Genomic DNA, 115,343 nt, shown 5'->3' with positions numbered 1-115,343 from the left:
CTGGCATTGCCTACGGGGGTTCGAATCCCTCATCTGCCACGCAGTGGATCCCTGTGATCCGCCGCACGGGAACAGCCTCCCGAATTGCCTCCGGGCAGCTCGGCAAGTACTGTTCACCGGGTTGCCCTGATAGCTCAGTCGGCAGAGCATCTCCATGGTAAGGAGAAGGTCAAGGGTTCGATTCCCTTTCAGGGCTCTGATGGATGAGTGGCCCGATCTCGTTCGAGGTCGGGCCGCTTCATCGGTCAGGCCGGGGTAGCTCAGACGGTCAGAGCGCACGACTCATAATCGTGAGGTCGCGGGTTCGATCCCCGCCCTCGGTACCACGCCGGTCATCGACCGGAGTGCAGACAACCAGAACCCCCGAGCACGGGGACCCACGAGGTGCGCCGCCGGGCGTGCCACCCGGAGAAAGAGGCGAACCGTGGCGAGCAAGAGCTCTGACGTGCGTCCCAAGATCACCATGGCGTGCGTGGACTGCAAGTCCCGTAACTACATCACCAAGAAGAACCGTCGCAACACGCCGGACCGGCTGGAGCTGTCCAAGTTCTGCCCCACCTGCGGCAAGCAGACGGCGCACCGCGAGACCCGCTGACGGTCCGCACCAGCATCCCGAAGGCCATCCGGAACCGTCCGGATGGCCTTCGGCGTCTCCGCACGGCGCCGCGCTGGCCCCCTCTGCCCGCTTCGGCACAGACCCGCGCCTGCGCCGTATTCGCCGCCGGACCTGAGAAGATCGGCCGCAGCACCCCCGTCGGCCCCATACACCTGACCCGGGAGAATCCATGACCAGCACACCGGACCCCTCCTTCGCCGACCGCACATACCCGCCCGGCCCCGCGCACGACATCTCCGCCGCGAAGATCGCCGAGTTCGCCCGCGCCACCAGCGCCCCCTCGCCCCTGCACACGGACCCCGCAGCAGCCCGCGAGGCGGGCTATGCGGACGTCATCGCTCCGCCCACCTTCCTGGTCTCCCTCGCCCAGGCCACCGAGGCGCAGTACATCCAGGACCCCGCGGCCGGCATCGACTTCACCCGCGTGGTGCACGGCGAGGAGGGCTTCACGCTGCATCGGCCCGTGGTCGCGGGGGACCGGCTGATCCCCACCCTCACCGTCGAGTCCGTGCGCGCTGCCGGCGGTCACGCCATGGTCACCACCCGCGTGGATATGGCCGACGAGGACGGTGCTGCGGTGGCGAGCGTGAAGAGCATGCTCGTCATCCGCGGCGAGTGACACGCCGCCACGCGACCGCAGCACCCCCGGCCATGCCCATCCCGGACCAAGGAGCTTTCGTGACCACCACCCCCGCCTCGCACTCTGGCGCGGACCTCGCCGCCCTCACCGTGGGCCAGGAGCTCGCGCGCACGCAGCACACCATCACCCGCGACACCCTCGTGCGCTACGCCGGCGCCTCCGGAGACTTCAACCCCATCCACTACAACGACACCGCCGCCCAGGACGCAGGCCTGCCCGGAGTGATCGCCCACGGCATGCTCACCATGGGCACCGCGATCAGCGGCCTGCTCGAGGTCATCGGCGATCCCAGCCTGGTCCGGTCCTACAGCACCCGCTTCACGAGCCCCATCGAGGTGCCCGCCACCGGCGCCGTGCGGCTGGAGGTCACCGCCGTGGTCGGCGCGATCGACGAGGATGCCCGCACCGCCCGCGTGGACATCACCGCCCAGGTGGATGGCACGAAGGTCCTGGGTCGGGCCCGTGCCGAGATCGCCCTGCACACAGTGGCAAAGACGGCATGAGCGGCGTGTCCCTCGCTGACCTCACCACCCTGCGGGTGGGCGGCCCCATCCGCGACCTGGTCCGCGCCCGCACCGCGGAGGACGTCATCGAAGCGGTCTCCGCCGCCGATGCCGCCGGGACCCCGCTGCTCGTCCTCGGCGGCGGCTCGAACCTGCTGGCCGCCGATGACCCCTTCGAGGGCACCGTCGTGCTGCTCGAGGACGCCGACCAAGTCCCGCAGCTGGATGCCACCTGCGAGGTGGGCGCCAGCGGAGAGCCCGACGGCATCGACGTGGATCCTGCCGAGCTCACCCCCCTGGATCCCACCTGCGGCGGGGCGATCGTCGAGCACTTCGCAGGCGTCACCTGGGATCGGGCGGTGCAGTACGCGATCGCCCGCGAGATGGTCGGCATCGAGGCGCTCTCCGGCATCCCCGGCACCGTCGGCGCCACCCCCATCCAGAACGTCGGCGCCTACGGCCAGGAGGTCGCCAGCACCATCACGCGCGTGCGCACCTGGGACCGCCACGAGCGCGCCGTGCGCACCATCTTCGCTGCCGACTGCGACTTCGCCTACCGCGACAGCCTCTTCAAGCGCACCCGGTACACGGGCGGCGCCCCCTCACCCACCGGCCGCTACGTCGTGCTGTCGGTGACCTTCCAGCACACCATCGGCTCTCTCAGCGCCCCCATCCGCTATCAGCAGCTCGCCGACGCCCTCGGCGTCCAGGTGGGCGAGCGCGCCCCCATGGCCGCGGTGCGCGAGGCCGTGCTGCGCATCCGTGCCAGCAAGGGCATGGTCCTGGACCCTGCCGACCACGACACCTGGAGCGCCGGCTCCTTCTTCACCAACCCCATCCTGAGCGCCGAGCAGGCCGCCGCGCTGCCTCAGCAGGCGCCGCGCTACCCCGCCGGGGACGATCGGGTGAAGACGAGCGCCGCGTGGCTCATCAGCCACTCCGGTGTCGAGCTCGGGCACGCCCTGGCAGAGCGCGCGGCGGTCTCCAGCAAGCACTCCCTGGCCCTAACCAACCGTGGAGGTGCGAGCGCCGCGGACATCGTCGAGCTGGCGCGTGACGTGCAGCACCGGGTGCAGCAGAGCTACGGCATCCACCTCGAGCCCGAGCCGGTGCGCTGGGGCGTGGACCTGTGAGCGCACGGCCCCACGGCGGCGTCGCGGGGGCCGGACGCGGATCTGAGCGGTCCGGGGCGCGCTGGCCTGCCCCGGCCTAAGATGACGGGACACCGCGAAGCAGCGACCCCCACCGCAGGAGGCCCCGTGAACATCCTCGACCAGTCCCTGGAGCACCTCGATCCGGAGATCGCGCAGGTCCTTGACCGCGAGCTGGCGCGCCAGCAGCGCACCCTCGAGATGATCGCCAGCGAGAACTTCGTCCCGCGCGCCGTGCTGCAGGCCCAGGGCTCCGTGCTCACCAACAAGTACGCCGAGGGCTACCCCGGTAAGCGCTACTACGGCGGGTGTGAAGAGGTCGACGTCGCGGAGAACCTGGCGATCCAGCGCGCCAAGGACCTGTTCGGTGCGGAGCACGCGAACGTTCAGCCCCACTCTGGCGCCACCGCCAACGCCGCGGTGATGCACGCCCTGGCCCGCCCCGGGGACAAGCTCATGGGCCTCTCGCTCGCCCACGGTGGCCACCTCACCCACGGCATGAAGATCAACTTCTCCGGCCGCCTCTACGACATCGTCGCCTACGAGACCGAGCCCGGCACCGGCCTGATCGACATGGACAAGGTGCGCGACCTCGCCCTGGCGGAGAAGCCGCAGGTGATCTGCGCCGGCTGGTCCGCGTACACCCGCCAACTCGACTTCGCCGCCTTCCGCGCGATCGCCGATGAGGTGGGCGCGAAGCTCTGGGTGGACATGGCGCACTTCGCCGGTCTCGTCGCCGCAGACCTGCACCCCAGCCCCATCCCGCACGCCGACGTCGTCTCCACCACGATCCACAAGACCATCGGTGGCCCCCGCTCGGGGATGATCCTGTCCACCGCCGAGTGGGCCAAGAAGATCGACTCCGCCGTGTTCCCCGGCCAGCAGGGCGGACCCCTCATGCACGTCATCGCGGCGAAGGCCGTGGCGCTCGGCATCGCCGCGACCGACGAGTTCCGCGACCGGCAGGCCCGCACCCTGGAGGGCGCTCGCCTCCTCGCCGAGCGCCTGGGCCGCGAGGACGCCGTCGGCAGCGGCATCAAGGTCATCTCCGGCGGCACCGACGTGCACCTGGTGCTCGTGGACCTGGTGGACAGCGAACTCGATGGCCAGCAGGCAGAGGACCGCCTGCACGAGGTGGGCATCACCGTCAACCGCAACGCCGTGCCCAACGATCCGCGTCCCCCGCGGGTCACCTCGGGCCTGCGCATCGGCACCCCGGCCCTGGCCACGCGAGGCTTCGGCGCTGAGGAGTTCACCGAGGTGGCCGACATCATCGCGCTCGCGCTGACCGACGGCGCAGACCTCACTACCCTGCGCCGCCGCGCCGAGGAGCTCTCCCGCCGCGTCCCGCTGTACACGAACCTCGCCCAGTACTGAGAGGGCGGCGGCCCCGCGCCTGCACGGCGCGGGGCCGTGCCGTGCTCATCTGGCCTGCCTCGATCATCGGCGCTCTTCACCCCCTCGACGCCGAGCACCTGGGCCGGCCGCCGGACCACTGCAGTGCCCTGTCACTGACTCCACTGACCCGTCACCGACTCCATGGAGGAGACCCCATGACCGCACAGATCCTGGATGGAAAGGCCACCGCGAAGGCCATCAAGAACGAGCTCGCCGAGCGGGTCACCGCCCTGGTGGAGGCTGGGCATCGACGCCCGGGCCTGGCGACCGTGCTGGTGGGGGAGGACCCGGGATCGGCGGCGTATGTCCGCGGCAAGCATCGTGACAGCGCCCAGATCGGCCTGGAGTCCATCCAGGAGCACCTGCCGGAGGACACCACGCAGGAGCAGCTCGAGCAGGTCATCGACAAGCTCAACGCGGACCCGGCCTGCACCGGGTACATCGTCCAGCTGCCGCTGCCCAAGCACATCGACACCGACGCGATCCTCGAGCGCATCGACCCGGCCAAGGACGCCGACGGCCTGCACCCCATGAACCTCGGGCGTCTGGTCCTGAACGCGAACCGGCCCATCGAGACCCCGCTGCCGTGCACCCCGCGCGCCGTGATCGAGCTGATGAGCCGCCACGGCCTGGGCCTGAAGGGCAAGGACGTCGTGGTGGTGGGGCGCGGCGTGACCGTCGGCCGCTCCATCGGCGCGCTCATGACCCGCCGCGAGCACAACGCCACCGTGACCCTCACCCACACCGGCACCACGGACCTGCCCGTGCATCTGCGCCGCGCCGACGTCATCGTCGCCGCCGCAGGCGTGGCCCACCTGGTGCGGCCCGAGGATGTCAAGCCCGGCGCGATCGTCCTGGACGTGGGCGTCTCCCGCCAGGAGGACCCCGAGACCGGCAAGGCCAAGCTCGTGGGCGATGTGGACCCGGGCGTGGCCGAGGTGGCCTCCTGGATCTCCCCGAACCCCGGCGGTGTGGGCCCCATGACCCGCGCCCTGCTGGTGCAGAACGTCGTGGAGATGGCCGAGCACGCGGCGGGGATCCACGCCGCGGACTGACCTCGTCCGGACGCTCACGGGGCGCCATGGGGAGCTCTCCCCATGGCGCCCCGCTGTGGTGCGACCTACCGTTAGGTCGGCAGGTGTGGATTGACGGAAATGGGAAGAGAACGGGGATGGCTGGCGCATTCTGGGGGATGGTCACAAACGAGGCCGAGGCGCATGTCGCAACGATCGGGCAGCGCGCCCGAGAGCTGGAGCGGATCGCCCTGCAGCTCGCCGACGCGGTGGGCAGTGCACACTGGGAGGGTCCCGATGCGCAGGACTTTCGGGACCGTGCCCAGCAGGTGGATGCCGATCTCGCCCGGGCGGTCGAAGACCTCGACGGCCGCGGTCGGCAGCTCGAAGAACACATCGATGAGCAGGAGCAGGCGTCGGACCCGCTCGGCTACTTCGCTGAGCAGATATTCGACATGTTCGGCTTCGGCGGTCCGGACCCTCTGCAGTCCCTGAGCACCCTGGGTGCACCGGAGAGCCCGTATGACATCGATGGTGATGACATCGCTCCGATCGGCGAGGACCGCATCAGTCGGCCTGATAACGCGGTGGATCCCGAAACTCCCGCCGATCTCATGACGAATCTGCAGCAGAGTGCGAACGCGAGCACCGAGGACGCTCAGAACATCCGAATCCAGCAGGTCGTGGGGCCCGATGGGAAGAGCACCTACGTGGTCTATGTGCCGGGATCCTACGGGCCGGAGTTCTCGAGAGTGGCCCCCGGAACGCCGGACCGTGGAGCGAACCCCTTCGACTGGAATCAGAATTACGGAGCGATCAACGGCCAGTCCACGGACTCCTCGCGAGCGGTCGCCGCCGCGATGGAGGCCGCAGGTGTGCCGCACGGATCCGACGTCGTGTTCGTCGCCCATTCGCAGGGTGGCGCGGTCGCGAACAATCTCGCGGGGGACCCCTCGTTCAATGCGCCGAACCGCTACAACGTCACCGATGTGATCTCCGTGGGCGCACCGGTGGATGGCAGCGGGCCGCTGGACGGCACCACCGCGATGAACTTCAACCACCAGACCGCTATGGATGAACACGGCAACGTCTTCCTGGGCGACCCCGTGCCCGAGACGGATGGGCTGCGCGCTGTTGATCCGATCATCCCGAAGGGGTACCAGGAGTCCCAGGAGCGTTACGAGATCGGACTTGATGCCTCCAGACCAGGCGGCAATTTCGGTATGGACAACCACAATATCGATCGCTACTCCGAGTCGATCACGCGCGAGGTCGCCGAGAATCCGCACGGCAGGACTGCGGAGTACTTCCAGTCCGACCGCATGCAGGACATCCTGGGACCTGACGCGCACGTGGTCGACTCAGTGGACGTCCGCGTCAGCCGTGAGGACGGTACGTACGAGGAGTGAGCGGTCCTGCGGTGGCGAGGTCACCAGTCGTCCACGCAGCGTTCCCTGCGATAATCAAGGCCATGACCTTCACTCTCGCGACCGTCAATGTCAATGGCCTGCGGGCCGCCGCACGCAAGGGGATGGGGGAGTGGCTCGCCTCGACCGCCGCGGATGTCATCACCCTCCAGGAGGTGCGTGCCCCCGAGGAGCTGCTCGCGGACCTCATGGGCGAGGAGTGGACCATCGTCGGTGAGGCCTCGCAGCTCAAGGGGCGCGCAGGCGTGGCGATCGCGGCCCGCACCGCCCTGGAGCGGATCGACCTCGAGGGGGTGCGCCGCGGCCTCCCCGGACTCACGGCGGATTCCCACACCGGCCGCTGGCTCGAGGCCGATCTCGAGGATCCGCTGGGCGATGGCACCGACCTGACCGTCATCTCCTGCTACATGCACTCGGGCAACACCGAGAAGCCGCAGACCATGACCGACAAATACGAATTCCTCGACGTCATGCTCGAGCGCCTCGCGCAGCTGCGGGCCGATGGCCGCCACGTCGCGCTCACCGGGGACATCAACATCGCCCACACCGAATGGGACATCAAGAACTGGAAGGGCAACCTGAAGTCCGCGGGCTTCCTGCCCGAGGAGCGGGCCTACCTGGACCGCCTGACCACTGAGCTGGACTGGGTGGATGTGCACCGCACCGTGCACGGCGACGGCCCGGGCCCGTACACCTGGTGGTCGCAGCGCGGCAAGGCCTTCGACAATGACGCCGGCTGGCGCATCGACTACCAGCTGACCACCCCGCAGCTGGCCGCACGCGCCACCGCCGCGCAGGTGGACCGCGCCCCGAGCTACGACACCCGCTGGTCCGACCATGCACCGCTGGTGATCACCTACGCCTGAGAAGCAGCACATGCACGGAAGCGCCCGGCCTCCCTGCGGAGACCGGGCGCTTCGGCGTCAAGAGGACGCGGCTCAGATGCGGCCGCGGATCACCGCCTGCTTCACCTCGGCGATCGCCTTGGTCACCTCGATGCCGCGCGGGCACGCCTCGGAGCAGTTGAAGGTGGTGCGGCAGCGCCACACACCCTCCTTGGAGTTCAGGATCTCCAGACGCTGCTCACCGGCGTCGTCACGCGAGTCAAAGATGAAGCGATGGGCGTTCACGATCGCGGCGGGCCCGAAGTACTGCCCGTCGGTCCAGAACACCGGGCACGAGGAGGTGCAGGCCGCGCACAGGATGCACTTGGTGGTGTCATCGAAGCGCTCCCGCTGCTCCGCGGACTGCAGACGCTCGCGGCTGGGCTCCTGACCGCTGGCCACCAAGAACGGCATCACCTCGCGGTAGGAGTCGAAGAACGGCTCCATATCCACGATGAGGTCCTTCTCCACCGGCAGGCCCTTGATCGGCTCGATGGTGATGGGCTTCTTGAGATCCAGGTCCTTCAGCAGGGTCTTGCAGGCCAGACGGTTGCGGCCGTTGATCCGCATCGCGTCCGAACCGCAGATCCCGTGCGCGCAGGAGCGGCGGAAGCTCAGCGAGCCATCCAGATGCCACTTGACCTCGTGCAGCGCATCGAGCACCCGGTCGGTGCCGTGCATGGTGACGGTGAAGTCCTCCCAGCGCGAGCCCTGGGAGTCCTCGGGGTTGAACCGTGCGATGCGCAGGGTCACCTCGAAGGAGGGAACCTGCTCCGCAGCGGAGTCGGCCTGGGGCTTCTCGGCGACAGCAGTCATCAGAAGGTGCGCTCCTTCGGCTCGTAACGGGTGATCACCACGGGCTTGGTGCCCAGACGGATCGGGGTGCCCTCGTCACCCTCCTCATCCGGCAGGGTCTTGTACGCCATGGTGTGCGCGAGGAAGTTCACGTCATCACGCGCCGTGTAGTCCTCACGGAAGTGACCGCCGCGGGACTCGCGACGGTTCAGCGCGCCCAGCGCCACGATCTGCGCCAGATCCAGCAGGAAGCCCAGCTCCACGGCCTCCATGAGGTCCAGGTTGTAGCGCTTGCCCTTGTCCTGGATCGCGACCGAGGCGTACCGCTCCTTGAGGGTGACGATGTCCGCCAGAGCCTTGCGGCAGGTCTCATCGGTGCGGAACACCTGGACGTTCGCGTCCATGGTCTCCTGCAGGTCACGGCGGATATCGGCGATGCGGTCATCGGTCGCGGGCCGGTCGCGCAGGCGCTCCAGCAGCTCCACGGTGGGGGTCTCCACGCCCTCCGGCAGGTCCGCCAGCGAAACCTCCGCGGCGTGCGCCGCCGCGGCGATGCCCGCACGGCGACCGAACACGTTGATGTCCAGCAGCGAGTTGGTGCCCAGGCGGTTGCCGCCGTGCACCGACACGCAGGCCGTCTCCCCGGCGGCGTACAGGCCGGGGACCGAATCGGTCGCATTGCGCAGCACCTCGCCGCGCACGGTGGTGGGGATGCCACCCATCGCGTAGTGCGCGGTGGGGTAGACCGGGATCGGCTCCGTGTACGGCTCCACGCCCAGGTAGGTGCGGGCGAACTCGGTGATGTCCGGGAGCTTCGCGTCGATGTGCGCGGGCTCCAGGTGCGTCAGGTCCAGGTACACGTAGTCCTTGTTCGGGCCGGCGCCGCGGCCCTCACGCACCTCATTGGCCATCGCCCGGGCCACCACGTCGCGCGGGGCGAGGTCCTTCAGGGTGGGGGCGTAGCGCTCCATGAAGCGCTCCATATCGACGTTGCGCAGGATGCCGCCCTCGCCGCGCGCCGCCTCCGAGAGCAGGATGCCCAGGCCCGCCAGGCCCGTCGGATGGAACTGGAAGAACTCCATATCCTCCAGCGGCACGCCGCGGCGGAACACCATCGCGGGGCCGTCACCGGTGAGGGTGTGGGCGTTCGAGGTGGTCTTGAACACCTTGCCGAAACCGCCGGAGGCGAACACCACGGACTTCGCGCGGAACACGTGGATCTCACCGGTGGCCAGCTCGTAGGTGACCACGCCCGCGGCGCGCACGTCCCGGTCGGTGCGTGGATCGCCGGTCAGCAGCACGTCCAGCACGTAGAACTCGTTGAAGAACTCCACGTCCTGCTTCACGCAGTTCTGGAACAGGGTCTGCAGGATCATGTGGCCGGTACGGTCCGCGGCGTAGCAGGCGCGACGCACCGGCGCCTCACCGTGCTCACGGGTGTGCCCGCCGAAGCGCCGCTGGTCGATACGGCCTTCCGGGGTGCGGTTGAAGGGCAGGCCCATCTTCTCCAGGTCCAGGACCGCGTCGATGGCCTCCTTGGCCATGACCTCCGCGGCGTCCTGGTCCACCAGGTAGTCACCGCCCTTGACGGTGTCGTAGGTGTGCCACTCCCAGTTGTCCTCCTCGACGTTGGCGAGGGCCGCGCACATGCCGCCCTGGGCTGCGCCGGTGTGGGAGCGAGTGGGGTAGAGCTTGGTGATGACCGCGGTGCGGGCGCGCTGGGAGGATTCCAGGGCAGCGCGCATCCCGGCGCCGCCGGCGCCGACGATCACCACGTCGTAGGTATGGGTCTGCATGTCGAGTGACTGCTCCGTTTCAGGATGGACCGGGAAGAGAGGATCAGGTGCTGCCCAGAAAGCCGTGCAGAGGCGCTCAGCCTTCGCAGATGCTGGGCAGCAGGCTCGGGTCGGCGCCGACGGGGCACGGGGAGAAGGTGAAGATCACCAGGGTGCCCAGGACGATCGTGACGATCGTGGCGAAGTACAGCAGCGCCTTGAGCACCAGGCGCAGACGATCGCCGCGCGCGTAGTCGTTGATGATCGTGCGCACGCCGTTGCCGCCGTGGATCAGGCCCAGCCACAGCATCAGCAGGTCCCAGACCTGCCAGAAGGGGGAGGTCCACTTGCCGGCCACGAAGGCGAAGTCGATGCCCTTGACGCCTTCGCCCAGCCACAGGTTCACGAACAGGTGGCCGAACACGAGGATCACCAGCAGCACGCCGGAGGCGCGCATGAAGATCCACGACAGCATCTCGGTGTTGATCCCGCGCTGACCGGTGCGGCGGTAGCGCGTGGTGGGATCCGGCAGGGAGGGGGAGGCGGTCTGCGAGGTCGCGGAAGTCATCGTCACGCTCCGAACATGTGCATCAGGTGGCGGGGGACGAAGCCGAGCATCAGCACGACCCATCCGATGACCACGGCCCAGAACAGGCCGCGCTGGTGCTTGGTGCCCTGGGACCAGAAGTCCACCAGGATCACGCGCAGGCCGTTGAGGGCGTGGAAGACGACCGCGCCCACCAGGCCGATCTCGCCCAGGCCGAACACCCACAGCTTGTAGTGGCCGATGACCTCGTTGTAGGCCTCAGGGGAGACGCGCACAAGAGCGGTGTCCAGGACGTGCACAAGCAGGAACAGGAAGATGAGCATTCCCGAAATGCGGTGCGCGACCCAGGACCACATGCCCTCGCGTCCGCGATAGAGCGTTCCGGTGTGGGCTGATGCCACGGAGATCCTCCGATGATGAGTCGGGATGGGGGCGGGAGCGGCGATGGTCCGCACCTCGTGGCGGGCGGGCCCGAAGGGGGGCATCCGCTTCACGACACGGCGACATCATCATCGCCCCCGACAGGGGCCTTGCCAGCGTAGCACCAGGCAGGGGCGCACTCGGGACACGCAGCACGTGTCTTGGCCGACGGGGGCCGATGCCCCGGCACCACGGCGGGCGACGGATATGCTGGGACGATGGTCCCCGCCCCGTTCGTGCCCATCATCCCCGCCGGCGGCTCCGGCACTCGACTGTGGCCCCTCTCACGCCGTACGCATCCCAAGTTCCTGCTGGACCTGACGGGATCGGGGCGTTCTCTGCTGCAGCAGACCCTGGACCGCCTGGCGCCGCTGGCCGATGCGCCACCGCTCGTGGTCACCGGCATCGCCCACGCCGATGCGGTCCGCACCCAGCTCGCGGAGGCCAGCCACAGCAGCGCCCGCGTGGTCGCCGAGCCCTCGCCACGCAACTCCATGCCCGCGATCGCACTGGCCGCTGCGCTCGTGGAGCGAGAGTTTCCCGACGCTGTGATCGGCTCGTTCGCCGCCGACCACCTCATCGAGGACGTCGATGCCCTCGCCGCCGCCGTCACCGCCGCCCGAGCTGCCGCGGAGGAGGGCCAGTTGGTCACGCTCGGCATTCGGCCCACTGGCCCCTCCACCGCCTTCGGGTACATCGAGATGGCCGGTGACTCGGGGAACGTGCAGGGGGAGGAGATGCAGGGGGAGGAGCTAGGGGCCAGCGCGGCGCAGAGCCCAGCTGATACCCCGAATGCCACGATGCGACCGGGCGGCGGTGCGGGCCCCGCGGTGCTGCCGGTCACCCGCTTCGTCGAGAAGCCCGACCGTGCACGCGCCCAGGCCTTCCTGGACACCGGGCGCTTCCTGTGGAATGCGGGCATGTTCGTCGTGCGCGCCACCGTGCTGCTGGATGAGCTCTCCGCACAGATCCCGCCGCTCGCCCACGGGGCCCGCGAGCTCGCCGCTGCCCACGGCACCGAGGCCTGGACCGAGCGCCTCGAGCAGATCTGGCCCACCCTCACCGCGATCGCGATCGACTACGCCCTGGCCGAACCGCTCGCCGCCGCTGGCCGAGTCTCCGTGGTCCCCGCGGACCTGGGCTGGGATGACGTCGGCGACTTCGCGGCGCTCGCTCGCCAGCTGCGCGCAGGAACCGGGACGCAGGGCTCCACGCAGCGGACGGACACCGGGGTGCAGACCGGGGATGCGCACAGCGATGTCCACGTGCTGGGAAATGCCGTGGTCGATGCGGTCTCCTCACGCGCCACGGTGTACGGTTCCCCGGATCGTCCCCTGGCCCTGGTGGGCCTGGAGGGCATCAGCATCGTCGACACCGAGGACGCCCTGCTGGTGCTCGCCGACGACCGGGCCCAGGAGCTGGCTGCCCTCGTCGCGCGCCTCGAGGAGCGGGGACGTGGCCACCTGCGCTGATGACGGCGCGGCGGTCACCGCCGTGACGGTGCACGGCCAGCGGGTGCCGTCAGAGGGCCCCGATGCCGCGAGAACAGGAAGCACCGCAGTGGAGACCGTGGAACAGGTACCGAGTGTGAAGCCCGACGGAGCGCAGCAGGCCATGCTGGGCCCGGAGGGGCTGATCGCCCGCACCATCGCCGAGCAGCGCGAGCACCTCATCGACCTGCGCCGCCACCTGCACCGCCACCCCGAGCTGTCTCACCAGGAGCACGCCACCACGGACTTCATCGTCGAGCAGCTGCACCTGCTCGGCCTCACCCCGCGTCGCATGCGCTCCACCGGGCTGACGTGCGATATCGAAGGCCAAGACCCCACGCTGCCCAAGCTTGCGCTGCGCGCGGACATGGACGCGCTCGGCATCCCCGAGCTGACCACCGTGCCCTACCGCTCTGAGGTGGAGGGCGTCTCCCACTCCTGCGGGCATGACGTCCACATGAGCGCCGTGCTCGGGGCGGCCATCGCCCTGGTCCGCGCCGCAGACGCCGGGGCGCTGCGCCGCGGGGTGCGGCTGATCTTCCAGCCCGCGGAGGAGAAGCACCCCTGCGGTGCGCTGGACCTCATCGGCCAGAACGTCCTGGACGGCGTGGATTCGATTTTCGCCCTGCACTGCGACCCCGGCGTGGATGTCGGCCACATCGGCCTCAAATCCGGGCCCATCACCTCCGCCACCGACCCGGTGCGCATCCAGGTGCGCGGCGCCGGCGGCCACACCTCCCGCCCCCACCTCACGCAGGATCTCGTCTACGCGGTGGGCTCGATCGCCACCCAGCTGCCGGCCGCGCTGTCACGCCGCATGGACCCGCGCTCGGGCGTGAACCTCACCTGGGGCAGCATCCACGCCGGCAGCGCCTTCAACGCCATCCCCTCCCAGGGGGTGCTCGACGGCACGCTGCGCTGCCTGGACCACGACGCCTGGGACCAGGCTGAGGAGCTGCTCGAGAGCGTGCTGGCGGACCTCGTGCGCCCCTGGGGCGTGGAAGCCCGTGTCAGCCACGACCGCGGGGTGCCGCCGGTGTCCAACGACGCCGCCAGCGTCGAGGTGCTCTCCGAAGCGGTCCGCGACGTACTGGGACGCGGGAACCTCGACCCAGCCGCCCAGTCCCTCGGCGGCGAGGATTTCGCTTGGTACCTCGAGAAGGTGCCCGGAGCTCTTGCACGGCTGGGCACCCGCACCCCTGGGGGACGCACCTATGACCTCCATATGGGGGACCTCATGATCGACGAGCGTGCGATCGGGATCGGGGCGATGGTGCTTGCGAGCGGCTGCATTCGCCGGGACCTGCCCGCCGCCTGATCCACGAGCCATCTCGAGTCCTCAGCGGCTCAGCACCCGGCGCCGCCATGGTTCGACCGGCGTTCACGGCCACGTCACGTCCGCGTCGATTTCATAACGGTTACGGCGCCGGGGCCGAGGGTCCGAGCAGGTTCTGCTGCGCCTCGCTATGGTTCCTCACGCACAGCGACAGCGCAGTCGCTGCCGAACCCCCCGATGGCGGCGGTCCCGGCCCCGCAGACGACCAGAAGGAAACCCCATGAAGAGCATCACTCGCGGTCTCGCCCTCGTCGGCGCGGGCCTCCTCACCCTCGCCGCCTGCGGCACCCCGCCCGAGGAGGGCGGCTCGGCCGGCGGTGGCGGCGGCAGCGACGCCGGCGGCGCCGGCAGCGACTACAAGGCCTGCATGGTCTCCGATGCCGGCGGCTGGGACGACAAGTCCTTCAACGAGTCCTCCTACAACGGCCTCATGTCCGCGAAGGAGAAGCTCAAGATCGACTCCCAGACGGCGGAGTCCACCACCAACTCCGACTTCGCCCCCAACATCAACAACATGGTCAACGAAGGCTGTGACCTCGTGATCACGGTCGGTTTCCTGCTGGCCACCGACACCGGCAACGCCGCGACCGCCAACACTGACGTCGACTTCGCGATCGTGGACTCCACCGCGCAGGACGCCGATGGCAACCCCATCGAGCTCGACAACGTCAAGCCCCTCGAGTTCGACACCGCCCAGGCCGCGTTCCTGGCCGGCTACCTCGCCGCGGGCATGACCGAAACCGGCACCGTGGCCACCTACGGCGGCGTGAACATCCCGACCGTCACCATCTTCATGGACGGCTACGTCGACGGCGTCAAGCACTACAACGAGGTGCACGACGAAGACGTGAAGGTCCTGGGCTGGAACAAGGAGACCAAGGACGGCTCCTTTGCCGGCACCTTCGAGGACGTCTCCAAGGGCAAGGCGCTCTCCGACGAGTTCTACAGCCAGGGCGCGGACATCATCATGCCCGTGGCCGGTCCCGTGGGCTCCGGCACCCTCGCCTCCGCCAAGGAGGGCGATGGCCGCTACGTGATCTGGGTGGACGCCGATGGCTACGAGACCAACTCCTCCGATGAGGAGGCGCAGAAGCTCATCATCACCTCGGTGATGAAGGAGATGGCCGTGGGCGTCGAGGACGTCATCACCTCCGGCGTGGAGGGCAACTACAGTGCCGAGCCGTACGTGGGCACCCTCGAAAACGGCGGCGTGGGCCTGGCCCCGTACCACGAGTTCGAGGACGACGTCCCCGCGGAGCTCGCCCAGGAGGTCGAGGATCTCAAGCAGCAGATCATCGACGGCGAGGTCACGGTCGAGTCCGACGCCTCCCCCCAGAAGGGCTGATATCTGACGCATACGCGGTCCCCGCCCCTGAGGCGGGGGCCGCGTATCGTATCCCCGCACCGGTCGGCACTGGGCCCGGCCGCTCCCGACGGAAGCGAGTGCTGTGAAGCTCGAACTGCGCGGCATCACGAAGACCTTCGGCTCCTTCGTGGCCAACGACGCGATCGATCTCGTCATCGAACCCGGTGAGATCCACTCCCTGCTGGGCGAGAACGGCGCCGGCAAGTCCACCCTCATGAACGTGCTGTACGGGCTGTACCGCCCCGACGGCGGACAGATCGTCATCGACGGGAAGCCGGTCACCTTCTCTGATCCCGGAGAGGCGATGGCCGCGGGCATCGGCATGGTCCACCAGCACTTCATGCTCGTGCCGGTGTTCACCGTCGCCGAGAACATGATCCTCGGGCATGAGCCCACTAGCGGCGGTCTGCTGGACCTCGCCGCTGCCCGCGCCCTGGTGCGCGAGACCTCCGCCCGCTTCGGCTTCGACCTTGACCCCGATGCGCTGGTCGAGGACCTGCCGGTGGGTGCCCAGCAGCGCGTGGAGATCATCAAGGCCCTGAGCCGTCGGGCCGAAGTGCTCGTGCTCGATGAGCCCACCGCTGTGCTCACCCCGCACGAGACCGATGAGCTGATGGACATCATGCGCCAGCTGCGCGACGAGGGCACCTCGATCGTGTTCATCACCCACAAGCTGCGCGAGGTCAAAGCTGTCTCCGACCGGATCACGGTGATCCGCCGCGGCAAGGTCGTCGCCCAGGCGGACCCCAGCGCTGATCAGGCGGAGCTCGCGAGCCTCATGGTGGGCCGCCAGGTCTCCCTCTCGCAGGACAAGGCGGCGGCCGATCCGGGGGAGGTCGCCCTCGAGGTGACGGATCTGCGCGTGACCGATGCGGCTGGCAACCGCACTCTGGACGGTGTCTCCTTCGACGTGCGCCACGGTGAGGTGCTCGCCATCGCCGGGGTGCAGGGCAATGGGCAGACCGAGCTGACCGAGGCGCTGCTGGGCCTGCAGGACGACGTGCACGGCTCCGCCCGCCTGGAGGGCACCGAGCTGGTGGGCCGCAGCACCAAGCAGGTGCTGGACCTGGGGGTGGGTTTCGTCCCCGAGGACCGTACCCACGACGCTCTGATCGCCGATTTCTCCGTAGCCGAGAATCTCGTGCTGGACCAGCATGACCGACCCCCCTTCGGCAGCCGCATGGCGATGAAGCTGAAGGAGATCGCCCGCAATGCGGAGCGCCTGATCCCCGAGTTCGATATCCGCACCGGCGACTCCACCGCCGCGGTGTCCACCCTCTCCGGTGGCAACCAGCAGAAGGTCGTCATGGCCCGGGCCCTGAACCGCGACCTATCCCTGCTGCTGGCCTCCCAGCCCACCCGCGGTGTGGACGTCGGCTCCATCGAATTCCTGCACGGCCGGATCATCGCCGAACGGGACAAGGGCACCCCCGTGATCATCGTGTCCACCGAGCTGGATGAGGTGGTCCAGCTCGCCGACCGCATCGCCGTGATGTACCGCGGCAGCATCCTCGGGATCGTCCCCGGGGACGAGGACCGCGATGTGCTGGGCCTGATGATGGCCGGATACACCGCCGACGCGGCCCGCGAGGCCGTGGCCTCCGGGGTGCGCACCACCGACTCGCAGCTCGCCGACGAAGGAGACCTCGTATGAGCACCGTCGCGGACACCACCGCCGCAGGCAGCGCGCCCGGCGTCGGCTCCGGCGGCGCCGACGGCCCGCCGCCGCCCGAGCACACGGCCGAGACCTCACTGGCCCGCACCCTGCAGCGGATTGCCCGCAGCGATCTGCTGGTCGTGGTGATGAGCTTCGTGTTCGCCTTCCTCATCGGCTCGGTGCTGATCGTCATCGCCAATGAGCAGGTGCGCCAGTCCCTCACGTACTTCTTCGCCCGCCCCGGGGACACCCTGACTGCCATCTGGGAGGCGGTGACCGGCGCCTACGGTGCCCTGCTGCGCGGTGCCCTGTTCGACAACCGGGCCTTTACCCGCACCGCCGAATCCGTGCGCGAGGCCGGCGGCAGCGGTATGTATGTGCTGTTGCCGGCGCTCGGTGCGGGACTGCGTCCGCTGACCGAAACCCTGACCGTCGCCACCCCGCTGATCATCGCCGCCGCCGGTATGGCCGTGAGCTTCCGGGCGGGACTGTTCAACATCGGCGGCACAGGCCAGCTGATCGCCGGAACCATGGCCGCGGCCTTCGTGGGCTTCGCCCTGCCGCTGCCGACGGGGGTTCATCTGCTGGCCGCGCTGATCGCCGGCGTGGTGGCCGGTGGCGTGTGGGGCGGAATCGCCGGTTTCCTCAAGGCCCGCTTCGGCGCCAACGAGGTCATCAGCACCATCATGCTGAACTGGATCGCCACCTACCTGCTGTTCTTCTCGCTCAAGACCGAGCTGTTCACCGGCGCCAGCTCCGGCCAGCCCACCTCCTTCGCGGTGCGCGAGACCGCGCTGCTGCCCAAGTTGCTGGGCGACGGCTTCCGGCTCCACGCCGGCCTGCTGGTAGTCGCGATCGCCGTCGCACTGCTGTGGTGGCTCATGAGCCGCTCCACCCTGGGCTTTCACTTCCGCGCCGTCGGCTCCAACCCGCGAGCCGCGCAGGTGGCCGGCATCTCGCCCACCCGCACCGCCTTCCTCGTCCTCGCCGTCGCGGGGGCCCTCGTGGGCCTCGCCGGGGCAGTGCATGTGCTGGGCACGGAGCGACGCCTGACCGAGGGCATCGCCGGAAACATCGGCTTCGACGCCATCACCGTGGCACTGCTGGGCCGCTCCGGCCCTATCGGCATCGTGCTGGCCGGTCTGCTGTTCGCCGGGCTGTCCACGGGTGGCCGGCTGATGGAGACCAGCCAGGGCGTGCCCCTGGATCTGGTGCAGGTGATCCAGGTGCTCGTGGTGCTGTTCATCGCCGCCCCACCGCTCGTGCGCACCCTGATCGGCCTGCGCCGCGTCGACAATCCGCAGGCGGGAGGGCGCGGACGGCGTCGCCGCGGGGACGAGCCCGCGGCCGCGACGAACGCCGCGGGCGGCTCCGTCGCCATCACCTCCGACGAGACCGACGACACGACCGCGGACGATGACACCGCCCGGGAACATGGCCCGTCGCACCGAGCCGACCCACCGGGTGACCCGGACCCCGCAGACCCGTGCAGCCCGTCCGACCCCGTCGATCCGCAGCAGGAGGAGGGCCGATGAGCGCCGCACCTGTGATCGTCACCGATGACTCCACCGTCACCCGGCGCAAGGAGGACACCCGCCCCGGCAGCTGGTGGCGCATGCCGACCGTACTGACCGTCATGGCGCTGCTGGCACTCGTGTTCTTCGGCCTGCGCGGCATCCCCGGCGCGGACTCCGTGTACGTCCTGGCGCGCGAGGGTGACCTGAACCCGCTGGGCATCATCCCCGAGCGGGTGCAGCTGCCCTCGATGCCCGGCGCCACGATCCTCGCGATCATCGCCCTGCTGGCCGCGGGCGGCGTGTGGTTCCTGCACGCCACCCGGCCCCGTCCCGGCGGGAAGCTCCGTACCAGCCTCATCGCTCTGTTCGCCGTGGCCTGGGTGCTGTCCTTCATGACCTGGGTGATCTCCGAGCGGACTCTCGACGTGACCACCCTGCTGCAGGGCACCATCGTGCTGGCCGTCCCCTTGGCCTTCGGATCCCTGTCCGGGGTGCTGTCCGAGCGGGCCGGGGTCATCAACATCGCGATCGAGGGCCAGCTGCTGTTCGGGGCCTTCGGCGCGGCGCTGGTCGCCTCCCTCACCGGCAGCGTGTGGGTCGGCCTTCTCGCCGCGCCCCTGGTCGCCCTGTTCATGGGTGCGCTGCTGGCACTGTTCGCCGTCGGTTACCAGGTCCAGCAGATCATCGTCGGCGTGGTCCTGAACGTCTTCGCGATCGGCCTGACGTCGTTCTTCTTCGGCACCGTGATGACGCAGGATCCGGGCACCTACAACCGGCCGATGCGCCTGCCCACCCTGCGGATCCCCGTGCTCGCGGACATCCCCGTCATCGGCCGTGTCCTGTTCGAGCAGAACGTCCTGGTGTATCTCATGTGGATCATCGTCGCGGTGCTGACCATCGCGCTGTTCCGCACCCGCTGGGGCCTGCGCGTCCGCGCCGTCGGCGAGCATCCGCGGGCCGCGGACACCGTCGGCATCGCCGTGAACCCCACCCGCTGGAAGAACGTTCTGCTGGGCTCCGCTGTGGCCGGGCTGGGCGGGGCGACCCTGACCATCGGCACCGGCGTGGCCTTCGGTGAGGAGATGTCCGCCGGCAAGGGCTACATCGCGCTCGCCGCCATGATCCTGGGCCGCTACCACCCCATCGGGGCGCTGCTGGCCGCGCTGACCTTCGCCTTCGCCGACTCGCTGCAGCTGCGGCTGGGCACCATGGTCTCCCAGGAGGGCGGCGTGGCGATCCCCGGTGACTTCCTGCTCATGCTCCCGTACGTGGTGGCGCTGTTCGCCGTGGCGGGTGTGGTGGGCCGCGTGCGGGTCCCCGCCGCCGACGGCATCCCTTACACCAAGCAGTGACCCCCGCGGCGCGGATCGAGCCCGCGCCGCGCCCGTTCCGTGGGAGCATCTGGACATGAGCACACCCCTGCCGCCCGACCTCGGTGAGGACTACGACCCCACGGAGGAGCCTGAGTTCATGGTCCTCGTGCAGCTCGCACGGGAGATCGCGGTGATGGCGCACGCCCCCTACTCGCGCTTCCACGTGGGCGCCGCGGGACTGACCGAGAGTGGGCAGGTGGTGCGCGGCTGCAACGTGGAGAACGCCGGGTTCGGCGTCACCCTGTGCGCCGAGTGCGGGATGATCTCCGAGCTCATCGCGAGCGGCGGCGGCCGCCTGCTGCGCGCCGTGTGCGTGGGCGGCCGGGAGGACCTTGAGCCCTGGGAGCGCCCCGTGGTGATGCCCTGCGGTCGCTGCCGCCAGCTGCTGTCCGAACATGCCGCCGATGACTTCACGCTCCTCACCCCGGAAGGCCCGCAGCCGATGAGCGCTGTGCTGCCGCAGGCCTTCGGCCCTGACGACCTCGCCCGCTGACGGCGTACGCTGCGCAGACCCGCTGCGACGGCCAAGGTCGACGCCCCGTGTGCACGCCGGGCCGTCTGTCGCGTTCCAGCCCAATCCAGCCCGTTCCGGCCCAATCCGGCCCGATCTGACCTCGTCACTGGAAGGACCCCATGACTGACACCACCCCCGCCCCGGAGACCGTCGAACCGCACGATGCCGTGGACGTCATCCACGCCAAGCGCGATGGACGGGCGTTGAGCGATGAGCAGATCGACTGGGTGGTCGACGCCTACACCCGCGGCGTGGTTGCCGAGCAGCAGATGGCGGCGCTGGCCATGGCGATCTTCCTCAACGGCATGGAGCGCCGCGAGATCGCCCGCTGGACCGCGGCGATGATCGCCAGTGGCGAGCGCATGGACTTCGGCTCCCTCGCCAAGCCCACCACCGATAAGCACTCCACCGGCGGGGTGGGGGACAAGATCACCCTGCCGCTTGCGCCGCTCGTGGCGAGCTTCGGCGTGGCCGTCCCGCAGCTGTCCGGGCGGGGCCTCGGCCACACCGGCGGCACCCTCGACAAGCTCGAGGCCATCCCCGGCTGGCGCGCGGATCTCTCCAATCCTGAGCTGATGCAGCAGCTGGACGAGGTGGGAGCGGTGATCTGCGCGGCCGGCTCCGGCCTCGCCCCCGCCGACAAGAAGCTCTACGCCCTGCGGGACATCACCGGCACCGTCGAGGCGATCCCGCTGATCGCCTCCTCGATCATGTCCAAGAAGATCGCCGAGGGCACCGCCGCCCTCACCCTGGACGTCAAGACCGGGGCCGGTGCCTTCATGAAGGACGAGCAGGATGCCCGGCAGCTGGCCCGCACCATGGTGGATCTGGGCACCGACGCGGGGGTGCGCACCGTCGCGCTGCTGACGGATATGAGCGCGCCGCTGGGCCGCACCGCCGGCAACGCCCTCGAGGTCCGTGAGTCCCTCGAGGTCCTGGCCGGTGGAGGCCCGGCCGACGTGGTCGAGCTGACCTGCGCCCTGGCCCGCGAGATGCTCGAGGCCGCCGGGGTTCAGGACGCCGACGTGGAGGCCGCGCTCGCCGATGGCCGCGCGATGGACACCTGGCGCGCCATGATCACTGCGCAGGGCGGGGACGTGGATGCCCCGCTGCCGACGGCCCAGCATGTCGAGGAGCTGCGCGCGCGCGAGGACGGCGTGGTCACCGGCCTGGACGCCATGGGCGTGGGGGTCGCCGCTTGGAGGCTCGGCGCCGGGCGCTCCCGCCCCGGGGAGGCTGTGCAGGCCGCCGCCGGCGTGGAGATCGTGAAGCACCTGGGCGATGAGGTACGTGCCGGTGAGGTCCTCGCGCGCCTGCACACGGATACGCCCGGACGCATGGAACGCTCCCTCGCCGCGCTCGAGGGCTCCTGGACCCTCGCCCCGCGCGGCACCGCGATGCCCGAGCGGCGGATCGTCCTGGATCGCATCGCCTGAGCACCGACCGGCCGACGGGGCTCAGCCGCGTCGACTGTGTCCGATGCTCCCCACCTGCCCCTGGTGCGAGGCCGGGGCGGTGAGCTGGCGTGCCCGCCCGTCGGCGGCGGCGATGAGCGCGAGGCGACGCAGCTCGCGCTCCGCCCGATGCAGCCCCAGCGGCCGCAGGCCCGCGCTGACCCAGGCGCGCATATCCGCCCGCTGATCGCCCAGCAGCCCCCAGCCGCGACGCAGCAGCACCGGCACCGGTTTGCGCGACTGCCGCAGATCCCGCACCAGGCGCATCGCGAAGACGAGCGGACCGGGGCGGTCCAGCACGATCCCATCGGCCAGCAGCCCCGCGGCGGCGAGCGGCCGGATCAGCTCCGCGGCGAAGATCCCTTCGGCGATCACCAGCGGCGCATCCCCGATGTCCAGCCGGGTCTGCCCGGTGCGGGCGGAGAGGGAGATCGAATAGGTGGGGACGGTGACGCGGCCACGGCGGCACAGGGTTTCGAGGGCCGTCAGCGCCGCCTGCGCATCCCAGGAGGCCGGATCATCCCAGTCGGCGATGCCGAAGCGGCGGGGCAGCGCCGGGTCATCACCCTCGCGGTAGAAATCATCCAGCGCGAGCGCCGGCAGGCCCGAGCGGCGCGTCACTTCACCCTTCCCACTGCCCGACGGGCCGGCCAGCAGCACAACCCGGCGTGCCGGGGGATTCGGGGTGGTCATGGGCGATCAGTCTAGTGTCGCCGCGGCGGGCGATGTTCCGTGGCCCGGCCGCGGGCAGACTGCGCACCGCCCCCGACGTGACCGCTGCGATGCGGCGTGAGCGTCAAGGCTGTGTGAGCGTCAAAGTGGTGTGAGCTGGCGGAGCGCCTCCGGGGAGTGGGAAGATCAGGCCTATGACATCTCTGGATCGCGCGCAGCTTGCCGCCCTCATCGACCACACCCTGCTCAAGCCCGAATCCACCGCGGAGGACGTCACCGCTCTCCTGCGCGAGGCGGAGGAGCTGGGCACCTACTCGGTGTGCGTCTCACCCTCGATGCTGCCGGTGCAGACCACCGTGAAGGTCGCCACCGTGTGCGGCTTCCCCTCCGGGCAGCATGCCTCGCAGATCAAGGCCGCTGAGGCACAGGATTCTGTGGCCAAGGGCGCTGACGAAGTGGACATGGTCATCAACGTCGGCCTCGCCGTGGCCGGGGACTTCGACGCCGTTGAGGCGGATATCCGCGCGGTGCGCGAGGCCGCCCCGGCCCCGGTGGTGCTGAAGGTCATCATCGAATCCGCGGCGCTCACCGATGAGCAGATCGTGGGCTCGTGCCGGGCCGCGGAGGCCGCGGGTGCTGACTTCGTGAAGACCTCGACCGGTTTCCACCCGGCTGGCGGTGCCTCCGAGCACGCGGTGCGTCTGATGCGCGAGACCGTCGGCGACCGCCTGGGGGTGAAGGCCTCCGGCGGAATCCGCACCCGCGAAGCCGCGGAGGCGATGGTGGCGGCCGGTGCGAACCGGCTGGGGCTCTCCTCCTCGCGGGCGGTCCTCGAGGGGGGCACCGGCAGCGGGTACTGAGCCCCGCACCGCCTGTGCGAGACAGCCCGACGGGCCCGCCCCGGGGGATCCTGCCCCCGGTACGGGCCCGTCGTCCTTTCCTCTGGGACCGTTCGCCTCAGCCCTGCCCGAGCGCGATGCGCAGCTCGTCCTTCAGCGCCGCCAGGCGCTCATCGGCCCGCGCCCGCAGCGCCGTGAGCTCCGCCTCTGCCGCCTCCGCGGGGACGGGCGTGACCAGCTCGAGATAGCACTTGAGCTTGGGCTCTGTCCCGGAGGGCCGCACCACCACACGGGTGTCCTCGGCGCTGCGCAGCAGCATCCCCTCGGTGGGTGGCAGGCCCGTGCTCTCCACCGATCCCGCGGAGAGGTCCTGCACCTCGGTGACCTCACTGCCCAGCAGCTGCTGTGGTGGGGCGGAGCGCAGCGTCGCCATCATCTGTCCGATCAGTGACAGGTCCTCCACCCGGATCGACAGCTGCGCGGTGGAGTGCAGGCCATCGCGGCGCGCCAGCTCATCCAAGCGCCCCACCAGCGTGGTGCCCTCCGCCTTCACCGCCGCCGCCATCTCCGCGACCATCAGCCCCGCCGAGAGCCCATCCTTGTCCCGCACCACCTCAGGCAGCACGCAGTAGCCGATCGCCTCCTCATACCCGAACACGATGCCGGGGGCACGGGCGATCCACTTGAACCCGGTCAGCGTCGTGGTTGCCTCGGCTCCCGCAGCATGCGCCACCTGGTCCAGCCAGCGGCTGGAGACCACCGAGCGGGCGAGCGTGCCGGTGAGGCCCCGCGTGCGCGTGAGGTGATCGCCCAGCAGCACTCCCAGCTCATCACCGGTGAGCATGCGCCAGTCGCCCAGGTGCGGGTCCAGCACCGCAGCGGCGCAGCGGTCCGCGTCAGGATCGTTGGCGATCACCACATCGGCCTCGAGTGTGCGGGCGAGCTCAAGGGCAAGGTCGATCGCCCCGGGCTCCTCCGGGTTCGGGAACGCGACGGTGGGGAAGTCCGGGTCCGGATCGGCCTGCTTCGCCACCGGATGCACCTCGGGGAACCCCGCTCGGTGCAGGGCCGCCAGCGCCGTCTCGGTGCCCACCCCGTGCATTGCCGTATGCACGATCCGCACATCCTTCGGCGCTGCCGGGTCCACGAGCGCGCAGATCCGCTCGAGGTAGTGCTCGCGCAGCTGCTCGCCCAGCCGCTCCCAGCCGTCCTCCGCCGCGGGGATGTCCCGGGCGGGGCCCGCCGCGTCGATGCGCGCGGCGATCTGCGCATCCGCGGGCGGGACGATCTGCACGCCCTGTCCCTCGGGCGTCGCGGCCCGGCCACCGAGGTAGACCTTGTAGCCGTTGTCCGCGGGCGGGTTGTGGCTCGCGGTGACCACCACGCCCGCATCGGCCTCCAGATGCCGCACCGCGAACGCCACCAGCGGGGTGGGGCAGAACCGCTCCATGAGCAGCACCTGGCAGCCGGCCGCCGTCATGATCGCGGCTGATGCTCGGGCGAACTGCTCCGAATGATGCCGGGCATCGAAGCCGATCACCACGCGCGGCGCCTCGAGCCCCAGATCACCCGTGAGGTGGTCTGCGAGCCCCTTCGCGGCGCGAGAGGCCACGGCGAGGTTCATACGGTTCGGGCCCGGAGCCATACGACCGCGCAGCCCCGCAGTGCCGAAGGTGAGATCACCGGTGAACGCATCGGACAGCTCCGCCCGAGCTTCGGCGTGCCCAGAATCCGCGCGGGAGAGCAACTCGGTCGCAGCGGCCCGGTCAGCGGGGGAGGGGTCCGCGGCGATCCACGCCTCGACGCGCTCACGCAGCGCCGGATCGAAAGACAGCTCCGGGGTGCTCATGCCTGCTCCTCCTCGTGCTTCAGGGACGTCGGGGTCTGGTCTGCTGCGGCGCCGGTGAGGCGCTGCACCGTCTGGGCGAGCAGGCGCGAGATCCGCGGGGCCGCGGCCCGGCCTGCCTCGAGGACCTCCTGGTGGGAGAGCGCCTCCCCACTGATGCCCGCCGCATGGTTGGTGACCAGCGAGATCCCCAGCACATCCAGTCCTGCCTCGCGGGCTGCGATCGCCTCGAGCGCCGTGGACATGCCCACCAGATCCCCACCGATCACCTTCGCCATCTGCACCTCCGCAGGCGTTTCGTAGGCCGGCCCGGAGAACTGCACGTACACGCCCTCGGCAAGCTCGGGATCGACCTCCCGGGCGATCTCACGCAGTGCCGGGGTGTACACGTCGGTGAGATCCACGAAGTTCGCGCCCACCAGCGGTGTCGCCCCGGTGAGGTTGATGTGGTCGCGGATCAGCACCGGGGTGCCGGGCCCCCACGCGGGGTTCACCCCGCCGCAGCCGTTGGTGAGCACCAGTGTGCGGGCACCGGTTGCGGCCGCGGTGCGCACCCCATGGACGACGGCATCCACGCCCGCGCCCTCATAGAAATGGGTGCGGGCGCCGAGCACGAGGGCCCGTGCCCCCGAACCCTCCACGCGCACCGAGCGCAGAGTGCCCACATGCCCGGCCACCGCCGGAGGACGGAAGCCGGGAATAGTCGTCGCATCGGCCTGCCAGACGGTCTCGCCCAGCAGATCCGCCGCCCCCGCCCAGCCGGAGCCGAGCACGAGCGCGACATCATGCGCAGGGGTGCCGCTGGCCTCGGCGATCGCGGCGGCGGCATCGCGCGCGAGCTGGTACGGATCTGGTGTGGTCGCAGTCATGGACGCACGGTAGCGCACCACCAGGGGCCCTGCTCGGGCAGATCCTCCCGCCGCGCGCCCCCGGCCCGTCGGGCTTTGCCACAATGGGGGCCGTGGAAGACCCCAGCATCGCCCTGCCCTCCGATCCGCGCCGCCTCGACGACCTCGGTGACCAGCCCCGGGTGGTGATCATCGGCGGTGGCCCCGGCGGCTACGAAGCAGCCCTGACCGCCGCCCGCCACGGCGCCGACGTGCTGCTCATCGAAGAGCGCGGCCTGGGCGGCGCCGCTGTCCTCACCGACGTCGTGCCGTCCAAGACCCTCATCGCGACCGCCGAAGTGCTCGACCAGGTCTCCACCTCCGAGGACCTCGGGATCCGTGACGCCGATGACCTCTCGCACCCCACCGCCCAGTCCCTCACCGTGGACCTCGCTGCCGTGAACGCCCGGGTGCGCGAGCTCGCCGCCGCCCAGTCCGCGGACATCCACCGCTCCCTCGACGAGGCCGGGGTGCAGGTGATCGACGGGCGAGGGCGCCTGCTGGGACCCGATGAGGTCGAGGTGCTCGATGCGGCGGGTCAGCAGATCGCTCGCTGCCGCGCCGAGGTGGTGCTGCTGGCCGTCGGCGCCCGGCCCCGCGAACTGGAGACCGCCGCGTGCGACGGTGAGCGGATCCTGAACTGGACTCAGCTGTATGGCCTGCCGACTCTGCCCGAGCATCTCATCGTCGTCGGCTCCGGCGTGACCGGCGCCGAGTTCGCGAGCGCCTACCGTGCCCTCGGCAGCGAGGTCACCCTCGTCTCCTCCCGCGACCAGGTGCTGCCGGGCACCGATGCGGACGCCGCCGAGGTGCTCGAGAACGCCTTCACCCGCCGCGGCGTGACGGTGCGCTCCCGCTCCCGCGCCGCGGCGGCCCGTCGGACCGAGGACGGTGTGGTGGTCACCCTGACGGACGGCACCGAGATCGTCGGCTCCCATGCGCTGATGGCCCTTGGCGGTATCCCGCGCACCGTGGACCTGGGACTGGAGGCCGCCGGGGTCCGCGTGAAGGACTCCGGGCACATCGACACCGACCGGGTCTCGCGCACCTCCGTACGCGGGATCTACGCCGCGGGAGACTGCACCGGCGTGTACCCCCTGGCATCGGTCGCCGCGATGCAGGGGCGGATCGCGATGCACCACGCCCTGGGGGATGCGGTCTCTCCGCTGATCGCCGCGCAGGTGTCCTCCGCGATCTTCACCAGCCCCGAGATCGCCGTGGTGGGTGTTAGCGAGGAGGATGTCCGCTCCGGTGCGGCGCAGGGGGAGGTGATGGTGCTGGGCCTGGAGACGAACCCGCGCGCCAAGATGCAGGGCATGCGCGAGGGTTTCGTGAAGCTCATCGTCCGCCCTGGGTCCCACACCGTGATCGGCGCGGTGGTGGTTGCCGCGCGGGCCAGCGAGCTGATCCTGCCCTACGCCCTGGCCGTCACGCACCGGCTGACGGCCGAACAGGTCGCCGGGACCCTCACCGTCTACCCGTCTATCACCGGGTCCCTCGCGGAGGTGGCGCGCCGCCAGGCCCTCACCCTCGAGGACTGAATGCCCGCGCTGCGAGCGCTCGCTGCGCGGACTGACGGCTCAGTCTTCGATGCGGCAGAGGACAGCGCCGGCGGAGATGGTCGCGCCCACCTCGGCGTTCAGGCCCGTGACCACGCCGGAGCGATGCGCGGTGATGGGCTGCTCCATCTTCATCGCCTCGAGCACCACCAGCAGATCGCCGTCGGAGACGCTCTGCCCCTCCTGCGCCACAACCTTCACGATCGTGCCCTGCATGGGGGTGGTGACGGTGTTGCCGCCGGCCGCACCCTCCGCCGCAGCCCGATGCTGACGCTTGCGACGCTGGCGCACCGCCGCCTGCGGGGCCCGCAGGGAGGCCGGCAGCGAGATCTCCACGCGCCGACCATCCACCTCGACCACCACGGACTCGCGATCCTCCGGCTCCTCCGGCTGCGCGGGCAGCGGGGAGGCCGGTAGATCGCCGTCGAATTCGGTTTCGATCCAGCGGGTGTGCACGGTGAAGCGCTCTGCGGGATCTGCGGGTGCGAACGCCGGGTCATCCACCACCGCCTGATGGAACGGCAGCACCGTGGGCAGCCCGTCGACGCGGAACTCCGTGAGCGCCCGACGGGAGCGCTCAAGTGCCTCCTGCCGGGTGGCGCCGGTGACGATGAGCTTGGCGAGCATGGAATCGAAGGCCCCGGAGACCTCATCCCCGGCCCGCACGCCCGTCTCGATCCGCACTCCCGGACCGGAGGGGACGTCGAAGCGGGTGATCCGCCCCGGGGAGGGCATGAAGTCACGGCCCGGATCCTCGCCGTTGATGCGGAACTCGATCGAATGCCCCCGCACCGGCGGGTCCACCGCGCTGATCTCTTCGCCGGCGGCGATGCGCAGCTGCTCGCGCACCAGGTCCACGCCCGCGACCTCCTCGGTCACCGGATGCTCCACCTGCAGGCGCGTGTTCACCTCGAGGAAGGAGATGGTGCCGTCGGTGCCGATGAGGAACTCGCAGGTCCCGGCGCCGACATACCCGGCTTCGCGCAGGATCGCCTTGGAGCTCGAGACCAGCTGTGCCTCCTGCGCGGCGGTGAGGAACGGCGCCGGCGCCTCCTCCACGAGCTTCTGATGACGGCGCTGCAGGGAGCAGTCTCGGGTGGAGACCACCTGAACGTTGCCGTGCTGATCGGCCAGGCACTGGGTCTCCACATGCCGGGGCGCATCCAGGTAGCGCTCCACGAAGCACTCGCCGCGCCCGAAGGCGGCGGTGGCCTCACGCACCGCGGAGTCGAACAGCTCGCGCACCTCACCCTCATCGCGCGCGACCTTGAGCCCGCGTCCGCCGCCACCGAAGGCCGCCTTGATCGCGATCGGCAGCCCGTGCTCGCGGGCGAAGGCCACGACCTCGTCGCTGTTCTTCACCGGATCCTTGGTGCCCGCGACCAGGGGCGCCCCGGCCTTCTGCGCGATGTGCCGCGCGGAGACCTTGTCACCCAGCTTCTCGATGGCCTCCGGCGGTGGGCCGATCCATGTCAGTCCCGCATCGATCACCGCCTGCGCGAAATCTGCCCGCTCGGCGAGGAACCCGTAGCCGGGGTGGACCGCATCGGCCCCGGACCGGTGGGCGATGTCCAGGATCTTGTCCACCACGAGATAGGAGCTCGCCGCCGTGGTGCCGCCCAGGGCGTAGGCATCATCGGCGATCGTGGTGTGCAAGGCGTCGCGATCCGGATCGGCGTACACCGCCACCGAGCGCAGCCCCGCGTCCCGGCAGGCCCGGGCCACGCGCACCGCGATCTCGCCACGGTTGGCGATGAGCACCGTGCGCAGCGGGCGGGGCTTCGAGGAACGAGGGGGCATCGGGAGAGGTCCTTCCGTCGGTCAGCAGAGGCCGAGTCTAGTACCGAGCCCGGCGCAGGGCGGGCATCAGGGGGCCGTATCAGGGGGCCGATGTGTCTGCGTGTGCCCACAGCTCGTGGATTCCCACGCCGATCTGGGCCAGCAGGCCGCGCAGCAGCGGCAGGGACAGGCCCACCACGGCATGCGGGTCCCCGTCGATCCGTTCGATGAACGGCCCGGCCTGCCCGTCGATCATGAACCCGCCGGCCACGCCGAGCGGCTCACCGGTGGCGACGTAGGCGTCGATCTCCGCGTCGCTGAGGTCTGCGAAGATCACCTCGCAGCTCGCGGTCGCCCCGAGCGTCGCTCCGGTGCCGCCGAGCTCCTCATCGCGGTCATCGACGATCCAGTGCCCGGAGTGCAGCACCCCGGTGCGGCCGCGCATGGCCCGCCACCCCTCGGCGGCCCGCTCCGGCGTGTGCGGCTTGCCGAGCGCCTGCCCGTCGAGCTCGAGCATTGAGTCTCCGCCGAGGACCACGTACCCGCCCTCACTGAGTGCGGTCGCAGCGAGCGCCTTCTCCCGGGCCAGCAGCAGCACCTCGTCCGCGACGCTGAGCTGCTGCCCATCGGACGCCGCCTGCGCGCGAGCGGCCTGAAGGATCGTCTCCTCCTCGAGGTCCACCGGCAGCACCGCATGTTCGATGCGGGCCCCCGTCAGGGTGGCGCGGCGGCCGGCGCTCGCCGAGGCGAGCAGCAGCAGCGGATCCGTGCCCAGGCCGATCACCGGGACTGCGCTGGCGCCGCTCATTTCAGCGCCTCCTGCAGCACATCGAGCGGCAGGCTGCCGAGCTCCAGGGCGCGACGGTGAAAGTCCTTGGCGTCCTCGCCCCGCTCGGCGCTCGCGGCCCGCAGCTGCTCCCACATGCGCTGGCCGATCTTGTAGGACGGCGCCTGCCCAGGCCAGCCCAGGTAGCGGTGCAGCTCGAAGCGCTGCTCCGCCTCCGTCACACCCCAGTGGGCGCTCATGAACTCCCAGGCCCGCTCGTAGGTCCAGGCCTCGCCCGCCTCGGAGCCCGCCAGGTGCTCGGGCATCGGCAGCTGGCAGTGCAGGCCGATGTCCAGCACCACGCGGCCGGCCCGCAGGCGCTGCGCATCGAGCATGCCCAGGCGGTCGCCGTCGTCGGCCAGGTATCCCAGCTGGTCCATGAGGCGTTCCGCGTACAGCCCCCAGCCCTCTCCGTGGCCGGAGATCCAGCACATCAGCGCCCGCCAGCGGTTGAGGTTCGCGGCCTGCAGCGTCTGGGTGCCCACCTGCAGGTGATGGCCCGGCACGCCCTCGTGGTAGACGGTCGTGGTCTCCAACCAGGTGCGGAACTCGGTGGTGCCCTCGGGGACGTCCCACCACATGCGGCCCGGGCGGGTGAGGTCCTCGCTAGGGCCGGTGTAGTAGATGCCGCCCGAGCCGGTGCGGGCGATCATGCATTCCAGGTGCGTGAGCGGTTCGGGGACGTCGAAATGGGTGCCCGCGAGCTCGGCGATCGCCCGGTCCGAGAGGTCCTGCATCCAGGCCTGCAGTGCATCGGTGCCGTGCAGGATCCGGGCGGGATCGGCATCCAGCGCCTGCTTCGCCGCGGCGACCGAGGTGCCGCCGTCGTTCCCGGCCGCGGCGTTGATGCGGGAGGCGACCTCCTCCTGCTCGGCGACCACCCGCCGCAGCTCCTCGATGCCCCAGGCGTAGGTCTCCTCGATGTCGATCTCGGTGCCCAGGAAGGTGCGCGAGTGGAGCGGGTAGGCGTCACGGCCGATGGCATCGGGCTCGGGCGCCTTGTCGATCAGGCCCCCGAGCGCATCGGCGAGCTCGCGGTAGCCCTGCGCCGCGGTCTGCGCGGCGGTGGTCACGTGCTGCTTCTGGGCGTCGCTGCCCTTCGCCTCGGTGGCGAAGCGCTCGAAGAACCCGCCGGGCGCCGCATAGGAGCGGCACTGCTCGGCGCCGAGGCGCAGCTGACGCTGTGCGGCGATGACCCCGTGCTTGGCGGCCTCGTGCAGGGACTCGACCCAGGAGCTGAGCGAGCGCGGCAGCGCACTCATGCGCGCGGCGATCACCTCCCAGTCCTCCGTGGTGTCGGTGGGCATCTGGTCCAGCACATCGCGGGACTGGATCACACAGGCGAGGTTGTTGACCTGCGCGATGTCCAGGTGCTGCTCGGCCCGCTCGATCTCGAGCCCCAGCCGTTCGGTGAGCGCGGCGCGGGTGACCGCATCGGCCGCATCCTCATCGGGCACCTCGGCGATCGCGGTGAGCATCGCGCGGGCAGCATCGGTCTGCGTGGCGACGGCAGCAGGGGAGTAGTCGGTGACCTCATGGTCATGGCCGGGCACCCCCAGGGAGGTGGCGAGGAACGGGTCCCGGCGGACGCTGTCCTCGACGTACTGATCGGCAAGACGATCCAGGGCGGTGGCTGCCCGCGCGGCGGGTGCGGAATGAGGGGTGCTCGACATGGCCGTGAGTCTAGTGGCGGGTCATGCCGAAAGAGGCGAGGAAACCCAGCCTCCACTCTCTCCAGGGTTCACACGGTTCTCCGGGTGGCGAAGCTCTCCAGGCGGTGCAGCCGCTATTGCCGGAGCGCTTGGGCGGGGTCTATACGGCTGGCGCGTATCGCTGGGACAGTGCCTGCACAGCCGGCGATGAGCATTGCGGAGATCGGCGCGAACAGGAGGAGCTTGAGATCGATGACTGGAACCCAGTGTTGAACAGCGCAGACGATCAGGATCGTGATGATGGCGAGGATGGCGCCGATCAATCCGCCGCCGAGTCCGATATAGGCGCTTTCTGCGATGAACTGGGCGCCGATCTGGGAGCGGCGAGCGCCCAGTGAGCGGCGCAGTCCGATTTCTCCGGTGCGTGTTATGACGTTGCCGGTGGCTTGGGCGGCGACGACGATCATGCCGACGAGGGCTGCGAGAGCACTGGCGCCCCAGCCGAGGCGGACGATGAGGGAGTCGACATCTCCGCGCAGACCGGACCCCGTTCCGATGGTGGAGACCTCGAGCATGCCCGGGTGATACGGGTCCAGGGCCAGGGGCAGGGAGTCGGCGACGGCGGAGGCTGCCCCGTGATCGGCCGCGACGATGAGCGAGACCGGAGACATCGCCGCCAGTGACGTGAGTGGGGCGTTGATCGGGACGAGGATCCCTGCGGTGAGCGCTTCCATACGGGGACTGGCCTCGATGACGCCAATGATCGTCACCGCGTCGCTGCCGATGAACAGGGTGCGACTGCCGAACTCTTCGGGGCGCAGACCGATCTCATCGGCCAGCGCGCGACCGATGACAGCCACCGGAAAGGCGGGGTCTACACCGACAAGAGAACGGCCGCTGATGTCCGCGTCGACGGTGCGGAGAAGATCCGGGTCGGAGGCGAACACGGGGACCCTGTGACCGAGAGCAGATCCGGGAACGCTGGAGGTGGAGACGGGGATTCCGGCTGCGGAGGCATCGATGTACCGCGATGCGCCGCGCACGCCCTCAAGGGCCGCGGCACGGGCGGCATGCTCCTCGGTGAAGGCGCGGTCCGTGCCGCTGATGTCGGGCTGAGCTATGGCGTGCACCGTGGAGGCGGCGTAGGCGTCGAAGTTGTCGGAGACCTGGAAACGCACTGTGCTCACCAGTGAGTTGACGGTGATTACCAGCGTCACGGCCAGGGCGAGGGCGATGGCAGCCACAGCGCTTCGTGTCGGTTCTCCTCGGACGGCGGAGAACGCTTCGGCGAAAGCCGGGTGAGGCTGGCGCGGCGTCGATGCTGTTCTAGTCATGCGGCCTTCGCGGTGATGCTTCGTCCGTCGATGATCTCGATGATGCGGTCCGCTCGCTCAGCGACAGCGGGATCGTGGGTGACGATGACGTGGGAGGAGTCAGCGGTGCGCAGGGAGTCCAGGAGGTCCAGGATCTGGGTGCTGCGGGCGCTGTCGAGGTTCCCGGTAGGTTCATCGGCCAGCAACAGTCTGGGGCGATGCACGACGGCGCGAGCGATCGCCACGCGCTGGGCTTCACCTCCCGACAGGGCGCTGCAGCGCGCATCGCGTCGATCATCGAGCCCGACAGCGCTCACGGCAGCCCGGACGCGATCCGGGGTGATCTCCCGACTCGGGGTGGTGTAGCGTAGCCCGAGCGCGACGTTCTGCATGACCGTGCGGTACGGGATCAGATGGAACGACTGGAAGATGAAGCCGAGCTCTCGACCACGCAGACGGGAGAGCTCTGCTTCTCCCAGCCCGCTGATGTCACGGCCATCAAGCAGAACCCGGCCCCGCGTCGGTGTGTCAAGGAGCCCCAGCATGTTCAAGGCTGTGGACTTGCCTGCGCCACTGGGTCCGATCAGGGCCACCCTCTCCCCGGCATGTACGCACAGGTCCAGCCCACGAAGAGCCTCCACGGGAGGCGGGCCAGGGAACGAGCGGTGAACGTCCTCGAGCGCGATCACCGGTACTGCACCAGTCACGATTCGCCGTCCCCGCCGGGATCTTGCCCCTCAGGTCCGCTGCCCTCTCCCGTCTGGGAGACAATCACCTCCGTGCCCTCCGCGGGGGCCGTGCTCTCCTCGAGCACCGCAGCACCGTCGATGACCTCAACAACAGTGACCGCGTGCCGCTCGGGAGTCGTCTCGTCGCCGATGCCCTCCCTAGGAGCTAGCAGCACGTAGGCGGCATCTGTGGAATCGCTGCGGACAGCACTGATCGGCACGAAGAGCACAGGGCCATCGGAGGAGGCGGTGACAACCGCAGCTCGAGCGTCGGTCCCCACGGACTCTGCAGGCAACGGTGCGTCGGGCGTGATCGTGATCGTGGACAGGTCGGGGTTGTCGGGATCAGGCTCTACCCCGCTGACCGTGCCGGTGAGCTCTTCGTCGTGATCACCGACCGTGAACGTTACGGCTTGATGAGGGGTCACGTCTGCTGCCTGGACTGTCGCGATCGACGCACTGAGCACCAGGGTGCCATCGGCCACAGTGAACAGCGTCGAGGTCTCATCCAGGGAATCGCCGACCTTGCTGCTCACATCGACGACTGCTGCCGGCAGATCACCGAGCACCACAAACAGCCCGCGGGGGATCACCAGTCCCGACTCGCCATCGCCAGCCCCTGTCTCGTCGTAATCGCCGACCCGGGCGGTGGATTGAAGGAGGTCGGTGGAGTATCCGCGGTCTGTCAGCAGACGTTCCAGGGCCCGCTGGGTTGATGGAGTAATCTCTTCGCCCATCTGTTCCGGGGCGTAGCCCGCGGCCTTGAGTCCCTTATGCAGCTGGTCGACGTCTTCCCCCCTGTCGCCCATGGTGAGATCGCGATAGAACGGGAACGCTCCAGGCAACGCGAACACCGGCTGTCCCGAAACCTCTGCCAGGAACATGCCCGGCTGGACGCTTTGACCACGCTTGATGCCCATCTTTACGAGCACGGCCGCAGCATCGTCAGGAGGAAGTGCAGGATGGACCGCCACGGTCCCGGAGTTCTGAACGGCCCCCGCTAGGGTCACCACCTGCTGGCGCTCGTCTCGCTGCACTGGGGCTGTCATCATCGGTGGTTGCAGGGGCGACGCGGCCGCTGCACGCTGCTCAGGAGTCATCATCTGCGAGCGAAGAACCGTATACCCCAGTCCCAGTCCCAACACGATCCCGATGATGAGGACAAGTGCGAGCGCTACCACGCGGCGACGCGGCTCGAACACTCCCCGTCCAGCTTCCGCGGCGTGGTCAGTCCTCGATCGCATCGGCAATGACCGCCAGATCCTCGTGGTGCTGTTCGATGAACTCGGCACGGTCATCAGCGACCAACTCCGCTTGGGCCTTTGTCAGCGGAGCCAGGCAATTCGCAAAGATTTCCCCACCTTCGAGGTTCTTTTCATCGGGCATCACATCTTCCCCGCCATACTGATGTGGCCACCAGTCCAGGAAATCGTAAACTGACGGGGGAGTGCCCGCGTCGGCGCTCCCGCCTGGAAATCCTGTCTTATCGGATAGGCATGCCTCGAATGTCGCAAACTCGTCGGGCAGGCGGGATACGTCAGCGTTCAACTCGACCTTCATCGTCCACTCCGAGTGGAGGGACTCGGACAGAGAAACTGCCTTGTGCCTCTGCCTCTTTGTGACGCTGAAATAGCACTCTAGGGTAGCGTCATTCGCCGACAGTTCAGTATCCGGAATACCATCTATCGTCCCCACGGGCCGGACTCCGCCCCTCCGGTAGCGATCGGGATCCGGAAAGGCGAACTCATTCATCTCCTCATAATAGGCGACGTAGTCGGCTGCCTTCGGGATCGCATCTGCTCGCCCCACATCCTCCAGGCACCCCTCAATCTCAGGCATGACCGTTGCCCGCAGCTGCTCCCGCAGCCACACCGGATCCGCGTAAGCTCCCTCGCCCGGGGCTGTGACCACCGCGTTCACGACGCGGGTGTCAACTTCACCCCTCGCTGAGCTGGCGCCACTGCAGCCCGCCAGAAGGACGGCGGGAAGAGTGATCGCCATCGCGGCAACCCGAACTTGTCGCACAGCAGATCCTTCCAGCAGTAGAGACTGCGCGCGCCCGGCTCGGCGCGCTGTCACACGCGAAGATCAAATTTGGTGTTGACATCCGAGTTCATGCGAAACTTGGATCCGGGGGCCAGGTTCTTAATCGCCACCCACTGGGCCTGAGAGAATCCGAAAGTATGCTTCTTTGATCCCATGGTGGAGTTTCGCCACGTGCCTCCGGAGTGGTACTGTCCCCAGCTTGTGACATAGGGTGTGAGGGTGGGGAAGTAGACGCGATTTACGTTAACGTCGAGGCAGTCTGAACCGCTTGGCTTTGTTCGAGTTTCTCTAGTCTTCACACTGTTCATTGAAACGCAATTCGCGGCGGAGCTGGGCGGTGCGGTAGAAATGTCAGACACGCCAATTATTCCAAGCGTGACAAGACCGATGGCCAGGATTCTTGCAACCCGAGTTCTCGTTGAAGCCACGACTCCCCCTCTAATGCTTTGACTTTCGAGCAGCTTCTATGGTGCCCGTCTCAGCAGGAGAATAACGGACTTTGCGAGGTTCCGCGCCGGACCGGTGGACTGTTATGAACTCGTTACCCACCGTTGGCAGGCGCGCCGGAAGGCGGGGGTAGCGGCGGCCCGGGGCGACTCCAGGAAAGCGGTGCACGGTCCTCATCGGCGACAACGGGTCGATCCGCCGATCACCAGGTCGATCCGCGGCGAGGCGGCCGACCGCCCTCAGCGGTCCCCGAACTGCCACGCGGTGGGAGTGGCCTGGGCGCGCAGGCCGTGCGCGCGGGGGTAGCACTGCGCGGGATCGTTCCAGGTCCCGGCGCCGGCTCCGCGGCCCTCGACCAGTGCGCGCTCCTCGGCCTCCAGTCGGCTGGTGACGCTCATGGCGGAGACCACTACGGCGATCGCCGCTAGCTCGTCATCGGCCAGGTACCCCTGCACCAGGCGGACACCGGAGGGAGAGACCGGGGCTGACGGCACCCCATCGGCCGGCGACGCCCCGGCCGCGACTGCGGCCTCCTCGGCCCCGCTCGTGTCGCCCGGGGCTGCCGGGTTCCCGCCCTGCGCTGCCGGGTTCCCGCCCTGCGCTGCCGTGCTCACAGCGGGATGTTCCCGTGCTTCTTGGTGGGCTGGGAGTCGCGCTTGGTGCGCAGGGCCCGCAGCGCCTTCGCGATCTGCACCCGGGTCTCGGCCGGGCGGATCACCGCGTCGATCCAGCCGCGCTCGGCCGCCGTGTACGGGGTGGCGAACTGCTCCTCGTACTCCGCTTCGAAGCGCGCCCGCTCGGCGGCGACATCCCCGCCCTCCTCAGCGACTTTCCGCAGATCCGAGCGGTGCAGGATGTTCACCGCGCCCTGCGAGCCCATCACCGCGATCTGCGCGGTGGGCCAGGCGAGGTTCACATCCGCCCCCAGCTCCTTGGATCCCATGACGATGTACGCACCGCCGTAGGCCTTCCTCGTGATCACGGTGATCAGGGGGACGGTGGCCTCCGCGTAGGCGTACAGCAGCTTCGCGCCGCGGCGAATGATCCCGCCGTACTCCTGGCCGGTGCCGGGCAGGAACCCGGGCACGTCCACAAAGGTCAGCACCGGGATGTTGTTGGCATCGCACAGCCGCACGAAACGGGCGGCCTTCTCCGAGGCATCGATGTCCAGCGTGCCGGCCAGATGGGAGGGCTGGTTGGCGATGATGCCCACGCTGTTGCCCTCGACGCGGCCGAAGCCCACCAGGACATTGCGCGCGAACATCGGCTGGACCTCGAGGAACTCCTCCTCATCCAGCACTGTGCGCAGCACTGTGAGCATGTCGTAGGGCTGATTGGGGGAGTCCGGCACGAGCGCATCCAGTGCCAGATCCGCCGCGGTCGGATTCTCCTCCAGCCGCGTGGGAAAGCTCGGGGCGGGGCTGAGGGTATTCGAGGGCAGGTAGCTCAGCAGGTCCTTGACGTATTCGATGGCCTCAGCCTCATCGGGGGCCATGTAGTGGGCCACGCCCGAACGGGTGGAGTGGGTGCGCGCCCCGCCGAGCTCCTCGAAGCCCACATCCTCCCCGGTGACGGTGCGGATCACATCGGGCCCGGTGATGAACATATGGGAGGTCTTCTCGACCATCACGATGATGTCGGTCAGCGCCGGGGAGTACACGGCACCGCCCGCCGCTGGCCCCATGATCAGCGAGATCTGCGGGATCACACCGGAGGCGCGGGTATTGCGCCGGAAGATCCCGGCGAACATCGCCAGCGACGCCACACCCTCCTGGATGCGGGCGCCGCCGCCGTCGAGGATCCCGATGATCGGCACCCCGGTCTTCAGCGCGAGATCCTGGATCTTCTGGATCTTGCGACCGTGGGCCTCGCCGAGCGAGCCGCCGAACACCGTGAAGTCCTGGGAGTACACGCACACCTGACGGCCGTCGATGGTGCCGTAGCCGGTGACGATGCCGTCGCCATCGGGCCGCTTGCGGTCGATCCCGAAGCTGCGAGCCTGATGGCGCACGAACCGGTCGGTCTCCACGAAGGAGCCTTCATCCAGCAGATCGGTGATGCGCTCGCGGGCGGTCTTCTTGCCGCGCGCATGCTGCTTCTGAACCGCCACCGAATCCGCGGCGGACACCGCCTGCGCATCCCGCTCGCGCAGATCCTCGAGGCGCTGGGCGGTAGAGAGGGGCTGCGGGGCGTCGGTCACGGAGCCTCCTGGCGTGCGCCGAAGAGCACGCGGGTCTCGGGGGTGTGGAACATCGGGATACTACGCTACGGGCCGGTCCGGGGCCTGCCACCAGCGCCGTGACCATCAGCAAGTTGACGAGGACGCACACCGCACAGGAGGGATACGCCATGCAGCACCCGGATGGGCCAGATCGCGTGCATGGCCCACTTCGCGCGGACGGCCCGGATCGCGCGGGCGGCCCGGATCGCGCTGCCCTGCGCGCTCACGTGCCGACGATGGTGCGCAGCGATGCGGTGCCCTCCACCCAGGACATCGCGGCGGCGCTGCTCGAGCAGGGGCAGCAGCCGCCCTTCGCGGTGACCGCCGTGGAGCAGACCGCCGGGCGCGGCCGACTGCAGCGCCCCTTCCGCAGCCCGCGCGGCAGCTCGCTGGCCCTCACCCTCGCCTGCCGCACCACACTTTCTCCTGCCACCCGATCCTGGCTGCCGCTGCTGGTGGGCGTCGCCGCCCATGCGGCACTGATCGCCGAGCTGCCCGCCCTCACCGGGCGCGTAGGCCTGAAATGGCCGAACGACCTGCACACCGCCGAGGGAGGCAAGCTCGGCGGCATTCTCGTGGAGGGCCGCGGGGAGGACCTGGTGCTGATGGGCATCGGGGTGAACCTGCGCGGCCCGATCCTGGATTCCGATGGGTTCCCGCTGCCGGGAGCGGCCTGGCTGCTGGGCTCCGGCGGGATGCTGGCCGCCGACGAGGTCACTGCGGGACGGGAGCTCACTGCGGGACTGGAGCCCGCGGCCGGACAAGAGCCCGCGGCCGATGGAAAACCCGAGGTCGCCCTGGAGCTCGCGCAGCTGCGGCGGCGCCTCGAGGAGACGATCGCCGGGGCGATCGTGGAGAGTCTGTGCAGGCTCGAGGCAGCCGACGGGGATGCGGAGGCCTGTGGTCTCGCAGAGCGCTACACTATGATCTGCCTCACAGTGGGGCGGTCTGTTCGGATCGACCCGCTAGGCACCGCGACCGCTGCGGCCCACCACGGCGCCCCGAGCCCCCTGCACGGGATCGCCCGCGGAGTGGACCGCATCGGTCGTCTGCTGGTCGAGGGCGAGGACGGCGTCACCGCCGTTGCGCTGGGCGACATACAGCACCTGCGGGCGCTCCCGCCCCCAGGCACCATCAGCGACCACCCTCACCCATCGCATCATCAGGAGGACCACGGGACGTGACCGGCGGCATGCATGACCTCGAGCCTGCTCGGGCGGCGGAGACCTCGCCGCCCGAGGAGCCGCGCCCGTCCGGGGAGCCGCGCCTGTCTGAGGAGCCGCGCCTGCCTGAAGCTGTCATCCCCACCCGCACCCAGGAGCTGCCGGACCTCTCCCAGACCGATGCGTCCGATGCCGACCTGGGCGACGCGCAGATCCTCGAGATGAATCGGCGCTTCGCCGAGGTGCGTCGCAGCGTCGGCGCGCTCGAGAAAGTGCTGCTGCAGGGCCCACGCCTGTTCTCTCGCCACGACCTCGCCGAGCAGCGGGACATTCCCCCGCGCCTGACCTCTGTGTACTGGCGTTCCCTGGGCTTCACTCCGGTGGACGAGGACACCGTAGTGTTCACCGAAGAGGACTCCTACGCGATCGGGGATCTCGCCGAGATCGTCCAGGACGGTCGGCTGTCCGAGCGCGGCTTCGAATCGATCACCCGGGGACTGGGCTTCCATATGGGTCGCCTGGCCATGTGGATCACCGAGGCTCTCGTGGATGAAGCCAAGTCGCGCGGCGACATGGACGACGGTGAAGCCCGCCAGCGCATGCTCGAGGAGATCCCGGACCTGCTGGACGTCCTCGAGTCGCAGGTCATGTTCGCCTTCCGCCGTCAGTTGGCCGCCTACACCGCGCGTGCCGGCAGCGAGGCTCTGCACCGCGACACCGATGAGCTGTTCCCCCTCCAGCGTGCCGTGGGCTTCGCTGACCTCGTGCAGTTCACGCGCCTGGCCCAGGATCTGCCGGGAGCGGAGCTAGCGGACATGGTGGGCCGGTTCGAGTCGATCTGCCGCGACATCATCTCCGTGGGCGGAGGGCGCGTGGTCAAGACCGTCGGCGATGAGGTGATGTTCCTGGCCGACACCCCTGAGGACGGTGCGCAGATCGCTGTCAGCCTCTCCGAGACCATCACCGACACGCCGAATCTGCCGCCGGTGCGGGTGGGCCTGGCCTGGGGGTCGATGTTCTCGCGCTACGGCGACGTGTTCGGCCCCACCGTCAACCTCGCCGCCCGCATGGAATCGGTGGCCCGGCCCGGCACCGTGGCGGTGGACCGTGAGACCGCGCAGGCCGTGGAGAAAGCCCTGCCGGGCGGCTTCCTGGTCGACGACGGGGAAGACGTGGACCTGCACGGCATCGGCGAGGTGCATGTGGCCGCCCTGCGCCGCGGCAGTTGGGCTCCGCTGGACCTCGGTCTGTGAGGGTCCCCGTCCCGGCGGGCCCGGATGTCTAGGATGGGCCCCGTGACACGCTTACTGCTCGTCGAGGACGACTCGGCCATCGCTGAACCGCTCTCCCGTGCTCTGGACCGCGAGGGGTACACGGTCACCCGCGCGTCCCGCGGTATGGACGCCCTGGCCATCGCCGCCGGAGCCGACCCCGTGGACATGGTGATCTTGGACCTGGGGCTGCCGGACCTGGATGGCCTGGAGGTCGCGCGCCGCCTGCGCAAGGGCGGTCTGGAGGCCCCGATCCTGATCCTCACCGCCCGGGCCGACGAGGTCGATGCCGTGGTGGGCCTGGACGCGGGGGCCGATGACTACGTCACCAAGCCCTTCCGCCTGGGCGAGCTGCAGGCCCGCATCCGCGCCCTGCTGCGCCGCGCCCAGGCCGCCGAAGAATCTGCCGGTGACTCCTTCGACGTCAACGGCGTGAACCTGGACGTCGCAGCGCGCCGTGCTTACGCCGACGGCGAGGAGCTGGCGCTGTCGGCCAAGGAATATGACCTGCTCACCGTCCTGGTGCGCGAGGCCGGCAGCGTCGTGACCCGCGATGACCTCATGCGCGAGGTGTGGGGCGCCGAATGGTGGGGCTCCACCAAGACGCTGGACATGCACATCTCGTGGCTGCGCCGCAAGCTGGGCGACGATGCCACCAACCCCCGGCGCATCACCACGGTGAGGGGAGTGGGCTTCCGCTTCGAGACCGGCGCGGAGAGCTGACGCGTGCGGCAGCGCGTGCTGCAGGCCACGATCATCACGGTGCTGCTGGCCGTCCTGCTGCTGGGCATTCCCCTGGGCTACTCGTGGCTGGGTCTGACCCGGCAGAACCTCGCCTCGCAGGCCAACACCATCCTGGACGAGGTGCGTGTGGACACCGAGGTGCGGCTCAAGGACGGCGGAGAGCTGGACGACGAGCTCCTGCAGCGCCGGGTCGATGAGCAGGCGGATCTGCACATCTCCATCATCGTGGTCTATGACGGGCAGACCTACTCCGCGGGCGAGCCGCCGCGTGAGGGCGGGCTGAACCGGCGCACCAACGGCGCGATGGGTCAGGCCATCACGGTGCACGTGCCCGAATCCGATGTCCGCGCCCACACGGCCGGCGCATGGGTGCTGATCATCGTCGCCGGCCTCTCAGCCCTGTCGATCGGTGTGTCGGTCGCGCTGTGGCAGGCCCAGCGGATCTCGATGCCGCTGGCCCGCCTGTCCCGCCGCGCCGAGGCGATGGGCGCCGGGCGCTCCCGCGGCCCCTGGCAGCCCTCCGGGATTGCGGAGATCGACGAGGTCGCCGAGCAGCTGGCGAACTCCGGTGCACAGCTGAACGAGCGGTTGGAGGCCGAGAGTCGCCTGGCCTCCGATGCCTCCCACCAGCTGCGCACCCCGCTGACGGCACTGTCGATGCGTTTGGACGAGATCCTGGCCACGAGCTCTGAGGAATGGGTGCGCGATGAGGCGCGGATCTCCCTGGAGCAGATCGATCGCCTCACCGAAGTGGTCCACGACCTCATCAACGCCCCCCGCTCCTCCCAGCGCCGCACACCCGGGGTGGTGGAGCTGCGCACCATCCTCACCCAGCAGAGCGAGGAGTGGTCCCCGGCCTATCGTCGGGCCGGTCGTGAGCTGCATATCCAGGTGCCGCGCAGCGCCGCGGTCTGGGGCTCCACCGGTCCGCTCACGCAGGTGATCGCCACCCTGATCGAGAACGCCCTGGTCCACGGCGGCGGCCGCACGTCGGTGAAGGTGCGCCGCAATGAGCACTCCACCGTGGTGGAGGTCACCGATGAGGGCGGCGGCATCGACCCCGAGCTCGGGCAGCGCGTGTTCGAACGCTCCGTCTCCGGGCCGCAGTCCTCCGGCACCGGCGTGGGCCTCGCGCTCGCGCGGACCCTGGTGGAGGACGACGGCGGGCGGCTCGAGCTGCTCACCGACACCCCCGCAACCTTCGGCGTCTTCCTCATCTCCGCCCCCGGGGAGGCGGACGACGGCTCCGATGCGACCGATGGGGCGAGACGGCCTGCCCGGCCGGGCCGCCGCAGCAGGCTGCCCCGGGGCCGCCGCGCAGACCGTATCCCCAGAGGTGAGCAGCCCGGCAACGCGGATGACTTCGAATCCCTCCCGCAGGGCTCGGTGGTGCGCCGCCGCTCCCGTCTGCGCCCCTGAACCTCCCCGGCGCCGCGCAGTATCTGCTCGGACGCCGCGGCGGCCACGCGGCCCAGACCACGAGCGGCCCAGGACGCGAGCAGCTCAGGACCCGAACAGCTCAGTACACTGGCCGCCGTGCCGCACACCCCGCCCCACCCCACCAGTCCTGTCCGCACCACCAGCCCTGACAGCACGAACGTCACCGCGTCGGAGCGACCCGCTGCCCGCCGTCTGGGCGTCGTGGGAGCCGGTCAGCTCGCCCGCATGATGCTCGGCCCCGCGACCGAACTCGACCTCGAGCTCGTGGTCCTCGCCACCGCCGAAACCGAGAGCGCTGCCCGAGTGGCGGCGCAGGTGCAGATCGGACGGCATGACGATGAGCAGGCGGTCGCTGCGCTCGCCGAGCAGGTGGAGGTGCTGACCTTCGACCACGAGCACGTGCCGCCCGCGCATCTGGAGCGCATCGAGGCCTCCGGCGCAGCGGCGGTGCGGCCCGGTCCTGCCGCTCTCGTCCACGCGCAGGACAAGCTGCTGATGCGCGAGCGCCTAACGGCACTGGGCCATCCCTGCCCCCGCTGGTGGCGGATCCGCAAGGAGCAGGACCTCGAGTCTGCGCTCGCCGAGGCCGGCGGACGACTGATCGTGAAGACCCCGCGCGGCGGCTACGACGGGCACGGCGTGCGCGTGGTCACCGGAGCGCAGCAGATCGCCGACTGGAGCCAGCTGCACTCCGAGCTGCTGGCCGAAGAGCTCGTGCCCTTCACCCGGGAGCTGTCCGTCCAGGTGGCCCGTCGGCCCGGCGGCGAGATCGCCACCTACCCCGTCGTGCAATCCGTGCAGCAGGACGGGGTGTGCTACGAGGTGGTGGCACCCGCCCCTGGGCTCGATGCGGCCGCGCAGCAGCGCATCCAGCAGCTCGCCGCCGCGATCGCCGCGGACCTCGAGGTCACCGGAATGCTCGCCGTCGAACTGTTCGAGACCGCTACGGGGCAGGTGCTCGTCAACGAGCTCGCCATGCGCCCCCACAACACCGGGCACTGGTCCATGGACGGGGCGGTGACCGGGCAGTTCGAACAGCATCTGCGGGCGGTGGCGGATCTGCCGCTGGGCTCGACCGCGCCGCTCGCCACCGTGACGGTGATGGTGAATCTCCTGGGCGGCCGCGCCGAGGACCTCGCCCCCGGCGCGGCGGCGGCGCTCGCCGCGGACCCGGAGCTGAAGCTCCACCTGTACGGCAAGGGGGTGCGTCCGGGCCGGAAGCTCGGTCATGTCACCCTCACCGGCGAGGACGCCGACGAGCTGCTCGAACGCGCCCACCGCGCCGAGCGTCTGATCATCGACGGGCCGGACTCTGTCCCGCACCCGGGCGCGGTCCAGCAGCCCGATCCCGATGAGCGCCCTGCCCCCACCCAGCACCCTGACCACCCGGAAGGCGCGTGAGATGCCATGAGCACCCGAACCGACCAGCCCCTGCCCGGCACCGATGAGACGCCCCTGGTGGGCATCGTCATGGGCTCCGATTCCGACTACCCGACCATGCGCGCCGCCGAAGAGGCGCTGGCCGAGTTCGCAATCCCCTGTAGCGTGGAGGTCATTTCCGCTCACCGCATGCCCGAGGACATGGTGGCCTGGGGGCGCGGCGCCGCCGAACGCGGGCTGCGCGTGGTGATCGCCGGCGCCGGCGGCGCCGCCCACCTACCGGGCATGCTCGCCTCCCTCACCGCACTGCCCGTGATCGGGGTGCCGGTGCCGCTGAAGCACCTCGACGGGATGGACTCGCTGCTGTCGATCGTGCAGATGCCCGCGGGGGTGCCGGTCGCCACCGTCTCGATCGGCGGGGCGCGCAACGCCGGGCTGCTGGCCGCGCGGATCCTCGGCGCCGGGGACGATGAGCGCGCCGCCGCGCTGCGCACACGCATGGCGCAGTTCCAGGACGAGCTGCGCGACCTCGCGATCGCCAAGGGGGAGCGGCTGCGAGAGCAGCGGTGAACCAGCAGCAGGGTCCTGCCCGGGCAGAGGGCCGGATCGCCTGGCTGGACCTCGGCCGCGGGATCTCGATCCTGCTGGTCGTGCTCTACCACGTGGCCGTCGGCTCCGGCACGGCCCTCTGGGCACTGCCCGAGGGGCCCGTCGCGCGGATCTGGCGCGAGGCGAACCTCGCCCTCGTGCCGCTGCGGATGCCACTGTTCTTCCTCATCGCCGGGCTGCTCGCGGCCCGGGCGGTGCGCCGCCCGCTGCGGGCGGTGCTGCGCCCCCGGCTGCTCGATCTGCTGTGGCCCTACCTGCTGTGGAGCCTGCTGTTCTGGGCCACCGGATGGCTGCGCTACGCTCCGGGCGAGCCGCTGGGATTCCTGCGTCAGGAGATCCTGGGCCTGCTGCAGCTGGCCTCCCCGTACTGGTTCATCGGCGTGCTGCCGATCTTCTTCCTCTTGGGCCGCTGGGGGCAGGGACGCCCCCGACTGCTGCTGAGCGTGGCCCTGCTGTTCCATCTGCTCGCCCCCGCCGGGCAGCAGCTGCTGCGGGAGGCCGGGCACAGCGACCTCGCCTACGGCATCTTCCAGCTGACGGACAACGCCCTGTGGTACCTGCTGGGGCTCGTGCTGCACCGGCAGATCCGGGCCCTCGCGGAGGGAACACGGCGCCGAGCGGCCCTGCTCGGCGGCACGGGGCTCGTCGGGCTGTTCGTCCTGCTGGCCCTGCTGCTCGTGCTGCCTGGGAAGGTGCCCGCCTGGCCGGTGGTGCGGGGCATCGAGCTGGCCGCGTCGCTGGCGGGTCTGACCGCCGCGGTGCTGCTGCTGCCCCTGCTGGCCCGCTCCCGGGGCCTGCGTGCGTTCGGCGCGCTGCTGGGGCGGCGCACCCTGGTCATCTATCTCGTCCACCCGATCGTGCTGAACCTGGTGGTGCTGCTGTGGCGGCAGGGTGGTCTTGCCGCACAGCTGGCGCACCCGCTGGTAGATCTGCTGCTGGTGCCGACGGTGTCGGCCGTGGCGATCATCACTGCCCTGGGAGTGGAGGCGATGGTGCAGCGCACCGGCCCACGCTGGCTGCTGCAGGCGCCGGGCATCTAAGACGTCTGAGACCCAGGTGGGGAGATCCGGTGCATGCTCCGCGGCGAGGCCCGGTGTCCTCTCGTCCGTCCAGTGCTGCGCGGTAAGGTCCGGGGTATGGAATCCAGTGCAGATCGCGCCGGGGTGCGCATCGTGGAATCAGCGGATGTCGCCGATGACGCCCGGATCGGCAGCGGCAGCTCCATCTGGCACCTGGCCCAGGTCCGAGAGGGAGCCCAACTGGGCACCGACTGCGTGATCGGACGCGGCGCGTACATCGGCACCGGGGTGCAGATGGGCAACGCCTGCAAGGTCCAGAACTACGCCCTCGTCTATGAGCCCGCGCAGATGGCCGACGGGGTGTTCGTCGGCCCCGCCGCGGTGTTCACCAACGACCATTTCCCGCGCGCCGCCAACCCCGACCTCACCGCGAAGTCCGCGAGCGACTGGGAGAGCGTCGGTGTCACCTGCGAGACCGGCGCCTCGATCGGGGCGCGCGCCGTGTGCGTGGCGCCCGTGACCATCGGCGCCTGGGCGATGGTGGCCGCCGGCGCCACCGTCGTGAAGGACGTCCCGCCCCACGCCCTCGTGGCCGGGGTGCCGGCGAAGCGGATCGGCTGGGTGGGCCGCTCCGGCGAGAAACTGGTCCACGCCTCTGACGGCACCGATTCCTGGGTGTGCCCTGCCACCGGCGAGTGGTACATCCCCGATGACTCCACCGGCGGGCTCCTGCTCGCCTCCTCACCCCTGGCCGACGCGCCCCGCCCGGCCTCCCTGACCGATCCCGACGAACAGGACGGCGAGAACGCATGAGCACCGATCAGTCTTTCATCCCGCCGGCGAAGCCGATCATCGGCCAGCAGGAGCGCGACGCGGTGGACCGCGTCCTCGCCTCCGGCATGGTCGCGCAGGGCCCGGAGGTCGCGGCCTTCGAGCAGGAGTTCGCGGACGTGCTGGTGGGCGGCCGCGAGTGCGTGGCAGTGAACTCCGGCACCTCCGGGCAGCATCTGGGCATGCTCGCCCTCGGGCTGAAGCCCGGCGAGGAGGTCATCGTCCCGTCCTTCACCTTCGCCGCGACCGCGAACTCCGTCGCCGTCGTCGGTGCCACCCCGGTCTTCGTGGATGTGGACCGCGAGACGTTCTGTATGGACCCCGCCGCCGTGCGCGCCGCGATCACTGAGCGGACCGTCGGGATCCAGCCGGTGCACCTGTACGGCCACCCCGCCGCGATTGATGAGATCATGCAGATCGCCCGTGAGCACGAGCTGTGGGTGCTCGAGGACGCTGCCCAGGCGCACGGCGCCACCTGGCACGGCACCCCCGTGGGCGCCTTTGGCGACGCCGCGATGTTCTCCCTGTACCCCACCAAGAACATGACCTCCGGCGAGGGTGGAATGGTGGCCTGCGCCGATGCGGACACCGCGCGCATGGTGCGCCTACTGCGCAACCAGGGCATGGAGAAGCAGTACGCCAATGAGGTGGCCGGCTTCAACAACCGCATGACGGACATCCACGCCGCGATCGGCCGGGTGCAGCTGACCAAGGTCCTGGACTGGACCCGTACCCGCCAGGAGAACGCCGCGTTCCTCGATGAGAATCTCGAGGGCGTGGTCACTCCGGTGGTCCGCGAGGGTGCCACCCACGTCTACCACCAGTACACGATCCGTGTGAAGGGAGCCAGCGCGGCCGAGCGCGATGCCTTCGCCACCGCTCTGCGCGAGGAGCACAAGGTGGGCTGCGGCGTGTACTACCCCACGCCCGTGCACCGCCTGGACACCTTCGGGCAGGAGCTGGAGCTGCCGGTCACCGAGATGCTCGCCCGCGAGGTGCTCTCCCTCCCGGTCCACCCGAGCCTGAGCGCCGAAGACCTCGAGCGCATCGTCGCCGCCGTGAACACCGTCGCGAAGGCAGGAGCCTGATCATGAGCCAGAAGAAGACCCTGCGCGCCGGACTGATCGGCCTGGGCATGATGGGCCGCCACCACGCCCGGAACCTCCGCGCCCTGGACGGCGTGGACCTGGTGGCCGTGGCGGATGCGCACGGTGACCCGCACGGGGCCGCTGCCGGCATGGAGGTGCTGCCCGATGTCGACGCCCTGATCGCGGCGGGCATCGACTATGCGGTCGTGGCTGTGCCCACCCAGTTCCACCGCGATGTGGCGATCGCCCTGGCTGACGCCGGGATCCACACGCTGGTGGAGAAGCCGCTGGCCTTCGATATCGCCGAGGCCGAAGAGATCACCGCCGCCTTCGAGAAGGCGGGCCTGGTGGGCGCGGTGGGCTACATCGAGCGCTACAACCCTGCGCTGCAGGAGATGCGCAAGCGCATCGCCGGCGGTCAGCTGGGGGAGATCTACCAGATCGCCACCCGCCGCCAGGGCGGCTTCCCCGCCCGTATCGCCGACGTCGGCGTGGTCAAGGACCTCGCGACCCACGACCTGGACCTCACCGCCTGGGTCGCGCAGTCCTCCTTCGCCTCCGTCGCCGCGACCACCACGCGTCGCTCCGGCCGCGAGGACGAGGACATGGTCTCGATCGCCGGAGAGCTCGCCGACGGCACCATCACCGGGCACCTGGTCAACTGGCTCTCCCCGTTCAAGGAGCGCGTCACCATCGTCACCGGCGAGAAGGGCGCCCTGGTGGGCGACACCCTCAACGCGGACCTCACCTTCCACGCCAACGGCGAGAACCCCACGAACCTGTGGGAGTCCATGGCCTCCTTCCGCGGCGTGAGCGAAGGCGATTCGGTGCGCTACGCCCTGCAGCGCACGGAGCCGCTGGCCACCGAGCACCAGGCATTCCGCGATGCCGTGCTGGGCGTGGACACCACCAACATCGTCACCATGCGCGAAGGCCTGGGCACGGTGCGCGCCATCGAAGCGGTGCTCGTCTCGGCGCGCGAGGGCCGCGTGGTCGCCCCGGAGGGGATCACCGCTCGTGCGTGAGCGTCGTCGCGCTGCCCGGCGGGCGATCCCCCTGATCGCAAGGGGGCTGCGGCATCTGCCGGGCCGCGTCGGCGGCATGGGCACCTACTTCGCCGCCCAGGAGGATCTCGCCCGTCACGGCGCGCAATCCTCCTGGCGTGAGGCGGTGGAGCGCCTGCTGCGCCTGTCCGACCGCGACCATGCGCGCGGCCGGATCTCCTCAGCGCTGACCTGGTTCGACAAAGCGCTGCGCATCACCTACGACGGGGCGCTCCACCAGGCCGGGCAGTCCCCCCTGGCGGCTGATCCCGAGCCGGTTCTGCGCCCGCTGCGCAGCGCGAGCATCGGCACGCTGCTGATCGACGGGACCATCGACCCTGCTGTGCGCCCCACCGCCCCGCCGCCCCGGGACTGGGCGCCGGGAGAGCCATTGCGTCTGCTCGTCCTCGCCCAGGCGAACTGGACGTTCATCCACCCCGTGATCGAGGCGCTGCGCGCCCGCGGCGGGATCGAGATCCGCGAGATCGACGTCGACGAGCTCGCCGCCCCCGGCATGCCGGACCGCGATCGCCTGCTGCGCGCACGCTATGACGCGATCACCCGCGGGGCGCTCCTGCCCACCCCGCCCGAGCTCGCCGCGGCGTTCGACTGGGCCGATACGGTCCTCGTGGAGTGGGCGCACCATGTGCTGACCTGGGTGACCCTGCTGGATCGCGCCCCGCGCCTGCTCACCGCACGGATGCACCGCTTCGAAGTGTTCACCCCCTTCGCTCTGCTGCATGACTATCCGCGGATCGACCGGCTGCTGCACGTCTCCCCGCCCGTGCGGAGGATGCTCGACGCCATCGCGCCGCAAGCCTCCGTGGTCCCTGCCAGCCAGGTGGGGAACCTGCTGCAGCACGGCCTGGGCCCCGAACCTGCCGGTGAGCGGGACCCCGCGCTGCTGGTGCAGGTGGGGTGGCTGCGCCCGGTCAAGGACGTGATGTTCACCCTGGACGTGCTCTCGGCCCTCCGGGAGCGCGACCCCGCCTTCCAGCTGCGCCTGATCGGTCCGCAGCTGCCGGATGATCCCGCGGACGACACCCCGTACCAGCAGCAGGTCCGACGGCGCCTGGCCGACTTCCCGCCCGCGGCGATCCAGGTGCTGGGTCCGCGCCAGGACGTCCCCGCGCTGCTGGCCACCTCCGGGATCGTGCTGTCCTCATCCCGGCACGAAGGTACCCATGAAGCGGTTATGGAAGGCCTGGCTGCGGGCTGTCCGGCCGTCGTGCGCGACTGGCCTGACACTGTGCCCTATGGCGGAGCCCGCACCATCTACAGCGATGAGTGGGTGGTCCCCGATGCGGCTGCCGCCGTGCAGCGGATCCTCGCCCTGCAGGATGAGCAGACCTACGCCCGGGCCGCGCAGGCCGCACGCGCCTTCGCCCTCCAGCACCGCGATCCCGAGCAGGTGATCGACGGGTACACCCGCGCCATCTTCCCGCGGTGATATCTGTGACCGCCCATCCGGACGGACGATACCGATGACCGACCTGCTGCCGGTGCTGCTCGCCTGGGCTCTGCTCACCGGGCCCGGACTGCTGCTGCTGCTGGCCGCCGGTGCACGGGTGCCGGTGCGCTGGGGGTGGGCGCCGCCGCTGACGGTCCTGGCAGCGGTGCTGCTGGCCGCCGTGCTGCACCTGCTCGCCATCCCCTGGACTCCGCTGAGCACCGGGGTGGGGCTGGTGCTGCTCTTGGCCGCGGTGCGCGCACTGCGCGATGTGCTGCACCGCCGCACAGACCGCAGCAGCGTCGCCGCCCCGCGGGAGAGCATCGCCCAGCCGGCCCTGCGCATGCAGGCTGAGCTGCTCGTGAGCGGCACGTGCGCGCTCGCGGGGATCGCAACAGCGGCGTCGGCCATGCGGTGGATGGGCGGGATCGACACCCTCAACGGCAGCTACGACTCCTTCTTCCACCTCACCGCGATCGCGGAGATCCGGCATCGGAGGGATGCGACCCTCACCTCGGCGCTGACCGGGCTGTACGGCGAGCCCACCTTCTACCCCGTCGTCGTGGACGCCCTGTCGGCCCTGCTGCCGCTGGACACCATCCCCGCCGCCAATGCGATGGCGCTGGCGATGCTCGCCGCACAGCCCGCTGCTCTCGCCGCTCTCGTGGCGACCTGCGTGGTCTCCACCCGCCGCCGACCGTGGCTTGCGGTTCTCGCCGCGCTCACCGCCCCGATCTTCCTCAGCGTCCCGGCGATGGCGCTCGTGATGGGCCTGTGGCCCGTGGTGCTCGGAGCTCTCTGCCTGCCCCCAGCGCTCGCTGCTGTCGTGCTGCTCATGGAGGGGCGGCTCGGGGTGCACCCGGTGCCCGGAGCCCTCGGGGTGGGGGCGGTGCTGCTGGGCACGGCTCTGGCCCATCCCACGATCATGTTCTCCGTCGCGGTGTTCGCCGGGCTCATCGTGCTGGTGCATGGAGCTGCGCGCCTGCGGGCCGGGCAGCGGCGCCGGGGCGGCATCCAGGTGGGGCTCGCGCTCGCGGCGGCCCTGCTGTTCGTTATCGGCTCGCGGATCCTGCTGGAGGGGATGGACCTCACGCGGCCCAGCTCGGATCCGCTGCTGAGCGTGCTGTGGCGGGTCCTCGTGGACACCCCGCGGGTCCCCGTGCTCGAGGCACCGCTGTGGCCGGTCGCGGTGCTGTGGGTGCTCGCCGTCGTCGGGGCCGTCGCGGCCCTGCGCCGCCGCGCGACCATCGGGACCACGGCGGTGCTGGGCGTGGTCGTGACGATCGTGCTGGCGGTGGCCACGCAGATCTCCGCACCGCTCGCCGAAGCTCTCGTGAACCCCTGGTACGGGGCCCGCGAGCGGATCGCCCCGCTGATGACGGCCCTGCTCGTGGTGCTCATGGCCCGGGGACTTGCCGCGCTCGATGCCCGGACGCTGCGCTGGGCGCAGCTGCCGCTGGCCCCCGTCGCCGCCGGGGCGCTGGTCCTCACGAGCGTGTTCGCCGTCGCCGTGCCGCAACGGCTGCCGCTGACCGGGTCCCTGGCGTACACCGCCTACGGGCTGCAACTCTCCCCCTACGTCACGCCACGGGAACGGGCGTTCATTGAGCGCACCGCGGCGCAGCTGCCCGATGACGCGGTGGTGCTCGGCGACCCCCGCGACGGCACCCCCCTGTACTGGTCCGTCGGCGGAGTTGAGACGGTCTTTCCCATCATGGGCAGCCCGCAGACGCGCGATGGCGCCCTGATCGCCAAGTACTTCAGCCGCCTGGATGATCGACGCCAGGTGTGCGATGCCCTCGCACGGGTGAGCCCCACCCACCTGTACCGTGACACCTCGGAGTTCAGCGGCCGGCTGATCAGCCCCGCCTCCGCCCCCACCTGGGTGGGGCTGTACGGCATCCCGCCGAAAGATCTGCGCCTGGTGGAGCAGGATGGTCCCTACGCCCTGTACGAGGTGACGCTGCCGTGCTGACCCGATCCGTCGAAGGAGGAGCCGCGTGAAAGAGACGATCCGCATCGTGCTGCGGACCCTGTCCGTGCTGCCCGCGCGCTCGCGGCGCTTCCTGTGGAGCTTCGGGGTCGTCATGAGCCTGCTGGCCCTGCTGGACGTGGTGGCGCTCGGGGCGATCGCGATCGTGATCCCGGGGCTCATGGCCCCCTCCCAGGCGGTGACCGTGCCGCTGCTGGGATGGCAGCTGAAGACCTTCGAGGAGATGATGATCCTGGTCGGCGCGTTCGTCGCGCTGATCATGATCAAGAGCGGGCTGAACCTGTTGACCATCCGCATCGCCACCCAGCGATTCGCCCAGCACGAGGTCGCGATCGGACAGCGCCTGTTCCGCGCCTACATGTCCTCCTCCTGGGTGGACCGCACCTCCCGCTCCACGCAGGAGATCATCCGCATGGTCGACTCCGGGGTCGCCGCGGTGGTGGCCAATGTGCTCATGCCCTCGATGACGGTGCTCGCCGAATTCGCAACCATCACGGTGATCAGCATCGGACTGATCATCATGGACTGGCGGATCGCCCTGGCCACGTTCGTGTACCTGGGGTTGATCGCGCTGATCCTCTCGCGCGTGGTCACCCCGCGGGCGGTCACCAACGGCGCCGTCAACCGGGACAACTCCCTGGCGGTGGTGCGCCTGCTGGGGGAGGTGATCGCCGCGCTCAAGGAGCTGACGCTCAAGGGCAATGAGGCGCAGGTCGCGGAGATCGTCGCGGACCGCCGGGCCGCCGCCGCGACCACCCGCGCCTACGCCCAGTACTACAACCAGATGCCGCGCTTCGTGCTGGACGCCGGAATGGTCGGTGGCTTCGTCGTGGTCGGTGGCGTCGGCTACCTCACCGGGCTGCCGAACGATGGTCCGACCTCCGCGATGACGTCGGTGGCCCTGTTCGCCGTCGCCGGATTCCGCCTCGTCCCCTCGCTGACCCGCTTCCAGTCCACCCAGAACCGGATCCTCACCAACGCCGCCTTCGCCGACTCCATCATCGACGACATCGACTTCGCGCAAGAAGCCGTCGCGCGCACCGAAGAACCGGACAGCGCGACCCTCCCGCCGGGGCTGCATGACATCGAGCTGCAGAACGTCACCTTCACCTACCCGGCCCGCGAGGAGCCCGCCGTCCGCGACGTCTCCCTGCGCATCCCCGCCGGCAGCTCCGTGGCCGTCGTCGGCACCTCCGGCGCCGGCAAATCCACGCTCGTGGACCTGCTGCTGGGCCTGCTCACCCCCAGCAGCGGCTGCATCCTGCTGGGCGGCATCGACATGACCACGGTGCTGCGCCAGTGGCGCGCCTCCGTGGGCTACGTCCCGCAGGAGGTGGCGCTGTTCGACGTCAGTGTGGGGGAGAACGTGGCGCTGACCTGGGACCCTGCAGAGGTCGAGCCCGTACGGGTGCGGCGTGCCCTAAGCCGCGCACAGATGCTCGAGGTGATCGAATCCCGACCCGATGGCCTCGCCGGACGGCTGGGGGAGCGCGGCACCACCCTCTCGGGCGGGCAGCGCCAGCGCATCGGGATCGCCCGCGGCCTGTACACCGATCCGAAGGTCCTGGTGATGGACGAGGCCACGAGCGCCTTGGACACCAAGACCGAAGCCGCGGTCACCGGGTCGATCCGTGAGCTCGGCGGCGAGGTCACCACCATCACGATCGCTCACCGCCTGGCCACCATCCAGCACTGCGACATCGTGTTCTATATGGCCGACGGCCAGGTCGTCGCCGCCGGCACCTTCGACGAGGTGGTCGCCGAGGTCCCGGCCTTCGCCGAGCAGGCCGCGCTCGCCGGGCTCACCGGACGCGCCGAGCAGGAGACGCCATGACCCGCCCCACCATGTTGTTCCACGCCCCCTACCCGATCCACGGCCGAGCTACCGGCTCCGGGGTGCGCCCCGCCAAGATGCGCCAGGCCTTCACCGACGCCGGCTATGACGTCATCGAGATCGCCGGCCACGGGGCGGAGCGCGCCCGCGCCCTGCGCGAGCTGCGGTGGAAGCTGTACCGGGGCCTCCGCCTGGACTTCGCCTACGGCGAGAACTCCACGATGCCGACGCTGCTGACCGAGCCGCACCATCTGCCCACCCACCCGGCCGTGGACCTCAGCCTGCTGCGCCTGCTGCACCGCCACCGCGTGCCCACCGGCATGTTCTACCGCGATGTGTACTGGCGTTTCCCCGCCTATGTGCAGGACGTCGGCCGCCTGATCGCCACCGGCACCACCACCCTCTACCACGCGGAACTGCTGGCGATGCGCCGCTGGCTGAACCGCATCTACCTGCCCTCGCAGAAGATGGCGCCGATGGTGCCGTGGATCCGCCCTGAGCAGACCGCCCCGCTGCCACCCGGTGCCGCCGTGCACGACAGCCGACGGGAGGCCGTTGGCGAGCTGACCGCGCTGTACGTCGGCAATGTCTCCGAGTACTACCGCATGCACGAGCTGTTCCGGGCGGTGGACGCCACCGCGGGGGTGCGCCTGATCTTCTGCACCCCACCCGAATCCTGGGACGCCGTGCGCGAGCAGTACCCGCTGGGCAGCAGCGGCCGTATCGAGGTGGTCCATGCCCGTGGCGAGGAGCTGCTGCCCCTGTTCGCCCGCGCCCACCTCACCCTGCTGACCGTGGAGCCGGCCCGCTACCGCGACTTCGCCGCCCCGGTGAAGCTGTTCGAGTACATCGGCCACGGTAAACCCGTGCTCGCCACCACCGGGACGCACGCCGGAGATCTGGTATCCGAGCTCGGTGCCGGAGCGCAGGTGCCCTACAGCAGCGAGCGCATCGCCGCGGCACTGGCCGCCCTGCGCGATGACCGCACGGAGCTGACGGCTCTGACCGATCGCGTCGAAGCGGTGCGCCATGAGCACACCTGGAGCGCCCGGGCACGCACCGTCGCCGCGGATCTCGCGGCGCTCGATACGCGCGGCTGACTGAGCGCGGCTGACGACGCGCGACTGACTCCGCGCGACGGAGCACCGGGCTCGAGATTCAGGGGCGTTGCGAGGCCGCCGGCTGCTCGGACTGCTGCGCGCGGGCGACGAGGGTGGCGATCGCCCGGATCCATCCGTCGCTCTGCTGCTCGGCGGACAGCTCCCCGGCGTGCGCATCGCTCGCCGCCTTCGCTGCCCGCACCGCCTGGGTATCCAGTTCCCGCAGCGTGCGGGCCAGATCCTGGGCGGTGAAACCGTCTGTCACCGCGCCCAGCTGCCCGCCGTGCACCAGGTCCCGCATCTCCGGGGTGGGGGAGACCACGAGCGCCAGACGCGCCTGCACGAAGTCGAACACCTTGTTCGGCAGGGCGTTGGCGAGGTTGAAGGTGGTGGGCGGGCACACGAACACGCCGACGTCGTAGCTGTTCAGCACCGCGTGCAGATCCGCGTACGGCACCGCATCCAGGACCCGTACCCGCCCCTCAGGCAGTGCCTGGGCCATGTGGCGCAGCTGCTGCACATAACCGGGATCGCTCGGCACGAGATACATGTCCAGCGTCGCCTCGATCGCCGGATCCGCCATCGCCTCGATCATGAGGTCCAGACGCCGCGAGGGCATCGCCCCGCCGGAATGGACGATCCGCAGCGGCTGCTGCACCGCGGTGGGGCGCAGATCCTGGTATGGGGCGGCATTGGTGACCACCTCGGCCCGGATCCCGAACTCGCGCGCATACTCCCGCGCCAGCCCCTGCCCGACGGTTGTCACCGAATCGGCGCGGGTGACATGGGTGCGGCAGATCCAGCGCAGATACGGGGCGACGAACAGCCGCCAGCCCAGACGGTCTTCCTTCTGCCGCGGCGCGTACTCGTGCAGATCCGCATGCACTCCACCGCGCGGCCGCAGCGCGAGAGCCAGCGGCACGGTGTCGACATCATCGGCGAGCACCACATCGGTGCACGGCAGCTCCTGCGCCCGAACCCATGCCACGACCTCCTGTTCCCAGTAGGCGCGGTGATACCGGCGAGTGAGCACAAGGGACTTGTCCAGCCGCCACTGCTTGAGCTCATCCGGGATCCGCAGATGCTGCGCGGAGCCCTCGGGCGGGGGGCCATAACCGCAGGTCATCACGGTGTGCTGGGCGGCGAGCAGCCGCACCTGCTTCAGCACCCGGGCATCTCGGGAGATGTCGGAGAAGGACAGCACGAGCACCGTGCCGCGCGGATCATCCGCGCCCTGCGCGGGGCGCGGTGATGTGCGCGGCAGGGACCGATCTGCGGCGAGGGCTGCGCGATGCACCCGGGCATAGCCAGCCCCGACCACCGGTGCGGAGAACGCATCCCCTATCGTGTCCGCGATCGCCTGGGCAGACAGGTCCCGGGTGCGTTCATCCACCGCCCGGATCGCGGCGGCGTAGGCCCGAGCATCCTGCTGCGCGACGAGCTGCCCGACCTCCTCACGCGTGTACTCGCCCTGCCCACCCGTTGCACCGAGCACCGCGGGTCGGCCCGCCACGATGGCCTCCGCGGCGGAGACGAAGAAGTTGTCCGCCCGCGTCGGCCCGAAGAACAGATCCGCACGGCCCAGCGCATCCTGCACCTCGGCGGCATCCACCGCCCCGCGCAGCAGCACGCGCTCGGCGACCCCGAGCTCGCGGGCCCGCTGCGCCGTGGCCTCCTGCAGGGGGCCAGCGCCCAGCCACTCCAGATGCGCATCGATGTCCTCGTCCACCAGATGGGCCAGCGTTTCGACCGCCAGCAGCGGATCCTTGCGCGGAATCAGACCGCCGGTGGAGACCAGGCGCAGCGTCCCATCGGCCCGGTCCCGCCGCGGCATGACCGGCACCGGATCCACGATGCAGGGCACCACATCGGTGGGGCGCTGCCCGCGCACCGCGCGGATGGGGCGGGCCAGGAACTCGCACACCGCGGTCACCCGGTCCGGCAGGGCCAGCAGACGGCTCAGCACCGGCAGACCCAGTCGGGCGGCCGTCGGCAGCGTTGCCGGGGTGGTCAGCGCCGACCAGTGCTCGGTGTGCACCCACGGCACGCGGGGGCGCCGCAGCGCAAACGGCAGCAGCGCGGAGAACGCCATCGAATGCACCAGATCAGCGCCGCGCAGTGCCCGCGGCAGCGCCCTGCTCGCCCGCAGGATCTGATCTGGGCGGCGCGGATCCATCGGGATGCGCAGCACCTCCAGGCCCTCGTGGACCAGGCGCCGGGAGCCGTCATCATCCGCCGGAGGCACCAGATGCACCACCCGCACGCGCGCGGTGCGGGCGATCGCCCGGGCATCGCGCACCACGAACGAGCCGCGTGCGGGCGCGACAGCGGTGGGGAACCAGGTGGTGACGATCGTGACCTTCATCGGCCGCTCGCCGCCCGCACCTCGGCCAGCACCCGGCGGTACATCGCGCGCATACCGCGGATCTCCTGCTCCCAGGTCAGTGTCGGGGCGGCAGCCCGGGCCGCCCGCCGATACCGCTCGGGGGCCTCGAGGATCTCCCGCAGCGCATGCGCGAGGTCCTCCGTGCTCGAACCCTGGAACACCTCCCCGACCTCCAGCTGCTCGACCACCGCACGCATATCCGGCAGATCCGCCGCGGCGATCGGCAGCCCCGCCCGGATGGACTCGAACAGCTTGTTGGGCAGCGCATAGCGGTAGGACAGGCAGATCGGGCGCACATGCACCACCGCCACATCACCATCGGCCAGGGCATGGGCCACCTCATCGGGCGCCACCGCCCCCACCAGGTGCACCCGCTCCGAGACCCCGTGCTCGGCGGCCAGCTCCTCCACCTCGGCCAGGGCAGCGGCCTCCCCGTAGCCCAGCAGCACGAAATGCACATCCGCGCTCAGATGGGGCAGCGCCGCGATGGTCTCCTCGATGCCGCGAGCGGTGGTGATGCGCCCGCCATAGGCGATGACCTTGTCCGTGGCAGACAGGCCCGCCCGCTCTCGCAGCACCCCGGTGGCCCGGTCCGGCGGCCCATCGGCCAGCGGGACGTTCCGCACCAGGGTGGGCATCTGATCCAGGTTGTAGGTGGTGCGCAGCCAATGCGCGATCGACGGGGAGACGGTGATCACCCCATCGGCCTGCCGGATCCCGATCGACTCCACGATGGCCTCCACCAGCGGGGCCAGCAGACGGTCGGAGCGGACATTGCGGTGGCGCCACAGCTCATGGGAGTCGTAGATGATCCCCACCGGGCGGCGCGAGAGCGCGCGGATCGCCATGGCGGGCACCAGGGTGTTCGCGTCATTCGCGTGCACCGCATCAGGGCTGAGGCGCAGCCCGGCGCGCGTGGCGTTGACCCAATAGGTGCCCAGGGCCAGGGTGCGGAAAGCCCGCTCGCCCATGCCGCGCAGCAGCCGCAGCCCCTGCAGGCGCGCGCGATCCAGCCGGGGACGCGGGCGGGCGCGATGGTCGATGCCGCCCTTGGCGTCGGTGTCATCGCCGGCGCCCGTGCCATGGCTGATCAGCCCCCGCCACAGCGGTGCCAGCTGCGGCAGCAGACGTTCACTCGTGAACTCGGGCACCCGCTCGAGCTGCAGCCCCTCCCGCAGCGGGATGAGCTCCGCCATGCGGCCCAGCTCCCGTCGCTCGACTGCGATGATCCGCACCTCATAGCCCTCATCGCGCAGGGAACCGGACTCTTTGAGAACCCGGGAGTCGTTCGCGCAGTCGTTGTAGACGAGGACGGCGATGCGAGCGGCCGACCCGGTGGGCGAAGACGTCATGCAAGGTCCCCTCTGGGTGCGCCCGGTCCGTGAGCGGCGCAGTGCCGGACGGGACCGACCGTTGGCTATCGTGGTGCGTGATCACTGTACCTGGGGGCGGCGCCGTCCACGCGGCGCCGCCGACCTGTGAGGGAGGACCCCGCCCCATGAAGATCCTGTCCGTGGTGGGGGCTCGCCCCCAGTTCGTCAAGCTCGCGGCGATCGCCGATGCGGCCGCCCAGCGTGACGATGTCGAACACATCATCGTGCACACCGGCCAGCACTACGACGCCGCGATGAGCGACGTGTTCTTCGCGGATCTGCGGATCCCGGCCCCGGATGTCAACCTCCAGATCGGCTCCGGCACCCACGGCCGCCAGACCGGTGCGATGCTGGCCGGAATGGACGAGGTCCTCGAGGAGCATCGGCCCGACTGGACCCTCGTGTACGGCGACACCAACTCCACCCTGGCCGGCACCCTCTCCGCGGTGAAGATGCACCTGAAGGTCGCGCACCTCGAAGCGGGACTGCGCTCCTTCAACCGCCGCATGCCCGAAGAGCACAACCGCGTGCTCACCGACCATGCCGCCGATCTGCTGCTGGCCCCCACCGAGGTGGCTCGTGATCACCTCGCCGCCGAGGGCCTGGCCGAGCGCACCATCGTCACCGGCGACGTCATGACCGACGTGTGCCTGCGGGTGGCGGAATCCGTCCAGGACGCCACCCCGACCCTGCCCGAGGGCATCGACCCCACGGCCGATTACGCCGTGGCGACCATCCATCGGGCCGACAACACCGACGATCCTGAGCGTCTGCGCAGCATCGTCGAGGCGCTGCAGGCCCTGGACCTGCCGCTGGCGCTGTTCGCACACCCGCGCCTGGTGGCACGCGCCGAAGCGGCCGGCATCCCGCTGGCAGGAGGCGCGGTCCATGTGGGGAGCCCGGTGGCCTATCCGGAGCTCGTCGGCGCTGTGCAGCGGGCCCGCGCGGTGGTCACCGACTCTGGGGGCCTGCAGAAGGAGGCCTACCTGCTGGGCACCCCCTGTTCGACCGTGCGCACCGAGACCGAGTGGGTGGAGACCCTCGAGGACGGCTGGAACCGCCTGGTCCCGGACCCGGCCGAGCTGACCGACGCCGTGCAGCGTCCGCGGCCCGCCGGCAAGCGGCCCCCGTACTACGGCGACGGCACCGCCTCGCTGCGCAGCATCGACGCGCTGCGCGAGCGCGCGTGAGACGGGACCGGGCCGCGCGGCGCTCACGCCCTACGCGTCGGCGCTGCACCGGCCGGGCGCCGCACGTGGTGCTCGCCAGTCGCGTCTATGCCCCCGAACCGGTGGCGGCGGCCTTCCGCCTGGAGGCGCTCGTGGATGCCCTCGAACGGGTCGGCGCCGACGTGACCGTGCTGACCTCCATCGCCCCCGGGACCGCACGGGGGCGCTCTAGGGACCGCCGCATCTCGCGCTGGCCGGTGCGCCGTGATGCACAGGGCCAGGTGCGCGGCTACCTGTCCTACCTGAGCTTCGATGTGCCGCTCGCGCTGCGCCTGCTGCGCCAGCGCCGGATGGACGCCCTCGTGCTGGAGCCACCGCCCACCACGGGGCTGGTGGGGATGATCGCCGCTGCGCTACGACGGGTGCCCTTCACCTTCTACGCCGCCGATGTCTGGGCCGATGCCACCGAGTCCGTCGCCGGGGTGCCGCGGATCGTGCGTGCCCTGGTGCGCGGGGCGGAGACCACCGTGTGGCGTCGCGCCGCCCACGTGCTGACCATCTCCCCGGGCGTGCAGCACCGCGTGGAGCAGCTGATCGGCCCGCGCGAGAGCCTCACGATGGTGGGCAACGGCATCGACACCACGACCTTCACCCCGGACGGCCCCGACGCCGCAGAGGCGGGACCGTACTTCGTCTACGCGGGGACGGTCTCCGAATGGCAGGGGGCCGATATTTTCCTTGACGCCTTCGCCACGGTGCAGGCCCGCCACCCCGCGGCCCGGCTGCTGTTCTTCTCCGAGGGATCGGGGCGCCAGGCCCTGGCCCGACGGGTGCGCGAGCAGGGCCTGACCGGCGTGGAGCTGCGGGAGAAGATTCCGCCGCGCGAGGTCGCCGCCCAGCTGCGCGGCGCCGTCGCGGGACTGTCCTCGATCACCCCGGGCCAGGGCTATGAGTTCGCGCTGCCCACCAAAATCTACGCCGCCACCGCCACCGGCACCCCGGTGATCCACGCGGGGGACGGGGCCGCCCATGAGCGGATCCGCGATCACCAGCTGGGCTGGGCGGTGCCCCATGACGCCGAGGCCGTGGCCGCCGCGATGCTGCAGGCTCTCGCCGGAGAGGGGACACCGTCCGGCGAGCATCTGCGCGCCTGGACGGTGGAGCACGCCTCCCTGGCGGGCTGCGCGGACCTGGCCGCGCAGGCGATCCTCGCGGACCTTCCGGGCTCTCCTACAGCAGCGCCCGCACCCCCGGGATCTGCTTCCCCAGCAGCGTGAGCGCGAAGGACCCCACCGCCACCAGCACTACCAGCGCCAGCACCGCGAGCGCCGAATCCTCGGGGAAGCCGACCCCGCGCAGACCCACCAGCACCACGAAATGCAGCAGGAATACCCCGAAGGTCGCATCCCCGGCTCGCCGCAGCACCGACTCCGTGCGCTCACTGACCTCCCAGTCCCGCCCACAGGACAGCACCCCGATCACCAGCGTCAGCGACAGCGCCATCACGAAGGGGGACAGGTAGGTGGGCAGCAGCGCCACCCCGGCGCCGCCCGAGGTGACCGGGCTGAGATACGCCCAGACCGTCGCCGCCGTCAGCAGCGGCAGGCCCACGGACAGCAGCAGCCCAGCGGTCCGTCGCGGTACCGGCGCCGCCCAGGCCGCGCGGCCCAGCACGTAGTACCCGATGTACGGCAGGAAGTACGTGAAAGTGCCCAGCTGCAGCGGTGTCACAGGACGCTCCAGCAGCGCCTCGCTGAGCGGCGGCAGCGCCGCGATGAGCAACGTCCACACCGAGGCCACCGCGCCGACGGTCCAGGCCCGCCGCCCCGATGAGCTGACATAGGCCGCCAGCACCGGAGTGATCACCGTCAGCCCCAGGATCAGCGGGAGGAAGTACAGGTGGGGGTAGGAGTCGGCGAGCACCAGCTCCCGGCCCACATGGGCGGGATCGGCGCTCTGTCCAGCGATGACGATCTGCATGATGCCCGCATAGAACACAGTCCACACGATGGTGGCGGGCAGCAGGCGGCGCAGTCGCCGATCCAGGAACGGGCCCGAGCCGTGCCGCATCGCGACGGGGGAGAGGTTCACCGCTCCGGAGAGCATGACGAAGGCCGGAACCGCGGTGGCCAGCAGCGCCCGCAGCACGGTGAGGGCCACCGGCCCATCGGGGACGTGATCGGCGATCACATGGACCACCACCACGCCGATGACAGCCAGCACCCGGATCACATCCAGGATCGGCGCATACGTCCGGGCGCGGGCAGCGCCCGCGTCCTCAGCCGGCATCGCACTCCACCTCGATCATCCGGGAGTGCTCGGTCTCGAACAACACCCGGCCCAGCTCTGGACCGGCCAGATTCACAGAATCGGACGTGCGATGGTGGGCGTAGGGTAGGCGCTCCTGGTATACGTACCGGATGCCATGCTCCTGCAGCAGCTGGCAGGAGGCGGGGTTGTACGCAGCGTCCTCGGTGGCGTAGATCAGCTCTCGATCCAGATCCGAGTACGCCATCCCCGCCACCGGCAGCCGCACGTCCTGGCCGTACAGCGCGTACAGATGCGCCGCCCCGGAGAAGGGACTCGCCAGCACCGTCGCCGCAGAGTCCATCTGCGGCACATGCTCCTCGAACAGGGCCCGTTCATCGGGCTGCAGGAACCGCCCGCGTCCGGGATAGTGCGCCGCGAGGTTCTTAGCGGCGTTGTCATCCCGTGCCGGAATGGAGCCGAGCGCGAGCAGCGCCGCGGCGAGCACGAGACCGATGGTGAGCGGTCGCAGCGCCCGCGGCGGGCCCTGCGGGGTGCGCTCGGGCAGCAGGCGGGACCACACCTGGAGGCCGGGCACCACGAGCACGCAGGACAGCATCGCCAGCGGCATCGACACCCGATCCTGCCCGCGGTAGTAGATCGCCGAGAGGTTCAGCGGCGAGTCCAGGGCCGCATCGAGGTAGATCACCGCGATGACCAGCCACGCGATCCCAACCCAGCGCAGAGGGGCCGTGCGCAGGCAGCGGATCAGACCCGGCCACCACAGCGCCGCGAGGACCACCCCGAGCGCCATCGGCCACACCGTCAGCAGGCCGAGCCCCACCTCCATGAACGCCCGCCACAGGGGGATCCGCAGTCCGCCGTCGAAGCCGGTGACATGCGCTCCGAGCGGGGAGAAGACCACTGCGAGCACGGCGAGGGCGGCGAGCAGAGGAACCGCAGCCAGCAGCGGCGTGGTGCGCAGATGCGGCAGCGCGGTCACCGCGGTGAGCACCACGAGCAGGATCAGGGCGGTCACGGCCACATTGGGATGCAGCAGTCCCAGTCCCAGACCGGCGGCGCCCACCACCAGACCGGCGGCCACCGCCGAGCGCCAGCGGGGCCGGGGCAGCAGAGCCCCCCACAGGGCAGCGGCGGCCGCGAGCGAGCCGGGCAGCGCCGCGAACGCCGAGAGGTTCGGGATCGGCGAGAGATGGATCCACAGGTTCCACGGCGTGGCGGGAATCAGCAGGGCCGCGAGCGCGGCCCCGAACGGGGCCCAGCTGACCTGCGGCAGCACCGTGCGGGCCAGCAGCGCGATCCCGAGCGCCCAGGGCACGACGGCGAGCGCCAGCACGGTGCCGTTCAGCACGACGGGGGTGCTGCCCCAGGGCACGATGCCGGCCAGAGCGTGGAAGGCCGCTGGATAGAACGTGGGCTCGAGCGCTGAGTTCGAGATCGCCCCCAGGTGCAGACTCGAGGCGTCTGAGGTCTCGCGCACCCGTTGCAGGGCTGAGAGGTGGTAGAGCGTGTCCCAGCGCTCCAGCACGGCATCGGGTCGGGCCGCCTGCCGTGCGATCGGCGCCAGCGCGATGGCCGCAGCCCCCACCAGCCACAGCGGTGCCCAGTGCAGCGCGGCGCCCGACGAGGTCGGGGAGTGCGGAAGGAGCGGCCCGTCGAGCACGGTGGTCGGCAGCCGCAGCCCGAACCGGGCCAGGCCCCATCCCAGGAGGGCGAGGAGGGTCGATGCCGCGAGATACGTCGGCAGGCCCCAGCGGACGCCGAGCAGCGCGGCGAGGATCGCACCGATCCCCGCGATGGCGCCCGCGAGCGCGGGGGCGAGTGCGAGGGCGAGCAGCCTCGACCCGCCCAGCAGGCGCACCCCGACATATCCGGGGACGTACACCGCGGCGAGGACCAGCAGGATCGTCAGCAGCAGGAACAGCACGGGGTCAGGTGCCTCGCGGTCCGCCGTGCTCGCGCAGCGCCTCGGCCCGATACTCGGTCGCGGGACGCGCCTCATCCAGCGCGAGCCGCCGGGCGAGATAGGTGGTGCGCTTCTCCTCGTTCTTCGCGCGCGCCTCCTGCACGGCGATCACCCCCAGCAGCACCACGACGGTGGCGTACAGCAGCAGGTCCGCGCCACGGCCCACGCCCACGAAGTTCGCCACCTGCGTGAGGATGGTCGGGAAGATGACCGTGAACACCGCGAAGATCGCGAAGCAGATGATCAGTAGGCGCCGCACCGCCAGCTGTTTCGCCCCGCGCTTCATGAACAGCCAGGCGGTGATCACCAGGATGCCCAGGATCAGCAACATCTGGATGATGAAGGAACGGTTCGCGAAGGCGCGCTGTCCCATCCCGTCGGCCAGCAGCATGCCGCCGTCGCCCGTCCCCGCAGGGAGGTGGGCGACGGCAGTGAGCACGGAATCGAGCATGATCAGGCGTTGGAGGCGGCCTGGTGGGTGGAGGCGGAGCCGTCACCGAGCACCAGGCGGGGGGTTCCCTGCCAGTTCTTCGCCGTCGTGATGTTGCGGCCATCGATGAGCAGCTTCACGCCCGGCACATCCGCGGCGCTCAGCTCGGCGTACTCGGGGTGGTCGGTCTGGACGATCACGAGGTCCGCCGCATCACCGGTGTGCCAGGGCGTCCAGCCGAAGCCCTCGAGCTCCGCGTCGCCGTACATGGTGTCGTGCACCGCGACCGTCGCGCCCCGCGCCCGCAGCGCCTCGACCACGGGGAACACGCCGGAGAACGCGGTCTCCTTCACCCCGGTGCGGTAGGAGGCGCCGAGCACCACGGCCGTCATCCCCTCGAGGGAACCCAGCAGGGATGCCGCCCGCTCCACCAGGCGCTCCGGGACCGAGGCGTTCAGCTGCCGGGCGGTGCGCACGGTGTTCGCGTCGGGATCGGTGGACAGGTACAGCCGCGGGTACACGGGGATGCAGTGTCCGCCCACCGCGATGCCGGGACGGTGGATGTGGGAGAACGGCTGGGAGTTCGAGGCCTCGATCACCTTGTACACGTCGATGCCGTGATCCTGGGCGAACAGCGCGAACTCGTTCGCCAGGCCGATGTTCACATCCCGGTACGTGGTCTCGGCGAGCTTCGCCAGCTCGCTGGCCTCGGGAGAACCCAGATCCCACACGCCGTTGGGGCGCGGCAGATCCTCCCGCTCATCGAAGGTCAGCGCGGACTCGTAGAACTCGCGGGCGCGGCGAGCCCCCTCCTCGCTGATCGCCCCGATCAGCTTGGGGTAGCGGCGCAGGTCCTGGAACACGCGTCCGGTCAGCACCCGCTCCGGGGAGAACACGGCGAAGAAGTCCTTGGACTCGGTCAGCCCGGAGATCTTCTCGATCATCGGCACGAAACGACCGCGCAGGGTGCCCACCGGCAGGGTGGTCTCGTAGGAGATGAGGGTGCCGGGGGTGAGGTGCTCGGCCAGGGACTCGGTGGCGGAGTCCATCCACGCGAAGTCCGGCTCCCACGTCTCGTCGTTCACGAACAGCGGCACCACGATCACGATGGCGTCCGCGCCCGGGATCGCCTCGGCGTACTCGGTGGTGGCTTTCAGCTTCCCAGCCGGGACCAGTTCGGAGAGCTTCTCCTGCAGATGCGCCTCGCCCGGGAACGGCTCGGTGGCCTGGTTGATCAGCTCCACCTGGCGGGGGTTGACATCCACCCCGATGACCTCATGCCCGGCGTCGGCGAACTGCACCGCCAGGGGCAGTCCGATCTTCCCCAGCGCGACAACTGCGACCTTCACGTTCAGTCCTCCTCCGTGGGCACCCACGTGCCGATATTCGTCGATGACCACAGCTGCGGCCCACCGTGACAGGGTACCCTCAACGGCCGATGGGATCTTCTCGCCCGCCCAGCCCGGAAGGAGGGCCCGTGAGCTCATCCGACGCCGCTGCTGCGCTGCAGATCCCCGACCCCGCCCCCGGAGTCGAGAGCACGTGGTTCGTCGTCCCGCTGTTCAACGAGGGACAGGTCGTCGGCGACGTCATCCGTTCGCTGCGCGAGACCTATCCGCTGGTCGTCTGCGTGGACGACGGGAGCGTGGACGACTCCGCTCGGATCGCCGCCGACGCGGGTGCCGCAGTGGTCCGTCACCCCTACAACATGGGGCAGGGTGCGGCGCTGAAGACCGGCATCGACTACGCCCTGCGCGACCCGGCGATGCGGCAGGTGGTGACCTTCGACTCCGACGGGCAGCATCAGGTGGCCGATGCGGCCGCGATGATCGCCAAGCGCGAGGAGCTGGGCGTGGATCTCGTGCTGGGCTCGCGTTTCCTGGACTCCCGCACCAAGCCCGGGCTGCTCAAGCGCATCGTGCTGCGCGGCGCCGTGTGGTACACGAATCTGACCAGCGGGGTGAAGCTCACCGACGCCCACAACGGGCTGCGGGTGCTCGGCCGCGAGGCATGCGAGAAGATCACCATTGAGCAGAACCGCATGTCGCACGCCTCAGAGATCGTCGAGGAGATCGGGCGGCATAAGCTCAGCGTCGCCGAGCATCCGGTGCACATCCTGTACACCGACTACTCGCGTTCCAAAGGCCAGTCCGTGCTGAACGCGGTGAACATCGTCATCGACATGTTCCTCCGCTGAGCTGAGCCAGGTTTTTCCGCTGAGCCAGGTTCTTCCGCTGAGCCGTCCAGCGGTGCGCGGGCTCCGACGGGAACCCCGCCGGGCGCGCCGCGCAGCGGTGCGGGCGCCCGGTCCGACTCAGCCGTCGGTCGGCTCGGGCTCCGCCGTCCCCTCGGCCACGGCCTCGAAGAACGCTGCGGCCTCCTGCTCATCGACCTTCACCGCCACCCCAGAGTGCTTCGTCTGGTACTGGGGATCGGCGATGGGCAGCGTCACCGGTTCGGCACCCATGGCACGCCGCGCCGTGAGCGCCATGCGACCGACATCGACGATGCCGGTGCCCTCGGAGGTGGTCAGCGCCCCGGACCCGGCTCCCGCCAGACGCACCTGGGTGATCGGGTTCAGCAGCACCGACGGGGATGTCACCCGGTCCATGAATGCGCTGACGAACTGCTGCTGGCGCTGCTGGCGCCCGAGGTCCGCGGTGGGATCGAAGTAGCGCGCGCGCACGAAGGCGAGGGCCTGCTCGCCGCCGACGTCATGGCAGCCCTTCGTCATCTCGAGCCCGGACTTCTCATCGCTCACGTCCTGATCGATGCACAGGTTCACGTGCCCCACCGCATCCACCAGCTGCTGCACGCCGTCGAAGCCGATCTCCACATAGTGATCGATCGTCAGCCCCGTGAAGCCTTCGACCGTCTGCACCAGCAACGGTGCGCCACCGAACGCGTAGGCGGCGTTCAGCTTGTATCCGCCATACCCGGGGATGTCCACGAGGGTGTCCCGCGGCAGCGAGATGAGATAGCTGCGGCCGTTGCGCGCCTTATGCAGCAGCATGATCGTGTCGGTGCGGGCCCCCTCGGTCCCATCGGGACCCACCGCGGCATCCCGCTGGTCCGAACCGGCGATCAGGTACGTGGTGCCGGGGGTATTCGCCGCGCCGGAGAGGGCATCGACGTGCTCGATGCGCGAATTCGCCCACAGCGTGAGGCCGCCCGCCCATCCCACGAGGATCACCAGCACGAGCACCAGCAGCGTCGCCCCCAGACGCAGCGCGCGCGGCGGGCGGCGCCGACCCCGGGACGGCCGACGATACGGGGCAGGGGAGCGCTGCGGCGGCGGGACCGGATCGACGGGGGCGCCGTACGGCTGCTGCGTGGGCGGCGGCACCGACCCGCCCGAATGCGGGGCGGGGTCATATCCCGCCTGCTGCTGGCGCGGCAGCGGACGGGTGGGCTGCTCTCCCGGGCGGGAGAGGGGGCGGGTCGACCGCGGCGGCACCGGCCGCGCGCTGCCGCCGGCCCGGGCACGGCTGCCTGCCGGGCGGCGCGGCCCGCCGGGACGCGGGGAGCGCGGCGGCTGCTGTTCGCTCACGATCTGGCTCATCCTTCCGGGCCGGGGAAGGCCCGCAGGGAGCGGGCCCGGAGCCCAGACGAAGGGGCCGGGCGCCCGTCAGCGTAACCGTCCCCGTGGCCGACACGCCGTCCAGCACAGCCCGTGCCGCCCGGCCTCCCGGGAACCTCCGCGGGACCTTCACAGCCCGGGCGAGCCCCGGTGCGGCCTACCCGGTGGGTCTTCGTAGACTTGGAGGGCCGCAGCGGCGGCATCGACCCACCCAGGAGGCGCCGTGACCGAGCCCGCACCCGTGCCGGAGACCCCTGCATCCGCAGCCCATCCCGATCTCGCGTCCGCGCGCGTGGTCGCCGTGGTGGTCACCTACAACCGTGAGCAGCTGCTGCAGGAATGCCTGGACGGGCTGCTCGCGCAGCATCGCGCCCCCGATGCGGTGGTGATCATCGACAATGCCTCGACCGACCGCAGCGGCGAGGTCGCCGATCAGCACGAGATCGACGCCGATGTGGTGCACCTGCGCCGCAATGTGGGCGGCGCCGGTGGTTTCGCGGCGGGCATCGCCCGCGCCCTGGTGCGGCACGAGGCGGACTGGGTGTGGGTGATGGACGACGACACGGTGCCGCGGCCCGAGGCGCTCAGCGCCCTGCTCGACGCCCTCGGGGCCTCCCCGGTGCGCCTGAGCGTGCTGAGCTCCCGCGCGGTGTGGACCGACGGACGCGACCACCCCATGAACACGCAGCGCCAGCGTCTGAACGCGAGCGCGCAGGAGAAGCGCGATGCGGCCCGCGCGGGCGGCACGGCGATCCGCACCGCGAGCTACGTCTCCGCCTTGCTGAATGCGCAGGATGTGCGCCGCCTGGGGCTGCCGTACGCGGACTACTTCCTGTGGTCCGATGACTTCGAGCACACCGGGCGCCTGCTGCGCCACGGCCGCGGCCTGCGGGTGCCCGCCTCCGTCGTGGAGCATCGCACCGTCGCCTTCGCGAGCGCACAGTCGAATCCGGGCAGCCGTTTCTACTTCGATGTGCGCAATCGGATCTGGGCGCTCGCCCGTACCGATTCCTTCACCCTGCTGGAGCGGATCCTGTACGGCGGCCGCACCGCCCTGGGCTGGGTGGGCCTGCTGCTGCGGCATCGCACGGACCTGCTCGGTGTGGGCCTGCGCGGGCTGCTGGCGGCGCTGCGGCGCGGCCCGCGTCCCTCCGCCCGCGTGCTCGAGGCCGATGGGGAGGCCGCCGCGGACATCCGGGCCATCGAGCGGGCGGCCGGGCGGTGACCGCCCCCGCCCCCGCGCCGTTCGCGGTGCTGATGCCGCTGTGGGCGAAGGAGTGTCCGGACCGTCTGCGCGCGGCCCTCGCCTCGGCCACCATCGAGCAGCAGCTGACTCCGGATCTTCTGGTTTTGACCGTGGACGGTCCGCTGCCCACCGAGCTCGAGGAGATCGTGGAGCAGGTTGAGGCGGGGGATTACGGGCCGGCCCGGGTGCTGCGCCACCCCCGGCATCGCGGCGTGGCCGCCGCCCTGCAGGACGGGCTGCGCGAGTGCCCCTTCGACCTGGTGGCCCGGGCCGATGCCGATGACCTGTGCCGGCCCGAGCGCTTCGCCCTGCAGATCCCGCGCATGCACGCTGAGGGCTTGGACCTGCTCGGCGGGGCGATGCGCGAGTTCAGCGACCGCATCCCGCCGGGCCAGGGCCCGCTGCGAGAGCGTCCGCTCACGCATGAGGACATCGTCCGCTACCTGCCTCGCCACAGCCCGTTCCACCACCCCACGATGGTGCTGCGCCGCTCGACGGTGCTGGCCGTCGGCGGCTACCGCGACCTGGTGCTGCTGGAGGACTACTGGCTGTGGGAGCGGATGCTGCTGGGCGGGGCGCAGATGGCGAACCTGCCGGACGTGCTCGTGGACTACCGCGTGGATGAGGACCTCTTCGCCCGCCGCGGGGGAGCGCGCCTGCTGGGCAGTGACCTGCGCCTGCAGCTGATCATGCTGCGCGACCGGGTGGTGACGCCGCTGGGCTTCGCGCGCAATGTCGCCGAGCGGACCGTCTACCGCTGTGCCCCGGGGTGGGTGCGTCGGATCGTCTACCGCACCTTCGTCGAACGGGATTCTCGGCGCGCAGCAGAGCGGGATGCGACGATGTCGGCAGGTGATGCATGAGCACTGCCACACGCCCCGGCGCGCCGACCGCCCTGTGCCGAGGGCCCGCCCGGCTCGGTTACTGTGAACGAGTTCCCGGTGGAACCTCGCCCGTCTCGAAAGGACTCCCTCGTGTCGACTCCTGATCTCCTCATCGTCGGCTCCGGCCTGTTCGGCCTGACCATCGCCGAGCGTGCGGTCGCTGAGCACGGCGTCTCGGTGACGATCATCGACCGCCGTGACCACATCGGGGGCAATGCGTACTCCGCCGCCGACGACGTGACCGGCATCGAGGTGCATCGCTACGGCGCCCACCTGTTCCACACCTCCAATGAGCGGGTATGGGAGTACGTGAACCGCTTCACCGAGTTCACCGGCTACCGGCACCACGTGTACACCACTCACAACGGGATCGTGTACCCCATGCCGATCAACCTCGGCACCATCAACCAGTTCTTCAACGCCGCCTACACCCCCGATGAGGCCCGCGCCCTGGTGGCCGAGCAGGCCGGGGAGTTCGCCGGCAAGGACCCGGAGAACCTCAACGACAAGGGCATCTCGCTCATCGGCCGCCCGCTGTACGAGGCGTTCATCAAGAACTACACGGGCAAGCAGTGGCAGACCGATCCCAAGGATCTGCCAGCCTCGATCATCTCCCGTCTGCCGGTGCGCTACACGTACAACAACCGGTACTTCAACGACACCTATGAGGGCCTGCCGAAGGATGGCTACACCGCCTGGCTGGAGCGGATGGCGGACCACCCGAATATCGAGGTGAAGCTGTCCACCGACTACTTCGACACCTCCCAGCCGCTGCACCGCGACGCCGTGCGCGGGCAGATCCCGGTGGTGTACACCGGCCCGGTGGATCAGTACTTCGACTACTCTCAGGGCCGCCTGGGCTGGCGCACGATCGACCTGGAGACCGAGCACCTGGAGATCGGTGACTTCCAGGGCACCTCGGTCATGAACTACGCCGACGCCGAGGTGCCGTACACCCGCATCATCGAGCCGCGCCACTTCCACCCCGAGCGCGACTACACCAAGGACGCGACCGTCATCCAGCGCGAGTACTCCCGCTTTGCCGAGCCCGGTGACGAGGTGTACTACCCGATCAATACCGCCGAGGACCGCGCAGGCCTGCTGAAGTACCGCGAGCTGGCCGAGGCCGAGCCGCGCACCCTGTTCGGCGGGCGCCTGGGCACCTACCAGTACCTGGACATGCACATGGCCATCGGCTCCGCCCTGTCCATGGCCGACAACAAGCTGCCCGCCCTGCTGGGCCGCTGAGGAGCACCATGACCCACAGCACTGCCACCGAGACGACCGCCGACGACACCGCACGCCGGGTGGTCCAGCGGCTGATCCTCCCGCTCGAGGTCACGCCGGACATCATTCCGCTGTACATCGAGTCCGAGGCCGCGCGGACCGGCCGCACCGACACCGCGGCCGGCGTGGGCGCTGTCGCGGCTGTCCGTGAGAGCACCGCTGACGCCCGCGGCGCAGCGCCGGTCACCCAGGTGGATCCCGATGAGCTGAGCGAGCGGCACAGCGTGGTGGTGCCGGAGCGGTCGATGCGCAGCTTCGGCACCTACTTCAACGCCTTTCCCGCGAGCTATTGGCGGCGCTGGACCCCGGTCCGCTCCGTGCGTCTGACGGTCACCACCGCCGGGCCCGGTCAGCTGATCGTCTACCGCTCCAACGCGCGCGGCAGCATCCAGCGCCACGACGCCGTCCCGCTGGGGAACGGCAGCGCCCCGGAGACCACCGTGCTGGACCTGCCGCTGGATGCCTTCGGTGATGGCGGCTGGTACTGGTTCGACCTGTACTCCGGGCACTCCGAGGTCACCCTGATCGGTGCCGACTGGTCCCTCGAGGCTGCGGCAGCACGTACCGAGGGCACGGTGTCCCTCGCGATGACCACGATGAACAAGGTGTCCTACGCCCTGGACAACGTCGAGCAGATCTCGAAGGACGCGCGCCTGCGCGAGATCCTCGATGTGATGTACGTAGTGGACCAGGGCAGTGACCGCCTCTCGGATCACCCCGAGCGCCTCGATGAGATGCAGGCCGCCATGGGCGATCAGCTCGAGGTCATCGAGCAGGGCAACATCGGCGGCTCCGGCGGTTTCTCCCGCGGCATGTACGAGGCCTCCACGAACGGCCGCAGCACCTACGTGGTGAACCTCGATGACGACATCGTCATCGAACCCGAGTCGCTCAGCCGTCTCGTGGCCTTCGCCGACTACGCGACCGTGCCCACACTCGTGGGTGCGCATATGTTCGACCTCAACAACCGCTCAGTGCTGCACGCCTACGGCGAGATCGTCAACCCCTGGCGGTTCCTGTGGATGCTCCCCTCCGAGGAGCACGAGTACGGCCATGACCTCGCGGCGGAGCCCCTGCGATCCACCCCGTGGCTGCACCGCCGCGTGGATGTGGACTTCCACGGCTGGTGGACCTGCCTGATCCCCACCGAGGTGGTACGGGAGATCGGGCTGAGCCTTCCGGTGTTCATCAAGTGGGATGACTCCGAGTACGGTCTGCGCGCGAAGGCCGCGGGGTACCCGACAGTCTCGCTGCCCGGCGCGGGTGTGTGGCACATCAGCTGGCAGGACAAGGACGACGGCGTGGGCTGGCAGTCCTACTTCCATGAGCGCAACCGGGCGATCGCGGCGCTGCTGCACTCCCCGTACGAGCGCGGTGGACGGCTGATCAAGGAATCCCAGTTCCTGGACATCAAGCACATCATCTCCATGCAGTACTCCACGGTCGCCAACCGGGCCCTGGCCCTGCGGGACCTGCTACGCGGACCGGAGACCCTGCACGCCGAGATCGGCACCAAGCTGCCGCAGATCAAGCAGGTCCTGGCCCAACACGGAGACTCCGAGGCCAAGCCGGACGTGGACGACTACCCGGCGGTGAAGGTGACCAAGCCGCCGCGGAAGGGACGGCCCTTCACGGAGCCGCGCCGTGAGCTGCTGCCGATCTGGGCCGCGAAGACCCTGGTCAAGCAGGTCATCCTGGAGCCCAAAGAAAGCTCCCAGGAGCACCCGCAGGCTCTCGTGGCGCATCAGGACGCGAAGTGGTGGCGCCTGGCCCATCTGGACTCCGCCCTGGTCTCCAACGCCGAGGGGACGAAGGTGTCGTGGTACCGCCGCAGCCCGCGGCAGGTGCGCGGCATGATCGCCCAGGCTGTGAAGGACCACGCGGAGCTGCTGCGGCGCTGGCCCGAGCTGCGCGCACGCTACCGGGACGCCGCCGAGGAGCTCACGTCCTTCGCGGCGTGGGAGGAGACCTTCGCTGCGAATCCCGCGCCGGTGCGCGAGAGTGAGCAGAAGCGATCTGGCACGGGGAACACCACGGCGTGAACGAGGGCAGGACCCCGCGCGCGGCGCAGGTTCCCACCCGGGCCGAGCAGGCGGAGGGCTGGCGCGCCCCGGGAGAGGACGCCGGGTGGCTGAACCCGATCTACGAACGGTTCCTGCTGCGCCTGCTGGTGCGCAAGGAGCTGCGCGTGCGCTATCGCGGCAGCGCACTCGGCATGGTGTGGAGCTATGTCAAGCCCGCCGTGCAGTTCCTGGTCTTCTACATCGCGCTGGGCATCTTCCTGCAGCTGTCCAAGAACACACCCGCGTATGCGGTGTACCTGTTCAGCGGCATCGTCGTGATCAACCTCTTCGGTGAGGTGTTCGGCAACGCCACTCGCTCCATCACCGGCAACGCGCCGCTCGTGGCGAAGATCTACCTGCCCAGCCAGCTGTTCCCCTGGGCCAGCATGTTCGTGGCGCTGGTGCACTTCGTGCCGCAGCTGCTCGTGCTCGTGGTCGGCGCGCTGCTGTTCGGTTGGCTGCCGTCTCTCACCGCGGTCGTCGCCTTCGTGCTGGGAATGGTGATCCTGCTGGTGTTCACGATGGGGCTCGGCATGCTGACGGCGGCGCTGAACGCTGCTTTCCGCGATGTGGAGAACTTCGTGGACCTCATCGTCATGGTGGCCACATGGCTCTCCCCGGTGCTGTACCGGGTGTCGATGGTCGAGGAGGCCATCGGTGGAACGATCTGGTGGTGGCTGTATCAGCTGAACCCGTTGACCATTGTCGTGGAGCTGTTCCACGTCGCGTTCTGGCGCTACGGCCCCGGCGTGGTGGAGGCCGCAGCGGTGGACCCCTCGCTGACCGCGCCGGGAGAGCCCTTCGGCCTGTGGTGGGCCGGGCTGCTGATCGCGATCGGGACCTTCGTGATCGGCACCATCGTGTTCGAGCGGTCCAAGTGCCGCTTCGCCCAGGAACTGTGAGGAGACGCGATGAGCCCTGACATCGAGGCGGTTCCCGAATCCGCCGCCGTCCCCACCGAACGCGAGATGGTGCGCATCGAGAACGTCACCAAGCAGTTCTCGCTGCGCCATGACCATTCCCTCAAGGAGCTGGTCTTCTCCGCGCTGCAGCGCAAGAAGCTGGCTGACACGTTCCTCGCACTGGACGATGTGTCCCTCACCGTGCATGCGGGGGAGACGGTGGGGCTGATCGGCTTCAACGGTTCGGGCAAGTCCACGCTGCTGAAGACCATCTCCGGGGTGCTGTACCCGGATCGCGGCCGCGTGCTGCTGCGCGGGAAGGTGGCCGGGCTGATCGAGGTCGGAGCGGGCTTCCACCCAGACCTCTCGGGGCGCGAGAACGTGTATCTCAACGGCGCGATCCTGGGGATGAGCGAGCAGCAGATCGATGAGCGCTTCGATCAGATCGTCGCCTTCAGCGAGATCGAGGAGTTCATCGACACTGACGTGAAGTACTACAGCTCCGGCATGTTCCTGCGTCTGGCGTTCTCCGTGGCGGTCCACACCGATCCGGACATCTTCCTGGTGGATGAGATCCTCTCGGTGGGCGATGAGCCGTTCCAGCGCAAGTGCCTGGAGCGGATCCGTCAGCTGCAGGAAATGGGCCGCACCATGGTGGTGGTCTCCCATGAGCTGGAGATGCTCGAGAAGCTGTGCACCCGCATCGTCGTGCTCGCCAAGGGCCGCACCATCTTCGACGGGGATCCCGCCGAGGCTGTTGCGACTCTGCGCGCGCAGTGAACGTCGCGACCCTGCGCGCACAGTGAGCCCGACGGTCCTGCACACCCGGTGACGTCCGCAGCGGGACGGCGAGGCTGCGGGCGGACCTGATCAGGCGTGGCCGGTGGCGCCCTCGTTGCGGGCCTGCGCTGCGCTGACCTGATCCGCCGGGCAGATGATCCCGCCCCCGGCAAGCCATGCCCCGAGCACCGGGGTGATCACGTCCAGACCGTCACCGGGCACCAGCAGGCGCGGAATCCCATCACCGGGGGCCGACGGGGCCGGACCGGACCAGGCCGGCAGCGGCACGGAGAGCTGATCAGGGTGCGCGCGGACCTCCTGCACCCAGTCATGCACGAGGGGCGGCAGCGCGCTGTCGAAGCGTGGGGCGAGCGACCGGGCCTCGAGAGCGAGCACCTCATCGGCCGCATCGGCGAGCTCATCCTGTGGGACATCGGTCACGAGGACGGCCGGGGCATCCACGCCACCGCTCGGCTCCGGGGCGGCGCCATCCTGCGCGGGCTCTCGGAGGGTGACGTCGGCGCCGAGTGACCAGGCGGCGATCGCGAGCACCAGGCGCTTCCAGTGCGGCGGCAGGTCGATCAGCACCGCAGCCCCGGGGGCCAGGGCGATCTCATCGGCCAGGTGCCCGATCGCCTTGATGATCCAGTTGGCGAGCACATGCCCGGACAGCTCCACCCGGGCGGCCTCCCCGTACCAGGCCAGCACCGGCTGGGGGCCCTGGGCCTGCAGGGCGTCCAGCAGAGCGTGCGCAGTGCGGGTGGGGTCGGCGGGCGCGGTCATCGGTTCTCCTCCGGGATGGGATCGAGAAGGTGGACGGGGATCTCGGGCAGGGGCTGGCCCAGCGACTCCGCGCCGAGCGCCGTGCGGATCCGTTCGACCATCACGGCTGCGGCGGCCAGAGCGCGGCGGGACTCATCGGCGGGCTGCACCTCGATCCCGGTGATCTCCCCGCGATGGGTGAGGGAGCGGACATGGGCACCCAGCGGGCTCGTGCCCTGGCGCGGCAGAGCCGCCACCGCGAGCGCCCGCCCGATCCGCTCCGTGGCCGGTTCGGGGGACATGCGGGCTACGGGTTCGTCCTGCTCGGCGATCCCGAGAGCCTGCCACACCGATTCGAGACTGGGGCGGCGGAACCAGTCATCCTCCCCGGTGCGGGAGAGCTCGCGGGCCGGGACGTCCGCTGCCGTGGCACCGGGGACGCCGCGGACCAGCGCCGCGGGGATCGCGTCGGCCTTGCCCTTGACCAGGTCCGCGGCCGCCGCCAGCTCATCGGCCAGATTGCGCACCGTGACCTTGAGCTCGCGGCCATCGGCATCGCGCCCGCCGCGCAGATCTTCGAGCGCCGCCACCCCGGCGGCACCGAGCGCGAAGTCCGTCACGCCCATGCGCCAGATCCGGGAGGAGGTGTCCGTCAGCAGCACCCCGATCGGCACCCCGAGGGCGGCGGTGAGCCCCTCGTGCAGCTCCCGTGCGCAGGCATCGGGGTCCTCCGGCAGCAGCAGCGGGCCCGCCGGGGCGTTCGAGGAATCCACGCCCGCGGCGGCCATCACCGGCCCGGAGGGGATCTGCACCACGGAGGTGACCTGGCGGGTGTGCAGGCGCCGCGCCACCACCCGCACGGCTGCCGCCCGGATCGCCTCCTCCCGCTGCTCGGGGGCCACCCGCAGATCCTGGGCCTTGGAGATGATCTTCGTGGACACGCACAGCACATCGCCCGCGCGCGGCGCGAGCGGAGCGAGAGCACCGGCAAGCAGCGCCACGAGATCATCACCGGCACCGACCTCCGGCACCCCGGTGACAGGCAGCACCTGCACTGCCGCGGGCGAGGCGGAGGCGCGGCTCGAGGCTGCGCCCGCGCCGTGCGGGGTGCCGGACGGGATGGGGCCGGTCATGTGAATCTCCCGGGTGACAGGTGTGATGAGGCCCCGCGGTGCAAGGCGACGCGCCGATACCGCTTGACGGACCAGGACTACACCGGTGTAGTTTAGGCCGTGCACAGCCCCGAGCGGCCGTGCTGCAGCATCCCAGGGCGCGTACCAGGAGGAAGGAGTGGCGGTCATGGACGAGAACCGGTTCGAGGACGCCCGAGCAGAGCTGACCCTGCTCGATCTCACGATCCAGGATTCCGAGGACGCCGAGCTGTCCTGGCATGAACGGGCGCTGTGCGCCCAGACGGACCCGGAGGCATTCTTCCCCGAGAAGGGCGGCTCCACCCGCGAGGCCAAGAAGGTCTGCGTCTCGTGCGAGGTGCGCCAGGAATGCCTCGAGTACGCGCTCGAGAACGATGAGCGCTTCGGCATCTGGGGCGGCCTGTCCGAGCGCGAGCGCCGCAAGCTCAAGCGCCGAGCTGTCTGACGCCTTCCCTTGGTGCACGAACGCCACGTCACCGCGATCGTCCTGCTGGACGGGACGAGCACGCACGCATCCGCCACCGCACTTCTCGACGCCCTCGCGGCGCAGACTCAGCTGCCGCAGCGGATCGCCATGGTGGTCCCCGAGCCGCAGCGCGAACAGCTGAGCGGTCTTCTCGACGATGCTGCAGATCGCGGTCTGCTCGACTCCCTGATCCCCATCTCCTCTGCCGTGAGCCGCTCCGGTGCGGTGCGTGAGGTCCTCGCCAGCCTGCGCTCCGAGGCGGACGCAGCGCCCTCCGGCAGTGTTGCGGCTGCCGAGCCTGCGGTCGCCGCGGCCCAGGGCTCCCGGGGCGGTCGCCGCGCCCGCGATGTGAACATCGATCAGGTGGAGCGCGCCCGCACCCAGCAGGCCGAAGATCTCGCCCGCGTGCCCGAGCGGCTGCGCGAGAACCGGCCGCGCACCGGACGGCGGGCCGCCACCACGAGTGATGAGACCTGGCTGTGGTTCCTCCAGGACGGTTCCCCGCCGGAGCCCGATGCCCTCGAGCAGCAGCTGCGGATCGTCGCCGTCTCCCCGAACACCGCTGTCGTCGGCGCCAAGCGGGTGCGTCCGCTGTCCGAGGAGGAGCCCGCCGGGAGCACCGGTCGCACCGAGGCTGCGCGGGCCCTGGTCGACGTCGGACTGACGCTGACGCGATCGGGCGGCATCGTCACCGGCATCGACCCCGGGGAGATCGACCAGGGCCAGTCCGACTGGCGCCAGGATGTCCTCGCCGTGCCGCTGCCGGGCATGCTCGTGCGCGAGAACACCCTGCGGGACGTCGGCCCCCTTGACCCGGACCTGCCCCCGCCGTGGGCGGAGATCGACCTATGCCGGCGCATCTGGCGTTCCGGGGAGCGCGTGGCGGTGCAGTCCGCCGCTCGCGTCCAGCACCGGATGCCGACCAGGCCACGTCTGGAGCGCCTGCGCGAGCAGCGCATGGGGCAGATCCTGCTGCTGCTCAAGCATCGGCCCCCGCTGTACTCCCTGCTAACCCTGCTTCTGCTGCCGCTGCTGACGCTCGTGCGCATCGGTGGCGCCCTCGCCGCGGTCGCCCCCCGGCTCGCGCTCATGGAGCTCAGCGCCTGGGGGGCGGCGATGTCCCGTGCTGGGCGGGTGATGCGCCGCGGCCGCCAGGACGCCCGACGTGCCCGCGTGCCGCAGGCACGCCTGGCGCCGCTGTATCTGCCCCGCGGTGAGGACATGCGCCGCTGGGCGGAGGAGACCTGGACCGGACTGGTCGCCGATGATGACCGACAGCGCCGCATCCGCCGCACTACGTGGGGGATCGCGGGCACCCGCCACGGGATCGACGATGCTGACTACGGCCGTCACATCGCGTGGACGGCGGTCGTGGCCCTCAGCGCGACAGCGCTCGCCATGGTGGCGCTGCGCGGACTGTTCGGCCGCGGAGAGCTCACCGGACCAGCCCTGCGCCGCATCCCCGAGACCTGGGGCACCCGCTGGGAGGCGGCCTGGGCCAGCTGGATCCCCGGCGGTCTGGGGGAGCGCGGACCGGCCGATGCCCTGGTGCGGCTGCTCGGCCACCTGCCGCTATCCGGCTCCCTCGCCCTCGAAGCACTCGTGTTCACGGCGATCCCGCTCAGCGCGCTGCTGGCCTGGTGGGCGGCCGGAGCGATCACCCGCGCGGTCGGGGCACGCCTGGTCCTGGCCGTGGCCTGGGGGCTCGCCCCGCCGCTGCTGTCCGCCCTGATGCTCGGCGCCTGGCCGCTGCTGCTGGTGCACCTGCTGCTGCCGCCGCTGGCCCTCGCGGTGGGTCGGGCCGTGGGACTGCCGCATAAGGTCTCCCAGGCCAGCGTGTCCGCCGCCGCAGCGGGGGGCCTGGTGCTGCTGGTGATCGGCGCGGTCCAGCCGGTGCTCGTGCTCATCGTCGCGCTCGCCCTGGGGCTCGTCGCGATCGCGGTGCCCGGTCGTCGTCGCCGCCTGCTGTGGGTGCTACTGCCCTCCCTCGCTCTGCACGCGCCGTATGTGCCGCTGTGGGTGGGGCATCCCGAATTGTTGCTGGCTGTCGCCGGGGTGCCGCCCTCCGCGGCCACCCCCACCCTGCTGGATCTGCTGGCGCTGTGGCCGGTGCCCTCCCCGCTGCCGGGTGCGCTCGCGGGCCCCGTCGGCCCTACCGCTGCGCTGCTCCTCGCGCTGGTGCCGCTGGCGCCCGTGGCCCTCGCTGCTCTCGGCGCTCCGCTGCTGGCCGGTGCCGCCGGGCGCATGGGTCGCTTCAGCCTGCTCGCGGCCGCGATCGTGGTTCTCGCCGTGCTGCTGGCCCAGCGCACACCGGTGGCGGTCGGGGACGGACAGCTGGTCACCGCGCCGCTGCACGGCCTGCTGAGCGTTCTGCTGCTCGCGCTTGCCCTCGGGGCCGGAGCGACGTTCGATGCCCTCGCCCGCCGGGAGCAGAGCGATTCTCGCAGCCGCCGGATCACCACGAGTGCGCTCGGCGCGATGGTCGCCGCGGTGTGCGTGGTGAGCGTGGCCGGGTGGACGATGCTGCTGCCCGCGCAGCTGCAGATCCAGCGCAGCGAGCAGGGGGAGGTTCCGGCCGCCGCCGCGGATCAGGGGCGTTCCGATGCCCGCAGCCGCGTGCTCGTGCTGGACCAGCGCCCGGACGGCAGCGTCGAGGCGGATCTCGTGGTCCATGGCGGGGACAGCGTCATCCAGCACGCCACGGTCGCGGATCTGCGGACGGCGAACGCTGCGCGCGCCGGGCAGGGCGTCGATGACGATGCCGCCTCAGCAGCGCTGCGCGAGGCGGTCGGGGCGATGCTCGCCGGTGGAGGCTCCGCCGTGCCCGATGCCGAGGAGCAGCCCGTCGCCGAGCATCTGGCGATCTCCTACGTGATCGTCCCCGGCCATCCGCAGGAGCAGGCTGAGCTCTCGCGCACGCTCGATGCATCCCCGCTGCTGGAGAAGGTGACCGACGGCGCCCGGGGCGGGATGTGGCGCCTGATCGGCGCACAGCCCCGCGCCGAGGTCATCGGCCCGGACGGGGAGTCGATCGCGCTGGCGAGCGGCGTGGTGGATGCTCGCGGGGACGTTCCCGCTGCGGACGTCGAGCGCACCGTGCTGCTGTCCGAGCGGTTCGATGGGCAGTGGCGGGCGAGCGTGGACGGGCGTGAGCTCGCGCCGCTCGAGGTGGACGGCTGGGCTCAGGGCTTCACGCTGCCTGCCGGGGTGGGTGGTGAGGTCGTGATCCAGCGCGAACAGCCCGCGCTGCTGGCATGGCAGATCCTGCTGTACAGCGTGACAGCTCTGACCGCGCTGATCGCCATCCCCTGGCGCGTCCGCCCCCGCACCGTGGAGGAGATGTATGGCTGATCGTTCCCGCCCCGGCGCCGCGCCGCACGGCGTGCTGCGTCCCGCGCTCGCGGTCGCGAGTCTGGTTCCGCTGGCTGTCGCGGGCACCGCTCTGGCGCTCAGCGAGCCGCATGAGCCGGTCCCGGTCCAGCATCAGGAGGTCACCGCGCAGGAAGGCGCCCGCACCGCCGTGTGCCCCGGGGCGCTGCAGCTGCCGGAGGACCTCGCCGAGCGCACCTCCGATGACGACCTCGGCCTGGTGCCCCCTGCTGAGGCTGTGGCCGTGCGCACGATCTCCCTCGAACCGGCATCCTCGCTGCTGTTCGGCAGTGTGAACCCCTCGACCACGCTGCAGGAGGACGACGGGTCCGTTCGCCACCCCACGATCTGGACCCTCGACGCCGACGGGGAGGTGCTGGGCGATGATGCGGAAGCCACCGACCTGGGGCTTGCCGCGCAGCGACAGGAGAAGGTGACGGGTCCCTCGCGGGTGGTCACCGCTGCGTCGCAGGGCGGCCGCCCCGTCGCCGACTCCGTGCAATCCGTGATCACCCCCTCCGGGGATTACCGCTCGCTGGTGGTGACGCGCTGCAGCGAAGCGACCACGTCGGCCGGATTCCTGGGGGTCTCCACCCAGCGGGGTGACAGCTCCGAGCTGGTGCTGCGCAATGACACCGACCGGCCCGCGACCGCCTCCGTGCAGCTGTGGACCGCCGAGGGCCCGGCGAAGATGGAGGGCCGCAGCCAGGTGGTGGTCCCCGCCCACAGCCAGGAGCGTGTGCTGCTGGGGTCCGTGGTGGCCGATGAACCGGCGCTCGGCGTGCGCGTCGACGTCGTCGGTTCACCGCTGGCGATGAGCGTGCAGGCCACCGAGCGCGACGGCCTCACCCCGGGCGGTGCCGAGATTCTCACGCCCCTGCCCGATCCCGCCAGCGACCTCGTGATCCCGGGCGTGGATGTGGCCGGAGCTGAGCCGACCGTGGTGATCGCGAACCCCAGCGGTGAGGCCACCACCGCCACCATTACGGTACTGGGCCCCGATGGCCCGATCGAGGACGCCACCGTCGAGGATCTTCCCCTCGCCCCCGGCAGCGTCATCGCCCGCCCCCTGCCCGACCTGGATGAGGGCACTTACGCCGTGGCCATCAGCGCTGCGGACCCGGTGCAAGCAGTCGCCCGCGCCGAGCGCACCGGGAAGGATCTGCCCGGCGACACCCTCGGCAAGCCCGTGGACTTCACCCTCACCTCTCCTGCCCCCGCGCTGGTCAGCCACGGCATCACCGCCCTGCCCGCGACAACGGGCCCCGGAGCGCTGTCGCTTGCGGCCACGGAGGAGGCAGTCGCGACGGTGATCCCGCTCGGGGCCGATGGCGGCGCCGGGAAACCGATCGAGGTGGAGCTCGACGCCGGGCGCACCGCCACTCTGCCCGCCGCGCGCCTGGGCGTCGACGGCAAGCCCGCGGCCGGGATCAGCGTGGTCCCCGATGTGCCGGGCGCGGTGCATGCGAGCTGGGTCCAGCGCGCGGAGGACTCCGACGACGGTGTGCTGCTGTCCACGCTGCCGGTGGTGCCGGCGCGCGGTGGTACCGATGCCGTCACCGTGCGGCTGTCCGAGTGAGAACCGTGCACCGACCGGAGTGAGCACTGCGCCGCGGACCCTCGGCGGCACGTGAGCTCACTCGCCCCAGGCGCTCGGATCCACGTCCTCGGGCCGCAGCCCCAGGAGGGATGCGATCTGCTCGGAGAGCACCTGACGCACGAGCGTTTCGAGCTCCTCCTCATTGCTGCAGCGGGTCTGCACCGGCCGCCGATGGATGATCACTCGCGGGGGGTGCTCGCGCGTGGGCGGCACCGCCCGGCCCAGCACTACGGTGCGCTCTTCCCACAGCGCCGGATCCGCTGGCGGTACCTCCTCGACGAGGATCCGCAGATGCTCCAGCCGGCGCGGGAAGCGCCCGGTGAGCTCTGCCCCGATATCGGCGACGAGGTCGTCGAAGCGTTCGCGGCGGGTGCGGAACCCGGGCAGATGCGGGGGGATCAGATCGAAGCGTCGGCCCCGGCCATGGCGGTCACGCCGTCGCACCGACCGGGTGGAGGCGGCGGCATCCTGCGGGCGGGGCGCGAGGTTCATGCCCGGCACTCTAGCCCCCGTGCCCGAGGAGGGCGTGCCCTGCCTGATCCGTGCCTGCGGCCTGCGTACACTGCTGGACGTGCCTGCTCGTGAATGTTCCCGGACCGCCTGCTCCCACCCCGCGGTGAGCACCCTGACCTTCGTGTACCAGGACTCCACGGCCGTGCTGGGACCGCTGTCCCGGGTCAGCGAGCCGGGCGCCTACGACCTGTGCCGTGAGCACGCCGAACGCCTCACCCCACCGCGCGGCTGGGATCTGCTGCGGGTTCCGGGGGAGGGGAGAGGCGATGACCTCGTGGCTCTGTCCGACGCCGTCCATCGGCCCGCCGCTGAGGCACCGCCGAGCTCCGCCGCCGCGCGGCCCACTGTGAGCTCCAGGGGCGGGCGTCACCTCCAGGTGGTCAGGAGCCCTCATGAGTGAGCGCACCAGCGCGGACCTGTCCGCGATCGTTAAGACCTCCGATATTCGGGGCGAGGCGGGAGTGACGCTCACCGTGGAGGTGGCGCGTGCTCTTGGGGCCGCCTTTGCAGACCTGCTGGATGCCCCCGAGATTGTGGTTGCCCATGACATGCGTGTGAGCTCCCCGCAGCTCGCGGACGCGGTGATCGACGGGGCGGTGCGGCGCGGCGCCGTGGTGGCCGATGCGGGACTGGCCTCGACCGACCAGCTGTACTGCGCCTCCGGCCTGCACCAGGCCGCCGGGGTGATGATCACCGCGAGCCACAATCCCGCCGCGGACAACGGGATGAAGTTCTGCCGCGCCGGTGCGCGGCCGATCGGCCGCGATGACGGCCTGGCCGAGATCCGCCGCCGCGCCGAGGAGCATCTGGCCGCGGGGGAGATCCCTGCGCGCGGGCAGGGCCGCGCCGAGCAGATCGAGACCCTCGCCGATTACACCGCGATGCTGCACCGCCTGGCCCCGCTGCCGCCCGGCCGGGATCTGCACGTGATCGTCGATGCCGGCAATGCGATGGCGGGCCTGACCGCCCCGGCTGTGCTCGGGGACCTGCTCGGGATCACGCTGGAGATCCTGCACGGTGAGCTCGACGGCAGCTTCCCGCACCACGCCCCGGACCCGATGCGCCCGGAGAACCTCGCCGATCTGCAGCAGGCCGTGACCGCCCGGCAGGCGGATCTGGGGCTCGCCTTCGACGGCGACGCCGACCGCTGCGTGGTCCTCGATGAGACCGGCGCCGCGGTGCCGCCATCGGCCGTGACCGCCCTGATCGCGCAGCGGGAGATCGCCCGCGCCCGCGCCGCGGGGGAGGAGCAGCCGACGGTGCTGGCGAACCTCGTCTCCTCCCGGCATGTCGCGGAGGCGATCACCGCCGCGGGCGGGCGTCACGTGAGCACCCCCGTCGGCCATTCCCTCATCAAGGCCCTCATGGCGCAGCATGACGCCGTGTTCGGCGGTGAGCACTCCGCCCACTACTACTTCCGCGACTTCTTCCGTGCGGACTCCGGGATGCTCGCCGCGTTGCATGTCATCGCGGCGTTGCGCGAGAGCGACGGTCCTGCCTCCCAGCTCGTGGCGTGCCACAGCCCCTATGCGATCAGCGGCGAGATCAACTCTCGCCACCCCGCCCCGGCAGCGGCCCGCGCACGGGTGCGCGCGTGGGCGGAGGGCCTGCCGGGAGCAGCGGTCCAGGAGCGCGACGGTCTGATCATCACCCACTGGGACGAGGCCGCGCCCCCTGCCGAGCAGTGGTGGCTCACCCTGCGCTCCTCCACCACCGAACCGCTGCTGCGGCTGAACGTCGAAGCCCGGGAGGCAGCCACGATGGAGCAGATCCGCGACACGGTGCAGAGCCTCATCGCTCAGCCGGGGTCGGAGGGGGATACAGAGCCGGAGCCGCGGGGGGAGCGAGAGCAGGCGACGGAGCACGAGCAGCCGGTGGGTGTCCTTTCGCAGACCGCTGAGGCAGCCACCGACGTGGAGCTGCCCGCCGGAGCGAGTGGGGCCGGTGTACCGCGCTGGGTGCGCACCGCCCTGCGCTGCCCGGACTGCGGTGGACAGCTGCGTGATGTGCCCGCCGCCCTGCAATGCGCGCACTGTCGGCGCGTGCACCCCGTCGAGGACGGTATCCCCGTGCTCATCGCCGGCCGCACGTCCGCGCCCGGGCAGTGAGACTCCGCGAGGATCTCAGCTGGCGAAGGGCACGGCGCGCACTTCGGCGCTGAGCTCGTCGTGGCGGGCACGGGCCCGCTGCAGCCGCTCCTCATCGCGGCGCGAGCGTTCGGACAGCACCGCCCGCAGGAACGTTTCGGGATCGGTGCCGGGCGGGGGAGCGGGCGCCACATGCGGCAGCGTCCGCTGCAGCAGCTCCCGCGACAGCTGATGGCGCGATGCCGGGTTCATCTGCTCCGCACGCGGCAGGAATCCGCGGATGTCCTGCAGCAGCGTCAGCGGCAGGCGCCCCACATCGGCGCCGGTGGCCCAGGTGTGCAGCTGCTCTGGCATCTCGTGACGCTGCGGCACCAGGTCGCGCATCCGTTCCTGGATCACCATCGTCCCGGCCAGCAGGTCCCCCACCCGCCGGGAGCGGCGGTCCAGCAGCGAACAGGTCACGGCGAGCGCACCGCTGGTGGACCAGATTTCGAACATCGCCATCACGGCGCGCAGCAGGCTCTGCCGCGCATGCACCGGGCCGCCGTCATCGCGCACCACGCGCGTCCCCATCACCAGGCGACCCACGGAGCGGCCGCGCAGCAGCAGCTCGCTGAGCAACGGATACCCGACGAACACGAGGACGGAGATCAGCACCAGCGCGGCCGCGATATAGCCCTGGTCGATCTCGAGCCGAGACGCCACCCAGACCAGCCCGATCACCGCCCCGAAGAACAGCAGCAGCTGGAGCACGCCATCGATGATCGCGGAGATCATCCGGACGGGGAACGGTGCCGGGCGCAGGTCCAGCAGAACCGCATCGCCCGTGATCAGCCCTTCGCGCGGCGGCGCGGCGGCGTCGGTGGCTCCCATCGTGGTCATGGCCCCATCCTGTCAGGCACAGCGCGCGCAGGGCACTTCCGACGGTCGGCTTCCGGCGGCCTGGCCTCCGACTTTCGTCGGCCGTGGGGAAGGACGGGCGACTCCTAGTCTGGGGGCGTGGACACCGACGCCTTCATCGCCGTGAACCGGCCGCAGTGGGAGCGGCTGCAGGAGCTCGTGCGCAGCCGCTATCTGGACACTGCGGGAATCGACGAGCTCATCGCCCTCTATCAGGAGACCTCCACGCACCTGTCCACGGTCCGCTCCACCAACCCGGATCCGGCGCTCATCGCACGGCTGTCGCTGCTGGTGCACCGGGCGCGGCTGCGGATCACCGGGGCGCAGGTGCCGCTGTGGCGGAACCTGCGGCGATTCTTCTGGGAGGACCTGCCGGCGGCCCTGTATACCGCCCGCTGGTCCACCGCGCTCGCGGCGACGATCTTTCTGCTCAGCACCGTCATCTCCGGCCTGTACTTCGGGCTGGACTCCACGGCGCGCGATCTCGTGGTGCCCGAGGAGGCACAGCGCCATCTGGCCCAGCGCGAATTCGTCGCCTACTACTTCGCCGATGACGCCACCGGGTTCGCCGCGGAGGTGTGGACGAACAACGCGTGGATCGCGGTGCAGGCCGTCGTCTTCGGAGTGACGGGATTCTGGCCGGTGGTGATGTTGCTGCAGAACGGCCTGAACATCGGGCTCTCAGCCGGGGTGATGGGCGCCTACGGGGGGCTCGGTACGTTCTTCGTGTTCATCCTCCCGCACGGGCTGCTGGAGATGACCGCGGTGATCGTCGGCGCCGGGGCCGGCCTGCACACCTTCTGGGCGTGGGTGCGGCCGGGACCGCTGCCGCGCCTGTGGTCGCTGTCTCAGGCGGCGCGCGCCCTGGTCACCGTCGCGATCGGTCTGGTGCCGGTGCTGCTGCTGTCCGGCGTGATCGAGGCGTTCGTGACCCCGAGCGGTCTTCCGCCCGCAGTGCGCATCGGCATCGGAGTGCTGGTGTGGGCGCTGTTCCTGCTGTTCATGCTGGGCCGCGGCCGGCAGGTGCACCGCGCGGGCATCACCGGAGACCTGACCGAGGAACAGGTGGGCTCCACCGTCGCGACCGCCGCCTGAGCCGCGCTCGGACCCCTCGCTCCGCTCTTGCCCCACGTTTCCCGCTGCGTCACCGCACCGCCTCCCTGGAAGAGTTCGAGCAGCTCCCGGCAGCGGATCTGGTGCTGTCCTGCGCGGCGCTGCCGTTCGTGCAACGCAGTGCCTTCGAGCGTCTGTGGAGAACCGTGCTGGGCTGCCTGCGGCCCGGGGGAGTGCTGGCCGTGGACCTGTTCGGAGACCGCGACGACTGGGCAGGGCGGACGGATGGGACGTACCTGTCCCGCTCGCAGGTCGACGAGCTGGTCACCGGCCTCGAGGTGCTGGAGCTGGTGGAGGAGGAGCGGGACGGCCGCGCCTTCTCCGGCCCCAAGCACTGGCACACCTACCAGATCATCGCCCGCGCGCAGTCAGCTCAGAGCCGCCCGGCCGCCTTGAGCGCGAGATAGGCGTCGGCGAGGGCCTGCGGGGCGCGCTCCGGGGGAGCATCCACCACATGCGCGCCCGCCCGTTCCAGGGCAGCGGCGACGCCGGCGCTCTCCTGTCGGGCCTGCTCAGCAGCAGCAGCGATGTACAGTGCTTCGACGTCCTCGCGCCCGGCGGCCAGCTCCCCGAGTGCCGGATCGGACACGGAGGCGACGACGAGCGGATGGTCCTTCGCCAGCCGTGCGGCGACCGGCAGCAGCCCGGTGTGCACCACCGCGGGATCCACCGGCGTGATGAGGACGACGAGCGAGCCCCGTCGGGTGCGGTCGGTGATCGTCGAGGCGGCCCGCTCCCAATCGGTCTCCACCAGCGCCGGATGCACCCCCGCGGTCGCCGAGACCATGTCATGCAGCACCGTGGTGCGGCTGGACCCCACCACGGACAGGTGGGGGATGCGGTCCACGCACACCAGGTCCACCCGATCCCCGGCCTGCCCCGCGAGAGCGGTGAGCAGCAGCGCGGCATCGAACGCCGCGTCCAGACGGGTGGAATCGCCAAGCCGTCCCGCCGCCGTACGGGAGGTGTCCACGACGATCAGCACATGCCGGTCCCGTTCGGGCCGCCAAGTGCGCACCACCACGGAGCGGCGCCGCGCGGTGGCCCGCCAGTCGATCGAACGCACGTCATCGCCGTCCACGAAATCGCGCAGGGAGTCGAACTCGGTGCCCTGCCCGCGCTGGTGGATGGCGGACAGACCCTCGATCTCCCGCAGCCGCTGCACCCGCGAGGGCAGGTGCCTGCGTGCCCCGAAGGGGTGCAGGGCCAGCAGCCGCCCGGGCGTGTCCACGGCGGCGGTGCGGCGGGCGAGCCCCAGCGGACCCACCGAGGCGACCAGCAGGGTGCGGGAGCTGTGCTCGCCCCGCCGGGTAGGCGTGAAGGCCTGCTCGATGGCGCGCCGCTCCCGGGAGGGAACAGTGAGGGTGCTGCGCTGCTCGGCGAGTCCAGCGGTCGGGTTCCAGGCATCGCGGATCTCCAGCCGGGCCGCCCGCGCCGTGGGGTTGGTGACCAGCAGACGTCCGGTCACGGTGCCGCCCAGACGCACCTGCGCCGGCAGTCGCCGCTGGACCTGTATGCGCCGCGGCTCCGGGGCGGCGAAGGCATCGGCCAGCAGCACCAGCGCCCACAGCGCCGCGAGCAGCAGCACGACCCACCAGCGCGGCCACAGCACCACCACCGGCAGGGCGAGCAGCCCCGCCAGCGCGGCGCGCGGCGTGAGGGACACGCGCAGCGAGATCGGCGTGCGCATTCTGCTCTCCTTCCGGGACTGTCCGTGGGGCACGGCGGATCAGCGGGGGACGGGCACGGACGCGAGAGTGGCGGCGAGCACCGACTCCACCTGGGTGCCCTCAAGCTCCGCCTCCGTGGTCAGGCGGACTCGATGCGACAGGGTGGCCGGCGCCATCACCTTGACGTCATCGGGGGTGATGAAGTCCCGGCCCGAGAGGTACGCCCACGCGCGCGACGTGCGCAGCAGCGCGATCGCCCCGCGCGGGGACACGCCGAGGGTCAGCGAGGGCGAGCGGCGGGTGGCACGGCAGATGTCTACGATGTACTGCACGACAGGATCCTCAGCCGCCACGGCGGCGACGTCCTGCTGCGCGCGGTGCAGGGAGGGGATGTCCACGACGGTCCGCAGTCCGGTGGCCTGCAGATCGGAGGTGTCGAAGCCATCTGCGTGACGGCGCAGGACATCGATCTCCACCTCCCGCTCGGGCAGCGGCATGACGGCCTTGAGCAGGAAGCGGTCCAGCTGTGCCTCCGGCAGCGTGTAGGTTCCGTCGAACTCGATGGGGTTCTGGGTGGCGATCACCAGGAACGGATCCGGCAGCGGGCGGCTGGCCCCGTCGACCGTCACCTGGCGCTCCTCCATCGCCTCGAGCAGGGCCGACTGCGTCTTGGGCGGGGTGCGGTTGATCTCGTCGGCCAGCAGCAGGTTGGTGAACACCGGGCCCTCGCGGAAGACGAGGTCGCTGGTGGTGTTGTCGTACACGAGGGAGCCGGTGATATCGCCGGGCATCATGTCAGGGGTGAACTGGACGCGGCGCATCCGCACATCGAGCGCCGCGGCGAGGGAGCGCACCAGCAGCGTCTTGGCGACCCCCGGCACGCCCTCGAGCAGCACGTGCCCGCGGCACAGCAGCGCGACGACGAGGCTGGTCACCGCGGCATCCTGGCCGACGACGGCCTTGTGCACCTCGGTGCTGAGCCCCTGCAGCTGGGTGCGGGTGTCGGCGTCCATGGGGGCGGTCGCGGTGGCGTCCGGGCGCGGGGGGATCTGGGGCGCGGGGCCCGCCTGGTTCTCGGTCATCGGTCGGTCTCCTCCAGCAGTCGGTCAAGGTCGGCGGCCAGGGCCAGCAGGGCCTGGTCGCTGGTCACGGGGGTGGGGCCCAGCAGCCTGCGCAGCTGCTCGGGCGTGGATGAGGTGTGCGGGGCCAGCGCCGCCAACAGAGCGTCCAGGCCCGAGCTGCGGCGCAGCCCCAGACGCTCAGCCAGGCGCACCGCACAGGCGGAGCGCAGGGCTTGGGCGGCGGCATCGCGGGCATCGGCCCGGTGCAGCAGACGAGCGCGGCCCAGTACGAGTTCCTGGGGCCGAACCGTCACCGGCAGCGGTTCGACCACCACGGGGCCGAAGCGCCGCCCCAGCGCCAGCAGCGCCACGGCGGCCACCAGCAGCCCCCACAGCGTTACCGGGCCCGCCCAGCGCGGCAGATGGTCCAGCAGAGTGGGGGTGGTGCTGGAGAGCGGATCGCTCGCCGAGGGCAGATACCAGGTGAGCTCACCGCTCTCGCCGAGCGTATTCAGAGCCAGCGCCGCATTGTCCGCATCGCGCACCCCCTCATTGGTGAGCAGATCGGCGCTGCCCAGCACGACGATGTCGCCGGAGACAGCCACGAGCGCACCATTGCCGGAGTGGAAGCAGGATGAGGCATCGCCGCTGGTGCGGTACAGGATCGCGGAGTCGGTGAGGCCCTCGGTGCCATGCACCGCCAGGCTCCGGGCCCGGAAATCCGCGTTTCCGCACTGGCCCCCGGCGGGCACCACGGTCTTCGTGTGCAGGGCGCCGGAGGGGAACACATCGGGGGTCAGATAGCTGAGGGTCACCAGATCAGGTGCGATCAGCACGAGTCGGGCGTCCGACTCCTGCTGCGCCGCGTCCAGCAGCTCGAGCTGCTCGTGGCTGAGTCCAGAGGGATTGGTGATCACCACGGTGCGTCCCTCGCGGAGCGCTGCAGCGGCATCCTCCATGCGCCGCTGAACCTCGACATCGGTGCCGAGGTCGTCGAGCACCTCCGCCACGGCCTTGCCGCCCTGGGGGGTGGGAGAGCCGGGCTCGAGCAAGCCGTCCTGGTAGAAGCCGCGCATCAGCATGATGCCCAGGGCTGCCACGAGCGCGAGGACCACAAGAGGCACGAGCCAGGGCCGACGCCGCTCAGCGGACCCGCCCGGCGCGGCGCCGTGCGGGCTCCTGGCGTCGGACGGTGCCGGGGCAGTGGCCTGCCCGGTCGCGCGGGTCGGCGCGGAATCCACCGTCGGCGCGCTCATGACGGCTCTCCCGCGCCGACCAGGCTCTGCTCGGCACTGTCGGCGCTTGCATCGAGCGCTTCCAGATCCGGGGCGGTCTCGGCGATGTACTCGGCCAGCAGCAGCAGGTCCTCGGCCTGCTTCGCGCTCGTGCTGCGCAGGGAGTAGGCGGCGGTGTCGAAGGCATTGGCCCCCAGCGTGAGGCGACTGCGCAGCTGCGGGAAGGCGGTGGCGGCGCGCACTGCCGCCTCATGTGCCGTCATGCCGGCTGTGACATCCAGCAGCGTGCGCTCTTCGAGGTCTCGCACCAGGGCGCGCAGTGCGATGACGGTCGCATCATCGTGCCGCCCCTCGGCCAGGGCGCGGCGCGCGCGCTCGCGCAGTTCATCGCCGCTGAGAGAACGTTCGGCATCCAGCTCGACCGGAGCGCTCAGCTGGCGGGTGCGGCGCAGCCGACCGGTGCGGCGCAGCACCAGCACCGCCGCGACGATCAGCAGCAGCAGAATCAGTACCGCCAGGCCGCCCTGAGCGGTCGAGGAGCCATCGATAGTGTCCAGCAGCTGGTGCAGCCAGGCCTCGAGCCGCCCCAGCAACCACGGCAGGAAGCCCTGCCCGGAGGAGTACTCGCCCTTGGAGAGCTCCTCGAGGATCTTCTCGCGCGCCGGATCGGGATCGATCGGCGGCCCACCGCCGCGTCCATCGTCACCCGGGTCAGCGCCACCGTCACCAGCGCCGCCGCCACCAGGGTGAGCAGTCCGCTGACGACGCTGCTGATGATGGTGGACACCCCGCCCATCAGGGGATCGCCCACGTAGTCCCCGGTGGGATCATCGAGCATCACCTGTATCTCACCGATCATCGGCACCAGGCTCATTCCGGAGGCCAGGGTGCTCAGCAGCGTCGCGATCGCGTACACGATCGCCGCCACCCCCAGCACCGCCCGCGGGTTCACCCGGTAGATCCGCAGCGCTGCCCCGAGGATCTCACCGAGGTTCAGGGGGCGCAGCGGAAACAGATGGTCGGTTCGCACGAGCTCGCGGCGAGGCCCGCCCGAGGGGCCGGGAGCACCGGGAGCAGTCCCGGTCGGTGCTGGCCCCGCGGAGCCACCCGCACCGGGAGCATCCCAGGCCGCAGGCTCCGTACCGGGGGCGGTCGGGCCCGGCGCGGACCCGGCGGCGGGGTCGCTCTGACCGGGGGCGGTCCACGGGCTGCTCATGCGTCCTCCTGCGGTGTTCCGGGGTGGTGGGGTTCCGGGGTGGGGCCGGTGCAGCTGACCTTACGCAGGTGACCATGGCCAACCGATCCGACGATGGTCGAGGACCGTGCATCTTCCGCAGGACCCTCCACCGCGCCCGGGACGCGCCGCACGGCGGAGGGGACCTGCTTCCAGGGCCGATGGAGGAGGCGGTGGCATGATGAGTTCATGACGACGCCTTCACAGATCCTCGTGGTCGACGACGATCAGGCGATCGCCGAGATGGTCGGGATCGTCCTGCGCGGCAAGGGCTTCGAGGTCGCAACTTCGCCCGATGGTGCCTCCGCTCTGGAGGCCTTTCCCCGCGTGCGCCCTGATGTGGTGCTGCTGGACCTGATGCTGCCCGGCATGGACGGCATCGAGGTGTGCCGCCGCCTGCGCCGCGAGTCCGGGGTGCCGATCATCATGCTGACCGCCCGCACCGACACCGCCGATGTGGTCGAGGGGCTCGAGGCCGGGGCCGATGACTACCTCACCAAGCCCTTCGAGCCCGAGGAGCTGGTGGCCCGGATCAAGGCGCGGGTGCGCCGCGCGGAGGCGCCCACCACGGAGAAGCTCACCATCGGCGACCTCACGATCGATGTGGACGGGCATGAGGTGCGGCGGGGCGACCAGCTGATCGCCCTGACCCCGCTGGAGTTCGACCTGCTCACCCAGCTGGCCCGCAAGCCCTGGCAGGTTTTCACCCGCGATGTGCTGCTGCGCGATGTGTGGGGCTACCGCCACAGCGCGGACACTCGTCTGGTGAACGTCCACGTCCAGCGTCTGCGCTCCAAGATCGAGCACGACCCCGAGAATCCCTCGATCGTGGTGACCGTCCGCGGTGTGGGCTACCGGGCCGGGAGCGGGTCCTGAGCCGCCCCCGGACGCCGTGACCGCCCCGCATACGGATCCCGAGCGGCCGCTGGACGTCCTGCGCGACGGCGCGGTCCAGCTTGTGGATCCGCGCAGCTGGCCGCTGGCGGTGCGGGTCGTGGTGGTCACGATCCTGCTGTCGATTCTCGCGCTGCTGACCGTCGGCGCCTATCTGTCCTCCGTGATCGCCGACGGGCTCTATGAGCAGCGCCGCGACCGGGTGCTTGAGGAGAGCGTGGAGGTGCGCGCCGAGCTGGTGGAGACCCTCACGCAGGTATCCGCCGGCACGAGCACCCAGCAGCAGGATGCGGTCAACGCCTTCGTGCAGGCCACCGGGGGGCAGGCCGGCGGTGATCGACGGGAGGTCGCGCTGATCCCCGTGGAGACCACCGGCACGGTCTTCCCGGTCTCCTCCTCGGACCGCACCCTGTTCGATGCCGTGGATCCCGAGTTCTCCTCCACTGTCGCGACGGATCCGGATGCGATCTCCTGGCGGTCCATCGGGCGGCAGAACAATGACGGTGGGGTGGATCCGGCGCTGCTGGTCGGCACCCGCGTGATCGTGCCGGGCTCTGGCTCCTACGACCTGTATCTCGTGTATTCGATGCAGGAGGAGCAGCAGACGCTCGCCTTCGTGCAGCGGGTGATCCTGGGCGGCGGCGCGGTGCTGCTGGGGCTGATCGTCGGCATCGCGGTGGTGGTCGCGCGGCTTGTGACAACACCGTTGAAGCGCGCCGCTCTGGCAGCGGAAAAGCTGGCCGACGGTGATCTGACCAGCCGCATGGAGGTCGCCGGGGCCGATGAGCTGGCCCGCGTGGGGGAGTCCTTCAACGACATGGCCGCGAGCCTCGAGCAGAAGGTCGTGGACCTCACCGAGCTCTCCCGCCTCCAGCAGCGCTTCGTCGCCGATGTGTCCCATGAGCTGCGCACGCCCCTGACGACGATCCGCATGGCCTCCGCCGTGCTGGATTCCCGCCGCGAAGAGCTGCCGACGGATCTGCAGCGCACCGCCGAGCTGCTGGCCGCGCAGGTGCAGCGCTTCGAGGTGCTGCTGGCGGACTTGTTGGAGATCTCTCGCTTCGACGCCGGTGCGGCAGCGCTCGAAGCCCACCGTGAAGACCTCGACGCCCTGGTGACACGGGCGCTCGAGAACGCTGAACCGCTCGCCGAAGCCCGCGGCTGCACCCTGGATGTCCACCTCGCCGGGGAGGGCATGGATGCCGTGGTGGACGGACGACGGGTGGACCGGGTGCTGCGAAACCTGCTGACCAATGCGATCGAGCACGGTGCCGGTCAGCCCGTGCTCGTGCAGACCGCTGCCGATGAGGATGCCGTGGCCGTCGTGGTGCAGGACTGGGGGCACGGGATCTCCCCGGAGAACGCGCGGCGCGTGTTCGACCGCTTCTGGCGCGCAGACCCTTCCCGCGCCCGCACCCTGGGCGGCACCGGACTGGGGCTGTCGATCTCCGTGGAGGACACGCACCTGCACGGCGGCTGGCTGCAGGCCTGGGGTCGGGAGGGCGAAGGGGCGGTGTTCCGCCTGACCCTGCCGCGCCGTCCGGGCAGCGAGCTGACCCGCTCGCCGCTGCGCCTGGAGCGCTCCTTCGACCGTGCCACCGCGGGTGGGCGGATGTCCGCTACCCCCACTGGTGAGCTGGAGATCGGCCCCGATGTGCTGCCGGACCTCAGCGATGAGACCACCGTCCCCGACCGGACCGGAGGTGCACGATGAGCCTCGGACCCCGCCCCGATCGCCGCCTTCTGCTGCGCACCGCGTCAGTGGGCCTGGTGGCCGGTGCCGCTGCTGCGTGCGCCCGGATCCCCACCGAATCGCAGACCTCGAGCCGCCCGCTGGCCCTGCAGGAGCAGCCCGGCGCCCCGTATGTGCGGGCCCTGCCGCCCGCGGATGATGCCACCCCCGCCGAGGTCGTCGCCGGATTCGTCCAAGCCGGGGTGGGCAGCGAGGATGACTTTGCGGTCGCGCGCGCCTACCTCACCGACCAGGCGCAGGCGGCCTGGAACCCCGGTGCCGGTATCACCGTGTACTCCGGCAGTGAGGAGACGCGGGCCCAGGACGACGGTGACGGTGCCTTCTCCCTTGTGCTGCGCGTGACCGCGCTGATCGACGAGCGGGGCGTGCGCAGCCTCCTGCCCGCCCCCGCCACGCGGGAGATCGCGGTGCAGGTGGTGGAGCAGGATGGCCAGCATCGGCTGGACGAGGTGCCCGATGGCATCTTCCTGTCCGAGGCCGCGTTCGAGACGCTCTACGCCTCCGCCCGGCTGTACTTCCTCGATGCCCGCCGCCGCCACCTGGTCCCGGACCTGCGCTGGTTCGCGCTGCGGCAGATCGCCGCTGACGTGCTGCGGGGCCTGGCCGACGGGCCCTCGCCGACGCTCGCCGACGCCGTCATCAACCAGATCCCCTCGAGCACGTCGATGGGCGCTGCGGCGATCAGCACCGGCGCCGATGGCACCGTGCAGGTCGCCGTGCCACCGGCGATCACGAGCCTGTCCACCGTCTCCCGCTACCAGGCGCTCAGCCAGATCGAGGCGTCGCTGCGGTCCGTGCGCACCCTGTCCGGGGTGCGCCTGGTCCAGGAGGAGACTGAGCTTATGCTGGAGGAAGAACACCGGATGGAGCGTGCCCTGCCCGGGCATCGCCCGATCGCCGCGGGGGAGCGGGGGATCATCTCGCTGTCCTCACCCAGCGGGGACGCACCGCCGACGCAGCTGGTCCCCGCCTTGGCCGAGACCGCGGTGGCTGATCCGATCATCGCTCAGGACGGCGTGCTCGCCGCGGCCCTCGAACCGCAGCGGGCCGTGGTCCTCATCGCCTCGACGGATGACTCCATCGAGGTGCGGGAGGCCGCCACGGGAGATGCCTTCGTCCCGCCCAGCATCGACGATGCCGGGTGGGTGTGGACGGCGACGGTCTCCAACGCCGGTGCGCTGCTGGCGCTGTCGGGTCGGGCCTCCGAGGAGGACGCGAAGGTGGATGCCACGTGGCTGCACGGGCGCAGCGTGACGTGCCTGGCGCTCGCCGCGGATGCCACGCGCATGCTGGTGCTCTCGAGCGATGACGGTCAGGCGCGGCTGGATGTGTGCGCCGTGGTGCGCAACGCCGACGGCGTCCCCACCTCCCTGGGAGAGCCGACACCGATCCACACCGAGCTGACGGACCTCAGCTGGGCCGGGTGGTATGACGAGCTGGCCGTGCTGGTGCTGGGAACCGACGCGACCAGCGGGACCCAGCGCGCCCTGGTGGTCGATCTGGTCACCGGTGCCGATCCGCTGCCAGCCTTGCCCGATGGGGTGCGCCGCGTCGCCGGATCGGTCATCGCCGAGACCGCCTGGGTGGGCATTCGCGGTGATCAGCTGCTACGCAGCGATGGGGAGAACTGGAGCGCGGTCGACATCACCGGACGCGATCCGGCGTTCTACTGAACATCGGGCGCCCTGCTGAGCTGCCCTCCAACGTCCTCCACACCCCGGTGTCATCCACAATCCTCACTCGCGGCTGGCGCTGCGCTGCTGCAGCGGCTGAGCTGGGTGCATGACACCGATCCCGCCGGTCCCGGACACTCCTGCACACCGCGGCAGCGCCGTGAGAGCCCGTTCCCGCCTTGTGCGACGGGGCGCGCGGGTGCGCGAGGTGATCGCGCAGACCTGCGCGCTGGTCGCCGTGCGCGAATGCCCCTGCGGCGCGGAGGACACCTGGCTGTGCCCGAGCTGTCGTGCCCTGCTCGCCCAGTCGCCGCGCCGGGTGGAGTCCGGCTGTGATGCCCTCCAGCTGCTCAGCGCTGCTCGGGTGCGCGATCAGCCCGTCCCCAGGGGTGTGCTGCCGGCCGGTGTGGATCACGCCCCGCTGCTGCCCGTGCTCGCCCTCGGCGAGTACGGCGGAGATCTCCAAGCCCTCGTCCTGGCCTGGAAGAACGGTGGCCTGCTGCATCTGACTGCACCGATCGCCGCCGGTCTTGCCCCCGCCGTCACGCAGCTCGCCGCGGCCGCAGGGGAGGAGCGCCCGGCCCTGGTGCCGGTGCCGTCGCGGCCCGCGGCCCGGCTCCGCCGCGGTGAGGACCACACGGGCGAGCTCGCCCGGCAGCTGCAGCGCCACGGCGCGGGGCGCGCCCTGCTGCTGCCATCCCGCCCCAGCAGCACCCAGCACGGGCAGGGCTCCCGGGGCCGACGCTCCCGTCGGATCCTGCTCACCCCGGGGGCCCGGCGACGCCTGGAGCGTGAGCAGCCGCGGGTGGTGCTGCTCGATGATGTCGTCACCACGGGCTCCACGCTGCGTGCCATGTATGACGCTGTCACCGAGGCCGGCGCCGAGGTGATCGGGGCCGTCGTCGTGGCCGCTTCCCGCCTGCCCACCCGGCAGCACGGACCGCTGGCCGCGGTCAGTGCGCCTACCGGATGAGACGGCGCCGCCGCGGGACGGAAGTCGCACGATCTGCACCGGGACATGGCATGCTGGTGTCATCCGCCACAGAGGTCGGAGACCCCTTCTATGAGGAGGTGCGAAAACCAGCCCATGAGCCACCGCGGCCGGGCTCCGAGCGGCCGCACCAGCATCAAGGAGGATCCACCCATGGAGATCAATGTCGTCGGACGCCACATGGACGTCCCGGACCGATTCCGCCGCCATCTCGAGGACAAGCTCGACAAGGTCACCCAGTTCGCCCCGGAGGCGCTGCGCGTGGACGTCGAGATCTCCCAGGAGAAGAACCCTCGGCAGGCCGAGCTCAGTGACCGCGTGGAGCTCACCGTCCACGACCGCGGCACGGTGATCCGCTCCGAGGCCCGCGCGGATGATCTCTACGGAGCCCTCGATGTCGCCTACGGCAAACTGCTGGAGCGCCTGCGCCGCGCCCGCGATCGCCGCAAGGACCACCGTCGGGGCCGGAACCGCGCGCACCAGGCCACCGGTGCCTCGCTGCGCACCATGACCGCCGACCAGGAGCTCCCCGAAGCGCTGCGCCAGGACCCACCGGCACCGCCGCAGACCGACAGCACGGCCGAGGAACCGGCCGAGCAGGATCTCGCCGAGACCGGCAGCCCGGTGGTGATCCGCGAGAAGAAGCATCCCGCCACCCCCATGACCGTGGACGATGCGCTCTACCAGATGGAGCTCGTGGGGCACGACTTCTTCCTGTTCATCGACGAGAAGAGCGGAAACCCCAAGGTGGTCTACCGCCGCAAGGGCTGGAACTACGGCGTGATCGAGCTGGAGAACGAGACCCAGCAGGACTGAGCAATCGGGCCTGAGCACGTCGGGGCGAGAACTCCTCGCTCCACGGGGCGGGAGAGGCGGGGAACGCCTCTCCCGCCCCGCACTGTGCAGCGCCGACGCACCGGCGCGGCACGCCGCACAGTTCCGCGCCGCATAGGCCCACGCCGCACAGTTCACCGTGGCGCGCTTCAGCCCACTGCGGCGCGAGGCTCAGCCCCGCGTGACGTGAGGCTCGGCGCAGCCTGACGAACCGCGCCACATCGACCCGTACGATGGGGCAGGCATTCCCCGCCGTCCGCGGCGGCACCAACACCAACGGGAGCACGAGTGGTCAACCTCTTCGACAGGATCCTGCGCGCCGGCGAAGGTCGGGAACGGCGGCGGCTGGAGGTCATCGCCCGCCGCGTGGGCGAGGCAGAGGACGTCTTCACCGAGCTGACCGACGAGGAGCTGCGCGAGGAGACCACGCGCTTCAAGGAGCGGCTGGAGGACGGCGAGACCCTGGATGACATCCAGGTCGAAGCCTTCGCCGCCGTGCGCGAAGCCGCCCGTCGGACCCTGGGCCAGCGCCCCTACGACGTGCAGGTGATGGGTGGGGCGGCCCTGCATCGCGGCCGCATCGCGGAGATGAAGACCGGTGAGGGCAAGACCCTGGTCGCCACCCTCCCGGCCTACCTCAACGCGCTCGCCGGCAAGGGCGTGCACATCGTCACCGTCAACGACTACCTGGCCACCTACCAGTCCGACCTCATGGGCCGCGTGTTCCGTGCCCTGGGTCTGTCCACCGGCGTGATCTCCTCCGGGATGAGCCCCGCCGAGCGCCGCGAGCAGTACAACGCGGACATCACCTACGGCACCAACAACGAGTTCGGCTTCGACTACCTGCGCGACAACATGGCCCTCAAGCCCGAGGACCGGGTCCAGCGCGGGCATTTCTTCGCCATCGTCGACGAGGTGGACTCGATCCTCATCGACGAGGCCCGTACCCCGCTGATCATCTCCGGACCCGGCTCCGGGGATGCCAACAAGTGGTTCGCCGAGTTCGCGAAGGTTGCCAAGCTCCTGCGGCGCGACCGCGACTACGAGGTCGATGAGAAGAAGCGCACCGTGGGCGTGCTGGAGTCCGGGATCGACAAGGTCGAGGATCACCTCGGCATCGAGAACCTGTACGAGTCGCTCAACACTCCGCTGATCGGCTTTCTGAACAACTCCATCAAGGCCAAGGAGCTGTTCAAGCGGGACAAGGACTACGTGGTCCTCAACGGCGAAGTGATGATCGTCGATGAGCACACCGGTCGTATCCTCGCCGGTCGCCGCTACAACGAGGGCATGCACCAGGCCATCGAGGCCAAGGAGGGGGTGAAGATCAAGGCTGAGAACCAGACCCTGGCCACGATCACCCTCCAGAACTACTTCAAGCTCTACGACAAGCTCTCCGGAATGACCGGCACCGCGGAGACCGAGGCCGCCGAGTTCATGAACACCTACAAGCTCGGCGTGGTCCCCATCCCCACGCACCGCGCGATGATCCGCGAGGATCAGCCGGACCGGATCTATCGCACCGAGAAAGCGAAGTTCGACGCGGTCGTCGAGGACATCGTCGAACGGCACGAGACCGGCCAGCCGGTGCTGGTGGGCACCACGAGCGTGGAGAAATCCGAGTACCTCTCCGGACTGCTGAAGAAGCAGGGCGTTCCGCATGAGGTGCTCAACGCCAAGAACCACGCCCAGGAGGCCGGGATCGTCGCGATGGCCGGGGCCAAGGGCGCCGTCACCGTGGCGACGAACATGGCCGGCCGCGGCACCGACATCATGCTGGGCGGCAACGTCGAGTTCATGGCCCACGCGGCGCTGGAGAAGCGCGGCCTGGATGCCGAGGAGGACCCCGAGGCGTACGAGCAGGCCTGGGATGAGGAGCTCGAGCGCGCCAAGACGCAGGTCGAGGACGACCATGACGAGGTGGCCGCACTCGGCGGGCTGTACGTGCTGGGCACCGAGCGTCACGAATCGCGCCGCATCGACAACCAGCTGCGCGGCCGTTCCGGTCGCCAGGGCGACCCGGGGGAGTCCCGCTTCTACCTGTCGCTGCAGGATGACCTGATGCGGCTGTTCAACGCCGGGGCGGCCGAGCAGCTGCTGGCCCGCGGCGGGGTGGATGAGTCGATCCCGCTGACCGGCCGCATGGTCTCCGGCGCGATCCAGCGCGCCCAGAACTCGATCGAATCGCGCAATGCGGAGATCCGGAAGAACGTCCTGAAGTATGACGACGTGCTGACCAAGCAGCGCAAGAAGTTCTACGACGAGCGCGCCCGCATCCTCGAGGGCGAGGACCTGGACCCCCACATCCAGCGGTTCATCGAAGAGGTCCTGGGCGGCACGATCGATGAGCACACCCGCGGCAAGCCCGCCGAGGACGTGGACCTCGAGGAGCTGTGGGGCGCCCTGCGTCCGGCCTACCCGATCTCGCTGACCGCTGAGGAGCTCATCGAGGAGGCCGGTGGCAAGGAGAATCTCGATGCGGCGATGCTGCGCGAGGAGATCCTGGCCGATGCCGAGGTCGCCTACGAGCAGCGCCGCGAGGAGCTGGGGGAGGACGCCCTGCACCAGCTGCAGCGCCGCGTGCTGCTGTCGGTCATGGACCGTCGCTGGCGTGAGCACCTCTACGAGATGGACTACCTCAAGGAGGGCATCGGCCTGCGAGCGATGGCGCAGCGCGACCCGCTCATCGAGTACGAGCGCGAAGGCCACCTCATGTTCAACGACATGACCGCCGGGGTGAAGGAGGACGTGGTCGGCTACGTCTACCACCTCGAGGTCCAGGTCGAGAAGCCGCAGTCCGTGGTGCCCAAGGCCGTGAGCGATCTGCTGAAGTCCGCGGCGACGAAGGTCGGCGGCGCAGCAGGGGCTGCGCAGGAAGCGGGCGACGCGGACAATGCCGACTCCGGTAGCACCTCGACCGCGGATGACGCTGCACAGGACGCTTCGCAGAAGGCTGCGCAGGATTCGGACGCGGCGGAGGCGGAGCAGACCGCGAGCGAGTCGATGGATGAGGAAAACTCGGTGGTGCTGCGCGCCAAGGGGCTGGATGACGGCCCGGATGAACGGCAGCTGCGCTACTCCTCGGCCGAAAGCAGCGGGGTACAGGATTCGAGCACGCTCTCGCGCAAGGAGCGCCGCTGGCAGGCCCGTGGTGGATCCGCGGCCTCTCGCACGGTGTCCGATAAGCCCGAGGGCGCACCGCAGGAGGAGGCGGCCAATCGGGCGCAGCGGCGGGCGGCACGTCGTCGGCGCCGCCGCTGAGCGGTCAGCCGATCTCCAGCACGGTCACGCGCCAGCCGGAGTGCCGCAGCTCCCAGCGCATGGCAAGGAAGCGGGAGCGGTCCACCTCGCGCAGCACGCAGCTGGCCTCCACCGCACGGTCGGAGACCACGCAGGTGCGCACCCCGGTGACCTCCAGGCGCCGGGTCGGGGCGTGACCGGTCGCCGCCCGCAGACGCCGAGTCAGCGCTGCACGCTGCGCCAGATGCAGCCCCACCTCCGGGGTCACCAGGCGCGATAGCGCTGTGGGCGGGCACATATCGCGCACGATCTCCACGGCCCGCCGGGCGACGGGCGCGACGAGCTGCTGGACCATCTCGGGACTGCTCGCGCCGCAGCGCAGGCCAACAGGCTGCTCGATCTCGGTCAGGGAACGCTGGTCGGTGGTGCTCATCGGTCCTCCTGGATGTCCCCGGCGGGGACGGTCAGTTTCTGGCCCGGGAGCAGCAGGTCGGGATCATCCCCGATCACGTCCCGGTTGGTCTCGTACAGCAGGGGCCACAGGGCGGAGATGTCCGCGGCAGGATCTGGACCCGGGCCCAGCAGGTCATCGGCGATGCTCCACAGGGAGTCGCCCTCGGCGACCACGATCACGCGGGGCGGATGCGCGCCCTCACCACTCTTGGCCGCTGCGTTCTTGGGGTTCGCGGGCGCTGCGGGCTCCTGGGCAGGCTCTGCAGGCGCCTCAGAGCTCCCTGGCTGCGATGACGCAGTGGAGGGCCCGGACCGCACCGGCGGCGCAGCGTCCCCAGGCTCGGCAGGTTGCTCAGACTCAGCAGGCTGCTCAGACTCTGCGGGCGGCTCGGACTCGTCGGATCCAGCAGGTTCGCTGGGCTGCTCAGCATCGGACGGAGCAGACTTGCCGGGCTGATCCGGCTGTGCGGTCGATGGCTCTGGCTCCTCCCAGCCCAGCGGCGGCAACTGCCCGTCGTCGGTCGCCGCATCCCCGTCGGCCGGGGCGTCGTCATCGGCCGACGTATTCCCATCGGCCGGTGCTGACCCCTCACGGGGCGAAGGCTGCTCTGTCTCCGGCTCCGTGGTCTCGGCCGGGGCCGGGCTCGTCGGCGCCGGATGCTCCGGTGCATCGGTACCGGTCAGATCGCTGCTGGTCGAGGACCAGGAATTCGCTGGAGGCTGCGGTGGCTCCGATTCGGCGGCGGTGGCCGGCGCCAGCACCAGGGCGGTCGCGGTGGTCGCTACGGCTGCGGTGCAGGTGATGCGGCGTGCCAGACGGGGCGCGAGCACGCGCAATGCGCGCACGGCCAGGCGCCCGCCGCGGGCGGCCGGTCCCAGGCTGAGCGCGATGGCCGCGAGTGCCCAGATCGCCGCGAGGTACAGACACAGCACCGTGCCGGCAGCCCCCACGGCGGCGAGCACCCACCCGAAGAGCTGCTCCGTGGGCGGCGCTGAGCTCGCATCCTGCAGCAGGCGCACGGCTCCGCGTGCCATCGCAGCACCGCCCGCAGCGGCGAGCAGCGCTCCGCCCGCCATCGCCAGTGGATGCGGTCGTCGGTCGTCCTTCGTCGGCATCTCGGCCCCTAACCCCAACACCCGATCGTGTTGTTTGATGCAGTTTGATGATGAGTGACGCTCTGTTGGGGAATGTAGTGCCGATCACGCGTCAATGCAACAGTCCGTCAGCATCTGAGGGGCTTGGTTCGGTCCTGGAGGGTGCGGCCTACAGTGATGCCATGCGGTTCGACAGGATGTTCGAGGACCTCGAGGCACGCTTCGCGCACCACGAGGACGAAGAGATGAGGGCCGTCTCCGAAGAGCTCGGCCGCGCCGAGCGCGCCCAGGTCACCCTCGCCGACCGCCTCCGTGGCGCCGGGGATGCGCCGCTGACGTTGCACCTGGGTGCGGACCTGCGACTGATCGGTCAGGTGGACGAGCTGGGGCCCGACTGGCTCCTGCTGCAGGGGACCCGGTCAGCACCCGAGCGGGCGATCATTCCGCTGCACAGCATCAGCCTGGTCCTCGGACTGCCGGTCCGAGCGCGACCGGAGACGGAATCCGTGCTCTCACCGCGCTCGCTCGGATCCCTGCTGCGCGAGGTGGCGCGGGATCGCAGCATCGTGCGCATGCACACCGCTGCGGGGATGATGACCGGACGCCTTTCCACAGTGGGAGCCGATGCCCTGGACCTGCACACGCTGCCCACGGGGGAGAGCACGCTGGTGCCCGGCTCTACGCGGGTCACGGTGCCGCTGCCTGCGCTGCGAGCCCTGCTGCTGCAGTGATCTCCCGCCCGGCAGCACGATCGGGCTAGGACGATGCAGCGCAGAACCGGGCGACCTTTGCCATGAGGTGGTTCGCAGGCGCTCGGAATCGGGCGGGTACGGCGCTCGGCGCGGACGGACCGCGTGGTGCTCAGGCCTCGGTGGTCTGCGCGTTCGCGCGCTCCTCCTCGACCATCCGGGCGGTCGCCTCATAGCGGCGCTGGATGTAGGACTCGATCTCGGTGTCCTCGACGCGCCACTGCCCGCGCCCGCCGACCTTGATGGCACGCAGCTCCCCGGAGCGCACGAGCGCATAGGCCTGTGTGGCGGAGATGGACAGCATCTCAGCCACATCGGAGAGTGGGACGAAGCGGGGCGCCATCGACGATCCTTCCGGTCGGACACACCAGCGGTGAACAGCCCCCAGTCTCGCATCTGTGCGCCAGCGGCCGCGGCACCTTGTGGATAACGCGCGTCGCCCGGCCCGTGAGACCCGAGTTATCCACAATCGCGACGTCCGGGCCCCGTCGGCGGCGACGCTGTCGTAGCCTCCCTGCAGATCCCGGTCGCAGGGGACCGGGGCGCATGACCACGGACCGCGGAGCAGACAGTGCACGCAGAGGGGAGCAGACCGTGACGAGCAGCGCACCGGTGATGAGGCTGCGCAGACCGCGGTGGCGAGATCCGCGTCTGCTGGTGGGGATCGTGCTGGTTCTGGCGAGCGTGCTGCTGGGTGCGCTCCTGGTGGGTCGCCTCTCGGCCACCACCACGGTTCTGGTGGCGGCCTCCCCGATCGTTCCCGGGGATGTCATCGCCGAGGCGGACCTCACCGAGGTGGAGCTGCGACTGGGCGAGCAGGAAGAGCTGTACGTCGGGACGCTCTCCGCCGTCCCCGAGGGGGCCGTGGCCACGACCACGATCAGGTCCGGTGAGCTGTTGCCGCGGTCCGCGGTGGGCCAGCCGGCCGATGTGCCGCTGCGGCCCGTCGTGATCCCGGTGGATCGCACCGTTGCCGAATCGGTCACCCCGGGCGCCCAAGTGGAGCTGTGGCACACCGCCGATGAGAGCGCCGACGGCGCCCCCGGCCAGGCGCGCCTGCTGGTCGAGGAGGCCGTCGTGCGCCGGATCGATGAGGGCAGCTCCCTGGGCATGCGCTCGATGGCCGTGGAGGTGCTGGTCCCTGTCGGTGATGTCGCCGCTGTTCTCGAGGTCCTCGCCCAGGATGAGCGGCTGGATGTCATCGGCGTGCCCGGAGCGCATGAGGTCGCACCGTGATCGACATCGTGCTGTGCGCATCGGGCAGCGACGAGGTCCGCATCGTCCACGACCTCGCCCAGGACCGCTCGCGCCCCGCCCGCGTGGTGCGCCGCTGCGCGGACCTCGCGGAGACGCTCGCGGTCAGCTCAGCCGGCATCGGCGATGTGGTGCTGATCGACCTGACCGTCAAAGGGCTCGGACGGGACGCGCTGAGCGCACTGCTGCGCGAGAGCGCCGTCGTGGGGCTGCAGCATGAGCAGGACGGCGAGACCACCACCCTTGGCCTGCGTCATGTGGTGCCGGTGACCGCCCCGGTCGACGAGATCCTGCGCGCCGCCGCGGCCGCCCTGGCCGGAGACGGTGCAGACACCGCCCCGACGAGAGCCCAGGAGACCGCGGTCGATGAGGCGTCAGCGGGCCGGATCATCGCGGTATGGGGGCCGACGGGAGCGCCCGGCCGCTCCACCATCGCCGTGAACCTCGCGGCGGAGGCAGCGCTCGCCGGGACCGAGACGGTCCTGGTGGATGCCGATACATACGGACCTGCGCAGAGCCAGATGCTCGGCGTGCTGGATGAGGCGCCGGGCCTGGTCGCTGCCTGCCGGGCGCAGGACCGCGACACGCTCGATGCGGCGACCCTCGAGTCGCTGCTGCCCATGGTCCAGCCACGTCTGCGTCTGCTCAGCGGCATCGGCGTGCCGGGGCGCTGGGCAGAGGTGCGTCGCACCGCCGTGGACGGCCTGTGGCCGGTGCTGGCCCGCCGCGGGGGCCTGGTGGTGGTGGACGTCGCCGCGGTGCTCGAGGAGGACGAGGAGCTCAGCTACGACACTGCCGCCCCGCAGCGCAATGCCGCAGCGATCAGCGCGCTCGCGCACGCGGACGCGGTGCTGGCCGTGGTCACCGCAGACCCGGTCTCCATCACCCGCTTGCTGCGCGATCATGCCCGCCTGCAGGAGATCGGGGTGCGGGAGCTGCATGTCGTGGTCAACCGCGTGGGAGCCCCCGTGCCGGGGGAGCGGGTGCGCGAGCTCATCGCGTCCCGCCTGCCGCTGGCATCGCTCAACCTGCTGCCCGATGACCCCGCCGTGTGCCGGGCCGCCGCGTGGGATGGAGCGCTGCTGAGCGAGAGCGCACCGCGCAGCGCCCTGCGTCGCGGCCTGCGGGATATCGCCGCCTCGCCGGCGGTGCAGGGCGCGGCAGCTCAGGCAGTGAGAGGATGAGCGGCATGAGGATCTACCTGCCGCTGCAGCCCACCGACCGCGAGACCCTCCAGTCCGCACAGGGCCGACTCGAGCTGGAGACAGGTCGTGCGGCCTGGGCGGTGACGCAGACGGCCCGCCAGGACCGGCCGGGTACCGATGAAGAAGACCTCGAGTACGACGCGCTGCAGGACGCGGTGCATGTGGCTCTGCAGGCAGCGGACCCGACATCGCGGGCGCTTGTGATCGCCGCCGATGTTCCCGGCAGCGCCCTCGACACTGCAGAGGACGGCGGGGCCTTCGGCGTGCAGCTCACAGAGATGACCAGCGCGCGCCTGGCCAGCATGCACGTCACCGAGCTGGATGCCGCCGCAGCCGCGGCCGATGACACGGACCCTGCCCTGCTGTGGTTCGACATCAGCGAGGGTCCTGAGGCTCTCGCCTACCTCGACGCTCGCCACTGACCCGTCGGCCGTCAGTTGCCCTGCGCCTCCCGGTAGGCGGCCGCGGAGCGCTCTTCGGCGCGCAGCACCGTCGAGACGTACGGTACCGCGGCCTTCTCCAGCCGCGGCCCGAGCAGCGGAACCTTCGCTACCAGGTCCCCGTCGATGCTCACCGTGGAGGATCTCGTTCCCGTGGGAGCCAGGCGCAGATCCGCGGTCATCGAGGCGGGGGTGCCCACCACCTCGATCGACATCGTTCCGGTGCGTGCTCCCCCGGACTCCGCGGCGGACCACCCCTGGGTCTCCCGCACCGTAACCGTCTGCCCGACGAACTTCCGCACCATGTCCGGCACCCGGTCGGTGGGCAGCGTCAGCTCCGTGCGCACGGTGAAGGGGCCCTGCTGCGGATCCCCCTCCACCGTGGAGGACGCGGCGGTGGCCCCGAGCGTCCGCGCCCGGAACTGCGGGTACTGGGGATCTGCGTACATCGCGGCGGCGCCCTGAGCGCTCAGCGGCAGCGTGAGGGTCTCGTTCAGCTTCATGGGTGTCCTTCCTCCGAGAAGCATCAGCCTAGGGGAGTGCGGCATCCGCCAGCGCGTCGCCGCCCCTGCGCACGGCCCCTATCCTGGTGCCATGCCGAGCCTGTCCAAGTTACTCTCCGACACCCCTGTGCTGACTGAGCAGCAGGAGGACTGGCTGCAGCATCTGGTGGGCGACTGGAACCTGCTGTCAGACCTGCTGCGTGCGGACCTCGTGCTGTGGATCCGCGGGGAGCAGGGCCCGATGGCGGTCGCGCACTGCCGCCCCGCCACTGGCTCCACCGTGTATTACGAGGACCCGGTGGGCGTGAGCCCGATCACCGAGCAGGGTCGCGAGCGGATCGAGCATCTCCTGGACGGCGCCGCCCCGGACTTCACCGTCCACTCCATCGAGCGGGAGGGACGCCCGGCCGAGGGGGTGATGGTGCCGGTATGCAAGCAGGGACAGAACCTCGCGGTGCTGGCCGCGGAATGCCCCGTGCGGGAGAGCGCTCCGTCCACCAGCGAGCAGCGTCAGCGGGCGCTGGGCGAGCATCTGCTGCGCATGCTCGCTGCCGGCGCATTCCCCATCGAGGGGGCGCCGATCCCGCCGCGCCGCGGCGCTCCGCGAGTGGGTGATGGCGTGGTCGAGCTCGACGCCGAGGGCACGGTGCAGTGGGCCTCGCCCAATGCCCGTTCGGCCTTTCACCGTTTCGGCATCGCCGGGGATCTGGAGGGCGTGCTCCTGGCGGAGGTGTGCACCGGCGTGCTGCAGTCACGCAGCCCGGTGGATGAGTCCCTGCCGCTGGTGCTCATGGGACGGGCGGCCTGGCGCTCGGACATGCAGGCTCGGGGCGGGACGCTCTCGCTGCGAGCCGTGCCGCTCACCACCGCGGGGCAGCGGCGCGGAGCGATCCTGCTGGTGCGGGATGTGACAGAGCTGCGGCGTCGGGAACGGGAGCTGATCACCAAGGACGCCACCATCCGCGAGGTCCACCATCGGGTGAAGAACAATCTGCAGACCGTGGCGGCGCTGCTGCGGATGCAGTCGCGCCGGATGAAGACCGATGAGGCGCGCGAGGCCCTCACCGAGGCGATGCGGCGCGTCTCCACGATCGCACTGGTCCACGAGTCTCTGCTGCAGGGTTCCTCGCAGGAGGCCGTCCATTTCGATGAGGTGATCGATCGTTGCCTGCGCCTCGCCGTGGACGCGGCGAGCGCTACCGTCCACCGGGCCGGAACCCCCCAGATCACCGAGGCGCAGGTCGAGGTGCGCACGGAGAAGATCGGGCGGGTGGGGCCGATCCGCGCCGAGGAGGCGACGCCGCTCGCGCTCGTCGTGACGGAGCTGGCGACCAATGCGGTCGAGCATGGACTCTCCGCGACCGGTGGGACGCTCACGATCCGCAGCGAGCGCACCGGATCCCACCTGATCATCGCGATCGAAGATGACGGTGAGGGGATGGGCAGCGCGAAGAAGCCGACGGGGCTGGGCACGAACATTGCCCTGACCCTCGTGCAGGGACAGCTCGGCGGCACGCTGACCTGGGAAGATAGGCCCGGTGGCGGCACCCGTGCCGTCATCGAGGTCTATCTGGACCCGATCATCGTCTGATCCGCACCATCTGATCCGCACCAGCGTCTGGACGTCATCATCGTCTGATCCGCATCCAGGGCCTGCCCCCGGCCGCGGCTCGCCGTCGCGGCGCGGGTCAGGGCTGGTTCATCGGCGATGCCGGGCTGCAGCTGCGATGCCGCAGCAGGTCACAGGGCGGCCGGTTCAGCTGGCGCGGCGCGCGCGGGCGTTGCGACGCTTGAGAGAGCGGCGCTCATCCTCGGACAGGCCGCCCCACACACCGGAATCCTGCCCGGTCTCCAGCGCGAACTTCAGGCAGGCCGTCATGACATCGCACTTCTGGCACACCGCCTTCGCCTCCTGGATCTGCGTGATCGCCGGTCCGGTGTTCCCGATGGGGAAGAACAGCTCGGGATCATGGTTGAGGCACTCGGCACGGTGGCGCCAGTCCATCGTCACTCTCTCTTTCCAGGACGTCGCGGCCCGCCCGGATGGGCGCGTCGCGACGGGGTCGCTCCCCGATCGGGGGCGTCTACGGTTCTCAGGCCCGTTCAACGGTGGCGGGGCGATGCCCCGGGACTCCGCGGAACGCTGCTCACCCCATTGTCTGGACCGGCCGCGGCGGCGACAAGGGTCTTCCCGCCCCGCTCGGGTGGCACTTCCCACACCGGCGGCCGGTGGGTCCACTCAGTGGTGAGACCGGCCACCAGGTCCTTGCCCTGCAGCGCCTTCACATGCTGCAGCGCGCAGCCGCAGCGGGGCGATGACACGCCGCCGCCGTGGGTACAGTGCGCCCCATGGCTCCAGCTCCCTCTGCTTCGCCCCGTCCCGCCGCCGATGCCCCAGACCCGTCGCCGCGCACCCGCCCCGTCGCGGCGATCCTGCTGGGCTGTGAGACGGGCGTGCTGATCCTCGCCGCGGGCTACTGCATCGTTGCGGTCACCGGCGGGCTGATCGCCGGGCGCTTCGGCATTGCGCTGGCCGTGTTCCTGCTGCTGTTCGCGGCGGCCACGGGCCTGGCGGCCCGGTCGGTGCTCGCCTCTGGCCGCTTCGGATTGGGGTTCGGGATCACCTGGCAGTTCTTCCAGGCGCTCGTGGCAGCGTCGATGCTGCGCGGCGGTCTGTACTGGCAGGGCGGGATCGCGCTGGCCCTTGCGATCGCGACCTTTGTCCAGCTGACCCGCCTGGTGCGCTCCACCCCGCTGCCCGGAGCGGACTGACCTGCCAGCCATCGGCCCCTCGCCGGTACGGAACGCGCGAGGCGAGGGGCCGATGGTCTGTGCGCAAGGCGCGCAGGTGGTGCCTCACTCCTGGGCGGCGAGCGCCGCGGCCGGTGCCGTGCGCGCGGCCGTCCGGGCCGGCAGCACCGAGGCGAGGGCCCCGGCGGCCAGGGCGAGGGCGAGCACGAGACCGAGCTGCGGCCAGGGGATCGTGATCGCGACCGGGTAAGCGGAGCCCATCACCGCGATGATGCCCAGCACTCCGTAGACCGCCCCGAGCAGCACCCCGAGCAGCGCCCCGACCAGGGATAGCAGCACACCTTCCCAGGTGAGCATGGCGCGCATCTGGCCGCGCGTGGTGCCGAGAGCCCGCAGCAGGGCGTTCTCCCCGGTGCGCTCGACCACACCGAGGCTCAGCGTGTTCGCCACGCCCACCAGCGCCACGAGCACCGCGACGGCCAGCAGCGCTACCGTGATGCCGAGCAGGATCCGCAGGATCTGCCCGTTGGTCTCCCGTTCGATCACACCGGCGGTTACGCTCGCCTCGCTGAAGCCGTCCTGTTCGAGCTTCTGCTGGACATCCAGCACTACCGCCGCCGCGTCGCGGTCCTGACGCGCGGCGCTGCCGGGATCGGCGAGATCGGCCAACAGCACCGGCTGCGCCCCATCACCGGTGATCTGCGCGAGGGTCTGCGGGGTCACGAGCGACATCTGTAGGTTCGCATCGATGCTCACGGTCAACGGCACCGCTCTGCCATCGGCTCCGGGCACCTCGATCCTCTGACCGCCCTCGAGCCCGAAGCGCTGCGCCCGCTCGAGCCCCATGGCCACCACCCCGTCAGCGAGGGTGTCGGCCACGCCCGGCCGATGGGACACCGCCGCGAGATCGGGGCCCGAGACGGCGTAGAGGGTCATCGGCTCCTCGGCCCCGACCTCCACATCCGTCCGGGCAGCGTCCACCACGGTGTCGATGCCGCGGATGTGACTGATCTGCGCGGCCGCGCCCTCAGGCATCTGCTGGGCCGTGATGACGATGTCTATCGGCCGACGGGAGTCCAGCTCGGCAGTGAGGGTGGTCTCGGCGGTACGGGCGCCGACGGCCATCATCGTCATGAGCGTCGTGCCGATCAGCAGCGCCGCGATCGTCGCAGCGCTGCGCCCCGGGGTGCGGGCCACATTCGCCCCGGCGATCCGGGCGGGCAGACCACCGATGCGCCCCAGCAGTGCGGCGAACAGCGCGCACAGCGGTCGCGTCAGCGGAATGAGCACGAGCAGGATTCCAGCAAAGCTCACCGCGCCGCCGAGCACCGAGACCAGCAGCCCGAGCCCGGCCTGTCCGCCGGTGGTCGCCGCCGCTCCTGCCCCGAGGGCGGCCAGTCCCGTCAGTAGGGCGATACCGCCGGCCACCTCCCGCAGCCGCGGCCCGCGCCGCCGCGCGGGCGGCTCGGCCCGCAGAGCCTGCAGGGGCGCCACCCGGGTCGCGGCACGCACGGGGACCAGGCTCGCCAACAGGGTGATGACAAAACCGGCCAGCAGCGGCAGCACGATGGACAGCACGGAGATGGGCACCAGGGCGACCGCCTCCAGCCAGCCCAGGGCAGCGGCGCCGATCAGCAGGGCCTGGACCAGCAGATGCCCGCCAAGGGTGCCGAGCGCCGCGCCGAGCAGTCCCACGAGCGCGGCCTCGCGCAGCACCACGCTGCGGACCTGCGCGCGGGTGGCGCCGACGGTGCGCAGCAGGGCGAGGCTGCGGATGCGCTGCGCGATCGTGATTGCGAAGGTGTTGGCGATCACCACTGCGGCGGTGAACAGGGCGATCAGCACGAAGACGGCGAGGATCGCCGCGAGCGGAGCCATGCCCTGCATGAACTGGTCCGCCTGCTCCGTGATCACCTCCTGCGCGGTCCTGACCTCGATTCCGGCCGGGGCCTGCTGCGCCACCTGGGCGGGGTCGGTGCCGTCGGCGACGGTCGCGAGCCAGGTTCCGCTGGTGGTGCCCGCGGTAGGGCCGAGTACGGTGGCGGCGTTGACCTCGCTGAGCAGCATCCTGCCGCCACCGCCGAACGCTGCGCCCGGCGGGAGGGCGGCGATGCCGGTGACGGTCAGCTCCAGTGGCTCCCCGGTCACGGAGAACTGTGCGGGAATGGAGATCTGGTCGTCGACGCCCACGTGCAGGGCGTCGGCGAGGGCGCGGTCGAGCACCACCTCCTGGGCCCTTGTGGCAGTGCGGCCCTGCTCCAGCTGCGGGACTGTGCCGGGCGGGCTGAGCGCGAGGGAGGTGAAGGCTTCATGGTCTGTAGAGCGCAGCATCGTGAAGTCCTCCACGAGCGGCCACACCTCCGTCGTGCCGTCCACGGCCGGGGCAGGAAGAGGCTGCTCGGACCCGAGATCCGCCCCGCTGAGCTCCTGAGTGACCACGAGGTCAGCGCCCTCGAAGCGCTGCGCTGCCTGGGCGCGGAGCGAGGCTTCGATCAGCCCCCCGGCGAGCACCATCACGGCGACGAATCCGCAGGACATGGCGATGGTGATGATCGCGGCGAGATGCCGACGCAGCGGGGTCAGGCGTACGGTTGCGCGGCTCATCGGGCCTCACCCGCCTGCGATGCGGTGCGAGGAGAGGTCTGCTCCGTGGCGCGGCCTGCTGCGAGGTCCTCATCGGCGGCGATCCGCCCATCGGCCAGGGTCAAGATGCGGTCAGCGCGCTCCGCGGCATCGCGCTCATGGGTCACCATCACCACGGTCTGTGCGAACTCGTCCACGCTCAGGCGTAGGAAGTCCAGCACCTCCTCGGTGGAGCGCGAGTCGAGGTTGCCGGTGGGCTCATCGGCGAACACCACGGCCGGGGAGGTGATCAGCGCCCGGGCGATCGCCACCCGCTGGATCTGGCCGCCGGAGAGCTGGGAAGGCCGGTGATCCAGGCGCTTGTCGATGCCGAAGGCTTCGGCGAGCGTCATCAGCCAGGTGCGATCGGCGCGGCGCCCGGCGAGCTCGAGCGGCAGCAGAATGTTCTGCTCGGCGGTCAGCATCGGCAGCAGGTTGAAGGACTGGAACACGAAGCCCACACGGTCGCGGCGCAACCGGGTCAGGGCGTCGTCACCGAGCGCGGTGATCTCCGTGCCCTCCAGGTGGATCGTGCCCTCATCCACCGCATCCAGACCGGCCAGCACGTGCATGAGGGTGGATTTCCCCGAGCCGGAGGGGCCCATGATCGCGGTGAACGCCCCGGCAGCGAGGTCCAGGTCCACGGCGTCCAGGGCGGTGACGGCCCCGGCCCCGGTGCCGTAGCGGCGGGTGACGCCGCGGGCGCGCAGAGCCGGACTGGCCGGCTGCGAGGGATCGGCGGGGACGTCGGGGGAGTGCTGCAGGGTGCTCATCGGGGAGTCCTTCGGCTCGATTCCAGCGGTCGAGCTCGATGCTCCTGCCCAGCGGCTGCCCGGCGCGTCCCTCTGCGGTCGCGTTCGGCCCATCCCCGGGCTGATCTGCCCGTCGTACCCGTCATACCGGGGTATGACAGGAGCGGCAGATGGCACCACCGGGGGATATCGGGGCCGGCTGCCCCGTGTCAGCGGCCGGTGTCCCCAGGCGTGACCAGGCCGGTCTCGAAGGCGATGATGACCGCCTGCACCCTGTCGCGGGCACCGAGCTTGGCGAGCACCCGGCCCACGTGGGTCTTCACCGTCGCCTCGGCGACGAACAGCTCGGCGCTGATCTCCTGATTGGACAGGCCCCGCCCCATGAGGGTCAGCACCTCCCGCTCGCGCTCGGTGAGGGCTTCGAGGGCGCTCGTGTCCGGGGCTGGGGTCTCCGGGGCGGTCACCACGCGTTCCAGCAGGCGGCGGGTGGCTGACGGAGCGATCACCGCATCGCCACGGTCGACGGTGCGGATCGCTGCCAGCAGATCCTCGGGCGGGGCGTCCTTGAGCAGGAAACCGGAGGCGCCGGCACGGATCGCCGCAACGACATACTCGTCAAGGTCGAACGTAGTCAGCACGATGATCTTCGGGGCCCGCTCCGCCGGGAGCAGCTCGAGGATTCGCGTGGTGGCCTCGATCCCATCCATCTGTGGCATGCGCACATCCATGAGCACCACATCGGTGCAGTGGCGCGTCAGCTGATCCACGGCCTCGCGACCATCGGAAGCCTGGACGATGACGTCCATATCGGGCTGCGAGTCGATCACCATCGCGAAACCGGTGCGGACCAGCTGCTGGTCATCCACCAGGGCGATGCGCAGGGGGCGCGCAGGCGGGGCCGGCCCTTATACACATCTCCGAGCCCACGAGACCAGGGATGGCTTCGGATGCCGTCTTCTGCCTGACAAAAAAAAACTGAACAA

The 115,343-nt window shown here is 70.5% G+C and carries 100 protein-coding genes and 3 tRNA genes (1 of these 103 running past the window's edge); 63 read left to right on the top strand and 40 right to left on the bottom strand.

Annotated elements, in window-relative coordinates:
- The 11 genes from MU407_RS01245 to MU407_RS01195 all read left to right on the top strand — a co-directional run.
- A tRNA-Tyr gene (locus MU407_RS01245) sits at window positions 1-39 on the top strand; it begins 43 nt to the left of the window's first position.
- An 84-nt stretch (window positions 40-123) separates the two neighbouring features.
- Window positions 124-196, top strand: a tRNA-Thr gene (locus MU407_RS01240).
- Window positions 197-249: 53 nt separating this feature from the next.
- Window positions 250-326: transfer RNA gene (locus MU407_RS01235), tRNA-Met, on the top strand.
- 98 nt (window positions 327-424) lie between these two features.
- The gene (rpmG, locus tag MU407_RS01230; protein WP_102235018.1) at window positions 425-595 is read left to right on the top strand and encodes a 50S ribosomal protein L33; all 171 of its coding nucleotides are present in this window, start codon (window positions 425-427) and stop codon (window positions 593-595) included.
- A 190-nt stretch (window positions 596-785) separates the two neighbouring features.
- Window positions 786-1,235, top strand: coding sequence for a MaoC family dehydratase N-terminal domain-containing protein (locus MU407_RS01225; RefSeq protein WP_246954778.1), 450 nt, complete (start codon window positions 786-788; stop codon window positions 1,233-1,235).
- Window positions 1,236-1,294: 59 nt separating this feature from the next.
- Window positions 1,295-1,759, top strand: a complete 465-nt coding sequence (locus tag MU407_RS01220; RefSeq protein ID WP_102235020.1) for a MaoC/PaaZ C-terminal domain-containing protein — start codon at window positions 1,295-1,297, stop codon at window positions 1,757-1,759.
- A gap of 5 nt (window positions 1,760-1,764) precedes the next feature.
- A complete protein-coding gene (locus tag MU407_RS01215) occupies window positions 1,765-2,892 on the top strand; it encodes a UDP-N-acetylmuramate dehydrogenase (protein WP_102235021.1) in 1,128 nt (375 codons plus the stop codon).
- Window positions 2,893-3,018: 126 nt separating this feature from the next.
- Window positions 3,019-4,287: a serine hydroxymethyltransferase gene (gene glyA / locus MU407_RS01210; protein WP_102235022.1), complete on the top strand. Its 1,269-nt coding sequence runs from the start codon at window positions 3,019-3,021 to the stop codon at window positions 4,285-4,287.
- 176 nt (window positions 4,288-4,463) lie between these two features.
- A complete protein-coding gene (locus tag MU407_RS01205; RefSeq protein ID WP_246954776.1) occupies window positions 4,464-5,363 on the top strand; it encodes a bifunctional methylenetetrahydrofolate dehydrogenase/methenyltetrahydrofolate cyclohydrolase in 900 nt (299 codons plus the stop codon).
- A 116-nt stretch (window positions 5,364-5,479) separates the two neighbouring features.
- Entirely contained in the window at window positions 5,480-6,730 is a 1,251-nt protein-coding gene (locus MU407_RS01200) for a hypothetical protein (RefSeq protein WP_246954774.1), read from the top strand.
- 62 nt (window positions 6,731-6,792) lie between these two features.
- Window positions 6,793-7,614 (top strand): exodeoxyribonuclease III, encoded by an 822-nt coding sequence (locus MU407_RS01195; protein WP_102235025.1) that lies wholly within the window; start codon window positions 6,793-6,795, stop codon window positions 7,612-7,614.
- Window positions 7,615-7,686: 72 nt separating this feature from the next.
- Here MU407_RS01195 and MU407_RS01190 read toward each other — a convergent pair whose 3' ends face one another.
- The 4 genes from MU407_RS01190 to sdhC form a co-directional block, all read right to left on the bottom strand.
- A complete protein-coding gene (locus MU407_RS01190) occupies window positions 7,687-8,448 on the bottom strand; it encodes a succinate dehydrogenase iron-sulfur subunit (RefSeq protein WP_102235026.1) in 762 nt (253 codons plus the stop codon).
- On the bottom strand, window positions 8,448-10,223 hold the full coding sequence (gene sdhA, locus MU407_RS01185) for a succinate dehydrogenase flavoprotein subunit (RefSeq protein ID WP_246954771.1): 1,776 nt from the start codon (window positions 10,221-10,223) through the stop codon (window positions 8,448-8,450). Before sdhA ends, MU407_RS01190 begins: the two co-directional genes overlap by 1 nt.
- A gap of 76 nt (window positions 10,224-10,299) precedes the next feature.
- Window positions 10,300-10,770 carry a succinate dehydrogenase, hydrophobic membrane anchor protein gene (gene sdhD / locus MU407_RS01180; RefSeq protein ID WP_102235028.1) on the bottom strand — a complete coding sequence of 157 codons (471 nt, stop codon included), beginning with the start codon at window positions 10,768-10,770 and terminating at the stop codon, window positions 10,300-10,302.
- A 2-nt stretch (window positions 10,771-10,772) separates the two neighbouring features.
- On the bottom strand, window positions 10,773-11,150 hold the full coding sequence (sdhC, locus tag MU407_RS01175) for a succinate dehydrogenase, cytochrome b556 subunit (RefSeq protein ID WP_102235247.1): 378 nt from the start codon (window positions 11,148-11,150) through the stop codon (window positions 10,773-10,775).
- 237 nt (window positions 11,151-11,387) lie between these two features.
- Here sdhC and MU407_RS01170 point away from each other — a divergent pair, with 237 nt between their 5' ends.
- From MU407_RS01170 to MU407_RS01135, 8 genes are all read left to right on the top strand, one after another.
- Window positions 11,388-12,641: a mannose-1-phosphate guanylyltransferase gene (locus MU407_RS01170; protein WP_246954769.1), complete on the top strand. Its 1,254-nt coding sequence runs from the start codon at window positions 11,388-11,390 to the stop codon at window positions 12,639-12,641.
- Window positions 12,625-13,977, top strand: a complete 1,353-nt coding sequence (locus MU407_RS01165) for a M20 family metallopeptidase (RefSeq protein WP_246954767.1) — start codon at window positions 12,625-12,627, stop codon at window positions 13,975-13,977. Before MU407_RS01170 ends, MU407_RS01165 begins: the two co-directional genes overlap by 17 nt.
- 238 nt (window positions 13,978-14,215) lie before the next feature.
- Window positions 14,216-15,340, top strand: coding sequence for a BMP family ABC transporter substrate-binding protein (locus MU407_RS01160; protein ID WP_102235030.1), 1,125 nt, complete (start codon window positions 14,216-14,218; stop codon window positions 15,338-15,340).
- Between the two features lie 103 nt (window positions 15,341-15,443).
- A complete protein-coding gene (locus MU407_RS01155; protein ID WP_102235031.1) occupies window positions 15,444-17,015 on the top strand; it encodes an ABC transporter ATP-binding protein in 1,572 nt (523 codons plus the stop codon).
- Window positions 17,012-18,553: an ABC transporter permease gene (locus MU407_RS01150; RefSeq protein ID WP_246954766.1), complete on the top strand. Its 1,542-nt coding sequence runs from the start codon at window positions 17,012-17,014 to the stop codon at window positions 18,551-18,553. Before MU407_RS01155 ends, MU407_RS01150 begins: the two co-directional genes overlap by 4 nt.
- On the top strand, window positions 18,550-19,887 hold the full coding sequence (locus MU407_RS01145) for an ABC transporter permease (RefSeq protein WP_102235032.1): 1,338 nt from the start codon (window positions 18,550-18,552) through the stop codon (window positions 19,885-19,887). Before MU407_RS01150 ends, MU407_RS01145 begins: the two co-directional genes overlap by 4 nt.
- A gap of 55 nt (window positions 19,888-19,942) precedes the next feature.
- A complete protein-coding gene (locus MU407_RS01140; RefSeq protein WP_102235033.1) occupies window positions 19,943-20,401 on the top strand; it encodes a cytidine deaminase in 459 nt (152 codons plus the stop codon).
- Window positions 20,402-20,541: 140 nt separating this feature from the next.
- Window positions 20,542-21,858: a thymidine phosphorylase gene (locus MU407_RS01135; RefSeq protein WP_246954765.1), complete on the top strand. Its 1,317-nt coding sequence runs from the start codon at window positions 20,542-20,544 to the stop codon at window positions 21,856-21,858.
- 21 nt (window positions 21,859-21,879) lie between these two features.
- Here the strand turns inward: MU407_RS01135 and MU407_RS01130 are convergent, their stop codons facing one another.
- The gene (locus tag MU407_RS01130) at window positions 21,880-22,569 is read right to left on the bottom strand and encodes an ATP-binding protein (RefSeq protein WP_246954763.1); all 690 of its coding nucleotides are present in this window, start codon (window positions 22,567-22,569) and stop codon (window positions 21,880-21,882) included.
- Window positions 22,570-22,742: 173 nt separating this feature from the next.
- Between MU407_RS01130 and deoC the strand changes: the two genes are divergently transcribed.
- The gene (gene deoC / locus MU407_RS01125) at window positions 22,743-23,408 is read left to right on the top strand and encodes a deoxyribose-phosphate aldolase (protein WP_102235035.1); all 666 of its coding nucleotides are present in this window, start codon (window positions 22,743-22,745) and stop codon (window positions 23,406-23,408) included.
- A gap of 97 nt (window positions 23,409-23,505) precedes the next feature.
- Here deoC and MU407_RS01120 read toward each other — a convergent pair whose 3' ends face one another.
- Window positions 23,506-25,236: a phospho-sugar mutase gene (locus MU407_RS01120; RefSeq protein ID WP_246954761.1), complete on the bottom strand. Its 1,731-nt coding sequence runs from the start codon at window positions 25,234-25,236 to the stop codon at window positions 23,506-23,508.
- Window positions 25,233-26,102 carry a purine-nucleoside phosphorylase gene (locus MU407_RS01115; RefSeq protein ID WP_102235250.1) on the bottom strand — a complete coding sequence of 290 codons (870 nt, stop codon included), beginning with the start codon at window positions 26,100-26,102 and terminating at the stop codon, window positions 25,233-25,235. Before MU407_RS01115 ends, MU407_RS01120 begins: the two co-directional genes overlap by 4 nt.
- A gap of 113 nt (window positions 26,103-26,215) precedes the next feature.
- Between MU407_RS01115 and MU407_RS01110 the strand changes: the two genes are divergently transcribed.
- Window positions 26,216-27,661, top strand: coding sequence for an NAD(P)H-quinone dehydrogenase (locus MU407_RS01110; RefSeq protein ID WP_233190615.1), 1,446 nt, complete (start codon window positions 26,216-26,218; stop codon window positions 27,659-27,661).
- Between the two features lie 39 nt (window positions 27,662-27,700).
- Here the strand turns inward: MU407_RS01110 and MU407_RS01105 are convergent, their stop codons facing one another.
- The 9 genes from MU407_RS01105 to MU407_RS01065 all read right to left on the bottom strand — a co-directional run bounded on the left by MU407_RS01105 (window position 27,701) and on the right by MU407_RS01065 (window position 38,670).
- On the bottom strand, window positions 27,701-29,479 hold the full coding sequence (locus tag MU407_RS01105) for a biotin carboxylase N-terminal domain-containing protein (protein ID WP_246954759.1): 1,779 nt from the start codon (window positions 29,477-29,479) through the stop codon (window positions 27,701-27,703).
- A gap of 79 nt (window positions 29,480-29,558) precedes the next feature.
- On the bottom strand, window positions 29,559-30,266 hold the full coding sequence (locus MU407_RS01100) for a Maf family protein (protein WP_102235039.1): 708 nt from the start codon (window positions 30,264-30,266) through the stop codon (window positions 29,559-29,561).
- Window positions 30,263-31,957, bottom strand: a complete 1,695-nt coding sequence (locus tag MU407_RS01095) for a DUF885 domain-containing protein (RefSeq protein WP_246954757.1) — start codon at window positions 31,955-31,957, stop codon at window positions 30,263-30,265. The genes MU407_RS01100 and MU407_RS01095 overlap by 4 nt, the downstream gene beginning before the upstream one ends.
- 113 nt (window positions 31,958-32,070) lie before the next feature.
- A complete protein-coding gene (locus MU407_RS01090) occupies window positions 32,071-33,180 on the bottom strand; it encodes an ABC transporter permease (protein WP_246954756.1) in 1,110 nt (369 codons plus the stop codon).
- Between the two features lie 86 nt (window positions 33,181-33,266).
- A complete protein-coding gene (locus MU407_RS01085; protein ID WP_255407866.1) occupies window positions 33,267-33,890 on the bottom strand; it encodes an ABC transporter ATP-binding protein in 624 nt (207 codons plus the stop codon).
- A gap of 62 nt (window positions 33,891-33,952) precedes the next feature.
- Complete coding sequence (locus MU407_RS14430) at window positions 33,953-35,179, bottom strand: HlyD family efflux transporter periplasmic adaptor subunit (protein ID WP_158239341.1); 1,227 nt, start codon at window positions 35,177-35,179, stop codon at window positions 33,953-33,955.
- A 25-nt stretch (window positions 35,180-35,204) separates the two neighbouring features.
- Window positions 35,205-35,978 (bottom strand): hypothetical protein, encoded by a 774-nt coding sequence (locus MU407_RS01075; protein WP_102235044.1) that lies wholly within the window; start codon window positions 35,976-35,978, stop codon window positions 35,205-35,207.
- Window positions 35,979-36,709: 731 nt separating this feature from the next.
- Window positions 36,710-37,084 (bottom strand): hypothetical protein, encoded by a 375-nt coding sequence (locus MU407_RS01070; RefSeq protein ID WP_246954754.1) that lies wholly within the window; start codon window positions 37,082-37,084, stop codon window positions 36,710-36,712.
- On the bottom strand, window positions 37,081-38,670 hold the full coding sequence (locus MU407_RS01065; protein ID WP_102235046.1) for an acyl-CoA carboxylase subunit beta: 1,590 nt from the start codon (window positions 38,668-38,670) through the stop codon (window positions 37,081-37,083). Before MU407_RS01065 ends, MU407_RS01070 begins: the two co-directional genes overlap by 4 nt.
- A gap of 149 nt (window positions 38,671-38,819) precedes the next feature.
- Between MU407_RS01065 and MU407_RS01060 the strand changes: the two genes are divergently transcribed.
- The 14 genes from MU407_RS01060 (at window position 38,820) to MU407_RS00995 (ending at window position 55,656) form a co-directional block, all read left to right on the top strand.
- A complete protein-coding gene (locus MU407_RS01060; RefSeq protein ID WP_102235047.1) occupies window positions 38,820-39,875 on the top strand; it encodes a biotin--[acetyl-CoA-carboxylase] ligase in 1,056 nt (351 codons plus the stop codon).
- Window positions 39,872-41,107 carry an adenylate/guanylate cyclase domain-containing protein gene (locus tag MU407_RS01055; RefSeq protein ID WP_233190590.1) on the top strand — a complete coding sequence of 412 codons (1,236 nt, stop codon included), beginning with the start codon at window positions 39,872-39,874 and terminating at the stop codon, window positions 41,105-41,107. Before MU407_RS01060 ends, MU407_RS01055 begins: the two co-directional genes overlap by 4 nt.
- 42 nt (window positions 41,108-41,149) lie before the next feature.
- The gene (locus tag MU407_RS01050) at window positions 41,150-41,848 is read left to right on the top strand and encodes a response regulator transcription factor (protein ID WP_102235048.1); all 699 of its coding nucleotides are present in this window, start codon (window positions 41,150-41,152) and stop codon (window positions 41,846-41,848) included.
- Window positions 41,849-41,851: 3 nt separating this feature from the next.
- On the top strand, window positions 41,852-43,288 hold the full coding sequence (locus tag MU407_RS01045; RefSeq protein ID WP_102235049.1) for an ATP-binding protein: 1,437 nt from the start codon (window positions 41,852-41,854) through the stop codon (window positions 43,286-43,288).
- Window positions 43,289-43,405: 117 nt separating this feature from the next.
- Window positions 43,406-44,710 carry a 5-(carboxyamino)imidazole ribonucleotide synthase gene (locus MU407_RS01040; RefSeq protein WP_348647989.1) on the top strand — a complete coding sequence of 435 codons (1,305 nt, stop codon included), beginning with the start codon at window positions 43,406-43,408 and terminating at the stop codon, window positions 44,708-44,710.
- Between the two features lie 6 nt (window positions 44,711-44,716).
- Complete coding sequence (gene purE / locus MU407_RS01035) at window positions 44,717-45,259, top strand: 5-(carboxyamino)imidazole ribonucleotide mutase (protein ID WP_102235051.1); 543 nt, start codon at window positions 44,717-44,719, stop codon at window positions 45,257-45,259.
- The gene (locus MU407_RS01030) at window positions 45,256-46,338 is read left to right on the top strand and encodes an acyltransferase (protein ID WP_102235052.1); all 1,083 of its coding nucleotides are present in this window, start codon (window positions 45,256-45,258) and stop codon (window positions 46,336-46,338) included. The genes purE and MU407_RS01030 overlap by 4 nt, the downstream gene beginning before the upstream one ends.
- A 96-nt stretch (window positions 46,339-46,434) precedes the next feature.
- Entirely contained in the window at window positions 46,435-47,130 is a 696-nt protein-coding gene (locus tag MU407_RS01025) for an acyltransferase (RefSeq protein WP_102235053.1), read from the top strand.
- Window positions 47,127-48,236, top strand: coding sequence for a DegT/DnrJ/EryC1/StrS family aminotransferase (locus tag MU407_RS01020; RefSeq protein ID WP_246954752.1), 1,110 nt, complete (start codon window positions 47,127-47,129; stop codon window positions 48,234-48,236). The genes MU407_RS01025 and MU407_RS01020 overlap by 4 nt, the downstream gene beginning before the upstream one ends.
- 2 nt (window positions 48,237-48,238) lie before the next feature.
- Window positions 48,239-49,261, top strand: a complete 1,023-nt coding sequence (locus MU407_RS01015) for a Gfo/Idh/MocA family oxidoreductase (protein ID WP_102235055.1) — start codon at window positions 48,239-48,241, stop codon at window positions 49,259-49,261.
- On the top strand, window positions 49,254-50,729 hold the full coding sequence (locus tag MU407_RS14425; RefSeq protein WP_246954750.1) for a glycosyltransferase: 1,476 nt from the start codon (window positions 49,254-49,256) through the stop codon (window positions 50,727-50,729). The genes MU407_RS01015 and MU407_RS14425 overlap by 8 nt, the downstream gene beginning before the upstream one ends.
- A 34-nt stretch (window positions 50,730-50,763) precedes the next feature.
- On the top strand, window positions 50,764-52,704 hold the full coding sequence (locus MU407_RS01005; protein ID WP_246954748.1) for a DUF6541 family protein: 1,941 nt from the start codon (window positions 50,764-50,766) through the stop codon (window positions 52,702-52,704).
- 25 nt (window positions 52,705-52,729) lie between these two features.
- Complete coding sequence (locus MU407_RS01000; protein WP_102235058.1) at window positions 52,730-54,556, top strand: ABC transporter ATP-binding protein/permease; 1,827 nt, start codon at window positions 52,730-52,732, stop codon at window positions 54,554-54,556.
- Entirely contained in the window at window positions 54,553-55,656 is a 1,104-nt protein-coding gene (locus tag MU407_RS00995; protein WP_102235059.1) for a glycosyltransferase, read from the top strand. Before MU407_RS01000 ends, MU407_RS00995 begins: the two co-directional genes overlap by 4 nt.
- Window positions 55,657-55,714: 58 nt before the next feature.
- Here MU407_RS00995 and MU407_RS00990 read toward each other — a convergent pair whose 3' ends face one another.
- The gene (locus tag MU407_RS00990; RefSeq protein ID WP_246954747.1) at window positions 55,715-58,021 is read right to left on the bottom strand and encodes a glycosyltransferase; all 2,307 of its coding nucleotides are present in this window, start codon (window positions 58,019-58,021) and stop codon (window positions 55,715-55,717) included.
- Window positions 58,018-59,394 carry a glycosyltransferase gene (locus MU407_RS00985; protein ID WP_102235060.1) on the bottom strand — a complete coding sequence of 459 codons (1,377 nt, stop codon included), beginning with the start codon at window positions 59,392-59,394 and terminating at the stop codon, window positions 58,018-58,020. Before MU407_RS00985 ends, MU407_RS00990 begins: the two co-directional genes overlap by 4 nt.
- Before the next feature lie 146 nt (window positions 59,395-59,540).
- On the opposite strand from MU407_RS00985, the gene wecB reads away from it, so the two are divergent.
- Complete coding sequence (wecB, locus tag MU407_RS00980; RefSeq protein WP_246954746.1) at window positions 59,541-60,605, top strand: UDP-N-acetylglucosamine 2-epimerase (non-hydrolyzing); 1,065 nt, start codon at window positions 59,541-59,543, stop codon at window positions 60,603-60,605.
- Entirely contained in the window at window positions 60,602-61,861 is a 1,260-nt protein-coding gene (locus tag MU407_RS00975) for a glycosyltransferase (RefSeq protein ID WP_246954745.1), read from the top strand. The genes wecB and MU407_RS00975 overlap by 4 nt, the downstream gene beginning before the upstream one ends.
- Here the strand turns inward: MU407_RS00975 and MU407_RS00970 are convergent.
- Genes MU407_RS00970 through MU407_RS00955 form a run of 4 tightly spaced genes read right to left on the bottom strand, consistent with a single transcriptional unit; the run spans window position 61,815 to window position 66,597 of the window.
- Window positions 61,815-62,873 carry an acyltransferase gene (locus MU407_RS00970; RefSeq protein ID WP_246954744.1) on the bottom strand — a complete coding sequence of 353 codons (1,059 nt, stop codon included), beginning with the start codon at window positions 62,871-62,873 and terminating at the stop codon, window positions 61,815-61,817. The genes MU407_RS00975 and MU407_RS00970 overlap by 47 nt on opposite strands.
- Window positions 62,863-64,779 carry a DUF6541 family protein gene (locus MU407_RS00965; RefSeq protein WP_246954743.1) on the bottom strand — a complete coding sequence of 639 codons (1,917 nt, stop codon included), beginning with the start codon at window positions 64,777-64,779 and terminating at the stop codon, window positions 62,863-62,865. Before MU407_RS00965 ends, MU407_RS00970 begins: the two co-directional genes overlap by 11 nt.
- A 4-nt stretch (window positions 64,780-64,783) precedes the next feature.
- Window positions 64,784-65,257, bottom strand: coding sequence for a DUF2304 domain-containing protein (locus MU407_RS00960; RefSeq protein WP_246954742.1), 474 nt, complete (start codon window positions 65,255-65,257; stop codon window positions 64,784-64,786).
- Between the two features lie 14 nt (window positions 65,258-65,271).
- On the bottom strand, window positions 65,272-66,597 hold the full coding sequence (locus MU407_RS00955) for a nucleotide sugar dehydrogenase (protein ID WP_246954741.1): 1,326 nt from the start codon (window positions 66,595-66,597) through the stop codon (window positions 65,272-65,274).
- Between the two features lie 128 nt (window positions 66,598-66,725).
- On the opposite strand from MU407_RS00955, the gene MU407_RS00950 reads away from it, so the two are divergent.
- Entirely contained in the window at window positions 66,726-67,445 is a 720-nt protein-coding gene (locus MU407_RS00950) for a glycosyltransferase family 2 protein (protein ID WP_246954740.1), read from the top strand.
- A gap of 117 nt (window positions 67,446-67,562) precedes the next feature.
- Here the strand turns inward: MU407_RS00950 and MU407_RS00945 are convergent, their stop codons facing one another.
- The gene (locus MU407_RS00945; protein ID WP_246954738.1) at window positions 67,563-68,798 is read right to left on the bottom strand and encodes an LCP family protein; all 1,236 of its coding nucleotides are present in this window, start codon (window positions 68,796-68,798) and stop codon (window positions 67,563-67,565) included.
- Between the two features lie 253 nt (window positions 68,799-69,051).
- Between MU407_RS00945 and MU407_RS00940 the strand changes: the two genes are divergently transcribed.
- The 6 genes from MU407_RS00940 to MU407_RS00915 all read left to right on the top strand — a co-directional run bounded on the left by MU407_RS00940 (window position 69,052) and on the right by MU407_RS00915 (window position 75,990).
- Window positions 69,052-70,053: a glycosyltransferase gene (locus tag MU407_RS00940; protein WP_246954736.1), complete on the top strand. Its 1,002-nt coding sequence runs from the start codon at window positions 69,052-69,054 to the stop codon at window positions 70,051-70,053.
- Window positions 70,050-70,937 carry a glycosyltransferase gene (locus MU407_RS00935; RefSeq protein WP_233190594.1) on the top strand — a complete coding sequence of 296 codons (888 nt, stop codon included), beginning with the start codon at window positions 70,050-70,052 and terminating at the stop codon, window positions 70,935-70,937. The genes MU407_RS00940 and MU407_RS00935 overlap by 4 nt, the downstream gene beginning before the upstream one ends.
- A gap of 111 nt (window positions 70,938-71,048) precedes the next feature.
- On the top strand, window positions 71,049-72,206 hold the full coding sequence (gene glf, locus MU407_RS00930; RefSeq protein ID WP_102235069.1) for a UDP-galactopyranose mutase: 1,158 nt from the start codon (window positions 71,049-71,051) through the stop codon (window positions 72,204-72,206).
- 8 nt (window positions 72,207-72,214) lie between these two features.
- Window positions 72,215-74,287, top strand: a complete 2,073-nt coding sequence (locus MU407_RS00925) for a glycosyltransferase (protein ID WP_246954734.1) — start codon at window positions 72,215-72,217, stop codon at window positions 74,285-74,287.
- The gene (locus MU407_RS00920; protein ID WP_246954733.1) at window positions 74,284-75,210 is read left to right on the top strand and encodes an ABC transporter permease; all 927 of its coding nucleotides are present in this window, start codon (window positions 74,284-74,286) and stop codon (window positions 75,208-75,210) included. Before MU407_RS00925 ends, MU407_RS00920 begins: the two co-directional genes overlap by 4 nt.
- Before the next feature lie 9 nt (window positions 75,211-75,219).
- Window positions 75,220-75,990, top strand: coding sequence for an ABC transporter ATP-binding protein (locus MU407_RS00915; RefSeq protein ID WP_246954732.1), 771 nt, complete (start codon window positions 75,220-75,222; stop codon window positions 75,988-75,990).
- A gap of 90 nt (window positions 75,991-76,080) precedes the next feature.
- Here the strand turns inward: MU407_RS00915 and MU407_RS00910 are convergent, their stop codons facing one another.
- Together MU407_RS00910 and cofE are read right to left on the bottom strand one after the other, a co-directional pair.
- Window positions 76,081-76,773 carry a TIGR03089 family protein gene (locus MU407_RS00910; protein WP_246954731.1) on the bottom strand — a complete coding sequence of 231 codons (693 nt, stop codon included), beginning with the start codon at window positions 76,771-76,773 and terminating at the stop codon, window positions 76,081-76,083.
- Complete coding sequence (gene cofE, locus MU407_RS00905; protein WP_246954730.1) at window positions 76,770-77,885, bottom strand: coenzyme F420-0:L-glutamate ligase; 1,116 nt, start codon at window positions 77,883-77,885, stop codon at window positions 76,770-76,772. Before cofE ends, MU407_RS00910 begins: the two co-directional genes overlap by 4 nt.
- A 166-nt stretch (window positions 77,886-78,051) precedes the next feature.
- Here cofE and MU407_RS00900 point away from each other — a divergent pair, with 166 nt between their 5' ends.
- Genes MU407_RS00900 through MU407_RS00890 form a run of 3 tightly spaced genes read left to right on the top strand, consistent with a single transcriptional unit; the run spans window position 78,052 to window position 83,317 of the window.
- Window positions 78,052-78,348, top strand: a complete 297-nt coding sequence (locus tag MU407_RS00900; protein WP_102235075.1) for a WhiB family transcriptional regulator — start codon at window positions 78,052-78,054, stop codon at window positions 78,346-78,348.
- 12 nt (window positions 78,349-78,360) lie between these two features.
- Complete coding sequence (locus MU407_RS00895) at window positions 78,361-81,720, top strand: hypothetical protein (protein WP_246954729.1); 3,360 nt, start codon at window positions 78,361-78,363, stop codon at window positions 81,718-81,720.
- Complete coding sequence (locus tag MU407_RS00890; RefSeq protein ID WP_246954728.1) at window positions 81,713-83,317, top strand: DUF5719 family protein; 1,605 nt, start codon at window positions 81,713-81,715, stop codon at window positions 83,315-83,317. Before MU407_RS00895 ends, MU407_RS00890 begins: the two co-directional genes overlap by 8 nt.
- Before the next feature lie 57 nt (window positions 83,318-83,374).
- Here the strand turns inward: MU407_RS00890 and MU407_RS00885 are convergent, their stop codons facing one another.
- Window positions 83,375-83,830, bottom strand: coding sequence for a metallopeptidase family protein (locus MU407_RS00885; protein WP_246954726.1), 456 nt, complete (start codon window positions 83,828-83,830; stop codon window positions 83,375-83,377).
- A gap of 79 nt (window positions 83,831-83,909) precedes the next feature.
- On the opposite strand from MU407_RS00885, the gene MU407_RS00880 reads away from it, so the two are divergent.
- Both MU407_RS00880 and MU407_RS00875 read left to right on the top strand, forming a co-directional pair.
- Complete coding sequence (locus MU407_RS00880; protein ID WP_255407864.1) at window positions 83,910-84,251, top strand: DUF3499 domain-containing protein; 342 nt, start codon at window positions 83,910-83,912, stop codon at window positions 84,249-84,251.
- Window positions 84,244-85,959 carry a phosphomannomutase/phosphoglucomutase gene (locus tag MU407_RS00875; protein WP_246954724.1) on the top strand — a complete coding sequence of 572 codons (1,716 nt, stop codon included), beginning with the start codon at window positions 84,244-84,246 and terminating at the stop codon, window positions 85,957-85,959. The genes MU407_RS00880 and MU407_RS00875 overlap by 8 nt, the downstream gene beginning before the upstream one ends.
- Window positions 85,960-85,974: 15 nt before the next feature.
- On the opposite strand, the gene MU407_RS00870 is transcribed toward MU407_RS00875, so the two are convergent.
- Window positions 85,975-86,820, bottom strand: coding sequence for an RDD family protein (locus MU407_RS00870; RefSeq protein WP_246954721.1), 846 nt, complete (start codon window positions 86,818-86,820; stop codon window positions 85,975-85,977).
- 117 nt (window positions 86,821-86,937) lie between these two features.
- On the opposite strand from MU407_RS00870, the gene MU407_RS00865 reads away from it, so the two are divergent.
- Window positions 86,938-87,933: a stage II sporulation protein M gene (locus tag MU407_RS00865; protein ID WP_246954718.1), complete on the top strand. Its 996-nt coding sequence runs from the start codon at window positions 86,938-86,940 to the stop codon at window positions 87,931-87,933.
- Between the two features lie 101 nt (window positions 87,934-88,034).
- The gene (locus MU407_RS00860) at window positions 88,035-88,358 is read left to right on the top strand and encodes a hypothetical protein (protein ID WP_246954715.1); all 324 of its coding nucleotides are present in this window, start codon (window positions 88,035-88,037) and stop codon (window positions 88,356-88,358) included.
- On the opposite strand, the gene MU407_RS00855 is transcribed toward MU407_RS00860, so the two are convergent.
- From MU407_RS00855 to MU407_RS00835, 5 genes are read right to left on the bottom strand one after another with little or no spacing between them, the layout of a single operon-like run.
- Complete coding sequence (locus MU407_RS00855; protein WP_246954713.1) at window positions 88,325-89,641, bottom strand: DUF58 domain-containing protein; 1,317 nt, start codon at window positions 89,639-89,641, stop codon at window positions 88,325-88,327. The two genes, MU407_RS00860 and MU407_RS00855, sit on opposite strands and share 34 nt — an antisense overlap.
- A gap of 39 nt (window positions 89,642-89,680) precedes the next feature.
- Entirely contained in the window at window positions 89,681-90,703 is a 1,023-nt protein-coding gene (locus MU407_RS00850) for a MoxR family ATPase (RefSeq protein ID WP_246954710.1), read from the bottom strand.
- A complete protein-coding gene (locus tag MU407_RS00845) occupies window positions 90,700-91,938 on the bottom strand; it encodes a DUF4350 domain-containing protein (protein ID WP_102235083.1) in 1,239 nt (412 codons plus the stop codon). The genes MU407_RS00850 and MU407_RS00845 overlap by 4 nt, the downstream gene beginning before the upstream one ends.
- Window positions 91,935-92,510, bottom strand: a complete 576-nt coding sequence (locus MU407_RS00840; protein WP_246954708.1) for a DUF4129 domain-containing protein — start codon at window positions 92,508-92,510, stop codon at window positions 91,935-91,937. The genes MU407_RS00845 and MU407_RS00840 overlap by 4 nt, the downstream gene beginning before the upstream one ends.
- A complete protein-coding gene (locus MU407_RS00835; RefSeq protein WP_246954705.1) occupies window positions 92,423-93,133 on the bottom strand; it encodes a hypothetical protein in 711 nt (236 codons plus the stop codon). Before MU407_RS00835 ends, MU407_RS00840 begins: the two co-directional genes overlap by 88 nt.
- A gap of 207 nt (window positions 93,134-93,340) precedes the next feature.
- Here MU407_RS00835 and mtrA point away from each other — a divergent pair, with 207 nt between their 5' ends.
- The 6 genes from mtrA to secA all read left to right on the top strand — a co-directional run bounded on the left by mtrA (window position 93,341) and on the right by secA (window position 102,557).
- Window positions 93,341-94,027, top strand: coding sequence for an MtrAB system response regulator MtrA (gene mtrA / locus MU407_RS00830; protein ID WP_102235086.1), 687 nt, complete (start codon window positions 93,341-93,343; stop codon window positions 94,025-94,027).
- A gap of 16 nt (window positions 94,028-94,043) precedes the next feature.
- Window positions 94,044-95,759, top strand: a complete 1,716-nt coding sequence (gene mtrB / locus MU407_RS00825) for an MtrAB system histidine kinase MtrB (protein ID WP_246954701.1) — start codon at window positions 94,044-94,046, stop codon at window positions 95,757-95,759.
- A complete protein-coding gene (locus MU407_RS00820) occupies window positions 95,756-97,471 on the top strand; it encodes an LpqB family beta-propeller domain-containing protein (protein WP_246954698.1) in 1,716 nt (571 codons plus the stop codon). Before mtrB ends, MU407_RS00820 begins: the two co-directional genes overlap by 4 nt.
- A 208-nt stretch (window positions 97,472-97,679) precedes the next feature.
- Window positions 97,680-98,444 carry a phosphoribosyltransferase family protein gene (locus MU407_RS00815; protein ID WP_246954695.1) on the top strand — a complete coding sequence of 255 codons (765 nt, stop codon included), beginning with the start codon at window positions 97,680-97,682 and terminating at the stop codon, window positions 98,442-98,444.
- 171 nt (window positions 98,445-98,615) lie between these two features.
- Complete coding sequence (raiA, locus tag MU407_RS00810; protein WP_246954783.1) at window positions 98,616-99,278, top strand: ribosome-associated translation inhibitor RaiA; 663 nt, start codon at window positions 98,616-98,618, stop codon at window positions 99,276-99,278.
- 306 nt (window positions 99,279-99,584) lie between these two features.
- On the top strand, window positions 99,585-102,557 hold the full coding sequence (secA, locus tag MU407_RS00805; RefSeq protein WP_246954692.1) for a preprotein translocase subunit SecA: 2,973 nt from the start codon (window positions 99,585-99,587) through the stop codon (window positions 102,555-102,557).
- A gap of 4 nt (window positions 102,558-102,561) precedes the next feature.
- Here secA and MU407_RS00800 read toward each other — a convergent pair whose 3' ends face one another.
- Window positions 102,562-102,969 (bottom strand): Rv3235 family protein, encoded by a 408-nt coding sequence (locus MU407_RS00800; protein WP_233190598.1) that lies wholly within the window; start codon window positions 102,967-102,969, stop codon window positions 102,562-102,564.
- Window positions 102,966-104,105, bottom strand: a complete 1,140-nt coding sequence (locus MU407_RS00795) for a LysM domain-containing protein (protein WP_146007684.1) — start codon at window positions 104,103-104,105, stop codon at window positions 102,966-102,968. The genes MU407_RS00800 and MU407_RS00795 overlap by 4 nt, the downstream gene beginning before the upstream one ends.
- Before the next feature lie 161 nt (window positions 104,106-104,266).
- Here MU407_RS00795 and MU407_RS00790 point away from each other — a divergent pair, with 161 nt between their 5' ends.
- Window positions 104,267-104,815, top strand: coding sequence for a hypothetical protein (locus MU407_RS00790; RefSeq protein ID WP_102235091.1), 549 nt, complete (start codon window positions 104,267-104,269; stop codon window positions 104,813-104,815).
- A gap of 130 nt (window positions 104,816-104,945) precedes the next feature.
- Here the strand turns inward: MU407_RS00790 and MU407_RS00785 are convergent, their stop codons facing one another.
- Window positions 104,946-105,176: a helix-turn-helix domain-containing protein gene (locus tag MU407_RS00785; protein ID WP_246954690.1), complete on the bottom strand. Its 231-nt coding sequence runs from the start codon at window positions 105,174-105,176 to the stop codon at window positions 104,946-104,948.
- A 251-nt stretch (window positions 105,177-105,427) separates the two neighbouring features.
- On the opposite strand from MU407_RS00785, the gene MU407_RS00780 reads away from it, so the two are divergent.
- Genes MU407_RS00780 through MU407_RS00770 form a run of 3 tightly spaced genes read left to right on the top strand, consistent with a single transcriptional unit; the run spans window position 105,428 to window position 107,714 of the window.
- The gene (locus MU407_RS00780; RefSeq protein WP_102235093.1) at window positions 105,428-106,069 is read left to right on the top strand and encodes an SAF domain-containing protein; all 642 of its coding nucleotides are present in this window, start codon (window positions 105,428-105,430) and stop codon (window positions 106,067-106,069) included.
- On the top strand, window positions 106,066-107,271 hold the full coding sequence (locus MU407_RS00775; protein WP_102235094.1) for a P-loop NTPase: 1,206 nt from the start codon (window positions 106,066-106,068) through the stop codon (window positions 107,269-107,271). Before MU407_RS00780 ends, MU407_RS00775 begins: the two co-directional genes overlap by 4 nt.
- Window positions 107,272-107,276: 5 nt before the next feature.
- Window positions 107,277-107,714 carry a hypothetical protein gene (locus tag MU407_RS00770; protein WP_102235095.1) on the top strand — a complete coding sequence of 146 codons (438 nt, stop codon included), beginning with the start codon at window positions 107,277-107,279 and terminating at the stop codon, window positions 107,712-107,714.
- An 11-nt stretch (window positions 107,715-107,725) separates the two neighbouring features.
- On the opposite strand, the gene MU407_RS00765 is transcribed toward MU407_RS00770, so the two are convergent.
- Window positions 107,726-108,235: a DUF2505 domain-containing protein gene (locus MU407_RS00765; RefSeq protein ID WP_102235096.1), complete on the bottom strand. Its 510-nt coding sequence runs from the start codon at window positions 108,233-108,235 to the stop codon at window positions 107,726-107,728.
- A 91-nt stretch (window positions 108,236-108,326) separates the two neighbouring features.
- On the opposite strand from MU407_RS00765, the gene MU407_RS00760 reads away from it, so the two are divergent.
- Window positions 108,327-109,826, top strand: a complete 1,500-nt coding sequence (locus MU407_RS00760; protein WP_102235097.1) for a PAS domain-containing sensor histidine kinase — start codon at window positions 108,327-108,329, stop codon at window positions 109,824-109,826.
- 165 nt (window positions 109,827-109,991) lie between these two features.
- Here MU407_RS00760 and MU407_RS00755 read toward each other — a convergent pair whose 3' ends face one another.
- Complete coding sequence (locus MU407_RS00755) at window positions 109,992-110,240, bottom strand: WhiB family transcriptional regulator (protein ID WP_102235098.1); 249 nt, start codon at window positions 110,238-110,240, stop codon at window positions 109,992-109,994.
- A gap of 344 nt (window positions 110,241-110,584) precedes the next feature.
- On the opposite strand from MU407_RS00755, the gene MU407_RS00750 reads away from it, so the two are divergent.
- Complete coding sequence (locus MU407_RS00750; protein WP_246954687.1) at window positions 110,585-111,007, top strand: hypothetical protein; 423 nt, start codon at window positions 110,585-110,587, stop codon at window positions 111,005-111,007.
- Between the two features lie 84 nt (window positions 111,008-111,091).
- Here MU407_RS00750 and MU407_RS00745 read toward each other — a convergent pair whose 3' ends face one another.
- The 3 genes from MU407_RS00745 to MU407_RS00735 all read right to left on the bottom strand — a co-directional run bounded on the left by MU407_RS00745 (window position 111,092) and on the right by MU407_RS00735 (window position 115,226).
- A complete protein-coding gene (locus tag MU407_RS00745; RefSeq protein WP_246954683.1) occupies window positions 111,092-113,590 on the bottom strand; it encodes an ABC transporter permease in 2,499 nt (832 codons plus the stop codon).
- Window positions 113,587-114,381 carry an ABC transporter ATP-binding protein gene (locus MU407_RS00740; RefSeq protein ID WP_246954679.1) on the bottom strand — a complete coding sequence of 265 codons (795 nt, stop codon included), beginning with the start codon at window positions 114,379-114,381 and terminating at the stop codon, window positions 113,587-113,589. Before MU407_RS00740 ends, MU407_RS00745 begins: the two co-directional genes overlap by 4 nt.
- Before the next feature lie 188 nt (window positions 114,382-114,569).
- Window positions 114,570-115,226, bottom strand: a complete 657-nt coding sequence (locus MU407_RS00735) for a response regulator transcription factor (RefSeq protein WP_348647988.1) — start codon at window positions 115,224-115,226, stop codon at window positions 114,570-114,572.
- Between the last annotated feature and the right edge of the window lie 117 nt (window positions 115,227-115,343).

The sequence above is a fragment of the Brachybacterium sp. Marseille-Q7125 genome, from assembly GCF_023062615.1.
In the GTDB taxonomy this organism is placed as follows: Bacteria; Actinomycetota; Actinomycetes; order Actinomycetales; family Dermabacteraceae; genus Brachybacterium.
This window is presented reverse-complemented; position numbering and strand designations above follow the sequence as displayed.

Coding starts and splice junctions, on each gene's coding strand:
- MU407_RS00765 (WP_102235096.1), bottom strand. CDS start 108,235: ATGAAGCTGAACGAGACCCTCACGCTGCCGCTGAGCGCTCAGGGCGCC.
- cofE (WP_246954730.1), bottom strand. CDS start 77,885: ATGACCGGCCCCATCCCGTCCGGCACCCCGCACGGCGCGGGCGCAGCC.
- MU407_RS00795 (WP_146007684.1), bottom strand. CDS start 104,105: ATGCCGACGAAGGACGACCGACGACCGCATCCACTGGCGATGGCGGGC.
- MU407_RS00755 (WP_102235098.1), bottom strand. CDS start 110,240: ATGGACTGGCGCCACCGTGCCGAGTGCCTCAACCATGATCCCGAGCTG.
- MU407_RS00760 (WP_102235097.1), top strand. CDS start 108,327: ATGCCGAGCCTGTCCAAGTTACTCTCCGACACCCCTGTGCTGACTGAG.
- MU407_RS01135 (WP_246954765.1), top strand. CDS start 20,542: ATGACTGACACCACCCCCGCCCCGGAGACCGTCGAACCGCACGATGCC.
- MU407_RS00785 (WP_246954690.1), bottom strand. CDS start 105,176: ATGGCGCCCCGCTTCGTCCCACTCTCCGATGTGGCTGAGATGCTGTCC.
- MU407_RS01145 (WP_102235032.1), top strand. CDS start 18,550: ATGAGCGCCGCACCTGTGATCGTCACCGATGACTCCACCGTCACCCGG.
- MU407_RS01205 (WP_246954776.1), top strand. CDS start 4,464: ATGACCGCACAGATCCTGGATGGAAAGGCCACCGCGAAGGCCATCAAG.
- MU407_RS01160 (WP_102235030.1), top strand. CDS start 14,216: ATGAAGAGCATCACTCGCGGTCTCGCCCTCGTCGGCGCGGGCCTCCTC.
- deoC (WP_102235035.1), top strand. CDS start 22,743: ATGACATCTCTGGATCGCGCGCAGCTTGCCGCCCTCATCGACCACACC.
- MU407_RS00820 (WP_246954698.1), top strand. CDS start 95,756: ATGAGCCTCGGACCCCGCCCCGATCGCCGCCTTCTGCTGCGCACCGCG.
- MU407_RS00990 (WP_246954747.1), bottom strand. CDS start 58,021: ATGAAGGTCACGATCGTCACCACCTGGTTCCCCACCGCTGTCGCGCCC.
- MU407_RS01095 (WP_246954757.1), bottom strand. CDS start 31,957: ATGTCGAGCACCCCTCATTCCGCACCCGCCGCGCGGGCAGCCACCGCC.
- MU407_RS00790 (WP_102235091.1), top strand. CDS start 104,267: ATGCGGTTCGACAGGATGTTCGAGGACCTCGAGGCACGCTTCGCGCAC.
- mtrA (WP_102235086.1), top strand. CDS start 93,341: ATGACGACGCCTTCACAGATCCTCGTGGTCGACGACGATCAGGCGATC.
- MU407_RS00875 (WP_246954724.1), top strand. CDS start 84,244: ATGAGTGAGCGCACCAGCGCGGACCTGTCCGCGATCGTTAAGACCTCC.
- MU407_RS00890 (WP_246954728.1), top strand. CDS start 81,713: ATGGCTGATCGTTCCCGCCCCGGCGCCGCGCCGCACGGCGTGCTGCGT.
- MU407_RS00995 (WP_102235059.1), top strand. CDS start 54,553: ATGACCCGCCCCACCATGTTGTTCCACGCCCCCTACCCGATCCACGGC.
- MU407_RS00970 (WP_246954744.1), bottom strand. CDS start 62,873: ATGCCGGCTGAGGACGCGGGCGCTGCCCGCGCCCGGACGTATGCGCCG.
- sdhD (WP_102235028.1), bottom strand. CDS start 10,770: ATGACTTCCGCGACCTCGCAGACCGCCTCCCCCTCCCTGCCGGATCCC.
- MU407_RS00770 (WP_102235095.1), top strand. CDS start 107,277: ATGAGGATCTACCTGCCGCTGCAGCCCACCGACCGCGAGACCCTCCAG.
- MU407_RS01115 (WP_102235250.1), bottom strand. CDS start 26,102: ATGACTGCGACCACACCAGATCCGTACCAGCTCGCGCGCGATGCCGCC.
- MU407_RS01200 (WP_246954774.1), top strand. CDS start 5,480: ATGGCTGGCGCATTCTGGGGGATGGTCACAAACGAGGCCGAGGCGCAT.
- MU407_RS01195 (WP_102235025.1), top strand. CDS start 6,793: ATGACCTTCACTCTCGCGACCGTCAATGTCAATGGCCTGCGGGCCGCC.
- MU407_RS00800 (WP_233190598.1), bottom strand. CDS start 102,969: ATGAGCACCACCGACCAGCGTTCCCTGACCGAGATCGAGCAGCCTGTT.
- MU407_RS01150 (WP_246954766.1), top strand. CDS start 17,012: ATGAGCACCGTCGCGGACACCACCGCCGCAGGCAGCGCGCCCGGCGTC.
- MU407_RS01020 (WP_246954752.1), top strand. CDS start 47,127: ATGAGCACCGATCAGTCTTTCATCCCGCCGGCGAAGCCGATCATCGGC.
- MU407_RS00745 (WP_246954683.1), bottom strand. CDS start 113,590: ATGAGCCGCGCAACCGTACGCCTGACCCCGCTGCGTCGGCATCTCGCC.
- MU407_RS00910 (WP_246954731.1), bottom strand. CDS start 76,773: ATGACCGCGCCCGCCGACCCCACCCGCACTGCGCACGCTCTGCTGGAC.
- MU407_RS00740 (WP_246954679.1), bottom strand. CDS start 114,381: ATGAGCACCCTGCAGCACTCCCCCGACGTCCCCGCCGATCCCTCGCAG.
- MU407_RS00900 (WP_102235075.1), top strand. CDS start 78,052: ATGGACGAGAACCGGTTCGAGGACGCCCGAGCAGAGCTGACCCTGCTC.
- MU407_RS00835 (WP_246954705.1), bottom strand. CDS start 93,133: ATGAGCAGCCCGTGGACCGCCCCCGGTCAGAGCGACCCCGCCGCCGGG.
- MU407_RS01190 (WP_102235026.1), bottom strand. CDS start 8,448: ATGACTGCTGTCGCCGAGAAGCCCCAGGCCGACTCCGCTGCGGAGCAG.
- MU407_RS01105 (WP_246954759.1), bottom strand. CDS start 29,479: ATGCCCCCTCGTTCCTCGAAGCCCCGCCCGCTGCGCACGGTGCTCATC.
- MU407_RS01140 (WP_102235033.1), top strand. CDS start 19,943: ATGAGCACACCCCTGCCGCCCGACCTCGGTGAGGACTACGACCCCACG.
- MU407_RS01060 (WP_102235047.1), top strand. CDS start 38,820: ATGCAGCACCCGGATGGGCCAGATCGCGTGCATGGCCCACTTCGCGCG.
- sdhA (WP_246954771.1), bottom strand. CDS start 10,223: ATGCAGACCCATACCTACGACGTGGTGATCGTCGGCGCCGGCGGCGCC.
- MU407_RS01075 (WP_102235044.1), bottom strand. CDS start 35,978: ATGGCGATCACTCTTCCCGCCGTCCTTCTGGCGGGCTGCAGTGGCGCC.
- MU407_RS00885 (WP_246954726.1), bottom strand. CDS start 83,830: ATGAACCTCGCGCCCCGCCCGCAGGATGCCGCCGCCTCCACCCGGTCG.
- MU407_RS00985 (WP_102235060.1), bottom strand. CDS start 59,394: ATGACGTCTTCGCCCACCGGGTCGGCCGCTCGCATCGCCGTCCTCGTC.
- MU407_RS01100 (WP_102235039.1), bottom strand. CDS start 30,266: ATGAGCGGCGCCAGCGCAGTCCCGGTGATCGGCCTGGGCACGGATCCG.
- wecB (WP_246954746.1), top strand. CDS start 59,541: ATGAAGATCCTGTCCGTGGTGGGGGCTCGCCCCCAGTTCGTCAAGCTC.
- MU407_RS00915 (WP_246954732.1), top strand. CDS start 75,220: ATGAGCCCTGACATCGAGGCGGTTCCCGAATCCGCCGCCGTCCCCACC.
- raiA (WP_246954783.1), top strand. CDS start 98,616: ATGGAGATCAATGTCGTCGGACGCCACATGGACGTCCCGGACCGATTC.
- MU407_RS01120 (WP_246954761.1), bottom strand. CDS start 25,236: ATGAGCACCCCGGAGCTGTCTTTCGATCCGGCGCTGCGTGAGCGCGTC.
- MU407_RS00850 (WP_246954710.1), bottom strand. CDS start 90,703: ATGACCGAGAACCAGGCGGGCCCCGCGCCCCAGATCCCCCCGCGCCCG.
- MU407_RS01005 (WP_246954748.1), top strand. CDS start 50,764: ATGACCGACCTGCTGCCGGTGCTGCTCGCCTGGGCTCTGCTCACCGGG.
- MU407_RS00855 (WP_246954713.1), bottom strand. CDS start 89,641: ATGCGCACGCCGATCTCGCTGCGCGTGTCCCTCACGCCGCGCGCCGCG.
- MU407_RS00925 (WP_246954734.1), top strand. CDS start 72,215: ATGACCCACAGCACTGCCACCGAGACGACCGCCGACGACACCGCACGC.
- MU407_RS00845 (WP_102235083.1), bottom strand. CDS start 91,938: ATGAGCGCGCCGACGGTGGATTCCGCGCCGACCCGCGCGACCGGGCAG.
- purE (WP_102235051.1), top strand. CDS start 44,717: ATGAGCACCCGAACCGACCAGCCCCTGCCCGGCACCGATGAGACGCCC.
- MU407_RS00870 (WP_246954721.1), bottom strand. CDS start 86,820: ATGACCACGATGGGAGCCACCGACGCCGCCGCGCCGCCGCGCGAAGGG.
- MU407_RS01025 (WP_102235053.1), top strand. CDS start 46,435: ATGGAATCCAGTGCAGATCGCGCCGGGGTGCGCATCGTGGAATCAGCG.
- MU407_RS01170 (WP_246954769.1), top strand. CDS start 11,388: ATGGTCCCCGCCCCGTTCGTGCCCATCATCCCCGCCGGCGGCTCCGGC.
- MU407_RS01225 (WP_246954778.1), top strand. CDS start 786: ATGACCAGCACACCGGACCCCTCCTTCGCCGACCGCACATACCCGCCC.
- MU407_RS01015 (WP_102235055.1), top strand. CDS start 48,239: ATGAGCCAGAAGAAGACCCTGCGCGCCGGACTGATCGGCCTGGGCATG.
- MU407_RS00750 (WP_246954687.1), top strand. CDS start 110,585: ATGGCTCCAGCTCCCTCTGCTTCGCCCCGTCCCGCCGCCGATGCCCCA.
- MU407_RS01130 (WP_246954763.1), bottom strand. CDS start 22,569: ATGACCACCCCGAATCCCCCGGCACGCCGGGTTGTGCTGCTGGCCGGC.